The 115343-nt window shown below is 65.5% G+C and carries 107 protein-coding genes, 1 other RNA gene and 3 pseudogenes (1 of these 111 running past the window's edge); 72 read left to right on the top strand and 39 right to left on the bottom strand.

Annotated elements, in window-relative coordinates; translation table 11 throughout:
* The 3 genes from car to CQY20_RS07250 form a co-directional block, all read right to left on the bottom strand.
* Positions 1–2002: the 5' portion of a carboxylic acid reductase gene (gene car / locus CQY20_RS07260; RefSeq protein ID WP_097939397.1), read on the bottom strand. 1493 nt of this gene lie to the left of the window's left edge; the window shows 2002 of its 3495 coding nt (coding positions 1–2002); the start codon lies at positions 2000–2002; its stop codon lies beyond the left edge, outside the window.
* A gap of 168 nt (positions 2003–2170) precedes the next feature.
* Positions 2171–3274, bottom strand: a complete 1104-nt coding sequence (locus CQY20_RS07255) for a GGDEF domain-containing protein (RefSeq protein WP_234816137.1) — start codon at positions 3272–3274, stop codon at positions 2171–2173.
* A gap of 42 nt (positions 3275–3316) precedes the next feature.
* Positions 3317–3943: a maleylpyruvate isomerase N-terminal domain-containing protein gene (locus CQY20_RS07250; protein ID WP_097939396.1), complete on the bottom strand. Its 627-nt coding sequence runs from the start codon at positions 3941–3943 to the stop codon at positions 3317–3319.
* 94 nt (positions 3944–4037) lie between these two features.
* Here CQY20_RS07250 and CQY20_RS07245 point away from each other — a divergent pair, with 94 nt between their 5' ends.
* The 3 genes from CQY20_RS07245 to CQY20_RS07235 all read left to right on the top strand — a co-directional run bounded on the left by CQY20_RS07245 (position 4038) and on the right by CQY20_RS07235 (position 7995).
* Positions 4038–4763, top strand: coding sequence for a hypothetical protein (locus CQY20_RS07245; RefSeq protein WP_097939395.1), 726 nt, complete (start codon positions 4038–4040; stop codon positions 4761–4763).
* A gap of 86 nt (positions 4764–4849) precedes the next feature.
* A complete protein-coding gene (gene ctaD, locus CQY20_RS07240; protein ID WP_097939394.1) occupies positions 4850–6601 on the top strand; it encodes an aa3-type cytochrome oxidase subunit I in 1752 nt (583 codons plus the stop codon).
* A 47-nt stretch (positions 6602–6648) separates the two neighbouring features.
* A complete protein-coding gene (locus tag CQY20_RS07235) occupies positions 6649–7995 on the top strand; it encodes a sensor histidine kinase (RefSeq protein ID WP_097939393.1) in 1347 nt (448 codons plus the stop codon).
* Positions 7996–8206: 211 nt separating this feature from the next.
* Here the strand turns inward: CQY20_RS07235 and CQY20_RS07225 are convergent, their stop codons facing one another.
* The gene (locus tag CQY20_RS07225; protein ID WP_097939392.1) at positions 8207–9640 is read right to left on the bottom strand and encodes a gamma-aminobutyraldehyde dehydrogenase; all 1434 of its coding nucleotides are present in this window, start codon (positions 9638–9640) and stop codon (positions 8207–8209) included.
* A gap of 18 nt (positions 9641–9658) precedes the next feature.
* The gene (gene gabT / locus CQY20_RS07220) at positions 9659–10999 is read right to left on the bottom strand and encodes a 4-aminobutyrate--2-oxoglutarate transaminase (protein ID WP_097939391.1); all 1341 of its coding nucleotides are present in this window, start codon (positions 10997–10999) and stop codon (positions 9659–9661) included.
* A 291-nt stretch (positions 11000–11290) separates the two neighbouring features.
* Here gabT and yajC point away from each other — a divergent pair, with 291 nt between their 5' ends.
* The 6 genes from yajC (at position 11291) to CQY20_RS07190 (ending at position 19424) form a co-directional block, all read left to right on the top strand.
* Positions 11291–11641 (top strand): preprotein translocase subunit YajC, encoded by a 351-nt coding sequence (gene yajC / locus CQY20_RS07215; protein ID WP_097939390.1) that lies wholly within the window; start codon positions 11291–11293, stop codon positions 11639–11641.
* A gap of 81 nt (positions 11642–11722) precedes the next feature.
* The gene (gene secD, locus CQY20_RS07210) at positions 11723–13567 is read left to right on the top strand and encodes a protein translocase subunit SecD (RefSeq protein ID WP_097939389.1); all 1845 of its coding nucleotides are present in this window, start codon (positions 11723–11725) and stop codon (positions 13565–13567) included.
* Between the two features lie 3 nt (positions 13568–13570).
* Positions 13571–14854: a protein translocase subunit SecF gene (gene secF / locus CQY20_RS07205; protein WP_097939388.1), complete on the top strand. Its 1284-nt coding sequence runs from the start codon at positions 13571–13573 to the stop codon at positions 14852–14854.
* 3 nt (positions 14855–14857) lie between these two features.
* Positions 14858–16498, top strand: coding sequence for an ABC transporter substrate-binding protein (locus CQY20_RS07200; protein WP_097939387.1), 1641 nt, complete (start codon positions 14858–14860; stop codon positions 16496–16498).
* Complete coding sequence (locus tag CQY20_RS07195) at positions 16480–17028, top strand: adenine phosphoribosyltransferase (RefSeq protein WP_097939386.1); 549 nt, start codon at positions 16480–16482, stop codon at positions 17026–17028. Before CQY20_RS07200 ends, CQY20_RS07195 begins: the two co-directional genes overlap by 19 nt.
* Before the next feature lie 38 nt (positions 17029–17066).
* A complete protein-coding gene (locus CQY20_RS07190; RefSeq protein WP_097939385.1) occupies positions 17067–19424 on the top strand; it encodes a RelA/SpoT family protein in 2358 nt (785 codons plus the stop codon).
* A 36-nt stretch (positions 19425–19460) separates the two neighbouring features.
* Here CQY20_RS07190 and CQY20_RS07185 read toward each other — a convergent pair whose 3' ends face one another.
* Both CQY20_RS07185 and CQY20_RS07180 read right to left on the bottom strand, forming a co-directional pair.
* Complete coding sequence (locus CQY20_RS07185) at positions 19461–20450, bottom strand: peptidylprolyl isomerase (protein WP_097939384.1); 990 nt, start codon at positions 20448–20450, stop codon at positions 19461–19463.
* A 6-nt stretch (positions 20451–20456) separates the two neighbouring features.
* On the bottom strand, positions 20457–21332 hold the full coding sequence (locus CQY20_RS07180) for a peptidylprolyl isomerase (protein WP_097939419.1): 876 nt from the start codon (positions 21330–21332) through the stop codon (positions 20457–20459).
* A 155-nt stretch (positions 21333–21487) separates the two neighbouring features.
* Here CQY20_RS07180 and CQY20_RS07175 point away from each other — a divergent pair, with 155 nt between their 5' ends.
* Entirely contained in the window at positions 21488–22165 is a 678-nt protein-coding gene (locus tag CQY20_RS07175; RefSeq protein WP_097939418.1) for an MBL fold metallo-hydrolase, read from the top strand.
* Positions 22162–23424 carry a histidine--tRNA ligase gene (gene hisS, locus CQY20_RS07170; protein ID WP_097939383.1) on the top strand — a complete coding sequence of 421 codons (1263 nt, stop codon included), beginning with the start codon at positions 22162–22164 and terminating at the stop codon, positions 23422–23424. Before CQY20_RS07175 ends, hisS begins: the two co-directional genes overlap by 4 nt.
* 22 nt (positions 23425–23446) lie before the next feature.
* Here hisS and CQY20_RS07165 read toward each other — a convergent pair whose 3' ends face one another.
* The 6 genes from CQY20_RS07165 to CQY20_RS07140 all read right to left on the bottom strand — a co-directional run bounded on the left by CQY20_RS07165 (position 23447) and on the right by CQY20_RS07140 (position 29035).
* Positions 23447–23974: a cytochrome b gene (locus tag CQY20_RS07165; RefSeq protein ID WP_097939382.1), complete on the bottom strand. Its 528-nt coding sequence runs from the start codon at positions 23972–23974 to the stop codon at positions 23447–23449.
* Entirely contained in the window at positions 23971–25065 is a 1095-nt protein-coding gene (locus tag CQY20_RS07160; protein WP_097939381.1) for a catalase family peroxidase, read from the bottom strand. Before CQY20_RS07160 ends, CQY20_RS07165 begins: the two co-directional genes overlap by 4 nt.
* Positions 25066–25272: 207 nt before the next feature.
* Positions 25273–25800, bottom strand: coding sequence for a hypothetical protein (locus CQY20_RS35130; protein WP_174814633.1), 528 nt, complete (start codon positions 25798–25800; stop codon positions 25273–25275).
* A gap of 117 nt (positions 25801–25917) precedes the next feature.
* Entirely contained in the window at positions 25918–26880 is a 963-nt protein-coding gene (locus tag CQY20_RS07150; RefSeq protein ID WP_097939380.1) for a Gfo/Idh/MocA family protein, read from the bottom strand.
* Positions 26877–27575, bottom strand: a complete 699-nt coding sequence (locus CQY20_RS07145) for an RraA family protein (RefSeq protein ID WP_163700333.1) — start codon at positions 27573–27575, stop codon at positions 26877–26879. The genes CQY20_RS07150 and CQY20_RS07145 overlap by 4 nt, the downstream gene beginning before the upstream one ends.
* Positions 27572–29035: an FAD-dependent oxidoreductase gene (locus CQY20_RS07140; protein WP_163700330.1), complete on the bottom strand. Its 1464-nt coding sequence runs from the start codon at positions 29033–29035 to the stop codon at positions 27572–27574. The genes CQY20_RS07145 and CQY20_RS07140 overlap by 4 nt, the downstream gene beginning before the upstream one ends.
* A 256-nt stretch (positions 29036–29291) precedes the next feature.
* Here CQY20_RS07140 and CQY20_RS07135 point away from each other — a divergent pair, with 256 nt between their 5' ends.
* The 19 genes from CQY20_RS07135 (at position 29292) to CQY20_RS07045 (ending at position 48857) form a co-directional block, all read left to right on the top strand.
* Positions 29292–30224: a dihydrodipicolinate synthase family protein gene (locus CQY20_RS07135; RefSeq protein WP_097939377.1), complete on the top strand. Its 933-nt coding sequence runs from the start codon at positions 29292–29294 to the stop codon at positions 30222–30224.
* 1 nt (position 30225) lies between these two features.
* Complete coding sequence (locus tag CQY20_RS07130; protein ID WP_097939376.1) at positions 30226–31398, top strand: enolase C-terminal domain-like protein; 1173 nt, start codon at positions 30226–30228, stop codon at positions 31396–31398.
* Between the two features lie 100 nt (positions 31399–31498).
* Positions 31499–32752 (top strand): hypothetical protein, encoded by a 1254-nt coding sequence (locus tag CQY20_RS07125; RefSeq protein ID WP_133119036.1) that lies wholly within the window; start codon positions 31499–31501, stop codon positions 32750–32752.
* 42 nt (positions 32753–32794) lie between these two features.
* On the top strand, positions 32795–33826 hold the full coding sequence (locus CQY20_RS07120) for a LacI family DNA-binding transcriptional regulator (protein ID WP_097939374.1): 1032 nt from the start codon (positions 32795–32797) through the stop codon (positions 33824–33826).
* 244 nt (positions 33827–34070) lie between these two features.
* Complete coding sequence (locus CQY20_RS07115; protein ID WP_097939373.1) at positions 34071–34541, top strand: hypothetical protein; 471 nt, start codon at positions 34071–34073, stop codon at positions 34539–34541.
* The gene (locus CQY20_RS07110) at positions 34538–35410 is read left to right on the top strand and encodes an FAS1-like dehydratase domain-containing protein (protein WP_097939372.1); all 873 of its coding nucleotides are present in this window, start codon (positions 34538–34540) and stop codon (positions 35408–35410) included. The genes CQY20_RS07115 and CQY20_RS07110 overlap by 4 nt, the downstream gene beginning before the upstream one ends.
* On the top strand, positions 35407–35829 hold the full coding sequence (locus CQY20_RS07105) for a MaoC/PaaZ C-terminal domain-containing protein (RefSeq protein ID WP_097939371.1): 423 nt from the start codon (positions 35407–35409) through the stop codon (positions 35827–35829). The genes CQY20_RS07110 and CQY20_RS07105 overlap by 4 nt, the downstream gene beginning before the upstream one ends.
* Positions 35826–36623: an SDR family NAD(P)-dependent oxidoreductase gene (locus tag CQY20_RS07100; RefSeq protein ID WP_097939370.1), complete on the top strand. Its 798-nt coding sequence runs from the start codon at positions 35826–35828 to the stop codon at positions 36621–36623. Before CQY20_RS07105 ends, CQY20_RS07100 begins: the two co-directional genes overlap by 4 nt.
* Positions 36624–36627: 4 nt before the next feature.
* Entirely contained in the window at positions 36628–37524 is an 897-nt protein-coding gene (locus CQY20_RS07095; RefSeq protein WP_097939369.1) for an ABC transporter permease, read from the top strand.
* Positions 37511–38974, top strand: a complete 1464-nt coding sequence (locus CQY20_RS07090) for an aldehyde dehydrogenase family protein (protein WP_207767251.1) — start codon at positions 37511–37513, stop codon at positions 38972–38974. Before CQY20_RS07095 ends, CQY20_RS07090 begins: the two co-directional genes overlap by 14 nt.
* Entirely contained in the window at positions 38971–40182 is a 1212-nt protein-coding gene (locus CQY20_RS07085) for a CaiB/BaiF CoA transferase family protein (RefSeq protein ID WP_097939367.1), read from the top strand. Before CQY20_RS07090 ends, CQY20_RS07085 begins: the two co-directional genes overlap by 4 nt.
* Complete coding sequence (locus CQY20_RS07080; RefSeq protein ID WP_207767250.1) at positions 40179–41216, top strand: ABC transporter ATP-binding protein; 1038 nt, start codon at positions 40179–40181, stop codon at positions 41214–41216. Before CQY20_RS07085 ends, CQY20_RS07080 begins: the two co-directional genes overlap by 4 nt.
* A complete protein-coding gene (locus CQY20_RS07075; protein ID WP_097939365.1) occupies positions 41213–42052 on the top strand; it encodes an ATP-binding cassette domain-containing protein in 840 nt (279 codons plus the stop codon). Before CQY20_RS07080 ends, CQY20_RS07075 begins: the two co-directional genes overlap by 4 nt.
* A gap of 14 nt (positions 42053–42066) precedes the next feature.
* Positions 42067–42849 (top strand): enoyl-CoA hydratase/isomerase family protein, encoded by a 783-nt coding sequence (locus CQY20_RS07070; protein WP_163700324.1) that lies wholly within the window; start codon positions 42067–42069, stop codon positions 42847–42849.
* 71 nt (positions 42850–42920) lie between these two features.
* Complete coding sequence (locus tag CQY20_RS07065) at positions 42921–44435, top strand: ABC transporter substrate-binding protein (RefSeq protein WP_163700320.1); 1515 nt, start codon at positions 42921–42923, stop codon at positions 44433–44435.
* A gap of 60 nt (positions 44436–44495) precedes the next feature.
* Positions 44496–45284, top strand: coding sequence for an HpcH/HpaI aldolase family protein (locus CQY20_RS07060; protein WP_133119035.1), 789 nt, complete (start codon positions 44496–44498; stop codon positions 45282–45284).
* 13 nt (positions 45285–45297) lie between these two features.
* Complete coding sequence (locus tag CQY20_RS07055) at positions 45298–46356, top strand: ABC transporter permease (RefSeq protein ID WP_097939361.1); 1059 nt, start codon at positions 45298–45300, stop codon at positions 46354–46356.
* A gap of 30 nt (positions 46357–46386) precedes the next feature.
* A complete protein-coding gene (locus CQY20_RS07050; RefSeq protein WP_097939360.1) occupies positions 46387–47628 on the top strand; it encodes a CaiB/BaiF CoA transferase family protein in 1242 nt (413 codons plus the stop codon).
* Complete coding sequence (locus CQY20_RS07045) at positions 47628–48857, top strand: CaiB/BaiF CoA transferase family protein (protein WP_163700317.1); 1230 nt, start codon at positions 47628–47630, stop codon at positions 48855–48857. Before CQY20_RS07050 ends, CQY20_RS07045 begins: the two co-directional genes overlap by 1 nt.
* A 152-nt stretch (positions 48858–49009) precedes the next feature.
* Here the strand turns inward: CQY20_RS07045 and urtE are convergent, their stop codons facing one another.
* The 5 genes from urtE to urtA all read right to left on the bottom strand — a co-directional run bounded on the left by urtE (position 49010) and on the right by urtA (position 53783).
* Entirely contained in the window at positions 49010–49702 is a 693-nt protein-coding gene (urtE, locus tag CQY20_RS07040; RefSeq protein WP_097939358.1) for an urea ABC transporter ATP-binding subunit UrtE, read from the bottom strand.
* Positions 49702–50508, bottom strand: coding sequence for an urea ABC transporter ATP-binding protein UrtD (gene urtD, locus CQY20_RS07035; protein WP_097939357.1), 807 nt, complete (start codon positions 50506–50508; stop codon positions 49702–49704). The genes urtE and urtD overlap by 1 nt, the downstream gene beginning before the upstream one ends.
* Positions 50505–51563, bottom strand: a complete 1059-nt coding sequence (gene urtC, locus CQY20_RS07030; protein ID WP_097939416.1) for an urea ABC transporter permease subunit UrtC — start codon at positions 51561–51563, stop codon at positions 50505–50507. Before urtC ends, urtD begins: the two co-directional genes overlap by 4 nt.
* Positions 51564–51625: 62 nt before the next feature.
* Positions 51626–52510, bottom strand: coding sequence for an urea ABC transporter permease subunit UrtB (gene urtB / locus CQY20_RS07025; RefSeq protein WP_097939356.1), 885 nt, complete (start codon positions 52508–52510; stop codon positions 51626–51628).
* 7 nt (positions 52511–52517) lie between these two features.
* A complete protein-coding gene (urtA, locus tag CQY20_RS07020; protein ID WP_097939355.1) occupies positions 52518–53783 on the bottom strand; it encodes an urea ABC transporter substrate-binding protein in 1266 nt (421 codons plus the stop codon).
* A 163-nt stretch (positions 53784–53946) separates the two neighbouring features.
* On the opposite strand from urtA, the gene CQY20_RS07015 reads away from it, so the two are divergent.
* Positions 53947–54360, top strand: coding sequence for an Rv2576c family protein (locus tag CQY20_RS07015; RefSeq protein WP_097939415.1), 414 nt, complete (start codon positions 53947–53949; stop codon positions 54358–54360).
* Between the two features lies 1 nt (position 54361).
* Here the strand turns inward: CQY20_RS07015 and CQY20_RS07010 are convergent, their stop codons facing one another.
* Together CQY20_RS07010 and CQY20_RS07005 are read right to left on the bottom strand one after the other, a co-directional pair.
* Entirely contained in the window at positions 54362–55210 is an 849-nt protein-coding gene (locus CQY20_RS07010; RefSeq protein WP_097939354.1) for an FAD-dependent oxidoreductase, read from the bottom strand.
* Positions 55211–55214: 4 nt separating this feature from the next.
* Complete coding sequence (locus CQY20_RS07005) at positions 55215–55955, bottom strand: hypothetical protein (RefSeq protein ID WP_097939353.1); 741 nt, start codon at positions 55953–55955, stop codon at positions 55215–55217.
* Positions 55956–56178: 223 nt separating this feature from the next.
* Here CQY20_RS07005 and CQY20_RS07000 point away from each other — a divergent pair, with 223 nt between their 5' ends.
* The 3 genes from CQY20_RS07000 (at position 56179) to CQY20_RS06990 (ending at position 58609) form a co-directional block, all read left to right on the top strand.
* Positions 56179–57210 carry an NAD(P)-dependent alcohol dehydrogenase gene (locus tag CQY20_RS07000; RefSeq protein WP_097939352.1) on the top strand — a complete coding sequence of 344 codons (1032 nt, stop codon included), beginning with the start codon at positions 56179–56181 and terminating at the stop codon, positions 57208–57210.
* 107 nt (positions 57211–57317) lie between these two features.
* Complete coding sequence (locus CQY20_RS06995; protein WP_097939351.1) at positions 57318–57662, top strand: transposase; 345 nt, start codon at positions 57318–57320, stop codon at positions 57660–57662.
* A gap of 128 nt (positions 57663–57790) precedes the next feature.
* Entirely contained in the window at positions 57791–58609 is an 819-nt protein-coding gene (locus CQY20_RS06990) for an integrase core domain-containing protein (protein ID WP_163700506.1), read from the top strand.
* A 103-nt stretch (positions 58610–58712) separates the two neighbouring features.
* Here the strand turns inward: CQY20_RS06990 and CQY20_RS06985 are convergent, their stop codons facing one another.
* Positions 58713–60089 carry an FAD-dependent oxidoreductase gene (locus tag CQY20_RS06985; protein WP_097939349.1) on the bottom strand — a complete coding sequence of 459 codons (1377 nt, stop codon included), beginning with the start codon at positions 60087–60089 and terminating at the stop codon, positions 58713–58715.
* Between the two features lie 159 nt (positions 60090–60248).
* Here CQY20_RS06985 and prfB point away from each other — a divergent pair, with 159 nt between their 5' ends.
* The 9 genes from prfB (at position 60249) to CQY20_RS06940 (ending at position 68953) form a co-directional block, all read left to right on the top strand.
* A complete protein-coding gene (prfB, locus tag CQY20_RS06980) occupies positions 60249–61358 on the top strand; it encodes a peptide chain release factor 2 (RefSeq protein ID WP_097939348.1) in 1110 nt (369 codons plus the stop codon).
* The gene (locus CQY20_RS06975; protein ID WP_097939347.1) at positions 61345–62322 is read left to right on the top strand and encodes a mechanosensitive ion channel family protein; all 978 of its coding nucleotides are present in this window, start codon (positions 61345–61347) and stop codon (positions 62320–62322) included. Before prfB ends, CQY20_RS06975 begins: the two co-directional genes overlap by 14 nt.
* Positions 62319–62789, top strand: a complete 471-nt coding sequence (locus CQY20_RS06970; RefSeq protein ID WP_097939346.1) for an Rv3103c family proline-rich protein — start codon at positions 62319–62321, stop codon at positions 62787–62789. Before CQY20_RS06975 ends, CQY20_RS06970 begins: the two co-directional genes overlap by 4 nt.
* Before the next feature lie 45 nt (positions 62790–62834).
* A complete protein-coding gene (gene ftsE / locus CQY20_RS06965; protein WP_097939345.1) occupies positions 62835–63524 on the top strand; it encodes a cell division ATP-binding protein FtsE in 690 nt (229 codons plus the stop codon).
* Positions 63524–64420, top strand: coding sequence for a permease-like cell division protein FtsX (ftsX, locus tag CQY20_RS06960; protein WP_097939344.1), 897 nt, complete (start codon positions 63524–63526; stop codon positions 64418–64420). Before ftsE ends, ftsX begins: the two co-directional genes overlap by 1 nt.
* 2 nt (positions 64421–64422) lie before the next feature.
* Entirely contained in the window at positions 64423–64917 is a 495-nt protein-coding gene (smpB, locus tag CQY20_RS06955; RefSeq protein WP_097939343.1) for an SsrA-binding protein SmpB, read from the top strand.
* Complete coding sequence (locus CQY20_RS06950; RefSeq protein WP_097939342.1) at positions 64914–65759, top strand: EamA family transporter; 846 nt, start codon at positions 64914–64916, stop codon at positions 65757–65759. Before smpB ends, CQY20_RS06950 begins: the two co-directional genes overlap by 4 nt.
* Before the next feature lie 78 nt (positions 65760–65837).
* Positions 65838–68111, top strand: a complete 2274-nt coding sequence (locus CQY20_RS06945) for a putative bifunctional diguanylate cyclase/phosphodiesterase (protein ID WP_234816136.1) — start codon at positions 65838–65840, stop codon at positions 68109–68111.
* Positions 68108–68953, top strand: a complete 846-nt coding sequence (locus CQY20_RS06940; protein WP_234816135.1) for a maleylpyruvate isomerase family mycothiol-dependent enzyme — start codon at positions 68108–68110, stop codon at positions 68951–68953. The genes CQY20_RS06945 and CQY20_RS06940 overlap by 4 nt, the downstream gene beginning before the upstream one ends.
* Here CQY20_RS06940 and CQY20_RS06935 read toward each other — a convergent pair.
* Positions 68941–69981: a hypothetical protein gene (locus tag CQY20_RS06935; protein ID WP_133119034.1), complete on the bottom strand. Its 1041-nt coding sequence runs from the start codon at positions 69979–69981 to the stop codon at positions 68941–68943. The genes CQY20_RS06940 and CQY20_RS06935 overlap by 13 nt on opposite strands.
* Before the next feature lie 131 nt (positions 69982–70112).
* Here CQY20_RS06935 and ssrA point away from each other — a divergent pair.
* Positions 70113–70481: a transfer-messenger RNA gene (gene ssrA, locus CQY20_RS06930) on the top strand.
* Between the two features lie 10 nt (positions 70482–70491).
* On the opposite strand, the gene CQY20_RS34445 is transcribed toward ssrA, so the two are convergent.
* The gene (locus CQY20_RS34445) at positions 70492–70818 is read right to left on the bottom strand and encodes a hypothetical protein (RefSeq protein ID WP_133119033.1); all 327 of its coding nucleotides are present in this window, start codon (positions 70816–70818) and stop codon (positions 70492–70494) included.
* Between the two features lie 183 nt (positions 70819–71001).
* Between CQY20_RS34445 and CQY20_RS06925 the strand changes: the two genes are divergently transcribed.
* Complete coding sequence (locus tag CQY20_RS06925) at positions 71002–71991, top strand: TIGR03885 family FMN-dependent LLM class oxidoreductase (RefSeq protein ID WP_097939338.1); 990 nt, start codon at positions 71002–71004, stop codon at positions 71989–71991.
* Positions 71988–73664, top strand: coding sequence for an alpha-amylase family protein (locus CQY20_RS06920; RefSeq protein ID WP_097939337.1), 1677 nt, complete (start codon positions 71988–71990; stop codon positions 73662–73664). The genes CQY20_RS06925 and CQY20_RS06920 overlap by 4 nt, the downstream gene beginning before the upstream one ends.
* Before the next feature lie 29 nt (positions 73665–73693).
* On the opposite strand, the gene CQY20_RS06915 is transcribed toward CQY20_RS06920, so the two are convergent.
* The 3 genes from CQY20_RS06915 to CQY20_RS06905 all read right to left on the bottom strand — a co-directional run bounded on the left by CQY20_RS06915 (position 73694) and on the right by CQY20_RS06905 (position 76678).
* On the bottom strand, positions 73694–74107 hold the full coding sequence (locus CQY20_RS06915) for a hypothetical protein (protein WP_097939335.1): 414 nt from the start codon (positions 74105–74107) through the stop codon (positions 73694–73696).
* Positions 74108–74112: 5 nt separating this feature from the next.
* On the bottom strand, positions 74113–75843 hold the full coding sequence (locus CQY20_RS06910) for a serine/threonine-protein kinase (protein ID WP_097939333.1): 1731 nt from the start codon (positions 75841–75843) through the stop codon (positions 74113–74115).
* Between the two features lie 67 nt (positions 75844–75910).
* Positions 75911–76678, bottom strand: a complete 768-nt coding sequence (locus CQY20_RS06905) for an IclR family transcriptional regulator (protein WP_097939331.1) — start codon at positions 76676–76678, stop codon at positions 75911–75913.
* Positions 76679–76769: 91 nt separating this feature from the next.
* Here CQY20_RS06905 and CQY20_RS06900 point away from each other — a divergent pair, with 91 nt between their 5' ends.
* The 11 genes and pseudogenes from CQY20_RS06900 (at position 76770) to CQY20_RS06850 (ending at position 89922) form a co-directional block, all read left to right on the top strand.
* The gene (locus CQY20_RS06900; RefSeq protein WP_097939329.1) at positions 76770–78029 is read left to right on the top strand and encodes a DUF6986 family protein; all 1260 of its coding nucleotides are present in this window, start codon (positions 76770–76772) and stop codon (positions 78027–78029) included.
* A 129-nt stretch (positions 78030–78158) separates the two neighbouring features.
* Positions 78159–78899 (top strand): aspartate/glutamate racemase family protein, encoded by a 741-nt coding sequence (locus tag CQY20_RS06895; RefSeq protein ID WP_097939414.1) that lies wholly within the window; start codon positions 78159–78161, stop codon positions 78897–78899.
* A gap of 29 nt (positions 78900–78928) precedes the next feature.
* Positions 78929–80419 (top strand): NCS1 family nucleobase:cation symporter-1, encoded by a 1491-nt coding sequence (locus CQY20_RS06890; RefSeq protein WP_097939327.1) that lies wholly within the window; start codon positions 78929–78931, stop codon positions 80417–80419.
* Positions 80420–80425: 6 nt separating this feature from the next.
* Positions 80426–81217 carry a hydroxypyruvate isomerase family protein gene (locus CQY20_RS06885; protein ID WP_097939325.1) on the top strand — a complete coding sequence of 264 codons (792 nt, stop codon included), beginning with the start codon at positions 80426–80428 and terminating at the stop codon, positions 81215–81217.
* A gap of 9 nt (positions 81218–81226) precedes the next feature.
* On the top strand, positions 81227–82111 hold the full coding sequence (locus CQY20_RS06880; protein ID WP_097939323.1) for a 2-hydroxy-3-oxopropionate reductase: 885 nt from the start codon (positions 81227–81229) through the stop codon (positions 82109–82111).
* On the top strand, positions 82108–83886 hold the full coding sequence (gene gcl, locus CQY20_RS06875) for a glyoxylate carboligase (RefSeq protein WP_097939321.1): 1779 nt from the start codon (positions 82108–82110) through the stop codon (positions 83884–83886). The genes CQY20_RS06880 and gcl overlap by 4 nt, the downstream gene beginning before the upstream one ends.
* An 18-nt stretch (positions 83887–83904) precedes the next feature.
* Positions 83905–85059, top strand: a complete 1155-nt coding sequence (locus tag CQY20_RS06870) for a glycerate kinase (RefSeq protein WP_097939319.1) — start codon at positions 83905–83907, stop codon at positions 85057–85059.
* A 4-nt stretch (positions 85060–85063) separates the two neighbouring features.
* Positions 85064–86539, top strand: a complete 1476-nt coding sequence (locus tag CQY20_RS06865) for an NCS1 family nucleobase:cation symporter-1 (protein WP_097939317.1) — start codon at positions 85064–85066, stop codon at positions 86537–86539.
* The gene (allB, locus tag CQY20_RS06860; protein ID WP_097939315.1) at positions 86536–87876 is read left to right on the top strand and encodes an allantoinase AllB; all 1341 of its coding nucleotides are present in this window, start codon (positions 86536–86538) and stop codon (positions 87874–87876) included. Before CQY20_RS06865 ends, allB begins: the two co-directional genes overlap by 4 nt.
* On the top strand, positions 87873–88712 hold the full coding sequence (locus tag CQY20_RS06855) for a bifunctional allantoicase/(S)-ureidoglycine aminohydrolase (protein ID WP_097939313.1): 840 nt from the start codon (positions 87873–87875) through the stop codon (positions 88710–88712). The genes allB and CQY20_RS06855 overlap by 4 nt, the downstream gene beginning before the upstream one ends.
* Positions 88713–88821: 109 nt before the next feature.
* Positions 88822–89922, top strand: a pseudogene (locus tag CQY20_RS06850) (DmpA family aminopeptidase).
* Positions 89923–89936: 14 nt separating this feature from the next.
* Here CQY20_RS06850 and CQY20_RS06845 read toward each other — a convergent pair.
* The 3 genes from CQY20_RS06845 to CQY20_RS06835 are packed head-to-tail and all read right to left on the bottom strand — an operon-like array spanning position 89937 to position 91342.
* Positions 89937–90161 carry a hypothetical protein gene (locus CQY20_RS06845; RefSeq protein ID WP_097939311.1) on the bottom strand — a complete coding sequence of 75 codons (225 nt, stop codon included), beginning with the start codon at positions 90159–90161 and terminating at the stop codon, positions 89937–89939.
* A gap of 6 nt (positions 90162–90167) precedes the next feature.
* Positions 90168–90770: an NAD(P)H-dependent oxidoreductase gene (locus CQY20_RS06840; protein ID WP_097939309.1), complete on the bottom strand. Its 603-nt coding sequence runs from the start codon at positions 90768–90770 to the stop codon at positions 90168–90170.
* Between the two features lie 38 nt (positions 90771–90808).
* Positions 90809–91342 carry a nuclear transport factor 2 family protein gene (locus CQY20_RS06835; protein ID WP_097939307.1) on the bottom strand — a complete coding sequence of 178 codons (534 nt, stop codon included), beginning with the start codon at positions 91340–91342 and terminating at the stop codon, positions 90809–90811.
* A 225-nt stretch (positions 91343–91567) separates the two neighbouring features.
* Here CQY20_RS06835 and CQY20_RS06830 point away from each other — a divergent pair, with 225 nt between their 5' ends.
* On the top strand, positions 91568–92290 hold the full coding sequence (locus CQY20_RS06830) for a DUF4189 domain-containing protein (RefSeq protein WP_097939305.1): 723 nt from the start codon (positions 91568–91570) through the stop codon (positions 92288–92290).
* A gap of 40 nt (positions 92291–92330) precedes the next feature.
* Here CQY20_RS06830 and CQY20_RS06825 read toward each other — a convergent pair whose 3' ends face one another.
* Entirely contained in the window at positions 92331–92840 is a 510-nt protein-coding gene (locus CQY20_RS06825; RefSeq protein WP_097939303.1) for a hypothetical protein, read from the bottom strand.
* 71 nt (positions 92841–92911) lie between these two features.
* Between CQY20_RS06825 and lnt the strand changes: the two genes are divergently transcribed.
* Positions 92912–94402: an apolipoprotein N-acyltransferase gene (lnt, locus tag CQY20_RS06820; RefSeq protein WP_234816134.1), complete on the top strand. Its 1491-nt coding sequence runs from the start codon at positions 92912–92914 to the stop codon at positions 94400–94402.
* A gap of 214 nt (positions 94403–94616) precedes the next feature.
* Here the strand turns inward: lnt and CQY20_RS06815 are convergent, their stop codons facing one another.
* Both CQY20_RS06815 and gmd read right to left on the bottom strand, forming a co-directional pair.
* Entirely contained in the window at positions 94617–95579 is a 963-nt protein-coding gene (locus CQY20_RS06815; RefSeq protein ID WP_097939301.1) for a GDP-L-fucose synthase family protein, read from the bottom strand.
* Between the two features lie 6 nt (positions 95580–95585).
* Positions 95586–96603 (bottom strand): annotated as a pseudogene (gmd, locus tag CQY20_RS06810) (GDP-mannose 4,6-dehydratase).
* A 571-nt stretch (positions 96604–97174) separates the two neighbouring features.
* Between gmd and CQY20_RS06805 the strand changes: the two are divergent.
* Positions 97175–97537 (top strand): annotated as a pseudogene (locus CQY20_RS06805) (adenylate/guanylate cyclase domain-containing protein); the annotation flags it as partial.
* A gap of 24 nt (positions 97538–97561) precedes the next feature.
* Here CQY20_RS06805 and CQY20_RS06800 read toward each other — a convergent pair.
* The 4 genes from CQY20_RS06800 to CQY20_RS06785 are packed head-to-tail and all read right to left on the bottom strand — an operon-like array spanning position 97562 to position 100977.
* Positions 97562–98239 carry a GntR family transcriptional regulator gene (locus CQY20_RS06800; protein ID WP_097939297.1) on the bottom strand — a complete coding sequence of 226 codons (678 nt, stop codon included), beginning with the start codon at positions 98237–98239 and terminating at the stop codon, positions 97562–97564.
* Complete coding sequence (locus tag CQY20_RS06795; protein ID WP_097939296.1) at positions 98236–99129, bottom strand: isocitrate lyase/PEP mutase family protein; 894 nt, start codon at positions 99127–99129, stop codon at positions 98236–98238. The genes CQY20_RS06800 and CQY20_RS06795 overlap by 4 nt, the downstream gene beginning before the upstream one ends.
* Positions 99130–99169: 40 nt before the next feature.
* Entirely contained in the window at positions 99170–99691 is a 522-nt protein-coding gene (locus tag CQY20_RS06790; protein WP_097939294.1) for a LeuD/DmdB family oxidoreductase small subunit, read from the bottom strand.
* Positions 99688–100977 (bottom strand): 3-isopropylmalate dehydratase large subunit, encoded by a 1290-nt coding sequence (locus tag CQY20_RS06785; protein ID WP_097939292.1) that lies wholly within the window; start codon positions 100975–100977, stop codon positions 99688–99690. Before CQY20_RS06785 ends, CQY20_RS06790 begins: the two co-directional genes overlap by 4 nt.
* Before the next feature lie 128 nt (positions 100978–101105).
* On the opposite strand from CQY20_RS06785, the gene CQY20_RS06780 reads away from it, so the two are divergent.
* The 7 genes from CQY20_RS06780 (at position 101106) to CQY20_RS06750 (ending at position 108685) form a co-directional block, all read left to right on the top strand.
* Positions 101106–102572 (top strand): MmgE/PrpD family protein, encoded by a 1467-nt coding sequence (locus CQY20_RS06780; protein ID WP_097939290.1) that lies wholly within the window; start codon positions 101106–101108, stop codon positions 102570–102572.
* A 45-nt stretch (positions 102573–102617) separates the two neighbouring features.
* A complete protein-coding gene (locus tag CQY20_RS06775; RefSeq protein ID WP_097939288.1) occupies positions 102618–103676 on the top strand; it encodes a tripartite tricarboxylate transporter substrate binding protein in 1059 nt (352 codons plus the stop codon).
* A complete protein-coding gene (locus CQY20_RS06770) occupies positions 103666–104214 on the top strand; it encodes a tripartite tricarboxylate transporter TctB family protein (protein WP_163700503.1) in 549 nt (182 codons plus the stop codon). Before CQY20_RS06775 ends, CQY20_RS06770 begins: the two co-directional genes overlap by 11 nt.
* A 10-nt stretch (positions 104215–104224) precedes the next feature.
* Positions 104225–105760 (top strand): tripartite tricarboxylate transporter permease, encoded by a 1536-nt coding sequence (locus CQY20_RS06765; protein ID WP_097939284.1) that lies wholly within the window; start codon positions 104225–104227, stop codon positions 105758–105760.
* 182 nt (positions 105761–105942) lie between these two features.
* Positions 105943–106677 carry a YwaF family protein gene (locus tag CQY20_RS06760; RefSeq protein ID WP_097939412.1) on the top strand — a complete coding sequence of 245 codons (735 nt, stop codon included), beginning with the start codon at positions 105943–105945 and terminating at the stop codon, positions 106675–106677.
* A complete protein-coding gene (locus CQY20_RS06755; RefSeq protein WP_097939282.1) occupies positions 106677–107498 on the top strand; it encodes an alpha/beta fold hydrolase in 822 nt (273 codons plus the stop codon). The genes CQY20_RS06760 and CQY20_RS06755 overlap by 1 nt, the downstream gene beginning before the upstream one ends.
* Positions 107495–108685, top strand: a complete 1191-nt coding sequence (locus CQY20_RS06750) for a PP2C family protein-serine/threonine phosphatase (protein WP_097939280.1) — start codon at positions 107495–107497, stop codon at positions 108683–108685. Before CQY20_RS06755 ends, CQY20_RS06750 begins: the two co-directional genes overlap by 4 nt.
* 13 nt (positions 108686–108698) lie before the next feature.
* Here the strand turns inward: CQY20_RS06750 and CQY20_RS06745 are convergent, their stop codons facing one another.
* Together CQY20_RS06745 and CQY20_RS06740 are read right to left on the bottom strand one after the other, a co-directional pair.
* Positions 108699–109526, bottom strand: coding sequence for a hypothetical protein (locus CQY20_RS06745; RefSeq protein WP_097939278.1), 828 nt, complete (start codon positions 109524–109526; stop codon positions 108699–108701).
* Positions 109516–110136 (bottom strand): TetR/AcrR family transcriptional regulator, encoded by a 621-nt coding sequence (locus CQY20_RS06740; RefSeq protein ID WP_097939411.1) that lies wholly within the window; start codon positions 110134–110136, stop codon positions 109516–109518. The genes CQY20_RS06745 and CQY20_RS06740 overlap by 11 nt, the downstream gene beginning before the upstream one ends.
* Before the next feature lie 195 nt (positions 110137–110331).
* On the opposite strand from CQY20_RS06740, the gene CQY20_RS06735 reads away from it, so the two are divergent.
* From CQY20_RS06735 to CQY20_RS06720, 4 genes are all read left to right on the top strand, one after another.
* On the top strand, positions 110332–110766 hold the full coding sequence (locus tag CQY20_RS06735; protein WP_097939410.1) for a CBS domain-containing protein: 435 nt from the start codon (positions 110332–110334) through the stop codon (positions 110764–110766).
* Positions 110767–110892: 126 nt separating this feature from the next.
* Positions 110893–112065, top strand: coding sequence for a site-2 protease family protein (locus CQY20_RS06730; RefSeq protein ID WP_234816133.1), 1173 nt, complete (start codon positions 110893–110895; stop codon positions 112063–112065).
* Positions 112066–112194: 129 nt separating this feature from the next.
* Positions 112195–112635, top strand: coding sequence for an Hsp20/alpha crystallin family protein (locus CQY20_RS06725; protein WP_165789244.1), 441 nt, complete (start codon positions 112195–112197; stop codon positions 112633–112635).
* A 215-nt stretch (positions 112636–112850) separates the two neighbouring features.
* The gene (locus CQY20_RS06720; protein WP_272938800.1) at positions 112851–113306 is read left to right on the top strand and encodes a pyridoxamine 5'-phosphate oxidase family protein; all 456 of its coding nucleotides are present in this window, start codon (positions 112851–112853) and stop codon (positions 113304–113306) included.
* Here the strand turns inward: CQY20_RS06720 and CQY20_RS06715 are convergent.
* Positions 113303–113548 carry a DUF1918 domain-containing protein gene (locus CQY20_RS06715; protein ID WP_097939407.1) on the bottom strand — a complete coding sequence of 82 codons (246 nt, stop codon included), beginning with the start codon at positions 113546–113548 and terminating at the stop codon, positions 113303–113305. The two genes, CQY20_RS06720 and CQY20_RS06715, sit on opposite strands and share 4 nt — an antisense overlap.
* Positions 113549–113756: 208 nt before the next feature.
* Between CQY20_RS06715 and CQY20_RS06710 the strand changes: the two genes are divergently transcribed.
* Entirely contained in the window at positions 113757–115211 is a 1455-nt protein-coding gene (locus tag CQY20_RS06710) for a phospholipase D-like domain-containing protein (RefSeq protein WP_097939274.1), read from the top strand.
* Positions 115212–115343 lie beyond the last annotated feature (132 nt).

Below are 115343 nucleotides of genomic sequence, written 5' to 3'. Positions count from 1 at the left end.
CGGGCCGCACGTCGGCGGCCGCCGATCCAAGCAACGCACCCACCGCCCGCACCACCGTCTCGAGCACCGGAGCATCCGCTCCCCGTTGCCGAAGCTCACGCAACTCGCCTGCCTGGCCGTCGGCCAGCTCGGCATACAGCTGCTCGAGTTGCTCGCTGTAGCGCTCCTTGAGCCTCGGCCTCGCCAACTTGCGGATGCCGGTCAACAGCCCGTTCTCTAGCGTGAACGGTGTCGTCTCGACGATGAAATCCCTCGGGATCTCGTAGGACTGCAGACCGGCGGTTTTGGCCACCTCGGAAAGTGATTGGCTGATGGCGGCTTTGAGGTTGACGCCGTCGTAGCGAGCCAGCGCGTCCCCGGTGGGCACCACGACCGCCAGCAGATACGGCCGTGCGCTGTTGCCGTAGACATAGATCTGGCGCACCAGCGGGCTGTCGCCGAACACGGCTTCCAACTTGGAGACCGCGACGAACTCGCCCTGCGAAAGTTTGAGGACGTTGTTGCGCCGGTCGAGGTACACCAGCTGGTCGGGCCCGACCTCGGCGAAGATGTCGCCGGTGCGGTAGTAGCCGTCCTCGAACATCGACGCCGTCAGCTCGGGCCGCTTGTAGTAACCCGGGAACACGGTGTCGGTCTTGACCAGCAGCTCGCCGCGCGGGTGCGGACGGTCGGTGTGGAAGTACCCGAGATCCGGGACGTCGGCGAGCTTGTAGTCGATCACGGGCGGTCGTTGGATAAGGCCGTCGATCAGGATGCCGCCTGCCTCGGTGGAGCCGTAGCCGTCGGTCAGGTGCATGTCGAGGAGTTCTTCGACGAAGCCATGCATCTCCGGTGACATCGGCGCCGAACCCGTCATGGCCATCACGTAACGACCGCCGAGCAGGCGCTGGCGCATCTCGTCGAGCACCTCGACGCGTTCGCCGGGCCGGCGGTCCAGTTCGGCCTGCACCTCGGCGAAGATCATGTCCCAGACCCTCGGCACGAAGGTGAACTGGGTGGGCCGCACCAGTGCGAGATCTTCGAGGAACGTCGAGAGATCGCTGCGCGCAGCGAAATACGCCGTGCCACCGAGGCCGAGCGAGGAGTACAGCAACCCGCGGCCCATCATGTGGCTCATCGGCAGGAAGTTCAGGGTGATCGACGGATGCGTGCCGGGATCGCCCCAGCTGGCCCTGGCGCCGCGACGCCACAGATCGGCGACCATGCCGTCGGTGTACATCGCGCCTTTCGGGGCTCCTGTGCTGCCGGAGGTGTAGATCAGCAGAGCGAGGGCGTCGGGATCGTCAACCGAAACCGACGGCACATCAGGCAGTTTCCGGCCACGCTCCACAACGTCGGCGAAGACGTCGATACGGGTGTACAGGCCGGCTTCGGAAAGACGCGCCCGTGCGTGCTCGACGGCGTCACGGTGATCGTCGACCTGTGGGTGATAGTCGAATACCACCAGCCGCTGCGGCGCGGGCCCGGCCAGGATGAGCTCGATTGCGTCGGAGAGAAAGTCGACGCTGGAAGCGACTGCGGCGGGCTCGGTTTCGGCCACGATCGGAGCCAGCTGGGCGACAGGGGCGCTGGTCTGCAGCGGTACGGCGACCGCCCCGAGTTGGATCAGCGCGATGTCGATGATCGTGTAGTCGACGCTGGTGAAGCCCAGCATCGCGACGCGGTCGCCTGAACGAACCGGGTCGCCGGCCAGGGCGTTGGCAGCGGCCTGGGCTCGCCGCGAGACTTCGCGATAGGTGATGGTCTCGAAACGGGGGAGCAGTTTGGTCGTGACACGTCCGGTGTCCGGGTCGGCGACGTACTCGACGGCCCGTGCGCCGAGGGCGGGGCGGTCGGCGTAGCCGTCGAGAACGGTTCGGACGGCCTGGGAAAGCCGCACCTCGGACGTCGCGAGGACGCGAGCGATCGCCGGGTCGGGTAGTGCCGCGGCGAACTGCGGGTCGGTGGCCTTCAGGTTGGCGATGCGGCGCTCGAGCCGCTCATCGCGAGTTTCGGTCGACATAAAACAGTCCTTGAGAAATCGCGGAGAGACATGGGGGACGCGACGTTGCGCCAAGAACTATTACGTTAGTGAAGCTAACTTTGTTCCACAAAAGCCTGCCAGTTCGCTGTGAATTGCAGGTCGGCGGTCGGCGCAAGAGAGCGCCGCTATGGAACGTCTGTTCAGCAGCTATCGACCGTGGCGCCCGGAAGTCCCCACCGCAGCGCGTTCGGCGTGGCGCACCTGGTTCCCGCCGGCCCGCTTGGCCTCATACATCGCGGCGTCGGCGGCGTCGACGACACCTTCGACCAGGGCCCGAGTCTGCGGGCCGGTCGTATCGGGTCGGCGCATGCTGGCCACGCCGACGCTCGCCGTGGCAGCCGAGGGGATGGCGGCGATCTCGCTTCGCAGCCGCTCGGCGAGCACCTTCGCCTTGTCCAGCGGGATCATCTCGGCGACCAGGAACTCCTCGCCGCCGACGCGCGCGAGCACAGCGCGTCCTCGGGTGGTGTGCCGAAGCCGGTCGGCGACCGCCACCAGAATGCGGTCGCCTTTGGTGTGGCCGTGGGTGTCGTTGACCTGTTTGAAGCGGTCGAGGTCGACCATGATCACCGAGAGGTACTGATCCGGCGACGCGCTTGCGGTCTTGATGAGTTCACGCGTCGAGCGGTAGAACCCGCGCCGGTTGTGCAGTCCGGTCAACGCGTCGGTGTGCGACTTCGCTGCTTCGTCGCCGAGCATGCGCACCAGCACGTGCATCGAGATGGGGATGGCCATGACGCCGACCGCGATGATCAGCAATGTAGCTAGCGCAACAAACGGTCGTCCGTGCACGGCCATCCGGGTGGCCGCTATCAGCGAGACCACCAAGGCCGTCGCCAACACGAACACGAGTTGGCGACTGGTGTGCAGGAACGCCACATAGCCGGCCAGCGCGGCGAACGCGGTGCTGCCCAGCAGCGACAGCACCGGGCCGGAGTAGGCCAGGCACGACACCGCGATGCAGGCATTGCATATCCAGACGAACACCAGCGACTGGCGCCGCGTCGGCCAGCGAAACAGCCAGACCAAGGCCATTCCGGTAGTACAGATCGCCAACGCCACGGTGGCGGCGCGGCCGATGGCGGTGTTTGCCCCGACCGGGGTCAACATGATCAGAAACGGGATCGCGCCCATGGCGAGCACCACCATCGCGATGACGCGACGGGCAAAGCTGCCGAGCTTGCGATAGACCAGGTAGTCGGTCAGCCATCGGTAATGAGTCGGTTCTTCCCACCACTGACGCCAGCCCACCACAGCAGTCTAGATCGGGTTTGCTGGTCACATGGGCAGCAATTACCGAATTGCCGGTAGCGCCGTTTCGGGGGCGGTCCGACCCGCTAACACCTCGACGACTGCGACGGCGTCCGGGACCCCAACGAGCAGATCACGGGTGATGGCCAGCGCGTCCGGCGACGGGTCGACGCCGCCGACGGCGTCTGCGAGATCGAGCAGGTGCACCGTCGCCTCCATCAGCGCGACCTCGGCCACCACGGCCAGCGTCGTGCTCTCGACGACCGGGTAGCGAATCACCGTCTGCTGCGGCATCGGCGTCTCGCGCACGATGCGCGCGCACTCGGCGAACCTGGCCGTGGCGGCCGGGGCAGTCAGCGAGCCGGCGTCGGCGACGGCGCGCTCGGCGAGGTCGTCGGCCGTGGTGTGTGCGACGCCGCCTGGCTCGTTGAACCGCCGCAGCAGGGCGGCCGGGTCGGTGACCGAGGCGGGCCCGTCGATGATCGCCGCGTTGAGCTGATCGAACATCGCCTTATCCGGGCACAGATGAGCGACGAGCGCGCGGACGTCCCAGCCGGGGCAGCGGGTCCGGGTCGACCACTGCTCCGCGGTCAGCTCACCGCATCGAGTTGCCCAGCGCTCCCATGCATCGGCCAGCACCTGCCGCACGTGGTCGCTGTCGGGCCGCATGCCCGCCACCCTAGTGAGCCGCCGGTTTCCGTTTCGGTGGGTGGGGTACTCCGCCGCCGGTCGGGGTATCCCGTCGGGGACCGAGGAGGCAACAATGACTGACACGCGTGTTCGCGCTGGTGGCGGGCGGATGCATATGCCCCGCAGCCGTGGCGCGCTGAGTGGTTTTCTACTGATTCTGCTGGGCGCCTGGGGTGCGCTCATCCCGTTCGTCGGCCCGCTTTTCGATTTCGCCTTCACCCCCGACCGGGAATGGGCATGGACAACGGGCCGTGGCTGGCTCGAGGTGCTGCCCGGCGCCGCGGCCGTGGTCGGTGGCTTCCTGCTGCTGGTGTCCCGCAACAGGTTCACGGCGATGCTCGGCGGCTGGCTGGCCGTGCTGGCCGGCGCGTGGTTCGTCGTCGGCAGGGCGTTGGCCGGACCGTTGGGCCTCGGCGATGCGGGTACGCCCGTCGCCTCGACCGAGACCAAGGCGGTCGCCCTGGACCTGGCGTACTTCTACGGGCTCGGCGCACTGATCATCTTCCTCGGCGCGATGGCGCTGGGCCGGTTGTCGGTTCGCAGCGCCCGCGACGTCCGGTATGCGGAGCGCACCCGCGCCCCGATGACGACCGTCGAACCGGCTCCGTCCGACGAGGTGACTGAGGTGCACCCGGTGGGCGGCCACACGAATGCCGCCGTCGGGTCGCGGACGGATGCTGCAATGAACGCCCCGGTGGACGTTCCGGCCGACGGCAGGCACGAGGGCGTCGAACCGGTCCGTGAACGCCGTCGCTTCGGTGGCTTGTTCGGTCGTCGCGATCGGCTCGCGCACCACTGAGGTTCGGTAGGGACTTTCGGCCCTACGCCGCACCCCGGCGCCGCCCTAGCGTGAACTGTTAGGGCTAGAGCGCCTGGGGAGACTCCATGGCAGCAATTGAATCCGCCGCGGTCGCGACACTGCAAGCACGACGTCCTTTTCCGCCGCGAATGGGGCCACGGGGCGGCCTGGTCTACAAGCTGATCACCACCACCGATCACAAGCTGATCGGCATCATGTACTGCGTCGCCTGCTTCGTCTTCTTCTTCATCGGCGGGCTGATGGCGTTGCTCATCCGCACCGAACTCGCCATGCCGGGGCTGCAGTTCCTGAGCAATGAGCAGTACAACCAGCTGTTCACCATGCACGGCACGGCGATGCTGCTGTTCTACGCCACGCCCGTCGTGTTCGGGTTCGCCAACCTGGTGTTGCCGCTGCAGATCGGCGCGCCCGACGTGGCGTTCCCGCGGTTGAACGCACTGTCGTTCTGGCTGTTCGTGTTCGGCGCGACGATTGCCCTGGCCGGCTTCATCACGCCCAACGGTGCCGCGGACTTCGGTTGGACGGCCTACACGCCGCTGGCCGACGCCGTCCATTCACCCGGCGCCGGTGGTGACCTGTGGATTCTCGGCTTGGGCGTCGGCGGTCTTGGCACCATCCTCGGCGGCGTCAACATGATCACCACGGTGGTCTGCATGCGCGCCCCCGGCATGACGATGTTCCGGATGCCGATCTTCACCTGGAACATCCTGGTGACGTCGATCCTCGTATTGATGGTGTTTCCGCTGCTGACCGCGGCGCTGTTCGGGCTGGCGGCCGACCGCCACCTGGGCGCGCACATCTACGACCCGGCCAACGGGGGTGTGCTGTTGTGGCAGCACCTGTTCTGGTTCTTCGGGCACCCGGAGGTGTACATCATCGCGCTGCCGTTCTTCGGCATCATCACCGAGGTGATACCGGTGTTCGCCCGCAAACCGCTCTTCGGCTACACCACCTTGGTGTATGCGACGTTCAGCATCGCGGCGCTGTCGATGGCGGTGTGGGCGCATCACATGTTCGCGACGGGTGCGGTGCTGCTGCCGTTCTTCTCGTTCATGACGTATCTGATCGCCGTGCCGACGGGCATCAAGTTCTTCAACTGGATCGGCACGATGTGGCGGGGACAGTTGACCTTCGAAACGCCGATGCTGTTTGCCTTCGGGTTCCTTGCCACGTTCCTGCTCGGTGGGCTGACCGGGGTGATGCTCGCGAGCCCGCCGCTGGACTTCCACGTCACCGACTCGTATTTCGTTGTCGCGCACTTCCACTACGTGCTGTTCGGCACGATCGTGTTCGCGACCTACTCGGGAATCTATTTCTGGTTCCCGAAGATGACGGGCCGACTGCTCGATGAGCGGCTGGGCAAGCTGCACTTCTGGCTGACGTTCATCGGCTTTCACACCACGTTCTTGGTGCAGCACTGGCTCGGTAACGAGGGCATGCCGCGACGCTATGCGGACTATCTGCCCACCGATGGGTTCACCGCGCTCAACGTGGTCTCGACGATCGGCGCGTTCATTCTCGGCATTTCGGTGTTGCCGTTCGCGTGGAACGTGTTCAAGAGCTGGCGGTACGGCGAGCCGGTGACGGTCGACGATCCGTGGGGTTACGGCAACTCGCTGGAGTGGGCGACCAGCTGCCCGCCGCCGCGGCACAACTTCACCGAGCTGCCCCGGATCCGGTCGGAGCGGCCGGCATTCGAGCTGCACTATCCACACATGGTGGAACGAATGCGTGCGGAGGCCCACGTCGGCTGGCGCGCTAACGCAGGTGAGAGGAAGGCGGGCGTCGGCCCGCGCGCTGAACCCGACCGAAGCTGAGTCGGGCAAGATGACGCCATGCACGTTCTTCGGAACCGGGTGGCGTCATGCCGCTGCTGAGGCGTCTCTACCAGATCCTGGCGCCCGTGATGTCGCTGCGCATCATCGTCATCGTCGCGGCGCTGTCGGTGGTTGCGCTGGTCATCACCCTGGGCGCGTGGGTGTGGTTCGGCGTGACCAACGACCAGTACAGCCAGCTCGACCGGCGGCTGGACTCGGTCTCCAGCCTTGGCGACATCAGCTCGCTGCTGCGCAACTCCGACGACCTGGGGCTTGACCCGACGGCCAACGGCGGCCTGGTTCGCACCGCCCGCGTCGACGGGGTGACGGTGTCGGTGCCGAAGGACATCGTGTTGCCGAAGTTCGACAACGGTTACGCCAGCACGACGATCGACGGTGTCGAGTACCGGGTGCGCACCTTCACCGCGGGCGCGGCCTCCATCGCGGTCGGTGCGCCGCTGGCCGAGACTCAGCGACGGATCGACGAGCTGCACCGCCGGGTGCTGATGATCTGCGGCGGCGTCATCATCGGCACCGGGGTGGTGGCCTCGGCGCTGTGGGTGATCATGATCAACCCGTTCCGGGTGCTGGCCCAGCAGGCCAGGGTGATCAACGCGCAGTCCAACCCCGAAGAGGTGAAGGTGCGTGGGGTGCAGGAAGCCGTCGAGATCGCCGAAGCGGTCGAGGGGATGCTGGCCCGAATCGGCGACGAACAACAGCGCACCAAGGCCGCGCTGGAATCGGCGCGCGATTTCGCGGCCGTGGCGTCGCATGAACTGCGCACACCGCTGACCGCGATGCGGACCAACCTCGAAGTGCTCTACACGTTGGATCTGCGTGACGAGCAGCGCAAGGAAGTGATCGCCGACGTGATGCGCACCCAGAGCCGCATCGAGGCCACGCTGTCGGCGCTCGAGCGGCTGGCGCAGGGCGAATTGACCACCGTGGACGACTTCGTCCCCGTCGACATCACCGAACTCCTCGACCGGGCCGCCCACGACGCGATGCGCAACTACCCCGGCCTGCAGGTGTCGTTGGCGTCGCCGACGACGGTGCTGATGGTGGGCATGCCCGCGGGTCTGCGGCTGGTCATCGACAACGCGATCACCAACGCGGTGAAACATGGTGGTGCCACCGAAATCCGTTTGACCGCAATCAGTTCCGTCGACGGCGTGGACATCACCGTGGACGACAACGGCTCCGGCGTGCCGGAGGAGGAGCGCGACGCGGTGTTCGACCGGTTCTCGCGCGGTTCGACGGCGGCGCGGTCGGGTTCCGGCCTGGGGCTCGCGCTGGTAGCGCAGCAGGCCGAAATCCACGGCGGCACAGCGTCTTTAGAGACCAGTCCGCTGGGTGGTGCGCGGCTGCGGCTGCGGTTGCCGCCGCCTGATTAGCCGCGCGCGTCTTTGGGGTCCAGCTCGTCGAGCAGCCGCTGCATCGTGTCACACATCTGCGCGAAGTCCCGTTGGCCGACCAGCGCTGACCACCGCGGCCGCATCCTGGCGCTACTCGCCGACTTCTGGCGCCAGACCGACCGCGAAACGGAATTCTCGCAGCAGAAGTTCCAGTGAGGCGCTGCGCGAATTCCGTTTCGCGGCAAGGGGATTAGCCCGTGTAGGCCATCACGTGCTTGACGCGGGTGTAATCCTCGAAGCCGTACATCGACAGATCCTTGCCGTGCCCCGAGGATTTGAAGCCGCCGTGCGGCATCTCGGCGACCAGCGGGATATGCGTGTTGATCCACACGCAGCCGAAGTCCAACGCCGCTGAGACCCGCAGCGCGCGCGACACATCCTTGGTCCACACCGACGACGCCAGACCGTATTCCGTGCCGTTGGCCCACGCGATCGCCTCGTCCTCGTCGGAGAACGACTGCACGGTGATCACCGGCCCGAAGATCTCCTGCTGAACCAGCTTGTCCTCCTGCTTGAGGCCGCTGATGACCGTCGGCTCGATGTAGAAGCCCTTGTCGCCCTGGCGTCCTCCGCCGGCGGCGACCTTGGCGTGCGACGGCACCTCGTCGAGGAACGACAGCACCCGCTTCAACTGGTTGGGGTTGTTCACCGGCGGCACCCACGCGTCTTCGTCGTCGGCGGGCCTGCCGTACGTCGTCGTCGCGGCCTTGGCCTGCTCGGCCAGCGCATCGGTGATGTCGGAGACGACGGACGCGCGCGCCAGCACACGGGTGGCCGCGGTGCAGTCCTGCCCGGCATTGAAATAGCCGGCCGTGGCGATTCCCTCTGCGGCAGCGGCGATGTCGCTGTCATCGAAGACGATCACCGGCGCCTTGCCGCCCAACTCCAGGTGCGTGCGCTTGAGGTTGCTGCCCGCGCTGGCCGCCACCGCGCGACCCGCGGCGACCGACCCGGTGATCGACACCATCTGCGGCGTCGGATGCGCGACGACCGCCGCGCCGGTCTCCCGGTCGCCGCACACGACGTTGAGCACGCCGGGCGGGAAGTGCTTGGCGGCGATCTCGGCCAGCATCACCGTCGTCACCGGCGTCGTGTCGCTGGGCTTGATCACCACGGTGTTGCCCGCGGCGATCGCCGGACAGAACTTCCAGATCGCCATCATCATCGGGTAGTTCCACGGCGACACCTGGCCGACCACGCCCACCGGCTCGCGGCGGATCCACGAGGTGTGGTTCTCCATGTACTCGCCGGCCGACTTGCCCTCCAACATCCTTGCCGCACCGGCGAAGAAGCGGATCTGGTCGACCATCGGCGGGATCTCTTCGGCCATCGTCACGTGATTGGGCTTGCCGGTGTTGCGGCCTTCGGCCTCGACCAGCTCCTTGGCGTTCTTCTCCACGTCGTCGGCGAAGTCGAGCATCGCCTTCTGCCGGTGCGACGGGGTGGTGCGCTTCCAGTCGGCGAACGCCTTGGCCGCCGCGGCGTAGGCGTTGTCGATGTCCTGCTCGTTGGAGACCGGTGCGGTGGCGTACTCCTCACCGGTGGTGGGGTCGATCAACGGCATGGTCTTGCCGCTGGTCGAGTCGACCAGCTCACCGCCGATGAAGTTCTGCACTTTGGTCATGAATCTGGCTCCTGTTCTTTAGAGGTCGGCGAGGACATTGGCGAGAACGTCAAGGCCTTCATTGAGGAGGTCGTCGCTGATCGACAGCGGCGGAAGGAAACGCAGCACGTTGCCGTACGTGCCGCAGGTCAGCACGATCACTCCGGCGGTGTGACAACCCACGGCCAGTTTCTTGGTGAGCTCACCGTCGGGTTCGGTGGTGCCCGCCTTCACCAACTCCATGGCGATCATGGCGCCGCGGCCGCGCACGTCGCCGATGCGATCGTCTTCGGCCTGCATCCGGTGCAGCCGGTCCTTCATCAGTTTTTCGATCGCGGCGGCCCGCTCGACCATGTGCTCGGATTCGATCGTCTCGATGGTCGCCAGCGCGGCCGCACAGGCCACCGGGTTGCCGCCGTAGGTGCCGCCGAGCCCGCTGACGTGCGGGGCGTCCATGATCTCGACGCGCCCGGTGACGGCCGACAGCGGCAGCCCGTCGGCGATGCCCTTGGCGGTGACGATCAGGTCGGGCTCGATGCCTTCGTGCTCGCAGGCGAACATGCGGCCGGTGCGCGCGAACCCGGTCTGCACCTCGTCGGCGATGAACACCACCTCGTTCTTCTTGCACCAGTCCAGCAGCGCGGGCAGGAAGCCCTCGGCGGGCACGATGAAGCCGCCCTCGCCCTGGATCGGTTCGATGATGACCGCGGCCAGGTTGTCGGCGCCGACCTGCTTGTCGATGACGTCGATCGCGCGGCGGGCAGCCAGTTCACCGTCGGTGGCGATCTCCTTGCCGAACTCCGCATCGCGGAACGGATAGGACAGCGGTGCGCGGTAGATCTCCGGCGCGAACGGGCCGAAGCCGTGCTTGTACGGCATCGACTTGGCGGTCAGCGCCATCGTCAGGTTGGTGCGGCCGTGATAGGCGTGGTCGAACGACACCACGGCCTGCCTGCGGGTGTACGTGCGGGCGATCTTGATCGCGTTCTCCACCGCCTCGGCGCCGGAGTTGAACAGCGCCGAGCGCTTCTCGTAACTGCCGGGGGTGAGCCGGTTGAGCTGCTCGGCGACGGCGACGTACCCCTCGTACGGCGTGATCATGAAACAGGTGTGGGTGAAGTCGGCGACCTGCGCGCGGACCGCCTCCACGACCCGGGGTGCGGCATTGCCGATCGTGGTGACCGCGATGCCCGACCCCAGGTCGATGAGCCGGTTGCCGTCGACGTCCTCGACGATGCCGCCGCCCGCCCGCGACGCGTAGACCGGCATGGTCGTGCCGATGCCGCGGGAGACGGCGGCGGCCTTGCGCTCGATCAACTCCTTCGAGCGAGGACCGGGGATGGCGGTGGCGAGGTGGCGACTCTGTTCGAGGGTGCTCACGCCGTCAGAGCCTAGTCGGGAACGCACCGATCCGATTGAAAACTCTTGCACCGTCGGCGGGAATACCCGGTGTCAGCCGATTGCAGCAACGAATTTCGTAGCGGACACTTCATAAGTGGCGATCGGGCCCGCCGCCTACGGCCGCCGCGTCGGCGATATCGGCCGCCGAGAACGCGGGGGTACTCGGCCAGCAGCTGCCGCAATGGCACACTGGTCACCTAGGAGGCTCCGAGATTCACCGCGGTCCGGGGGCCGTCACCGAAATAATCGACACGAGAGATAGTTGCTGCCATGGATCTGGTCGCCTTTTTACCCCTGCTCATCATCTTGGGTGCGTTCATGTTCTTCGCTTCGCGGAGACAGAAGAAAGCAATGCAAGCGACCATCGACTTGCACAACTCGTTGCGGGTGGGCGACCGCGTTCACACCACGTCGGGTCTGATCGGTCAAATCAAGGGCATCACCGATGACGAGGTGCAATTGGAGATTGCCCCTGGCGTCGTGACGACCTGGATGAAGCTGGCTGTGCGGGACAAGATCGAGGCCGATGACGACGTAGCCGGCGACGCCGGCGATGCGATCGAACCGCAGTCGAGCGCGACCGAGATCACCGACAGCACCGACCCGAATCGCCGTAACTGACGACTGCACGGCGGGAAACTCAGCACAGGCACGTACTCTTTGCGGTGCTGACGACCTGAATTTCGAGGAGACCAAAGAACCGTGGCATCGCCTTCGACGCCGGTGCACCCTGCCCGCTACCTGGCAACCTTTCTGGCGCTGCTGGTCGGCGTGTACCTTCTGGTCTTCCTGACCGGCGACAAGCAGGCCAAACCGAAGCTCGGCATCGACCTGCAGGGCGGCACCCGCGTCACGCTGACCGCACGCACGCCCGACGGGTCGCCACCCACGCAGGACGCGCTGAACCAGGCCCAGCAGATCATCGCGTCCCGCGTCGACGGCCTGGGCGTCAGCGGGTCCGAGGTGGTGATCGACGGCGACAACCTGGTCATCACCGTGCCGGGCACCGACGGCAACGAGGCCCGCAACCTGGGGCAGACCGCGCGGCTGTACATCCGCCCGGTCATCCACGTGATCGCCGCTCAGCAGCCCGGCCAGCAGCCGCCCGAGGAGGGCCCCGCGCCAGGCGGCCCGCCCGCGGGCCAGCCGGGCCCGCCCGCCGGCCAGCCGGGGCAGCCCGGTCCAGCCGAGGCGCCGCCACCCGCGCCCGCAGAGCAGGGCGGTGCGCCCACCGAGCCCGGTGCACCGGCCGAGGCGCCCGCCCCTGAGGCGCCGCCGCAACCGCGGCCCTATCCGCAGGAGCCGCCGCCGAGCCCGCCGCCACCGCCACCCGCGCCGGGTGAACAGCCGCCGGCACCGGGCGACCAACCGCCGGCGCCGGGCGACCAGCCGCCGGCACAGGGAGAGCAGGCGCCTGCGCCAGGCCAGGACCCCAAGAAGGACCTCGCACAGCGCATCGCCGACGAGAAGGCGTTGCGGCAGAGCACCGAACAGCAGATCCAGATCCTGGCGCTGCAGTTCCAGGCCACCCGCTGCAACGACGACGACGTGCTGGCAGGCAACGACGATCCCAACCTGCCGCTGGTGACGTGCTCGACGGATCACTCGCAGGTCTACCTGCTGGACAAGTCGATCATCAGCGGCGAGCAGATCAAGAACGCCAGCTCGGGCATGGACTCGCAGCGCGGTGAGTACATCGTGCAGCTGGAGTTCAAGCCCGACGCCGCCCAGATCTGGGCCGACTTCACCGCCTCCCACGTCGGTACCCAGACCGCGTTCGTGCTCGACTCGCAGGTCGTCAGCGCACCGCAGATCGAGGAGGCCATCCCGGGCGGCAACACCCAGATCACCGGGCAGTTCACAGCGGCGAAGGCCAAAGAGCTGGCGAATGTGCTGAAGTATGGCTCGCTGCCGTTGTCGTTCGAATCGTCTGAAGCCGAAACCGTCTCGGCCACACTGGGTTTGACGTCGCTGCGGGCTGGTCTGATCGCGGGTGCCATCGGGTTGGCGCTGGTGCTCCTGTACTCGCTGCTGTACTACCGGGTGTTGGGAATCCTGACGGCGCTGTCGCTCATCGCTTCCGGCGCAATGGTTTTCGCGATCCTGGTGCTGCTAGGCAGATACATCAACTACACGCTCGACCTTGCCGGTATCGCCGGTTTGATCATCGGTATCGGCACCACTGCCGACTCGTTCGTGGTGTTCTTCGAACGCATCAAAGACGAGATCCGCGAAGGTCGTTCGTTCCGCTCCGCGGTTCCGCGAGGCTGGGCCCGCGCGCGCAAGACGATCGTTTCGGGTAACGCCGTGACCTTCCTGGCCGCCGTCGTCCTCTACATCCTGGCCGTCGGCCAGGTGAAGGGCTTCGCGTTCACCCTCGGCCTGACAACGATTCTCGACGTGCTGGTCGTCTTCCTGGTGACCTGGCCGCTGGTGTATCTGGCGTCGAAGTCGACCCTGCTGGCCAAGCCGGCGTTCAACGGGCTCGGCGCCGTGCAGCAGATCGCGCGCGAGCGCCGGGTCGCGCACGCGACAGGACGGGGATAGCCGATGGCTAAGAACACACCAGACGTGACCGAATCGGCTGTCACTGAGGCGCCGACTCTGGAAAGCACCGCAACCGAAGCACCCAAGCACGGCTTCTTCATCCGGCTCTACACCGGCACCGGGGCGTTCGAGGTCGTCGGCCGGCGCAAGATGTGGTACTGGATCAGCGGCCTGATCGTCGCGGTCTGCCTCGCCAGCATGGTGTTGCGCGGCTTCACCTTCGGCATCGACTTCGAGGGCGGCACCAAGGTGTCCATGCCCGCGGCCGGTGTCGACACCGAACGCGTCGAGCAGGTCTTCAGCGACGCGTTGGGCAAGGACGCCGAATCGGTCGTGATCGTCGGCAGCGGGCCGTCGGCCACGGTGCAGATCCGCTCCGAAGCGCTGAACAACGACGAGACGACCAAGCTGCGCGACGCGCTGTTCGGGGCGTTCCAACCCAAGGGGATCGACGGCCAGCCGAGCAAGGAGGCGATCAGCGACTCGGCGGTTTCGGAGACGTGGGGCGGCCAGATCACCAAGAAGGCGCTGATCGCGTTGGTGGTCTTCCTGGTGTTGGCGACGATCTACATCACGGTGCGCTACGAGCGCTACATGGCGATCGCCGCCATGGCGACACTGGTTTTCGACCTCATCGTCACCGCGGGCGTGTACTCGTTGGTGGGCTTCGAGGTGACCCCGGCGACCGTCATCGGCCTGCTCACCATCCTGGGCTTCTCGCTGTACGACACGGTGATCGTGTTCGACAAGGTCGAGGAGAACACCCACGGCTTTCAGCACACCACCCGCCGCACCTTCGCCGAACAGGCGAACCTGGCCGTCAATCAGACGTTCATGCGGTCGATCAACACCAGCCTGATCTCCGTGCTGCCGATCATCTCGCTGATGGTGGTCGCGGTGTGGCTGTTGGGCGTCGGCACGCTCAAGGACCTGGCGCTGGTGCAGCTGGTGGGTGTCGTCGTGGGCACCTATTCGTCGATCTTCTTCGCCACCCCGCTGCTGGTGTCGCTGCGGGAGCGCACCGATCTGGTCCGCAACCACACCCGCCGGGTGCTCAATCGGCGCAAGTCCGGTCGCGCCCGCGGCCCGGAGGACACCATCGACGACGCTGAGGACGCCGAGCAGGACGAGAAGGACACCAAGGAGACTGTCGCCGCGACGACGGCCGCTGCGCCGCGGGGCAAGACCTCCGTCGCCGACAAGCCTGCGCCCGGCGCGCGGCCGATCCGGCCGACCAGCAGCAGGACCGGCCGCCCCTCGGGTAAGCGGAACGCCCGGCGGCGGTAGCCGATGACGGCTCGCTTGCGGGGGATCGCCGCCGCGATGGCAGTCGCTCTTGCCTGCGCCCTTGGCCTGTCATCGTGCTCCGACAGTCCGGCGTCCGAGATCACCTACGCCGTCGACGGCACGCTGACGACGTACAACACCAACACCGTCGCCGGCGCGGCCTCCGGCGGCCCACAGGCCTTCGCGCGGGTGCTGACCGGGTTCAACTATCACGGCCCCGACGGCCAGATCGTCGGCGACCACGACTTCGGCAGCATCGCGGTCGTCGGCAGGGCGCCGCTGGTCCTCGACTACGTGATCAACGACCAGGCGGTCTACTCCGACGGCAAGCCCGTCACGTGCGACGACCTGGTGCTGGCCTGGGCCGCGCAGTCCGGCCGGTTCCCGGGCTTCGACGCCGCCAACCAGGCCGGCTACCGCGACATCGCAACCATCGACTGCGCACCGGGGCAGAAGCGGGCGCGAGTTTCGTTCGCCGCCGACCGCGCGTTCGTCGACTACGGGCAGTTGTTCGCGGCCACCTCGCTGATGCCTGCGCACGTCATCGCCGACGAACTCGGCGTCGACGTCACCGGCGCCATCCTCAACAATGACGGCCCGACCATCGACCGAATCGCCCAGGCGTGGAACACGATCTGGAATCTCACGCCCGACCTGGACCTGAAACGGTTCCCGTCGTCGGGGCCCTACAAACTGGAATCGGTCACCGAGGACGGCGCGGTGGTGCTGGTCGCCAACGACAAATGGTGGGGCGCGAAACCCGTCACCAACAAGATCACGGTGCGGCCGCGCGGCGCCGACGTCCAAGACCAACTCAACAACGGCGCCGTCGACGTCGTCGACGTGGCCGCGGGCTCGTCGGGTGTGCTGAACATGCCCGAGGACTACACCCAGTCCGACAGCCCGTCGGCGGGCATCGAGCAGTTGATCTTCGCCGCGCAGGGGCCGATGGCGGCACCGGAGGCGCGCCGCGCGCTGGCGCTGTGCACACCGCGCGACGTGATCGCCCGCAACGCCGAGGTGCCGATCGCCAACACCCGGCTCAACCCGGTGATCGAGGAGGCCGTCAACAGCGGCGAGACCGTCGGCGCCGAGCAGTTCATCGCCGCCAACCCCGACGCCGCACGGGAGGCACTGGACAACGAGCCGCTCACGGTGCGGATCGGCTATCAGGCGCCTAACGCGCGCCTGGCCGCGACCATCGGCGTCATCGCCAAATCGTGTGCACCGGCGGGCATCACCGTGCAAGACGCCGCATCCGAAGACACCGGCCCATTGACGTTGCGCGCCAATAACATCGACGTGTTATTGGCCAGCACCGGCGGTGCGACGGGCAGCGGCTCGACCGGGTCGTCGGCGATGGACGCCTACGACCTGCACACCGGCAACGGCAACAACCTGTCGGGGTACTCGAACCCGCGCATCGACGGCATCATCGACGCGCTGGCGGTCACCTCCGACCCCAAGGAGTTGGCGCGCCTGCTGGGGGAGGCGGGACCGGTGCTGTGGGCCGACGTGCCGACGCTGCCGCTGTACCGTCAGCAGCGCACGCTGATCACTTCGACGAAGATGTACGCCGTGAGCAGCAATCCGACCCGCTGGGGCGCGGGATGGAACATGGACCGATGGGTGCTGGAGCAGTGAGCAGCACCGACGACGCCGTCGCCGCCATCAAGTCGCTGACCCGCGAGGTCCCCGACTTCCCCGAACCCGGCGTCCATTTCAAGGACCTGACGCCGGTCCTCGCCGACCCGCACGGCCTCGCGGTGGTCACCGACGCACTGTCCGAATTCGCCGCGGACGCCGAACTGGTCGCCGGGATCGACGCGAGGGGCTTCCTGGTGGGCGGGGCGGTCGCCCACAAGCTGCACATCGGTGTGCTCGCGGTGCGCAAAGCGGGCAAGCTGCCGCCGCCGGTGTTCAGCGAAACCTACGACCTCGAATACGGGACGGCGACGCTGGAGGTTCCCGCCGACGGCGTCGACCTGACCGGCCGCAACGTCGTCATCATCGACGACGTGCTGGCCACCGGCGGAACACTGGCCGCCACTCATCGGTTGTTGAGGAGGGCGGGAGCAAACGTGACCGCAGCGGCGGTGATGATCGAATTGACCGCCCTCGGGGGTCGCGACCTGCTCGAACCGCTGCCTGTGAGCAGCTTGCACAGGATCTGAGGCGATATCCTCGATATCTAGGGCGCGAGGAGGTGACGATGGCGCAGGAGCAGGGTACGGGCCAGGCCGTGCAACCAGCCCCTGTGAGTAGCCCGGCCCCGGAGACACCGCCGGCGGCCGCGCCCGACACCGCCAAGACGTCTACCTCGCGGCGGGTGCGCGCCCGGATAGCCCGGCGTATGACGGCGCAGCGCAGCGCGATCAATCCGGTGCTCGAGCCGTTGGTCGCGGTGCATCGCGAGTTCTTCCCGAGGGCCGATCTGTCGCTGCTGCAGCGCGCGTACGAGGTGGCCGAGAAGCGGCATGCCGACCAGATGCGCCGCTCCGGCGATCCCTACATCACCCATCCGCTGGCGGTGGCCAACATCCTGGCCGAGCTGGGCATGGACACCACGACGCTGGTCGCGGCGCTGCTGCACGACACCGTCGAGGACACCGGCTACACGCTGGAGGCGCTGACCCAGGAGTTCGGTGACGAGGTCGGCCATCTCGTCGACGGCGTGACCAAGCTGGACCGGGTGGCGCTGGGCACGGCCGCCGAGGGCGAAACCATCCGCAAGATGATCATTGCGATGGCCCGCGACCCGCGGGTGCTGGTGATCAAGGTCGCCGATCGGCTGCACAACATGCGTACGATGCGGTTCCTGCCACCGGAGAAGCAGGCCCGCAAGGCCCGCGAGACGCTGGAAGTCATTGCGCCGCTTGCGCATCGCCTGGGCATGGCGACGGTCAAGTGGGAGCTGGAGGATCTGGCGTTCGCGATCCTGCACCCGAAGAAATACGAAGAGATCGTCCGCCTGGTCGCCGACCGGGCGCCGTCGCGCGACACCTACCTGGCCAAGGTGCGCTCGGAAATCAGTGCGACACTGGCGAAGTCGAAGATCAACGCCACCGTGGAGGGTCGGCCCAAGCACTACTGGTCGATCTACCAGAAGATGATCGTCAAGGGCCGCGACTTCGACGACATCCACGACCTCGTCGGCATCCGCATCCTGTGCGACGAGATCCGCGACTGCTATGCCGCTGTGGGCGTGGTGCATTCGCTGTGGCAGCCGATGGCGGGCCGGTTCAAGGACTACATCGCGCAGCCGCGCTACGGGGTGTACCAGTCGCTGCACACCACCGTCGTCGGTCCTGAGGGCAAGCCGCTGGAGGTGCAGATCCGCACCCACGACATGCACGGCACCGCGGAGTACGGCATCGCCGCGCACTGGCGCTACAAGGAAGCCAAGGGCCGCAACGGCGTACCGTCCGGTCACGCCGCCGCCGAGGTCGATGAGATGGCCTGGATGCGGCAACTTCTCGACTGGCAACGGGAGGCCGCCGACCCCGGCGAGTTCCTGGAGTCGCTGCGCTACGACCTCGCCGTGCAGGAGATCTTCGTGTTCACCCCGAAGGGCGATGTGATCACGCTGCCGACGGGATCGACGCCGGTGGACTTCGCCTACGCCGTGCACACCGAGGTCGGCCACCGCTGCATCGGCGCGCGGGTCAACGGCCGCCTGGTCGCGTTGGAGCGCAAGCTGGAAAACGGCGAAGTGGTCGAGATTTTCACGTCGAAGGCGCCCAACGCCGGGCCGTCGCGGGACTGGCAGCAGTTCGTGGTGTCGCCGCGGGCGAAGGCCAAGATCCGCCAGTGGTTCGCCAAGGAGCGGCGCGAGGAGGCGCTGGAAGCGGGCAAGGACGCCATCGCCCGTGAGGTGCGCCGCGGCGGACTTTCGTTGCAGCGCTTGTTGAATGCCGAATCGATGGCCGCGCTGTCCCGCGAGCTGCGCTATGCCGATGTCTCGGCGCTCTACACCGCCGTCGGTGAAGGCCACGTGTCGGCGCGACATGTGGTGCAGCGGTTGGTGGCTCAGTTCGGTGGCGACGACGAGGCCGCCGACGAACTGGCCGAACGGTCCACGCCGGCGACCATGCCGGTGCGCCACCGCAGCAACGAGGACGTCGGCGTCGCGGTGCCGGGGGCGCCGGGTGTGCTGACGAAACTGGCCAAGTGCTGCACGCCCGTTCCCGGCGACAACATCATGGGCTTCGTCACCCGCGGCGGCGGCGTGAGCGTGCACCGCACCGACTGCACCAACGCCTCGTCGCTGCAGCAGCAGTCGGAGCGGATCATCGAGGTGAAATGGGCGCCGTCGCCGTCGTCGGTGTTCCTCGTCGCGATCCAGGTCGAGGCGCTCGACCGGCACCGGCTGCTGTCGGATGTGACGCGCGTGCTGGCCGACGAGAAGGTCAACATCTTGTCGGCGTCGGTGACGACGTCCAACGATCGGGTGGCCATCAGCCGGTTCACCTTCGAGATGGGCGACCCCAAGCATCTGGGTCACGTGCTGAACGTGGTCCGCAATGTGGAAGGCGTCTACGACGTCTACCGCGTCACCAGCGCCGCCTGAGCCGGACCCCCTCTTCTACCGCGCCAAGGATCGGGTCTAGTCGAGGCGGATGGACTCGATCGTCACGCTGTTCGCCGGCTTGCCGTCATCGCTCGCGCCGGTGACACCTGCCGCGGCGATCTTGTCCAGCGTCGCCAGCCCGGTGGCGTCGATCGTGCCGAAGGCGGTGTAGGTCGGCGGCAGCATCGAGTCTTTGTAGACGAGGAAGAATTGGCTGCCGTTGGTGCCGGGACCGGCGTTGGCCATCGCCAGCGTGCCGCGCGGATACACCACCGGCGTTCGCAACGCCGGGTCGGAAATGCGGAACTGGTTGGTGGGGTACTCGTTGGCGAAGCGGTAGCCCGGCCCGCCGGTGCCCGTTCCGGTCGGGTCGCCGCACTGCAGCACGCCCAGTTGCGGCGCCGTCGTCAGTCGATGACAGGTCGTCTCGTCGAAGAAGCCCTGCTGGGCGAGGCTGGCGAAATTGTTCACGGTGCACGGCGCCTTGCCGTTGTCCAACTGCAGCCCGATATTGCCGCGATTGGTCGACATGCTGGCACTGACCCACTGCGGGGTGGTCGGGACCCGGCCCGACCGCGGCGGCTTGTTCGGCTTGCTCGCCGGCTCGGTCGTGGACGGGTAGGCGCAATTAGCGCCGAGGTCGGGCGGGGGAGTGAACTCCGGCAGGCCGTTGCCCGGCGCCGTCGGCGCTGCGGTGATGCCGGGCTGCAACCGGGATTGTTCCTCGAGGTGACGCACCGTCGCGATGGACAGCACCACGACCGCGGCCAGCACGATGATCGAGCCGACGGTGATCACATAGCCGATGACCAGCCCGGCCACCGCCAGCCCACGGCCCTCCTCGCCGCTGCGCTTGATCTGCGACAGCGAGATGTGGCCGAAGACGATGCCCAGCGGCGCGAACACAAACGCGCAGACCAGCGACGCGATCGCCCAGCCGTTCGTCGGGCGTGGCCGCTGGTAGGCGTAGGGGTCGTACGGCGGTGGATAGCCGCCGTACGGAGGCGGCGGCGGAGGCGTCGTCACGCGGCGTTAGTCCAGCCCGATGGACTTGACCGTCACCGGAATGGCCGGCTTACCGTCCTGCCCGCCGCCTTCGACGCCGCCCGCGGCGATCTTGTCCAGCGTCGCCAGGCCGGTGTCGTCGATCGTGCCGAACACCGTGTAGTTCGGCGGCAGCATCGAATCCTTGTAGACGAGGAAGAACTGGCTGCCGTTGGTGCCGGGACCGGCGTTGGCCATCGCCAGCGTGCCCCGCGGGTACAGCACCGGGTTCTGCAGCTTGGGGTCATCGGGCTGGAACTGGTTGGTCGGGTACTCGTTGGCGAACTGGTAGCCCGGCCCGCCGCTGCCCGTTCCGGTCGGGTCGCCGCACTGCAGCACCGACAGCCCGCCGCCGGTGGTCAACCGGTGGCAGGGGGTGTCGTTGAAGTAGCCCTGCTGGGCCAGGCTGGCGAAGCTGTTGACCGTGCACGGCGCCTTGGCGTTGTCGAGCATCAGACCGATGTTGCCCTGGTCGGTCGACATGCTGGCGCTGACCTGCGCGGGCTCGGTCGGCACCTTGCCGGTGCGCGGCGGCGTGTTCGGCTTGCTGGCCGGCTGCGCCGCGGGGTACTGGCAGTCGGCGCCCAGATCGGCCGGCGGATTGAACGGCGGCAGGCCGCCCTGCGTGACCTCCACCGATTCCGTCGGCGAAGCGCTCGGGGTGGTGGTGGCCGCGGTGGCGGTGTTGTCCGAATCGCCCCTGGTGAACACGAAGATCCCGACCGCGGCGATCACGGCGACGACGGCAACGGCGGAACCGATGATCGTGTAGAGGCGACGCCTGCGCGCCTGCGCGGCCCGTCGCTCCAGTTGCCGCTCGAGTTTGCGCTTTGCTGCTGCGCGCCGCTGTTCGTTGGTCGGCACCGCCGTGGTCCTCCTTGTGTGCTGAGTGTGCTGATCGGTGTGCTGATCGATCCGCAACGAGTGTGCCAGCAGCAGCTGAGCGTGGGCCAAGAGGCCCACGATGGGCTGGGGGTGGGAAAACCGCGGCACCGGTCGGGCATGGGAAAATGAACGTCGTGTTCATCACCGGATTTCCGGCGGGCATGTTGGCCTGCAATTGCTATGTGGTGGCCCAACACGCCGGCGCGGACGCGATCGTCGTCGACCCTGGCCAGCGGGCCATGGATCGACTTCGCCGGATCCTGGACGAGAATCGGCTGACACCGGCGGCGGTGCTGCTGACCCACGGCCACCTCGATCACATCTGGTCAGCGCAGAAGGTCGCCGACACCTACGGGTGCCCGGCCTACATCCACCCCGAGGACCGGTTCATGCTGACCGACCCGATCAAGGGATTCGGGCGTGGTGTGATCGGGGGAATTGCCCGATCTGCGTTCGGTGCCCTGTTCCGTGAGCCCAGGCAAGTTGTCGAACTCGACCGCGACGGCGACAAGCTGGACATCGCCGACACGGTGGTGACCGTCGATCACACGCCCGGACACACCCGCGGGTCGGTGGTGTTCCGGGTGGCCGCCGATGGGCCCGAGGTGGTGTTCACCGGCGATACCCTGTTCCGTCAGTCGGTCGGGCGCACCGACCTGCCGGGCGGCAGCGGCCGCGACCTGCTGGACTCGATCATGACAAAACTGATGGTGCTCGACGACGACACCGTGGTACTACCGGGGCACGGCGAGAAGTCCACGATCGGCCTCGAACGCCGCACCAACCCGTTCCTCGAAGGTTTGACTTTGTGACTCAGTTTCAAGCGCCCAAGGGCGTTCCCGATTACCTGCCACCGGAATCCGCGCAGTTCGTCGCGGTGCGCGACGGATTGATTGCCACCGCGCGCCGCGCCGGCTACGCCGACATCGAGTTGCCGATCTTCGAGGACACCGCGTTGTTCGCCCGCGGTGTGGGCGAGTCGACCGATGTGGTCAGCAAGGAGATGTACACCTTCGCCGACCGCGGCGACCGGTCGGTCACGCTCCGCCCCGAAGGGACCGCGGGTGTGATCCGCGCGGTCATCGAGCACGGCCTGGATCGCGGGCCGCTGCCGGTGAAACTCGTCTACGCTGGTCCGTTCTTCCGTTATGAGCGTCCGCAGGCCGGCCGCTATCGGCAGCTGCAACAGGTCGGGGTGGAGGCCATCGGCGTCGACGATCCGGCGCTCGACGCGGAGGTGATCGCGGTCGCCGACGCCGGTTTCCGGTCGCTCGGCTTAGACGGCTTCCGCCTGGAGATCACGTCGCTGGGCGATGACACCTGTCGGCCGCAGTATCGAGAGTTGTTGCAGGAGTTCCTGTTCAAACTCGATCTCGATGAGGAGACCCGCCGCCGCGCCGAGATCAACCCGCTACGGGTGCTGGACGACAAGCGTCCGCATGTGCGAGAGATGACGGCCGACGCGCCGGTGATGCTCGACCATCTTTCGGATTCGGCCAAGCAGCATTTCGACACGGTGCTGGCGCATCTGGATGCGCTCGGCGTGCCATATGCGATCAACCCGCGGATGGTGCGCGGGCTGGACTACTACACGAAGACCACGTTCGAGTTCGTCCACGACGGGCTGGGTGCCCAGTCGGGCATCGGCGGTGGCGGACGCTACGACGGGCTGATGCGCCAGCTCGGCGGAAAAGATCTGTCCGGCATCGGTTTCGGGCTGGGTGTGGACCGCACGATGTTGGCGCTGAAGGCCGAAGGCAAGACGGTCGGCTCGACCGCTCGTGTCGACGTGTTCGGTGTGCCGCTGGGCGAGCAGGCCAAGATGCGGTTGTCGGTGCTGGCGGCGCAATTGCGCGCGGCGGGCGTGCGCGTCGACCTCGCCTACGGCGACCGCGGTGTGAAAGGTGCCATGCGCGCGGCGGACCGGTCCGGTGCGTCGATCGCGTTGGTGGCAGGCGATCGCGACCTCGAGGCGGGCACGATCGGTGTGAAGGACCTGTCCAGCGGTGAGCAGGTCGACGTCGCCGTCGACGATGTGGTCGCCGAGGTGTTGTCCCGGCTGCGGGGATAACCGGCGGGGTCAGCCCGTCGGGTCAGAACGTCATTCGCGCCAGCATCCGATCGCGCAGCGTCAGGGTGTGCAGCAGGACCGCCGAGATGTGCGCAGCGATCACCGCGACCAGCAGGTAGGCGAGTACCGAATGTATCTGGCGCAGAACGGAATACAGGTCAGCATCGAAGGGTGCTACCCGCGGCAGTCGCAGACTCCCGAAGATCACTGGGGGCGTTCCGGACGCCGACACCATCGCCCAACCCACGAGCGGCTGCGCGAGCATCACGGCATACAGGGTCAGCTCGGAGCCGACGACGAGCTTGTGTTCGAGCCGGCCGACGGAATCGGGCAGCCGTGGTGCACGGTGGGTGAACCGGTTCGCCACCCGCACGACCACGATCACGAGGATCGTCACGCCGAGCGTCATGTGCACGCCCACCAACACGTGGTACGAGCCGATCGAGTTCACCATGACGAACCCGACGAACAGCGCGGCGAAAACCAGTAGCGCGGTCAGCCAGTGCAGCACACGGGTGCGGATCGGATAGCGCGAGGCCAGCGTCGTCATGAGGTCACCTCGTTCACTTGCACCGTTGCCGGTGACTGCGGTTCGCTTGTTCGTGCCCGGTACGAGGCCGCATAGACCGCAGACCGAGCGCTGAGCAGGGGGTCGTCGGAGGGCTCGATACCTTCTGGCAGCACGAGCGGATCGAAGTTGATGTCGCGTGCGTTGCCCGGCTGGTCGGCCTCGATGGTGGTCAGCGTGAGTGTGCCCGCGTCCACGGTGCGCCGATCGCCCGGCCACGGCAGCGTCGGGTCGGTGACTGGGTCGTCGGGTGTGCCGACGGTCAGGACCAGCTTCCACTGCAGTGGACCGGTTTGCATCTGCCGAATCAGGGCGTCGAACAGCATGTCTGGCTCACCCGTTTTTGGCGGTGCGGCATCCTGTTGCGGAACGAAGGACCACCGCACCGGGGTGCGGGTTCCGGCGTCGTCGACGAAGAAGAAGGTGTTGAGTGAACGGAATGTGCTGTCGGCGAAACCTTTTGTCGGCGGCTGCGTTTTGATGATCGCCATCGCCGCTTTTGTTTCCGGGTGGGCGGCCAGGAACGCCGACATCGCTGCGGGATCGGGCTGACCGGTTGAGGGCACCGGCTTCGACGCGAGTGTCCGGTCGTAGAAGCCCTGCGGCGAATTGTCCGGGAACACAGGCAGATTGATCATCGCTGTGCGCCACTGGCTGCCGTCGGGAAACGCGAACGCCAATCCGAGACCGCGTGCGGCACCGGCAGTGTCGGCGGCATCGGGGTCACCACCGGAAAGCGAGAACCGGCCTGACACCGGTGTACGACCGGCCGCGAAGACGACGGCCTTGGACAGCGCGCAACCGTCGCCGTTGCTGTCGAAGTATCCGGTGACGGCGACGCCCTTGGCGTGGTTCTTTCGGAAGCCGGGGTGGTTGCCGGAAACGGCGCGGAAAAGGTCGATGAAGTCGGCGCGGGTCAGGCGCCTGCCGCCGGCGATCCAATTGTTCGCATAGGCCACAGCGCCGAAATCGACGATGAGAAACGCGCCGACGGCCGCGGCACCGGCGAGTACCGAGCGCCGGGTGAGTGGTGTCCCGTGCCAACTCAGCGATTTCTTGGGGGGCTTGTCCACAACTCCAAGGCCTACCACAGCAACCTTGGAGTTACCCGTGCAGAATTGTCACTCAGCGGCGGCGGTCACAGTTTCGTAATCCCCTCACCTTCCCGTGCCCCACCCTTTCTGCAGCCCCTCACCCTTCCTATCGCGAGCGTGCGTGTCTGCAGGCGACACGCCGCCTTTTTACCCGAGTTTGCGCACGCTCGTCGGGGATGAACGCGGTCATTTGGCGCGTGCCACGGAGTTGAGTAGCTCGTCGACACCGCCGATTCCGCCGTCGAATGGGTTGCCGCGCTTGAGGACAAGTGTTCCGCCTGGCGTGACAGCGACTAATTTCGGTGAGCTGGGACCGATTTGGAGCTTGCGTGCGAACTGCACCTGATCCAATTGCACCAGTGCGCCGCCGCGATAACTGAACAAGCCGAGCTTACGGTCGATCACGGCCACCGGCCGACAGTGGCCCAACGGTTGACAACGGCGCCGCTGGATCTTGCGCACCACGAGAAACGTCAGTAAAGCCAGCGCGACACCGACGCCGGTGAACATTGCGCCTAAGGTCGACGACGGCGTGCCGGTCACGAGCGCGACCACACCGAAGCCGCCGACGACGAGCGTCAGCACGCCGAGCACGAACGCCGTCACCGCGAGAGCGCCCGTGCGGCGGTCGATCACCAGGACTCGTCGACCGTCATCGGTCACGAGGAGCCCGCCGGTGTCGACGACGATCCGAGGCTCTGCCGGGGTGCTCACGCCCTGCAGCGTGCCACCTCACCGGCCGCGAGCGTGCGTGAACTCCCGAATTTCTACGGCGTGTCGCCTGCAGACACGCACGCTCGCGGTAAAGGGGGAGGGGCTATGCGACGGGGATTACCCGACCACCCGTAGATTTGCGAGCAGTTCGTCCATCACGACGGCCGTCCGGGTGGCGCTGACACCGGTGCTGACGCAGACGCCGGTCTGACGCCACTCGTCAACGATCGTGCGTATCAATGGTTCGTGCACATGCGGCGGATCGGGAATTTCTATGTACTCCGACGCTGAGTCCCGTCTGAGTTCGATCGGGTCCGGCGCCGAAATCGATAACGACACCGTTCCGCGCGTCCCAGTGATCACGGTGCGGTCATGGTCGACGCCTGCGTCGAAACACCATGTGCCAGAGCCGATGATGTCGCCTGGAAGCGTGTAGCACAGGCTGACGGTGTCCTCGACACCACGACCGTGGCCGACGACATGACCGGCTACGTCGCTCAGCGGGCCGAATACGTGATCCAACCAATCGAGAGTGTGGCAGGCGGCGTCGAAGAACCAGCCGCCGCCGGACAAACCGACCGAGTTCTGCCACGCCTGTGGCCGCGGAGTCTGCAACCGGATCGAATGCACGGCCCGCACTTCGCCGATGGCGCCGTCGGCGATCAGTCGGCGAACGTATTCGAAACGAGGCAGGGCGCACCGGTAGTAGGCCACCCAAAGCGGCACGCGCGCTGCCTGGCAGGCCGTTGTCATCGAACGGCATTCCTCGGCGTTGACGGCCATGGGCTTTTCGACGAAAACTGCCTTGCCCGCAGCAGCGGCGCGGCGCGTGTAGTCAGCGTGACTGTTCGGGTGGGTGGCGATGTACACCGCGTCGATGTCGTCGGCGCGCAGGATTTCATCAGCGTCGCAGTACCACCGCGGAACTCCGTGCCTCCTGGCGTAGTCGCGTGCCTTTTCGGCGGTGCGACGCATGACCGCGACGAGTTCGACGCCAGGGATGCGTTGAAAAGCCGGTCCGCTCTTGACTTCCGTGACATCCCCGACGCCGATGATGCCCCAGCGCATTGTCGTCGTCACTTGCCGGAGCCGTATCCCCTGCGGTCCTTGAACCCGCCAAGTGTGAATTCGGGACCATCGATAAAGGCCATATCCGCGGCTTCAGCGGAACGCACCTTCTCCACGGCCTCGGGTAGCTCTGGGACTATTTCCCACGGAATCAGCACGATTCCGTTGGCGTCGCCATGGACCAGATCGCCTGTCTCTATTCGTTGTCCATCCAACTCGATGGGCTCGCCGACGGTTGCGATCTCGAAATTCGCATGGGACACAACTGGATACCGCATGAAGTAGTGGAAACCCAGTGCTCGCACTTCGGCAAGGTCGCGCAGCCCGCCATCGGTTACCATGCCGACGGCGCCCAGTCTGCGTGCGAGCTTGGTCATGATCTCGCCGGCGTAGGCCACCCGGTGCGGCGCGCCGCTGTGATCGGCGATCATGAGCACCGTCGGACCCGCCATGGCCTCAAGTTGCTCCCACATCCGCCAGAAGCCCTCACGGGAGGCGGGGCGGTCACCCGGGTTGCGCATCGTGACGGTGAGCGCGCGACCAACCATCGGACCCAGCTCGGGGAAGGCGCAGCGCACCTGGCCCCCGACAAACCCGTCGGTGAGCGGCCGAACCTTGAACCGTTCGATGGCGTTGGCAATGGTGGGGCTGTCGACCGAGCGCAGAAAGTCCAGATCAGCGGGGGTCAGTGTGGGCGCGGTGGTCATGATGCGCCTCGGTTGAGGTTGCGTGTCACGGCCTGGCCTGCGAGTCGTCCCGACGTCATCGCCCATCCGATGTGGTGGCCATGCCCCTTGAGCAGCATGCCGCCTTGGCCTACGCCGCCCGCGGCATACAGACCACCGATGGGGGAGCCGTCGCCGCGCAACACGCGCAGGTCGGTGTCGACGGCCAACGCGCCCTCGGTGACGGTGAGCATGCTGAACACCGGGCCCATCGCCACCAGCGGCGGCCGAAGTATCGACGAGGCAATGGTGTCCTGCAGATTGTGCTGGTTCACGCCGATGGCCTCGGCAAGTGTGTCGACACTTGGGGCGCGGGTGATGAGGTCGGGCCGACCGCGGACGTAGTCGCTGAAGTATGCGAACGCTATCCCCGGCGCGGTCGAGATGTAGTTCGGCTCGTGCTCGAATTCGGCAGCGGTGGTTTCGTCGAGGACGATGAATCCGCGGCGGTCTGGTCGGCGCGAAAGTTCTTCAGCAGGAGCCTGTTCGGAGCCAATCCTGGCGCCAGAGCCGTCCACCAGCACGGCACCCGCATCGAACAATGCGTTGCTCGGCGACATGTGCGACACCAACAGCGACTTGACGATCGGCCGCAGGGCCGCAGACGGAAGAAGGCTAACCACCATCCCCTCCAGCCGACACAGCCACTGCCACAGCGGAAGCCGGTCGAGAAAGCCGGTTTTGGGGGGTGGGGGGAAGCGCAGTTGCGGGCCGAACAGCTGGTCCATCTGCACAAGCTGGGCACCGACTTCGGCGGCCAGTTGGTGTCCGAGCCCCAGCGCTCCTTCGTTGATCGGGATCGCTCGGTGCGCGCCTTCCGGCAAGTGCTCCTTGCGCATGGTGGCGTTGCCGCTGAAGTCGCCACTCGCGAGAATGACGCCTCGGCGAGCCAGAAGTTGAGACATGCCAGACGGACCGCTGGTCTCCAAGCCGGTGACGTGCGCATCACCATCGGTCAGTAGGCGCGTCACCTCCGTCCGGAGGCGAATCTGGACACCGGCGCGGCGAGCGGCCGATGACAGCCGGGCGATGTAGGAACGCGAATTGGGAATCACATTGTGCATCCGTGGAACTCGGTGCGGCGGCTCAGGGTATGGCCCTGCAAACACCACTCCGTGGTCGACGAGCCAGTCGTACGTTCGCCCGGACTCGACGGCATAGAGTCGCCGCAACTCGGGCGCATCCCCGTGAAGTAGGGCGGGGTCAAATGCCCACATGTCCTCAACGAGTTCAACGGGATCGTCATGGATTCCCTTGCGGCGCTGTAACGGAGTGTCGGCAGCGGTCAGCGAACCCACCGAATAGGCGGTTGTCCCGCCCAGCTTGTCTTGGCGCTCCACCAGCGCTACCGACGCGCCGCGCTCGGCCGCCACGACGGCGGCTGCTAACCCCGCGCCTCCGCCACCCACCACCAGGACGTCGTAGGTGTCGGAGTTCGTCACGGGCCGCTCCTCGTCACTCGGTATCGTATCGATTCCAACCCTAGGACGTCGGCGCGTGCCTCGTCTAGACCTTCACCAACATCCCGCAGCTATCCCGCGGCTCCCCTCGCAGTGGCACCTCGGCAGGGTGATCGGCGGGCCGGGTGGTCACCCGACGACGGCAATCGACGACTGGCGTTCCGAGATCTCGCTTGCCTTAAGCCGTTAGCCGCTGTTTCAATGTGCTTGACCATCTATTGCTTCAAGAGAGGCGATCATGTCCGCTCCTGACTTGCGGGGCCTCGTTCCCGCCATCGTCACCCCGTTCGACGACAAGGGGGATGTTGATTTCGACAGCCTTGTCTCTTATGTGTCGTGGATGGAATCGATTCCAGGAGTCGTGGCAATCGTGCTCAACTCCCACGCGGGCGAAGGCAGCGCTCTGACCAGCGATGAACGTGCCGACATCGTGCGCGTCGTGAAATCGGAGTTCAAGGACCTCCACGTCGTAGCGGGCGTGATAGGCGATGGCACCCGATTGGCCGCCGCCGAGGCCGAGCGTGCCGCCGAGAACGGTGCTGACTCGCTGCTGATCTTCCCGCCGCCGTCTGCCGTCCGGTTCGGCTTTCAGCCGGGATCGGTGCAGGATCGCTACCGCGCTGTGTGGTCGGCGGCGCACCTCCCGATCATCGCGTTCCAGTTCCCGAACAACACCAAGGCGACGTTCAATCTGGCGTTGCTGCTGGAGCTCTGCGCCCTCGAGGGGGTTTTCGCGATCAAGGACGGGGCTCGCGACATGATTCGCTGGGATACCGAGGTGCCGGTGATTCGCGAGCATTTCCCGGAGATACAGATGCTCACATGCCAGGACGAATTCCTGCTGCACACCATGTGGGAGTCCGACGGTGCGCTGGTCGGATACGGCGCACTCATCCCAGAGCTGCTGGTCGAACTGCTGCAGAAGGCAAAGGCGCACGACTATGACTCGGCCAAAGAGGTGCACGACCGGATGTTGCCGATCACCAAGGCCGTCTATCACCGTGCATCGCACATCGAGTCGACCCCGGCAATGAAACTCGGACTGGTGGAGCGGGGCATTCTGCGTTCGGCTTACGTGAGATCGCCGCTGATGCCCCTGGAGGAAGGCGCTCGCGAGAACATCCGCCTGGCGATGCAGTCGGCGGGTGTCGAACTCGGGGTGCGCGCCTGACATGCGCATCGTCGACATCCGTCATATCACCGTGCCGATCGCCAGCCAGATGGCAAACGCGTTCATCAATTTCTCGAAGATGGACGTCAGTGTGCTGGCGATCGTCACTGACGAAATCCGCGACGGTAAGCCGGTGGTGGGCTACGGCTTCAATTCGAACGGCCGCTACGCCCAGCCGGGCATCTTGTCGCACCGCATCATCCCCAGAGTCCTTGAGGCCGACCCGGACTCCTTGATCGACCCCGGCACGGGACACCTCGATCCCGAACGAATCTGGGCCGCGGCGATGACAAACGAGAAACCCGGCGGTCACGGAGACCGTGCGGTCGCCGTCGGCATCCTTGACATGGCGGCCTGGGACCTCGCGGCCAAACTGGCCGGCGTCAGCGTGCAGAACCTGATGGCCGCAAGGTCGCCGGTCGGTCTCGGCACACCATTGGACCGGGTCTGGGTGTACGCCGCAGGCGGCTATTACTACCCCGATCGAGGAATCGACGCCCTGTGCTCCGAGATGCTCGGCTATGTCGATCTCGGCTATCGAACGGTGAAGATGAAGATCGGCGGGGCGCCGCTCGCCGAGGATCTCGCCCGAATCGAGGCCGTGCTCAATGTGCTTCCCGACGGCTGCTCTCTTGCAGTCGACGCCAACGGCCGCTTCGACGTCGATGTCGCCGTCGAGTACGCGCAGGCGCTCGCCCCACTCCCGCTGCACTGGTACGAAGAGCCCGTCGACCCACTGGATTTCCAAGGGCTGGCCGCGACAGCGGCACACTACCCGGGCACGCTCGCGACGGGGGAGAACCTGCTCTCCCGGCAGGAGGCCGCCAATCTAGTCCACTTCGGCGGCCTGCGGTCCGATCGCGATGTGCTACAGATGGATTCGGCTCTGAGCTATGGGTTCACCGAATACCAACGCACTCTCGCGATGCTGGACAAGAACGGCTGGAAGGCCGAGCGCTGCGTCCCGCACGGAGGACACCAGTTCAATCTCGCGATTGCGGCCGCCTGCGGTCTCGGCGGATCCGAGTCGTATCCCGGAATATTCGAGCCATTCGGCGGATTCGCCGATGGCGACCATGTGCTCGACGGGTACATCACATTGCCCGATGTGCCCGGGATCGGCCTCGAGGCGAAAGATTCCCTACGACCGGTCTTCGCGCAATTGGAGACCTGAGACGACGGGAACGAACGAGTCGGCACAGACGTGGAGGCAGCCGCGTGGCGAAGAGCGCGCCCCGAAGGCTCGGTGGGTCGACGTCTTCTTCGGAATTGTGTTGGCGGCGAACATGCTTCTGGTGCCCACGTCTGTCGTATTCCCGACATTCGACCTTGGTGCCGGTATGGCAACGCTCGTTGCGGCAGTACTGGGTTTCTTCGGCCTGCCACAGGCGCAGCGTCTGCTGGCTTTCGTACTGGTAGCGTTCGGCTTGTGTGCGCTGGGAGCGGCTCTGCTCTTCGGTGCCCGCCCGGCGATCGGTCAGCTGCTGACGCTCAACCAGACATTGATCGGCATGCTCACCGCGGTGTCGTTCGTGCGATTGATCACTGGCGACGCGGGAATCCACCGGCCGCGGTTGACGGGCGCTGCGGCTGTCTGGCGTACCGCGGTGATCGTCCAGCTTCTCGGCGCTGTGATGAACATCAGCGCGGTGACTCTCGTGGGAGATCGACTGCGACGCAGCGGCAAACTGTGCATGACAGACGCATTACTGCTGTCGCGCGCGTTTTCGCCGGGCGCATTCTGGTCACCGTTCTGGGGCGCAAGCGCCGCCGCCTTGACCTATGCCGGGGCTGCGATCACCAACGTGTTGTTGATCTGCGGCGGCCTGTTGGCCCTCACCGCGTTCACTGTCAGCACCACGATGACGGTACGAGCATTCGGAGACCGGCTGCCGGACTATCACGGCTATCCGTTTTCCGGGCGAGTGTTGTTGTTGCCGATCATTATGGCGGGCTTCGTGATCGGATTGCACATGATGTTGCCGAGCATCAAGCTCGCCATCGTCGTGCTCATCGTCTCGCTTTTCACGTCCGCACTCGTCGTGGCAGCCACCCGCGCGCGGGATCTTCACCGCGTCCTCGGGGGCCATGTTGTTCACGGACTACTTCCGATGCGCAGCGAGGCGGTGCTGTTCACGGCGGCGGGGATGTTGTCGGCGGGCCTTCGCGCCCTGCTGGACGTGGTCGGTTTCACGATTCCCGGGCAGTACTACACGGTGTGGTTCGCCTGGTTCTCGGTCCTTGCGATGACGCTCGTCGCGCTCGTCGGTGTTCACCCGGTCATCTCGATCGCGGCCGTGGCATCTGTCTTCGGGCCGGTTATCAGCGAACCGACCCTGTTCGCCCTTGCCGGGACTATCGCGTGGGGCACGGCCGCCGCGGTGGGACCGGTCAGCGGGTTGAATGTGTTCCTGGCCGGACGCTTTGGGGTGAGCGGGTTCGAGGTTGCCCGGCGAAATCTCGTCTACCTGCTGTTGGTTATCGTGTTGTCTTTGCCGGTGCTTGCTCTGTGTGCGAAGCTGACATGATTACCGGGATGCCAACCGTCCCCATGAGGCGGAGGAACTGATATGGCGACCATCCGTGATGTCGCCACAAGGGCAGGCGTCGCCCCGTCTTCGGTGACCCGGGTCCTCAGTGGTCACCCCAACGTGAGCGTCGAGTTGCGCGAACGTGTCCTTGCCGCTGTCAAGGAAGTTGGATACAAACCGGATCTGGTGGCCGCGGGTCTGCGGCGTGGCTACACGCAGACCGTCGGGGTCATCGTGAACGATGTGCTCAATCCGGTCGTCGCCCAAATGATCGACGTGGTTGAGAGCGAGTTCCGGCGGGCCGGATATGGTGTCATCCTTGCGAATTCGCACGGCCAGTCCGACAACGACATCGAAAATGTCCGTCTCTTGCACCAGAGGCGGGTCGACGCCCTGTTGGCGGCCTTTTCGGACGACACAAACCCAGAGCTGGTGACCGCCTTGTCCGCACTGCCGATACCCGTTGTGTTGCTTGACCGAGAGGTCGAGTCCAACGAGTTCAGCGCGGTCGTCAGCGATCACGGAATGGGCGCACAGATGCTCGCCGAGCATCTGGTCGACCGGGGGCACAGGGAGATCGGAGTGATCAGCGGCTCGCTCACGGCGTATCCGAGCCGATCGCGGGTACGGGGTCTCAGTGAGACGCTGGCCAGGCTGGGCGCTCCTCTGCGTCCTGAGTTCATCCTCGCAGGCCGAGGTTCGATGGAATTCGGCATCGAGTCGGTTGGGCGCCTGATGGACGATCCGCACCCCCCAACGGCAATCGTGATCGGAAACGGCAACACGGCGGCAATCGCCGGGGTAATCGGCGAGCTGCGGCGCCGGGGAGTCAGGGTCGGGGAAGACATCGCGCTCGCCGCCTCCGAAGACGGTCCGCTACTGGCATTACATACCCCGGGAATTACCGCAATGGCCCGTGACGTAGAGGATTTGGCGCGTCGCGCCGCCACAATCGTGCTGAATCTGCTCGACAACAAGAAGCCGGCAGTGCACACCGTCGTGCTGCCCACACGGTTGATCGTGCGCCCGTCGACCGACTGGAAAGCCCCGAGCGCGGTACGCGCGTCCTGACAGATCAGTTTGTTGTGATTCATGCTTGCAGAGACTCGTAGTGTGACCGTAGTCTCTTCTGGAACGACGTTGAAAACGGTTCCCGAGGCGCCCGCCACAGCGGCACGGCAGGCCGCCCTGGGCCGATACTGCGGAAAGTAGTGACTTTGACCGGTAATTCACAGCCAGTGAGGCGGCGCGGTAGCGCCCTGCCGGCCTTTTGCAGACCTCCCGTTGGAATCGTTTCCTAAGAAGGCCAGCACCGATGACCATCGACTCAGTCAACCGCGTTGATGCCGCAACCGCTTGGTCGCAGCTGTCGGAGTGCGGCGAAGTCCGCGTGGGCATGGTGGCGCCCGCGCAAACCATCAACGTGTCACGAGAGCACGTCGACCGTGTCCACTCTGCGATCGCGGCCGTTGTCGGTGACGTGGACGTCCCGCTCGGCATCGCCGATGTCTGTCCCGACCCACTCGTGTTCGCGATGAGGGCAGGGTTGCCGCGGCTGGCGGGGTTTGACCAGACCATTGACGGAGGCAGCACGTGGCGCGACGAGGCGCCTCCAAGTATTGGCTTGCTCTATGCGGTATCGCAGATTACCGAGATCGCCGAGCGCCGAACCACTGGCGGCAGGCGACTTGTCAGGGTGGTCTACACGACGCGGCTCACCGACACCCGTGGCGAGTTGGTCGGCGTCGCTCAGGGAACGAGCATTCACATCGGGGGTGCGGCATGAGCGCAGTCGCGATGCAGGACTTCGACGAACGAGTGGTGTCCCCGTCCACGGAGCATCTTCTGCGCTGGGCGGCCGCAGCCGACGACTACTCTCCGATTCATTTCGACCGTGCCGTCGCACAGGCCCGCGGATTCGAAGAACCACTGGTGCACGGCACGTGGAAGGCAGCCGTGCTGCGCCGCCTCTTGGTCAGCTGGCTTGGTCCCGACTGCGTGATCCGCGACTTGTCCGTCCGCTATCTGAAGCCCGACGCCGTTGGGCGTGCCTTGCGATTCGGTGGGCGGCTCGTCAGTGCGACCCCCGTCGACGACGGATCGACTGAATTACGTTGCAGCGTCTGGGTCCGCGATGAAGACGACCGGGTCACCGTCGAGGGTGAATGTGTTGCGACCGCTGAACCCGACGGCGTTGACGGACTGCCATTGGACAGGCTTCGCGCGGCGGTGCGCCTCGGACAGGCCGCAGGCACATTCACCTATCGAGTCGAGGAAAACGATGTCGCAGCCTTCGCGGAGGCAATCGGTGCCACCGCAGGCACGTCTGCTCCGGCGACATACTTCGCCGCCCTCGATCCCGTCGAGCGTCGCGATCTCAACCTCGATAGCTTCCTCCATCGCCTTCCGTACCCGATGACCGGTGGCGGCAATGCGTTCAACGAAGTCACCTACGAAAGACCCATCCGAGTCGGCGATGTGATCACTGTGACCACTCGCTACACCGAGGTCTACGAGAAAGCAGGATCACGGGGTACGTTGCTGTTTCGCGTCCGGATCAATGAGATGCGCGACCAAACAGGCGCGCTCGTCGCCACCAGCCGCTGTGGCCACGTCCTCAGCTTCCGCCTCGACCGAGGAGGTGATGAGCAGTGATCCCCGATCGCATCGTCAACGCGGGCGTCGGGTTCGAGTTGCCAGCGCGGGTGCACACCACAACCGCAGCGCAACTGGTTCGTTATGCCGGTGCAGCGCATGACTTTTCAGGCATCCATTACGACGTTGACTATGCGCGTCGACGCGGCTTCGACGGTGTCATTGTGCACGGCTTCCTGAAAGCCGCATTTCTAGCCCAGCTGGGCCAGGACTGGGTGGGCAGCGGTGCTTGGTACCGCAATTTCGGAGCCCGGTACACGGGCACCGACCTGGTCGGTGCACCGATCATCTGCCGCGGACGCGTGACCGGGCTCGACGAAGCGTCCGGGCAGGTGTCGCTCGAATTGTGGACTGAGAACGTCGATCGCCGCAGAACGACAACGGCAATTGGCACCATCCAGATTGGAGATTCGGTGTGACCGACAAGGGATCGAAGTTCGCCGGTGAGCCGGTGCTGATCACCGGCGGCGCAGGCGGAATGGGCGAAGCGATGGCACGCCGGCTCGCCACCTCGGGCGCCCGGGTTGCCATCGTCGACCTCAAACCCGACGCGGTGATGGATGCCGCGGCACGGATGCAAGACGACGGCCTCGATGTCATCGGCGTGCCCGCCGACACCACCGACGAGGATGCGATGGCGGCGGCGGTGGCCGAGACCGTACGCAACTTCGGATCGTTGTATGGGCTGATCACCGCGGCAGGGATTCGGCAGACCGCGGCGAGATTCACCGATATCGAGTTGACGCTGTGGCGGACGATCATGGAAGTCAACCTCACCGGTACTTTCGTCGCGATCCGCGCAGCCACACCCGAACTCGTCGCCACCAAGGGGGCGATCGTGACCGTCGCATCGGTCACCGCCGCTGCGGCACGGATGAACCAATCCGCGTATGCGACGAGTAAGGCGGCGGTGTTGCACCTCACCAAGCAGGTTGCCCTGGAACTGGCAGGTAGCGGCGTTCGAGCCAACTGCTTATGTCCCGGTGTCACCAGCACAGCGATGATCGAGCAGGCAGTGCGTACGGACGGGCCGGGGGTGTTGGACGCCAAACTGAAGGGCTCCCTCGAGCAGTTTCGGCCGGGGATCCCGTTGGGCCGCCTTGCCGAACCCGACGATCAGGCAGCGGCTGCCGAATATCTGTTGTCCAAAGATTCCGCCTTCATCACTGGCATCGGCCTTTACGTTGACGGCGGCGTTTCGATGCTCGGGTGATGCCATGAGACTGCTATCGAGTGTCGGCCGGTTCGCATGGACCCACAAACTCGTCACCATCAGTGTCGTCATCCTGATGATCGTGGTGACCAGTGCCGTTTTCGTACACCAGCTCGCACCGTTCGACCCCTACGCACAGGATGTGTCACTGCGCAACTTGCCGCCCATGACGGACCGCGGCGGCGGTGTGCACGTGCTGGGAACCGACGCCCTCGGTCGCGACGAACTTTCCAGACTCATGCTGGGGGCGCAGATCTCGCTGACCGTCGGTGTGGCGAGTGTTCTGGTTTCTGGGCTCGTCGGCACCGTCATCGGCCTCATCGCCGGCTACTACCGGGGTTGGTTCGACGACATTGTCATGCGGTTCGTCGACCTGCAGATGAGTGTGCCGTCCTTGCTGATCGCTCTGCTGGTGTTGTATCTGGCGGGCCCCAGCTTCCTCAACGTGGTGCTAGTGCTGGCCGTGACGAGATGGATGGTGTACGCCAGGGTTTCCCGCGGTCTCATACTCTCCCTGCGTGAGGTGCTGTTCGTCGAGGCGTCGCGTGCGCTAGGAGCGTCGGATCTGCGGATCATCGCGCGGCACCTGCTGCCGAACCTGTTGGCTCCCTTGGTTGTTCTGGCCACCCTCGAACTGGCGGTGATGATGCTGACGGAGGCATCATTGAGCTTCCTGGGCCTCGGTATCCAGCCGCCCGAATCGTCATGGGGACTCATGCTGGCCGAGGGCCGCGAGTATTTGACCTCGGCATGGTGGCTGGTCGCGATGCCTGGCTTGGCCATCCTGTTCACCGCGCTGAGCGTGAACATCATCGCGACCTGGCTACGCAGCCGGTCCACCCGAACCCTCTATGCACGAACCGGTTCCGAGAAAGAAAGGCCACAAAGTGCCGCAGCCTGACGACGCCGCAAACCGTCGCGAGGCCGCCATTGCCGCGGTTCCCACAAACGTCGACGAGCATCGCGCCACTGGCCGAGTCGACGTCTACGACCCTTTCACCGGGGAGGTGATCGGACAGGTGGCGAACTGCGGCCCGGCCGAAGTGGATGCCGCATGCATGGCCGCCTGTGCAGCGCAGGAACGCGGCCTTCCGCAGTGGCAGCGAGCGCGGGTATTGGACGCGGTTGCGCAGCTTCTTGAGCGCGATGTGGACCGGCTGGCAGGACTGATCACGCTGGAAAGCGGGAAGGCGATCCGCGACGCACGCGGTGAGGTGGGTAGGGCCGCCGAGACGGCCCGATTTTCCGCGGCGGTGGCGCGCACTTTAGCCGGAGAGCAGGTTGCCACGGAAGCGACGCCAACCGGTGTCGGCAAGTTGGCCATCGCGGTGCGGTTGCCGGTCGGCGTAGTCGGCGCCATTTCGCCGTTCAACTTCCCGCTCAACACCGTCATGCACAAAGTGGGTCCGGCCATCGCAGCGGGGTGCGCGATCGTCCTGAAGCCGGCACATCAGACTCCGCTCACCGCGCTGGCGCTGCGTACTCTGCTGATCGAAGCCGGCCTTCCAGAGGATTGGCTGACGGTCGTCACAGACGACCGCACGTCGGCAGGTCCCGCGCTCGTCGCACATCCCGTGCCGAAGCTCATCACCTTCACCGGCAGCAGCGAGGTGGGCTGGCAGATCGCGGCTACTGCGTATCGCAAGAAGGTTGCGCTCGAACTCGGTTCGAACTCACCGGTTCTGGTGGCCGAAGACGCAGATATAGACGTGGCCGCCGCCAAGATCTCCAAGGCCGCCTACTCGACGTCAGGACAGAGTTGCATCTCGGTACAACGCGTCATCGCGCACCGCGCGGTGCGCGAACAGCTCAACGACGCCCTGCGCAAACACGCCGACGCGCTGACCGTTGGCGATCCCTTTGACGAAGCGACCGATGTCGGGCCACTGATCACGCCGGATGCCACGGCCCGGGTCAAGAGTTGGATCGACGAAGCGGCCGCCGCAGGTGCGACCGTAGCAGCCGGCGGTGACATAGTCGGTGAATGCCTGCGTCCGACCGTTGTCGACCAGGCGCCTGCAGGCACCAGGCTCCGTGTATCGGAAGCTTTCGGACCGGTACTGACCGTGATCCCCTACGAGAGCCGCGAGGAAGCGTTCGCGCTCGCAAACGAGACGGTGTACGGGTTGCAGGCCGGCTTGTTCACCAGCGACCTCAACCTGGCATTGGACGCGGTGTCCCGGTTGGAATTCGGCGGGGTGCTCGTCAATGACGTTCCGACCACCCGGCTCGATCAGCAGCCCTACGGAGGAGTCGGTGAGTCCGGCAATACCCGCGAAGGTCCCGCCTTCACCGCCCACGAGATGACCGAGACACGTTATGTCTCACTGCAACCCGGCGGTGGCGCATGAGCGGTCCGTTGGCAGGCATCGTCGTGGTGGACTTCACCGAGCGGGTGCAAGGGCCTTATGCCACCCAGATGCTCGGAGACTTCGGCGCCGACGTGATCAAGATCGAGCGTCCCACTGCGGTGACCCCCGACGGCAGGCCCGACGAACGCTACGCCGACGGCTCTGGAACGCCGCCCAATTCGCTCTATCGCGCAACATTCTTAGCGAACAACCGCAATAAGCGATCCATTGCCGTCGACCTCAAGTCAGACGCCGGATTGCGCACCATGAGGGCGCTGATCGCCACCGCTGACGTGGTTTATGAGAACTTCCGTCCCGGGGTCATGGACCGGCTCGGATTGGGTTACGACGCGTGCCGTCAAATCAATCCAGGCATCGTGTACATCTCTGCATCTGGCTACGGGCCTGACGGCCCAAGGGTAAGCAAACCTGGACAAGACGTCCTCATCCAGGCCATGAGCGGAATGGGCGTGATCAACGAATCCGCCGACGGCAGACCGACACCCATCGGGATGTCGATCACCGACGTGCTCGGCGGGCTCAACGGCGCAGCCGCGGCGCTGGCTGCGCTGGTGCACAGGGAGCGCACCGGAGAGGGACAACAGGTTTGGGTCGACCTTTTGGGCAGCACCTTTGCCGCCCTGAGCGAACACCTGGTGCACATGCTCAACAACGGTGCCGACGAGCCGGCGCGGGGGACGCCCATGCACGGCCATGGCTACATTCCGCCGCCATACGGGTTCTACCGAACCAAAGACGGCTACCTTGCGCTGTCGAGTGGAAGGCAGGTCCGCGAGATCTGCGAAATCCTCGGTCTGCCAGACCTTTCGGTCGATCCTCGCTTCGACACTTATGCCAAGCGGGCAGCCAGGCAAAGTGAGTTCGAGGCGCTGATCGAGGAGGCCTTGGCGACCCGCACCACCGACGAGTGGCTCGCGGTGATGGAGCCGGCTGACATTTTCGCGGCCCGGGTCAACACGCTGCGCGACGCTGTCGCAGACCCCCAAGCTGTGTCGACAGGCCGGGTTATCAGCGTCGACAGCCCGGATGGTCCACTGCGGTTGGTCGCTCCCGCTGCACGATTCAGTCGCACCCCGCTCGAAGCCCGCTTGGCCCCGCCGCGACATGGTGAGCACACCGAACAGATCTTGCGTGAACTCGGCTTAAGCGGCGCCGCCGAGGACAACAGGGTAGGGGGTCGGTCGTGACATCGGCTGCGATGGACAACGCCGTGCCTACGCGGCCAGGCGCCGGCACGGCACTCTTGGAAGTCGAAGATCTGTCGATTTCGTTCCCAAGTCCCAACGGCACAGTGCATGCGGTCAACGGCGTCAGTTTCGCTGTCGCCCCCCGTGAGCGGATGGCTATCGTCGGCGAATCCGGTTCCGGGAAATCCGTGACCGCTCAGGCGCTGTTGGGGCTGCTGCCGACAGCGACGATCAGCGGCCGGATCATGTTCGATGGGCATGACGTGCAGACGATGCCCGCGAGCGATCTGCGCGCGCTTCGCGGCGCGGAGATGTCATACGTTTTCCAAGACCCGCTGTCTTCGCTCGACCCCGTTCGCACCATCGGGGATCAGGTCTGCCAACCGCTGCGCATCCGCGGAGTCAGCCGAAAAGAGGCCAAGGCGCGAGCACTGGACATGCTCGCCGCGGTGGGTATTCCCGACCCGGCACGCCGATACGGTGACTATCCACACCAGTTCTCCGGCGGCATGCGCCAGCGCGTGATGATCGCGATGGCTCTCATCGGCGAACCACGTCTGGTCATCGCCGACGAGCCGACGACCGCGCTTGACGTCCGCGTAGCGGCCAAGATTGTGGACTTGTTGTATGCACTGAGCGAGGAACGGGAAGTAGCAGTAGTTTTCATCACCCACGATCTCGGTGTTGTCGCCGGGTTCGCTGATCGGGTGATGGTCATGTATGCCGGCCGGGTGATGGAGGCGTGCGCCATCGACGAGCTCTATTACCGGTCCATCCACCCGTACACGCTCGGGCTGTTGCAATCACTACCCCGGGTCACCGGTCCCATCCCGGAGCAACTGTCCACTATCGGGGGACGACCTCCGTCACCGTCGGATCTGCCGTCGGGTTGCGCATTCCATCCTCGGTGTCGCTACGTCCGCGACGTATGTCGTACGGACACTCCGGCATTGCGTATCCCGCCAAACGGACAGCATCCGAGCGCATGTCACGTCGCAGGTTGGCTCGCCGAGGAGCCGGGGGTGCTGCGATGAATGACACCGTCGTCGAGGTTGCCAACCTCGTCAAAGTATTCGGGACCGGGCGACATGCGTCCAAAGTGCTCGACGACGTCGGATTCAGCGTGCAGCGCGGTGAAACCGTAGGACTGGTCGGTGAATCCGGTTCCGGCAAGTCGACGACAGCACGCTGCATTCTGCGGCTTATCGAACCGACCTCAGGGACCATCCGCTTTGAGGGCGAGGATGTGCTGTCTTTTCGCAGGGCCAAGTTGAAGGAGTACCGAGCGCGGGCGCAGCTGGTTTTCCAGGACCCTTACTCGTCTTTGGACCCCCGCATGTGCGTCGAGGACATCATCGGCGAAGGGATACGCATCCACCGGCCCCGCCAGAAGCGCTCGGCGATCCGAGATCAGATCGTCGAACTGCTTGAACTGGTGGGATTGCGCCCCGACCATCTCCCGCGCAGGCCGGCTGCATTCTCGGGCGGTGAGCGGCAACGCATCGGCATCGCGCGGGCGCTCGCTGTCCAGCCGAGCCTCCTGATCTGCGACGAGCCCGTCGCCTCGTTGGACGTCTCGATCCAGGCCCAGATACTCAACTTATTTGTCAATCTCAAGTCGCGGCTCGGACTGACGATGATCTACATCGCCCACGACCTTGCAACAGTGCGGCATCTATGTGATCGCATCGTTGTCATGCAAGGCGGTCAGGTGAAGGAGATCGGCTCTCGTGACGAGATTTATGGTTCTCCCCGCGACCCCTACACGATCGCCCTGATGCGAGCTGTTCCGGAGCCGGATCCTGTCGTCGCACGCGAGCGGTCACGTGAACGCCGTCTTGCCTCGACGGCGGAGGGGATCGCCAGATGAGTTCACGTAATGGATTGCCGACCGTCGAGGTGATTGACGGCCGAGTCGCCGTCATCACATTGCGCAGGCCGGAAGTCCTCAATGCGCTCGACTCGGCATGCCACCGTGCGATCGCAGAGGCCATCGCCACGATCGAGAGGGACGACTCCGTGGGTGCGGTTGTCATTGCCGCGGAGGGTCGGGCGTTTTGCTCAGGATCAGACCTCGCCGAAATCGGCCAGCTGACCGGACAGGCAGAACAAGATTATGTAGCACTGGATTTCGCGACGAAGAATCGCGTCGCCGAGTGCACCAAGCCTGTGGTTGCGGCGATCCAGGGCTACTGTGTCGGCGGAGGACTCGAACTGGCGCTGGCATGTGACTTCCGAGTCGCAGGTGCCGACGCAGTGTTCAGCATGCCCGAGGTGACGCTTGGCAGTCTGCCGGGATCCGGTGGGTTACAACGATTGTCGCGACTTGTTGGTGTCGGCGTCGCGACCGACTGGATCCTGACGGGGCGGCGCGTCGACGCTGCCGAAGCCGAACGCAAGGGCCTGGTGACCAGGCTCGTGCCTGCAGGTGAACATCTCAACGCAGCAAGGCAATTGGCGGTGGAGTTAGCGGCGAAGAGCCCGCTTTCCCTCAGATTGGCGAAGGTGGCGCTCAACCCTGAGCCCCTTGCCGACCGCGGGTTGGTCGCCGCCTTCCAGATGTTGGCCGGAGACGCCGGCCATCGGCAGCCCGCCTATGCGGCCGCCACCCAGAGATTCGCCAGGGACGGCGATGGTTCGCGAAACTCAGAGAGGAGAACCACGTGAACTCATTGACGGCAGAGGGGCCTGTCACCCTACGGCGGCGTGCGCGATCGGGCGTTCTTGCCATCGTTACGGTGATCGCTTTCGTGCTGGCAGGATGTTCCGGCGGAGGAGGCGGTGGTGGGAGCACGGGCTCCGAGGTGACGATCGCGCTGCCCGAGGAGCCAAGATCGCTCGCCAGCTGGAATGCGTATTCCAATGACGGACATCCGGTACTTCGGAATATCCAAGAGGCGCTGATCAATCGCGACCCCGAAACAAACGAGCTGGTCCCTGAGCTCGCTTTGTCCTGGAAGCAGGTCGATCCCACCAATTGGCAATTCACGCTTCGCCAGAATGTCAAGTTCACCGACGGATCGGATTTCGATGCGGATGCGGCCGCGACCTCTCTGAACTACGTTTTGGATCCGAAGAACGCGTTCCCGATGCGTACCTTCCTCGGCCCAGACATCGAGGCCAGCGCTGTCGACAAGTACACGCTGAACGTGAAGACCGCGGCACCGGACCCCATCTTGCCGACCCGTCTGTACTTCGTGACAATTCCGTCGGCCAAGCAGATCACCGAGGACTTGGGCAGCTACGAGACCAAGCCCGTCGGCACCGGGCCGTACAAGCTTGAGTCGTGGGACCGCGGCCAGAGCATCGTGCTTGTCCCCAACGACGATTGGTGGGGCAAAGATGCGCCTGACGCCGGCGGACAGGCGACGATCACGAAAGCGACATACGTGTTCCGCCCCGAAACCGAAGTGCGTTCGGCAATGGTGCAGCAGGGCGAGGCTGATCTGGCGCCCAAACTGAGCAAGGAGCAGTGCGACTCGGCGCCAAAGTGTGAATCGACACCCACGATAGAGACGGTGATCCTGCGGATCGACACCAAAAACCCCGCTCTTTCTGATCTGCGTGTGCGGCAAGCGATTTCGATGGCCTTCGACAAAGAGCAGATCATGAACGACATCCTGGGCGGCGGAAAGGTCGTGGGCCAGATCGTCGGCCCTTCGGCGGTGGGATATGCCGACCTGCCTCCCTACCCCTACGACCCCGAGAAGGCGAAGGCGCTCATCGCCGAAGCGAAGGCCGACGGTGTGGACGTCACCGAACCGATAACGGTGTCGGCGCGTGAGGGTTACATCCTGCGGGCCAACGAAGTCGTCCAGTTGATCGCCGAAAGACTCAAAGCGATCGGAATGACTGGAGTGACCAGCGAAACGCAGGAGACCGCAGCATTCGAGCAGCAGTGGACGATGGGGTATCCGAACATCCCCCCTGAGCGGACGTTGCTGGGCCTGCAGCAGCACGGACAGGAGTTGATGGACTACTCGGGCAGCGTGGTCAGTTATTACTCGTGCGAAGGCAACACATCGGCCTACTGCGACCCGCAGCTGGAGAAGATGTTCGCGTCGGCAGTCGGGACCAGCGGCGATGCGCGTCAGAAGGCGTTAGCCGACATCGCCAAGTATGTCTATGACCGCGTCCCTGTAGTTCCGATCGGTCAGCCGAACTTCAATTTCGGTTTGGCGCAACGGCTCGACTGGACTCCGCGCATCGACGGGTTCATCCTGCTCAAGGAAATGACCCTTAACAACAGTTGATTTCGAGTGGACCGGGTGGGCGCTCTGCCCATCCGGTCACTCGTCCGGAAGGAAGCGTGCATGACGTTCCACAACCCGTTGACGGCCGCTTGGCGGCGCGGCCAGACTGTGCTCGGCGCATGGTGCACGCTGCCGGACCCGTTCGCCGCCGAGATATTCGGTCGCCAGGGCTACGACTACGTGTGCATTGATCAACAGCACGGGATGATCGACGACTCGACGGCGTTCCCCATGGTGCAGGCGATCGCGGCCTCCGGTGCTGCGCCGATTGTTCGGGTGCGGTGGAACGAGCCGCCGGCGATCATGTCGGCGCTCGACGCCGGGGCGATGGGCGTTGTCGTGCCCATGATTGAAACTCGCGAAGACGCGGCCGCGGCGGTCAGCGCTTGCCGCTACCCGCCCGCGGGGCTGCGATCCTTCGGGCCGATCCGCGCTCGCGATGTGTTGGGCTCGACTGACCCGGACGTGTTGTCCGATGTGGCGTGCATCATCATGATCGAGACGCAGCGGGCCCTCACCGAACTTGACGAGATCGTGTCGACACCCGGCGTCGACGGCGTCTACATCGGCCCCAGCGACCTCGCACTCGCCTTGGGGGAGAAGCCGGGGTCGACGGCCCCGATTTTCGACGAGACGGTGCAACGGATCGCCGATACCTGTCGCCGCCACGGCGTCGCCATTGGAATGCACACTCCAACAGGAACAGTCGCCCGTCGCTATATCGAGCGAGGGTTCGATTTCGCGACTGTGTTCTCTGATGCGGGGTTGATTGCAGCGGCGGCGCGAGAGCAACTAGACCTGGCGCGGAGCGCTTCACCGTCGGCTGCCGTGCCGTCGGGCAGCTACTGACGGAGGTCAGACCATGTTGGCGAGATACATGCTCAAGCGCACGGTGCACGCCGTGCTCGTGCTTCTCGCGGTGCTGGTCGTGGTTTGGGTGCTGGTCAACCAGGTCGGTGACCCTGCCAGGCTGATACTTCCCCCTTCGGCCAGCCATCAGTTGTATTTGGACACCCGGGCCTCGATGGGCCTGGACGACCCGGTGCTGGTTCGGTTCTGGCGTTCGTTCTCCGGCTGGCTGCAGCTCGACTTCGGTAACTCGTTGTGGCAGAAAGTTCCCGCGCTGCCGTTGGTGCTCGAGCGTCTACCGGCGACATTGCTGTTGACGTTGGCGACATTCCTCGTGGCGGTCCCCATCTCACTTTCGCTCGGGGTACTTTCCGCGCTGCGGCCGGATGGACTTCTCGACCGGATCCTGACCGCGGTTTCGCTGGCAGGGGTTTCGATCGCAGACTTCTGGCTGGGCCTGATGCTGATCTTGTTGTTCGGTGTTCAACTTCATTTGCTACCGACTTCCGGCTACGGCGGTTTGGAATTCCTTGTCCTGCCCGTATTGACGCTTGCCTTCCGGCCGGTCGGGCGACTTGCCCAGATTGCGCGGTCGGCGCTTGTGGAGGAGATGCAGAAGCCTTACATCGTTACGTTGAGGGCCCAAGGCATGTCGGAGGGCCGCATCGTGCGCCGCCACGCCCTCAAGAACAGCCTCATCCCGATCATCACCGTCGGTGGTGACGAACTGGCAAGCTTCCTCAACGGTGCAGTGGTGATCGAAACCATCTTCGCCTGGCCAGGAATCGGAAGCTTGTTCATCCAAGCGATAGAAAGACGCGACTTGCCACTGGTTCTGGCGTGCGTATTCGTGATCGCCACGTTGGTCATCATCGTCAACCTGATCATCGATCTGACTTATGCGTGGATCGACCCGCGGGCGTCATTGATTGTGAGTTCCCGCAGGCAACGGCGGGGTCGCGGACCTGTTACGCCGTCGACGATGGCTGTACACGGAACAAGTGACGGGCGGAGCGCTGCAGGCGAAGGCGTGGGACCGACACCGGAATCCATGTCACCGGCGCCGACATAAATCTCACAACAACTACGTGAAAGGAGACGAATGAGCGAGGGGGCTCAGCCCGGACCGTTGGCCGGCATTCGCGTGCTGGATTTCACAGAGCGAATGCAGGGACCGTACGGCACACAGATCCTGGCCGATCTCGGGGCGGACGTTATCAAGGTCGAACGGCGAATATCGCTGACAGTCGACGGGCGCCCCGATGAAAGGTACGGGCCGAACGGACGTTACGGGCAGGACCCAGCCGATACCTCGTTCTACGCCGCGGGATTCCTAGCCGCCAATCGGAACAAGAAGAGCGTCACGGTGGATCTGAAGAATCCCGAAGGCAAACGGGTTATCGAGCGTCTCGTCGGGATGTGTGATGTCGTCTACGAGAATTTCCGGCCAGGAGTGATGACGCGGCTGGGCTTCGGATACGACGAGTGTGCCAGGATCAATCCGTCGATCATCTACGCCTCGGCCTTCGGATATGGCTCAGACGGACCGTATCAGCGCAGGCCCGGTCAGGACGTGCTGGTCCAAGCCATCAGCGGTTTCGGCGCGATCAACGTCGCTGCTGACGGGCGGCCCACGCCGGTCGGGATGTCAATCACCGACCTGTTGGGTGGCATGAACGGCGCCATAGCGGTGCTCGCGGCGTTACGTCACCGCGACCGCACCGGTGAAGGGCAGCGAGTCGAGGTCAATCTGCTGTCGAGTGCGATCGCGGCGCAATCCGAACAGGCCGTGCACTTTCTCAACACCGACGTGGGCGAACCGCATCGCGGCACCGTCATGCACGCACACCCGTATATCCCCGCGCCCTACGGGTTCTATGCCACCAAGGACGGATATCTCGCCTTATCCAGCGGCCGCCAGATTCCCGAGCTCTCCCGGATCCTCGGGTTGCCCGAACTCGTCACCGACCCCCGGTTCGCCACGCCGCGCGCACGTAATGAACACCGCGAGGAGTTCGAGACGCTGCTCGAAGACGCGCTGCAGCATAAGACGACGGCCGAGTGGATGGAGTTGATGGAGCCCGAGGGCCTGTTCGCCGCGCCGGTCAAATCGTTCGGCGAGGCGTTCACCGACGAACAGGTTCTTCAGCAGGAGATGATCGTAACCATCGACTCTCCCGTAGGCGAGCTGAAACTTCCTGCCCCGCCGTACAAATTGTCTCGCACACCGGCGTCGGTGCGGACTGCACCGCCAAAGCACGGACAGCACACCGACGAGGTACTCGAGGCAGCAGGTTTCAGCCCAGCCGAGATCGCGCGACTGCGTGAATGCGAGGCGATCTGATGATTGCGCAAGGACCGTTGAACAGTATCCGTGTGCTCGACTTCACCGAGCGGATGCAGGGGCCTTATGCGACGCAGATGTTGGCCGACATGGGCGCCGACGTGGTCAAGGTCGAACGGAGAGTGGCGATCACGCCCGACGGGCGGGTCGACGACAGGTATGGCGCCAACGGGCGCTACGGCCGTGACCAGGACGACTCGACGATCTATGCAGCGGGTTTTCTGGCCAACAACCGCAATAAGCGCAGCCTCACTGTGGACCTCAAAACAGCTGCCGGACAGGCGATGATCCACCGACTCATCCCGAAGTTCGACATCGTCTACGAAAACTTCCGGCCAGGCGTCATGGAGCGTCTCGATCTCGGATACGAACGCTGCCGCGAACTCAACCCGAAGATCATTTACGTCTCGGCGACTGGATATGGACCGAATGGCCCGCATGCCCAAAAGCCGGGGCAAGACGTCCTGATCGAGGCGCGGACAGGATGGGGAGAGATAAACAGCGTCGACGGAAAGCCGGTTCCCGTTGCGACCGCGATAGCAGACACCCTTGGTGCGATGAATGGTGCGTTCGGGACCGTGTGCGCCATCGTGCACGCGCTGCGCACAGGTGAGGGCCAACGCGTGCGAACGAGCCTGTATGAGAGCGCGATCGCCGGCATGGCGGAGTGGGGTTTTCATTACCTGAATTCACCACAGGGCGCGCCGCGTCGCCCCCGCCCCGGCCACGCCAGCCCGTACACGCCGCCGCCCTATGGGTTCTACGCCACCAAGGACGGACACATCGCCCTGTCCAGCGGGCGCCAGATAGGAAAGTTGTCCCGAATTCTCGGAATCGACGACCTGTCGCAGGATGACCGGTTCGCCACATACTGGGCCCGGTATGAGAACCGCGAGGAGTTCGCCGCAATAATCGAGAAAGCGTTGTCCGCCAAGACGACAGCGGAGTGGGTGGAGCTGATGGAGGCGGAAGATATGTTCGTCGCGCCTGTGAACACGATGGACGAGGCCTTCGCGGACCCGGCGGTAGCCCACGCTGAGATGGTCGTCGAGCTGGATACCCCCGCCGGGCCGCTCAAGTTCTTCGGGGTGCCCTACAAGCTCGACCGCACCCCGGCCAGCGTACGGACGCCACCGCCGTTGCACGGTGAACATACCGACCAGGTGCTCGCCGAAGCGGGTTTCACCGAGGATGAGATCGCGGAACTGCGTAGCTCGCAGGCTATTTGATCACCAGCTCGTCGGTCGCGAGCGTGCGTGAACTCCCGATTTTCCACGGCGTGTCGCCTGCAGACACGCACGCTCGCGGGTACGGGGAGGGGCTCGCCGGCAAGGGGGCTCGCCGGCAAGGGGGGCTCGCCGACAAGGGGAGGGCCCGAAGTTTAAATGGCCATGGCGGCGCGGACGTCGGCTTCTGAGGCCGAGCCGCCGGCGCCGCTGGAGGTGATGCGGCCCGACTCCAGAATGTAGTAGCGCTGCGAGGACTCCAGCGCGAAGCCGATGTGCTGCTCGACGAGCAGGACGCCGAGATCGCCACGCTCGGTCAGCTCGGTGATCACCGATTCGATCTCGGCGACCACCGACGGCTGAATGCCCTCGGTCGGCTCGTCGAGGATCAGGCATTTGGGGCTGGTGATCAGGGCGCGGGCGATGGCCAACTGCTGGCGCTGCCCGCCCGACAGCAGCCCGGCCCGCCGGTTGAGCAGTTCCTTCAGCGCGGGGAACAGGTCGAGTTGCTCGTCGATCAAGGCCTTGCCGTCCTTCCTGCCGTCGGCGACGACTTGCAGGTTCTCCATCGTCGTCAGTTGTCCGAACGACTGTTGGCCCTGCGGCACATACGCCAACCCGCGATCGACGCGCGCGCTCGGCCGCAGCCGCGTGATGTCCTCGCCGTCGAAAATCACCTCGCCCGCAAAGCATTTCAGCAACCCCACCGCGGCTCGCAGCAGCGTGGTCTTGCCCGCGCCGTTGTGTCCCATCACCGCGGCCACCCCGTCGGAAGGCACCTCGATGCTGACACCGTGGATGACTTCTGAGCGGCCGTAGCCGGCGCGCACATCGACAAGTTGAAGCACTATGCGCCCTCCTCGACGAGGTTTCCGGCCGCCGCGGTGCCCAGGTACACCTCTTGCACCTTCGGGTCGGCTTGGACATCGGCCACCGATCCTTCGGCGATGACCTTGCCGCGGGCCAGCACCGTCACCGACGTGGCGAACGCGCGCATGAAGTCCATGTCGTGTTCGACGGCGACGACGGTGCGCTCGGCGCCGATGCGGCGCAACAGGTTCCCGGTCTCCTCGCGTTCTTCGGTGCTCATGCCCGCAACGGGCTCATCGAGCAGCAACACGTCGGCGTTCTGCACAAGCAGCATGCCGATCTCGAGCCACTGCTTCTGGCCGTGCGCCAGCACACCGGCGGGCTTATCGGCCAGATGCGACAGCCCGGTGATCTCCAACGCCTCCTCGATCGAGGGCAACACACCGGCGCGGCGGCGCAGCAGCGTCCAAAACGAACGCCCCGCACCCGCAGCGATATCCAGGTTCTGCAGCACGCTCAACTGCTCGAAGACGCTGGCGGTCTGAAACGTTCGGCCCACACCGGCCCGTGCGATCTGATGCACCTTCTTGCCGAGCAACTCCACACCCGACTTGTTGACCGACCCCGTCGCGGGCACCAGTCCGGTGATCGCGTCGATCACCGTCGTCTTGCCTGCACCGTTCGGCCCGATCAGGAACCGCAGATCGCCCTGGAACAGCGTCAGGTCGACACCGTCGACGGCCTTGAAACCGTCGAAGTCGACAGTCAGACCGCGCACTTGGAAATACTGCGTGCCCATGCCGGCGTTGCCGCCGGCCACCGGTTGCTTCTCCGGGGTGGTCATAAGGTGGCCCCCACCTTCTCGGTCGACTCCGCCTCGTCGAGGTCACGAGCTTCGGTCGGCTTGGTCTTGCGTCGGCGTCGCAGCCGCGACAGCAGCCCGCCCAGCCCCGCAAGCCCGGCCGGGAAGAAGCCCACCACGACGATGAACAGCAGACCCTGTGCGTATGTCCACTCCGACGGAAACCGTTCGGAGAACAGCGTTTGCGCCCACGCGACACCGATCGCGCCGAGCACCGGGCCCAGCAGCGTGGTGCGTCCGCCGATCGCCACGCCGATCAGGAACGCGATCGACGGCAGGATGCCGACCTGCGACGGCGCGATGAAACCCACGATCGGTGCGAACAACGCGCCGGCGATGCTGGCGAACAGCGCCGCGACGGTGTAGGCCACCACCTTGATGTTGGCCGGGTCGTAGCCCAAAAACCGCACGCGCTCTTCCCCGTCACGCACCGCGACCAATAGCTCGCCGTAGCGGCTCTGCATCAGTTGCCGCACCACCGCCACGACGACGAGCAGCACCGCGGCGGCGATGAAGTACAGCATCCGCCGGTTCGCCGGATCGTTGAGGGTGAACCCGAAGAACGTCCGAAACCGGTTGAGCCCGTTGCTGCCTCCCAGGCTGGTCTGGCCGACCAGCAGGATGGCCAGCGCGGCGGCCAGCGCCTGCGACAGGATCGCGAAGTAGGCGCCCTTGACCCGCCGCTTGAATACGCCGAGCCCCAGCACCGCCGCCAGCGCGGTCGGCAGCACCACGATGGCCATCAGCGTGAACGCGGGGGAGGCGAACGGCTCCCAGAAGGAGGGCAGTTCGCGCACACCGGCGATCTGCATGAAGTCCGGCACGTCGTCGCCGCGCAATTGGGCATCGGCGATCTTCAGGTGCATGCCCATCATGTAGCCGCCGAGGCCGAAGAACACTCCCTGGCCGAGCACCAGCATTCCGCCGCGGCCCCAGGCCAATCCGATGCCGACGGCCACGATCGCAAAGCACAAGAACTTGCCCAACAGGCTGAGTCGGAAGTCCGACAGCGCGACGGGCGCGACACCGAACAGCATCACCGCCGCCACCCCGAATCCGGCCCACGTCTGCCAGCGGCCCAGTATTGCGGTCGAGAATTTCACGCCAGGCTCCTTGTCCGAACGGTGAACAACCCCTGGGGACGGACCTGCAGGAAGACCACGATGATCGCGAAGACGATGACTTTGGCCAGCGAGGCGGTCGTGTTGTACTCGATGAACGAGTTCAAAAAGCCCAGCGCCAACGCCGCGATCACGGTGCCCTTGATCTGGCCGAGTCCGCCGACCACCACGACGAGGAACGCGTCGATCAAATAGCTCTGCCCGATCGTCGGGCTCGTCGAACCGATCAACGTCAGCGCCACACCGGCGACCGCGGCCAGACCCGAACCGATGAAGAACGTCGTGATGTCGGTCCGCCGCGACGAGATGCCGCTGGTCTCAGCGAGATCGCGGTTCTGTACCACCGCCCTGATCCGTCGGCCCATCGGGCTGACCTTCAACACAATCGCGAGCACCGCGACGCACAGCGCCGCCAGCACCAGGATGAAGATGCGGGTCTTGGGCACCACCGCGCCCAGAATCTCCATGCCACCCGACAGCCACGGCGGGGCGACGACATTGACCGCGGGCGCGCCGAAGATGTCGCGGGCCACCTGCTGCAGGATCAGCCCGACGCCGAACGTCACCAGCAGCGTGTCCAGCGGCCGGCCGTACATCCGTTGAATCAGGGTGACCTCGAGCAGCGCCCCCATCGCGCCGCCGATGAGGAATCCGACGATCAGCGAGATCAGCAGCGACGCACCGGCGCTCGACACGATCTGCTGCACGACGTAGGCGGTGTAGCAGCCGGCCATGATGAACTCGCCGTGCGCCATGTTGATGACGCCCATCTGGCCGAACGTCAGCGACAACCCCAGCGCAGCAAGCAACAGGATCGAGGCGAGACTCAATCCCGTTGCAAGCTGCCCGACTACAGCATCCATACCGGGGTCAGCTGTTGAGCCCGGCGGCCCACGGGTAGGACTTCAGGTATGGGTCCGGCTCGATCGGCCCCGGCGACTCCCAGATCGTGTAGATCAATCCGTCAGGACGGATCTCGCCGATGCGGGCGGTCTTGGTGATGTGGTGGTTCTCGCCGTCGATGGTCACCTGACCCTCGGGGGCGTCGAACGTCACGCCGCCTGCGTTGTCTTGAATCGCCTTGACGTCGAACGACTTCGCTTTCTCGACGGTGTTCTTCCACAGATACACGGAGACGTAGGCGGCCTCCATCGGGTCCGACGTCGGCTTGTTCGCGCCAAACTTGTCCTTGTACGCCTTGACGAACGCCTTGTTGACCGGGTTGTCGACAGTCTCGTAGTAGTTCCACGCGGTGAGTTGGCCGGTGATGTTCTGCACACCGATGCCGCCGACCTCCTCCTCGGCGATCGACACCGACACCACCGGCATGGTCTGCGGCGTCAGGCCGACGTTGCGGTACTCGCGGAAGAACGCGACGTTGGAATCGCCATTGAGGGTGTTGAACACGGCGTCGGCGCCTGCGGTGCGGACCTTGTTGACGATCGTGGAGAAGTCGGTCGAGCCGAGCGGCGTGTAGTCCTCACCCTTGATCTCGATGCCGTTGGCGTCGGCGTAGGCCTTGATTATGCGGTTGGCGGTCTGCGGGAAGACGTAGTCGCTGCCCACCAGATACAGCGATTTGATGCCCTTCTGCTTGAGATAGTCGAGCGCGGGCACGATCTGCTGGTTGGTGGTGGCTCCGGTGTAGAAGATGTTCTTCGACGACTCGAGCCCCTCATACTGCACGGGGTAATACAGCAGCGAGTTCGCGCTCTCGAATACCGGCAGCATCGCCTTGCGACTCGACGAGGTCCACCCGCCGAACACCGCGGCAACGCAGTCGCTGCTGATCAGCTTCTCGGCCTTCTCCGCGAAAACGGTTGGCTCGGAGGCTCCGTCCTCGCCGACGAGCTCGATCTGCTTGCCCAGCACGCCGCCGTCGCTGTTGATCTGTTCCACGGCGAGGTCGATCGCGTGACGCACGGTGACCTCGGAGATCGCCATGGTCCCCGACAGCGAGTTCAACGCTCCCACCTTGATCGTCGGACCCGATGTGTCGACGCATGACTCGGCGTTTGCCGCGTCGGTCTCGGTTGCCTTGCTGCCGCACCCAGTCAGCAGCAGGGTGGTGGTGGCCGCCACGCTTCCCGCGGCCAGCGCCGCCCGTCTCAGCGAGGAACGTCGTTGATGTCGCATGCACAGCCTTTCGTTTTGCTAACAGGGCCTAAGCGTCGTTTCGGGACGTTAGAGCGCCGGTGTTTCTCCGAAATGACTGTGTGTGACGAACAAATTAATGCGCCGGTGGACCGCGATTGTTGACTCCTGTAACGGTCCGGTACCGTCGGGCGATGTGACTGGCATGCGAACAGCGACAACCAGGGTCGGGGCGGCGTTGATGTTGGCAGTTGCGTCAGTTGCGGTGGCGCATGCAACGGCGAACGCTGAGCCCGCCGCTCCCAATGTCCGATACACCCTCACGTCGGGGACCGGCGTGACGTTCAACGTGAACTATCTGGTTGCTCAACCGCCGAGCAAGGAGGCGTACAACGGCGATCCGTACGCCTACCTGAAGAAGGAGCAGGTGAGCACCGCCCAGCCGTGGGTGTTCGAAACGACGCTGGAGGACCCGCAGTGGGCCACCATCGATGCGAGCGCAGCCGCGCACGGCGGGCAGGCAGCCCCGAATGCCCACTGCGAGATCGCGGTTGACGGCCAGGTCGTCGTGCAGAACGACGGGCCCTATACGGCGCGGTGCCAGCTGAGCAACTGGTGATCTAGGCGCTGGCCGCAGCCAGCTCGACCCCAGGCGCGTCGACGAACAACAGGCGGTTGTCGTCGCCCGCCGCGGTGATCAGTTCGAGCTCCCCGAAACGGCTGGCCGCCTTGCTGACCAGGCATACGCGCACAGTCACGGGTGCGGTGGCGCTGACGAGCGGATGCGCGCAGTCGGCCGTGGCGCCGCCGAAGGCGATGACCAAGTTCTCGCGTGCCCGCACGGCACGCAGACCGCTGTCCGTCTCGAGCAGCGCGCCCACGGGTGCGTCTTCCTCGAAGATCAGCTTGCACAATCGAACGCCGGTGCGCGGCCGAAGATCAGCCTCTTCGCCGCGTGACCGGAGCCAGCCGGTCAACGAGAGCGCGGGCAGCGACGGGCTCAGTTCGATCGTGCCGACGACCGCCGCCTCGACCTTCTCGGCGCGGGCGGTGCTGCGCATCGGCGCCATGTGCCTGCTGCCGACGCGGTCGTAGATGAGGCCACTCGGCGCCGCTGCGCAGCGATGCGCCCACTGCTCGAGCGCCGCGCCGAAGAAAGGTTCGATGGCGCCGCGGGTGGTTTTCGCCGGCGGCGCGATGGTTTCGGCGGCGCGTACCGGCCACAGCGCTTGAGCAGGGCCGCCGAAGCCGAAGGCGTAGTCGAATCCCGCGAGGTGCCTGGTGGTCTGGCCGTCGCCGCCCCGGTATCCGAGTCGGGAGCCTACGTCGTTGCCTGCGACCGGTTGCGTGACGGCCAGGTACGCATCGCGATCGGCGTTCGCCGCGACCAGTGCCGTCGCCAGCACGCCGTCCTCGGCTCCGACACAGAGCACGTCGACCTCGTGATCCCACTGTGTCTCGGTGAACATAACCTCAACTCCCAACGCGGACATAGCGGCTCACTTCATTCAGTCGTGCGTGGATGTTTTCCATCTCGGCGACGATCTTGGCGGTCTGGTCAGGTGTGGCGAGATTGGCGACGGTGCGGCGGTCCCACCACATCAATTTGGTTCGGAAGCGTTCGTCCGGATACGGCGTGGATCGGATCGGTGCCACGACGCCACCCGACGAGCGCCAGCGCGCAAGAACGTGCTGTGCGCAGGTGGCCATGCCGAATTGCACGTCGAGCGCGGCGAGCACCTGACAGCCGGTGCGGGCCAGCGATGCGGTGAGGCGACGGTTGCGGTCGCCGTCGGTGGTCACCCACGCGGTCTTCATTTCGACGACGCCGAACGGGATGCGGTCGGCGATCATCTTGCGAACCAGCGGCTGGCTGGGCTGGCCCGCCCACTCGTCGACCGCGTGTGTCTGGTCGGGTGAGGTGAGTGGGCCGATGGCGCGGATGCCGCCGACCACCTTTCCCTTGCGGTCGAGCATCGACCAGAACAGCGTCGTGTCACGCAAGAGGCGGGTCGCGTCGACGTCGATCGCCTGGCTCGCGCCGATCTTTGCGTAGCTACGCTGGGCGCCGGCCAGGTACTCGCGCCACAAACCGCGGTCGTCCGACGGTCGAGCAATCACCACGGTGCACTCGGCGTCGGGATCCCACCAGCTCACGGGGAAGCCGTCGATGCCCTCGGGGGCGGACGTGTAGGGCAGTTCGACGACCGTCATCGCGCCTCCCATCGAGCCGGTGTTCGACCAGATACCGCTTCGGCCTCTGTCAAAAATCGACAATCTGATGCAGATCTAGCAATCTAACAAGGGAAACTAGATAGTGCTAGTGAAGTGACAAAAATCCAATTGATAATGATCTAAGCTAAATATTTGAACGTTGCTGAGCACATCTCGTAGAGCCCCTCTGGCCCGCGTGTCCGGCCCACGGCATGATCGCGGTATGCGCGGTACGCCTGAAACGATGCGGGCCAGTGTGTTGACAGAGGTGGGCAGCCTGGCCGTCGAAGACCGTCCAGTACCCACGCCGGCACCGCACGAGGTGCTGGTCGAGGTGGCCGCCGTCGGGGTGTGCGGCTCCGATGTGCATTACTACCGGCACGGCCGGATCGGCGATTACGTCGTCACCGCGCCGCTGATTCTCGGCCACGAGTTGTCCGGCCGGATCGCTGCGGTCGGTGCGGCGGTCGAACCCACCCGCGTCGGCCAGCGGGTCGCGATTGAACCGCAGCATCCCTGCCGGCGGTGTCGGCAGTGCATGGCGGGCCGCTACAACCTCTGCCCGCACATGCGGTTCTTCGCGACGCCGCCGGTCGACGGGGCGCTGTGCCGCTACGTCACGATCGACGCCGAGATGGCCCATCCGGTGCCGGATTCCATGTCCGATGAGGCCGCGGCGCTGCTGGAACCGCTGTCGGTCGCGATCGCCGCGATGCGCAAGGCCGCCGTTGCGCCCGGGTCGAGCGTGCTCATCGCCGGAGCCGGGCCGATCGGCGTCATCTGCGCGCAGACCGCGCGGGCGTTCGGCGCCAGCCGCATCGTGGTATCGGATCCGGTCGCCGCGCGGCGCGAGCGGGTGGCCGAGTTCGGCGCCACCGAGGTCCTCGACCCGGCCGCGGTCGACATCGCGGCCCTCGATCCGAAGGTCGACGCGTTCGTCGACGCCAGCGGCGCGCCGCCCGCCGTGGTCAGCGGCATCAAGGCGGTCGCACCCGCGGGCCGGGTGGTGCTTGTCGGGATGGGTGCCGACAACTACACGCTGCCGGTGTCCTACATCCAGAACATGGAGCTGATCGTGACCGGCGTGTTCCGCTACACGGACACGTGGCCGGCCGCGATCCACCTCGTGACATCTGGGGCCGTGGACCTGGACTCGCTGGTCACCGGCCGCTTCGACCTCGAGCATGTCGCCGACGCGCTGAACAGTGACTCCGATCCCGCCAGCCTCAAGTCAATCGTGCGCCCTGGTGCTTGACATCGCTTCGAACGTCCGTTCGAATTGAGGTATGTCCACTGACTCAAACTTTTTGACAGGGTCGCGTTATCCACAACGCGGCCGATGTTGAGGAGGTTGAGTGAGGGATGGTCAGATCGCGTCGAACGAAGATTCCCGCCGAGGAGAAGACCCGCTTGGTGCTGGCTGTACTGGCTGGGGAGATGTCTGGTGCTGAAGCCGCGCGGCGGTGTGGGGTGTCGGCAGTACAGGTGACCAAGTGGAAGCATCAGTTCCTCGAGGCCGGGGCCGAGCGGCTACAGGAAGTACCCAGTGGCCCTGCCGGCACGAAGGGCAGCCCCGAGCAGCGGCGGCTGCAGCTGGAGAACGAACAGCTCAAACTCGCGCTGGCCGAAGCGACCGTGCAGCTGCGGATCTGGCAACGCGGCGCCGCTTTGGCCGACCAGGTCCCTTCCAAGACCTCGAAATCCTGAGAGAGGCGGCGGGTCTGCCGGTTTCGAGGTTCGCGTGTCTAGCCGGTATCCCGGAGCGGACCTACCGGCGCCGGCTGGCTCGGATGCGAGCCGGTGATCCGCCGAAGGGCCCATGGCCAGCTCCGGTTGTGGACCGCATCGAAGACTTGGCGGTCAAATATGCCGAAGAATGGCCGGCCTGGGGCTACCGCAAGATCGCGGCCTTGATGCGCGCCGATGGCCACGAGGTCACCAACTCCTCGGTACAACGAGCATTACGGCGTCGGGGACTGCTGCTGCCGCAAGGCTTCCGAGCCGACCGAAAGTCATGGGCGGCGTTGCGGCGACGCGTTTTTCATGATCCGCCGACAGAGCGCAACCGGGTATGGCAGACCGACTTCTCCGAGTTCGAAACCGCCCACGGCGGGATCTGGCGGATCAGCGCGGTCATCGACTACGTCACCAAATACTGCCTGGCCATCACGGTCACACCCACCAGCCGTGGCCGCGACGCCGCGCACTGCGTGAGACTGGCCGTCGAAGAGGCGACCGCAGTCCTGAACCTGGCCGACCTACGCCTCGACCGCGGTGAAATGGACGTCCTCGACGCCGACGACAACGTCATCGGCCAAACGCCTGCACCCATCGCCATCGTGTCCGACAACGGCCCCTGTTACCGCGGGAAAGATTTCCGGACGCTATTCACCGGCCCAGACCCTCTCCTGCGCCACATCCGCACACGCATCAAGTCCCCACAAACCAACGGCGTCATCGAGCGGTTCTTCGAGACGCTCAAATACGAACACCTCTTCCGCGGCTACATCGGCGACGGTGACGCCCTCGACATGGAAGCTCACCGCTTCCGGATCATCTACAACACCATCAGACCGCACCAGGCCCTCAATGACCGCACCCCAAAGCAGGCCTACTTTCACCCCATTACCCACGAAACCCTGCCAACTTCTTGACTCAAGACAGAGGCCCACCGACAAATCTTGGTCCGCGCCGCTTCGTCATCAGCTCGGTTTGTTGTGGCTGATTCCTCATCGGCGCTGCGCGCCGCTTTCGTCATCAGCCGTGTGCGATCCGCAACAGCTCCGCCACACTCGTCAGCTTCACGCGCGGCCTGCCGCCCGCGCCGCCGGTCTTGCGTTCGTGTTCGTCGATCAGCTTCCAGTGATCGTCGGTGACGACCTTCGGTTGGCGCGACACCAGCCACTCGGCCAGCTCCTCGGCGTGGTTTTCGCCGAAGTCGGCCAGCGTGGCATTGCGAAGGTCGGCGACCAGCGTGTCGACGGTCTCCTGCGAGTCGCTCTTGTTGCTGCCGATCACGCCCGTCGGCCCGCGCTTGATCCACCCGACGACGTATTCGTTGCGGCTGCCTTCGACCCGGCCGGCGCGGTGCGGGATGGTGCCGCTGCGGTCGTCGAACGGCAGGCCCGGCGTCGCCACACCGCGGTAACCGACCGCGCGTACCACCAACTGCGCCGGGATCTCCTCGCGCTCGCCGGTGTCCTTGGCGACCACTCTGCCGCTTTCGTCGCTGACCAACTCGTTGCGGCCCAGCACGATCGACTCGACCTTGCCGGCACCCTTGATCTCGATCGGGGACGTGCAGAACCGGAACACGATGCGGCGACTGGCGCCCTTGGGCGGCCGCTCGGCGTAGCCGCGCAACACCTTGATGTTGTTGCGGACGGTCTTGGACGCGGCCTCCAGATCCTCGTCGGTGATGTCGGCGAAATCAGCGGGGTCGACGATCACATCGACGTCGGCGAGGCCTTCCAGGTGGCCGAGCTCGCGCAGCTCCAGGGTGGTGAAGGGGGCCTGCAACGGCCCGCGCCTGCCGATGATGAGGACTTCCTCGACACCGCGGTCGTGCAACGCCTGCAGCGCGTGGTCGGCGATGTCGGTGGTTGCCAGCACATCGGGATCGGTGACCAGGATGCGCGCCACGTCGAGCGCGACGTTGCCGTTTCCGACCACCACAGCCCGCCCGGTGGAGAGGTCCGGCGTGATCTCGCCGTAGTGCGGATGCGCGTTGTACCAGCCGACGAAATCGACCGCGGCGATGCTGCCCGGCAGATCCTCACCGGGGATGTTCAGCGGGCGGTCGGACTGTGCGCCGACGGCATAGATCACCGCGTCGTAGCGCTCGGCCAGCTCGGCGGGCTGCACATGTTCACCGACGGCGACGTTGCCGAAGAACCGAAAACGGGGATCGAGCGCTGTCTTTTCGAACTGCGCGCTGATCGACTTGATCTTCGGGTGGTCCGGCGCCACGCCCGAGCGGACCAGCCCCCACGGTGTCGGGAGCATCTCGAGCATGTCGACCCGCACGTCGGCTTCGTCGTCGCTGTCGGCGAACTTCAGCAGTGACGCGGCAGCGAAGTACCCGGAGGGTCCTGCGCCGACGATCGCTACGTGGTACGGGCGTCTTTGGGGCATATGTTTGCCTTACTGTCGCTGCTCGGCGACGGGCAAGGGGCTGTCGCATCTGTCGCCAAGCTGGTTCCCCCAACTGATGCTAGAACCTGATGCTAGAACGCGAACCTCCGCGGCTGCCGCTGGTCAGGGAGAACTGTGTCGCCGGTAACCTGAACTTCCGTGGATCCTGACCGTCAAGCCGATATCGCCGCCCTCGACGCCACCCTGACGACGGTGGAGCGGGTGCTTGACGTGGACGGGCTGCGCAGCCGCATCGAAAAGTTGGAACACGAGGCATCCGACCCGAACCTCTGGGACGACCAGGCGCGCGCGCAGCGCGTCACGAGTGAGCTGTCGCATGCCCAGGGCGAACTGCGCCGCGTGGAGGAACTTCGGCAGCGCCTCGACGATCTGCCGGTGCTCTACGAGTTGGCCGCCGAGGAAGGCGGCAGCGAGGAGCTGGCCGAGGCCGACGCCGAGCTCAAACAGCTGCGCGAGGACATCGAGGCCATGGAGGTCCGCACGCTGCTGTCCGGCGAGTACGACGAGCGCGAGGCGTTGGTCAACATCCGCTCCGGGGCCGGCGGTGTGGATGCCGCCGACTGGGCCGAGATGCTGATGCGGATGTACATCCGCTGGGCGGAAAAGCACAACTATCCCGTCGAGATTTTCGACACGTCCTACGCCGAGGAAGCGGGCATCAAGAGCGCCACCTTCGTGGTGCACGCCCCTTACGCCTACGGCACGTTGTCGGTGGAGCAGGGCACCCACCGCCTGGTCCGAATCAGCCCCTTCGACAACCAGAGCCGGCGCCAGACGTCGTTCGCCGAAGTCGAAGTGCTTCCCGTCGTCGAGACCACCGACCACATCGAGATTCCAGAAAGCGATGTGCGCGTCGACGTGTACCGCTCCAGCGGACCCGGCGGGCAGTCGGTCAACACCACCGATTCAGCGGTTCGGCTGACCCACATCCCGACCGGCATCGTGGTGACCTGTCAGAACGAGAAGTCCCAGTTGCAGAACAAGATGTCGGCGATGCGCGTTCTTCAGGCAAAATTGCTGGAGCGCAAGCGTTTAGAAGAGCGAGCCGAGTTGGATGCGCTGAAGGGTGACGGCGGCAGCTCGTGGGGCAACCAGATGCGTTCGTATGTACTGCATCCCTACCAGATGGTGAAGGACCTGCGCACCGACTACGAAGTCGGCAACCCCGCCGCGGTACTCGATGGTGACATCGACGGATTCCTCGAGGCAGGAATCCGATGGCGCAACACACAAAATGACGACAAGTAGCACAGTCCAGGCTCTGGATTTCGCCAACGGCTGGAAGAACTTCTGGCACGGCGACATTGGCGTGTGGATCCTCGGCCGCGGCGTGCCGATAGCTCTGCTTTTGATCGGCGGCCTGTTGGCGGCCCGATTCATCAACTGGGCGGCCCAGAAGGTCGTCCGGCAGCTCGATGAGCAATACCGCGAAAGCGATCAGCTGGTCCGTTCCGAAAGCACCAAGCACCGGCAGGCGGTGGCCTCGGTGGTGTCGTGGGTGTCGGTGGCATTGCTGTTCGTCGTGGTGGGGGTGCAAATCACCGACACCCTCGCCATTCCCATCGGGTCGCTGGTGGCGCCTGCCGCGGTGTTGGGCGCCGCGCTCGGTTTCGGCGCGCAGAAGATCGTCCAGGACCTGCTGGCCGGCTTTTTCATCATCACCGAAAAGCAGTACGGTTTCGGCGATCTGGTGACGCTTTCCATGGTCGGCGTCGACGATGCGACAGGCACGGTTGAGGAAGTGACGCTGCGCGTGACCAAGCTTCGATCCTCCGAGGGTGAGGTGTTCACGATCCCCAACGGCCTGATCATCAAGTCCACCAACCTGTCCAAGGACTGGGCGCGCGCCGTCGTCGACATTCCTGTGCCGGCGACGGCCGATCTCAACGTGGTCAACGACGTGCTGCACGGTGTGGCGGAAAGCGCGACGGACGACCATGCGCTCAAGGATCTGCTGCTCGACGCGCCGCAGCTGATGGGCGTGGAGAGCATCGAATTGGACACGGTGAACTTGCGCATGGTGGCGCGCACGTTGCCGGGCAAGCAGTACGAGGTCGGCCGGCGGATCCGAGTGCTCGTGGTGCGGGAGCTTCGCCGTGCAGGCATCGTCGCGCACGACGGAAATGCGCCGGTCGTTGCCGCACTGCCGCACCCGGCTGAAACTCCCGCGGAGGACGACGGAATCCAGCGACCCGCGGAGCAGAAGCAGTGAGGTCGTGGTTTCGCGCCAAGCTCGGCCGCATCAGGGTGTCCACCGCCGTGCTGGCCATCGCGTTCATGGTGTTGTTCTGGGTGCAGCAGACGTTCCCGCCGGAGCCGGCGCCCGAACCGCCCGCCCCCGCGGTCGTCCCGCCCGGCTTCGTCCCGGACCCCAACTACACCTGGGTGCCGCGCACGCAGGTCCGCCGACCCAGGGAACCGACGAACACCACGACCAGGACGACGATCACCACGACGACCACAACCACGACGACGACACCGCCGTCAGAGACCACCACGAGTCCCACCGATGTGCCGCCCCCATCGACGACGGTGATCGACCCTGACGGCATCGGACCGCTGCCGCCGCAGACGCTGATGCAGGTGCCGGAGACAGACCCCAACGTGCCGCCGACCGAGACTCCGCCGACTTCGCCGCTGCCGGGAGTGGTCCCACCCTCGCCGGAGGCCCCGAGATAGCCAGACAGGCCCTACCGTGTCTCACCGCTACACTGGCGTGCCGTGATGATCGCCCTTGACCGTGTCAGCAAGCAGTACAAGTCCTCGGCTCGACCCGCGCTGGACAATGTGTCGGTCAAGATCGACAAGGGCGAGTTCGTCTTTCTCATCGGCCCCTCCGGTTCGGGCAAGTCGACGTTCATGCGTCTGCTGCTGGCCGAGGAGCATCCGACCGCGGGCGACATCCGCGTCTCCAAGTTCCACGTCAACAAGCTGCCGGGCCGTCACATCCCGAGCTTGCGGCAGGTCATCGGGTGCGTTTTCCAGGACTTTCGGCTGCTGCAGCAGAAGACCGTCTTCGAGAATGTCGCTTTCGCGCTCGAGGTGATCGGCAAGCGGCGCGACGTGATCAACCGCGTCGTGCCCGATGTGCTTGAGATGGTGGGGCTGTCGGGCAAGGCGAACCGGCTGCCGGCAGAGCTGTCCGGCGGCGAGCAGCAGCGCGTGGCGATCGCCCGCGCATTCGTCAATCGGCCGCTGGTGCTGTTGGCCGACGAGCCGACGGGGAATCTCGATCCCGAAACCAGTAAGGACATCATGGATTTGCTCGAGCGCATCAATCGCACCGGGACGACGGTGCTGATGGCCACGCACGACCATCACATCGTCGACTCGATGCGCCAGCGCGTCGTCGAGCTCAGCCTGGGCCGGCTCGTTCGCGATGAGCAGCGCGGCATCTACGGAATGGATCGCTAGTGCGCTTCGGCTTCCTGCTCAACGAGGTCTGGACCGGCTTTCGTCGCAACGTCACCATGACGATCGCGATGATCTTGACCACCGCGATCTCGATCGGATTGTTCGGCGGTGGTCTGCTGGTCGTGCGGTTGGCCGACCAGTCACGCCACATCTACCTCGACCGCGTCGAGAGCCAGGTGTTCTTGACCAACGACGTCTCGGCCAACGACCCCAACTGCGACGCCGACCCGTGCAAGGCGCTGCGCACAATGATCGAGGACCGCGACGACGTGCGCTCGGTGCGCTTCCTCAACCGCGACGAGGCCTACCAGGACGCGATCCAGAAGATCCCGCAATTCAAAGACGTCGCAAGCAAGGACGCTTTCCCCGCGTCATTCATCGTCAAGCTGGAGGATCCCGAGCAGCACGTGGAATTCGACGACGCCATCGCGGGGCAACCCGGAGTGCGTAACGTGCTCAACCAGAAAGACTTGATCGACCGGCTTTTCGCGGTCCTCGACGGAATGTCCAACGCAGCATTCGCGATCGCTCTCGTCCAGGCGGTTGGCGCAGTCCTGTTGATCGCCAACATGGTTCAAGTCACCGCCTACACCCGCCGAACCGAGATCGGCATCATGCGACTCGTCGGCGCGAGCCGCTGGTACACGCAGTTGCCGTTCCTCGTCGAGGCCATGCTGGCCGCCTTGATCGGTGTGGTCATCGCGATCATCGGCCTGATCGCGGTGCGGGCACTGTTCTTGGAGAACGCGCTCAACCAGTTCTATGAAGCCAATCTGATCGCCAAGGTCGACTACGCTGATGTGCTGTACTACAGCGCGCCCTGGATGCTGTTCCTCGGCCTGACGATGGCGGGCATCACCGCTTATGTGACCCTGCGTCTTTACGTTCGAAGATAGCCATGGCCAAGAAAGCCGACCCGACAAGGTCAAGCAACAATCGCGTGATCGCGACCAATCGCAGGGCGCGGCACAATTACTCGATTCTGGAGACCTTCGAGGCCGGTATCGCGCTGGTGGGCACCGAGGTGAAGAGCCTGCGCGAGGGACAGGCCTCACTGACCGACGCGTTCGCGACCGTCGACGACGGCGAGGTGTGGCTGCGAAACCTGCACATCCCCGAGTATCACCACGGCACCTGGACCAATCACGCTCCGCGGCGCAACCGCAAACTGTTGTTGCACCGCAAGCAGATTGACATGCTCACGGGCAAGATCCGCGACGGCAACCTGACGCTCGTTCCGTTGTCGCTGTACTTCACCGACGGCAAGGTCAAGGTCGAACTGGCGCTGGCCCGCGGCAAGCAGGCCCACGACAAACGCCAAGACATCGCGCGGCGCGACGCGCAGCGCGAGGTGGCTCGTGAATTGGGTCGACGCGCCAAGGGCATGACCTGATCGGGATCGCCCTGGCGCTGGCCTCGGCTGCGGGTTACGGCATCAGCGACTTCGTCGGCGGCATCGCGTCGCGACGGGTGCCCGCGCTCCGGGTGGTGCTGGTGTCCTATCCGGTCGCGCTGGTGCTGTTGTTAGGGCTGGCGAGCCTTGTCGGCGGCGACATCTCGGGCGGCGCGGTCTTCTGGGGTGCGCTGTGCGGGATCTCGCAGGGGTTCGGCGTGTGGTGGTTCTACGCAGCGCTGGGGTCCGGCCCGATATCGGTGGTGTCGCCGTTGACGGCGGTGCTGGTCGCGGCGCTACCCGTCGGGGTCGGTCTGGCGTTGGGAGAGCGCCCCGCCGCGATCGCCCTCGTCGGCGTCGTAATTGCGCTGGCGGCCGTGGTGCTGGTCAGCCGAGAAACCACCGATGAGGACGTCACCCCGCATCGGTTCACCAAGAAGGTCGCGTGGCTGACGGTCGGCACCGGGATCGCTTTCGGGATGAACTTCGTGCTGATCGCGCAGGCGCCACCCGACGCGGGGCTGTGGCCGCTGGTGTTCGCACGGGTGGCCGCCACCGCGCTGGTGCTCCTGGCCGCGGTCATCACGGCCAACCTGTCGCCGCCGCGCGGGACACCGCTGCGGCTGGCCTTGCTCGCCGCGGCGCTCGACGTCGGGTCGAATGTCGCGATGCTGTTGGCGCTGCACGCCTCGCTGCTGTCGCTGGCCGGTGTGTTGATGTCGCTGTATCCGGCGGCCACGGTGTTGCTCGCGATCGTGGTGCTGCGGGAGCGAGTGACGCGCTGGCAAGCGGTCGGCATGGTGCTCGCCCTGACCGCAGTGGCGATGATCGCCGCGGGATAACCGTCACCCCCCGTTTGCTCGATGAGGCATCATGGCAAAAGCTGTCGAGGGGCAGCGCGCGGGGAACGGGAGGCTCAGGTGTCGGCGACGGGCGGGCAGCTACGCCTGGGCTTGGTCATCGCCGTTTTGCTGCTGCTTCTGGTCAACGTGTCCGGACTGTGGAGCGACACCACGGCCCAACGGGTGTATGCGGTTCTGCAGGCCTGCACCGGCATCGCGGTGTTGATTGTCGGCCTAGCCGTGGCTTCTCGGCTGACCGGGGTGGCGCGCACATGGCGGCTTCTGGTCGTCGCCACGATCCTCTGCCAAACCGTCGGTGAGGCGATTTGGTGGTTCACCCGCGGCGGCACCGGCGGCACGGCGGCGGCCCCGGCCATCGCCGCGTATTTCCTGGCCGCGCTGCTGGCGTTGGTGGTGCTCGCACTGCTGGCGCGTATCGGCATCGGCGGCGGGCATCCGCACGGTCTTGATCGCGCTGCACGCGCAGTGGCGGCCATCGACGGCGTGGTGGCGGCCATCTCGTTCGCCATCCTGGCGATGCTCGCCGGCGTCGGCGCGTTGACCGGGGTGGCCCTGCCACGGTCGGGCAGCACGACGGTGGTTGCCGCTTACTCCGTCCTCGAGTTGATGGTCGTGGTGGCGGCGGTCTTGATCGCGATGCTCTACCGTCCAGACCGGCCCTACCGGACGAACTTCATGCTGTTGGCCGGCGGCGCGGTGGCGATCGTCACGTCTGACAGGTTGATGGCCTATCTGCACACCGTCGGCGTGGAACGCGGCGATCTGTGGAGCTTCGGGCTCGTCCTCGGTCCTCTGCTCATCGCCTACGCGATGCTGCCGACGAAGCCGCGGCCGGCGCAGGACCCCGACAGGGATGCCATGTACTGGGCCCAGCTGCTGCTGCCCTACAGCGGATTCTTCGGCACCGCACTGCTATTCGCGTTCCATGTGCTCATCGGCCAGCAGCTGAACCCGTTTGTGGTCTGCGGTGCGGTGACCATGGTCTCGCTCGTCGCTGTGCGGCAGGTGATCGTGATGCGCGCCCAGTCGCAGCTGACACAGCGGCTTTACGACGCCCAGCAACGGCTGGCGCACCAGGTGCACCACGACCCGTTGACAGGACTGCCGAACCGGTTGTTGCTCTCCGAGCGGCTTGACGCGGCGATCGGCCGCGGACCGTTCGTGCTGATCTTCGTCGACCTCGACGACTTCAAAGAAGTCAACGACCGCTTCGGGCACGCCGGGGGAGACGAGCTGTTGTGCTTGGTCGGCAACCGGCTGCGGCGGTGCATCGGGGAGTCCGACACGTTGGCCCGCATCGGCGGCGACGAGTTCGCCATCTTGATCGACGGCTCGCACGACCCGCCCGACGTGATCGCTGACCGCATCCGCGTGGCTCTGCGGGATCCCTTTGCGATACACGGTTCTTCGATCCGAGTTCGCGCCAGCATGGGGTTGGTTCGGCCCAATCCCGACGACCCGCTGCCGACGTCCGACGATCTGCTGCGGCAGGCCGACGTCTCGATGTATGCCGGCAAGCGCGTCGGCAAGGACACCGCAGTGATCTATCGACCGTCGCTGGGTGTGTCGACCGATTTCCCCACCGCGTTGCGAACTGCCAAGGGTGGCATACCCGATGGGTTCCGGCTCGCCTATCAGCCGGTGGTGCGGCTACCCGACGCGGTTCCGGTGGCGCTGGAGGCTCTGGCCCGTTGGACCGCTCCCAACGGCACCGAGATTCAGCCCGACGCGTTCGTCGCGGCCGCGGAGGCCGCCGGGCTGGGCGCGATGCTCGACGCCATGGTGTTGAACCTCGCGTGCCGCGAAATGTGCTCGGCCGGAATCAATTTGGTGTTGCACGTCAACATCGGCGGGGCCAGGCTCGGCAGTATCGCGTTCGAGCAGCAGGTGCGTCGGACGCTGGCGCGCTGCGGCATGACGCCCAACCAGCTCGTCCTGGAGATCACCGAAACGGTGCCGCTGCTCGATCTCGCCGACGCCGCATCGCAGATCGCGCGGCTCAACGCGATCGGAGTCAAGGTCGCGCTCGACGACTTCGGGGCGGGCTACAGCTCGCTGACCTATCTGCATTCGCTGCCCGTGCAGATGATCAAACTCGACCGCGGGCTTGCGGTCGGCCCGGAGCCCGACCGGATCGAAACGCTGTACCGGTCGGTCGTCCGGCTCAGCGACGAACTCGGCGTCGACGTCATCGCCGAAGGCATCGAATCGGCGGCACAGGCGAGCACGGTGTACGCGGCCGGATGTCGGTTGGCCCAAGGTCATTTGTTCGGTCAGGCTGCCCCGATCGACGCCTTGGCGTCGCTGCGGGAGGTACTGTCGGCCCGGTGAACAGTCCGTCGCGCCCGGTGACTCGACTCGACAAGTCCGACGTCTTGCCCGCGCTGTTCGCCAGCTGGGAGGCCATCGACCAGGTCGTTGCCGACCTGCCCGAGGAGCAGTGGCACCGCGCCACAGCACTGCCGGGTTGGGACGTGCACGACGTCGTCGCCCACGTCGTCGGCACCGAATCGATGCTCCAGGGCGCTGGCATGCCGGACGTCGACATCGACGTGTCGACACTCAAGCACGTCCGCAACGACATCGGGATGCTCAACGAGCGCTGGGTGCGCAAGCTGCGCGGTCTGAGCTGTGCCGAGCTGCTGGAGAAGTTCCGAGCGACGACGGACGCGCGGCGCGAGGCGTTGTCGGCCATGCCGGACGCGGCGTGGCACGAGGTCACCGTCACGCCCGCCGGGCCCGACAGCTACGGCCGGTTCATGCGGGTGCGGACGTTCGACTGCTGGATGCACGAGCAGGACATCCGCGACGCGCTGCAGCGGCCCTGCGACGACACCGGCTTGGAAGGCGCGCACGCCCGGCTCGCAGTCGACGAGATGGTCGCGAGCATGGGGTTCGTCGTCGGCAAGCTGGGCAAGGCGCCGCAGGGGTCACGCGTGCGCATCGAGCTGACCGGGCCGCTGCGACGCACGATCAACGTGGCCGTCGGCGAACGGGCCAAGGTGGTCGAGGACTTCGGCGGCGCCGAGCCGACGACGACGATCACGCTCGACGGTCTGCTGTTCACCCGGCTGGCCGGAGGCCGCACCAGCGTCGACCACGACGTGATCAGCTACGACGGTGACGAGGCCGTCGGGCGGCGCATTGTCGAGCAATTCAACTACGTCATCTGATCCTGGCGTTGATCAAGCTTGACGCGCCGCTCGAGTTCGCGCCGGCTGCACGCCGCGTGGCGGATGGCGTTCTCGCTGTCGAAGCTGGAGCCCAGCGCACCGGCGATGATGCCCATCGACGACGCGAGCCAGACGATGTGCGCGTACTCGCTGACGCCCGCCGGATAGCCGAGCTCGGACTGCAGGTATCGGCCGTCGATGACGGCAAGCGCCGCGACGGTGATCACCGCACAGAGGGCCACGTACATGACGGCCACACCGAGCGTGAGCGTGAGCACGGTGGATGCGTTGAACAAGACGGCCTCGGACGCTCCATGGTCGCCGCGCGACCGGTCCCACAGCTGGTTGTAGCAGATGAACCAGGTCACCATGCCGCCGAAAGCCAGCACGGAGATCAGCGCGAGCCGTTCCGGTGGAAGAGAGATCGCCATCTTCCAGATGAACGTGTAGAAGATCGACAGCGTCCCGGCGGCAATCGCGGTCGCGGTCGCGCCCTGTAGCGACGGGACGAGTCGCCATGGCCGGTTGGCCTGCACCATCCCGAACAGCATCTGCAGCCGCCCGCCGGCGCCAGGCAGCGCCAGGTAGTGATCATGGTGCTGCGGATCGGGGCTGCTGTGGTGGATGGGCGTGCGGTACACCCCGATGCGCCGCGGCAGGGTTGCGTCATTGCCTGTGAGGAGGGTGACCAGCGGCACGACGACTTCGCACAGCCGCTGCCGCACCCGCAACGCCCCGAGGGCGGGCAGTGACACCAGGGCCACCCGGTGGTCGGTGCGGCAGTGGGCGATCAGCGGGGTGCCGTGCCGCCACAGGGGCAGGTCGGTGATCACGACGACGATGTCGGAGTCGTGGTGGTCGCGGTATCTGCGGGCCAGGTCATCCAGCGGGATGGTGCCCGCCGAATCCAGCGGGACGCGGTCGTTGACCATCCGGATCTCCCATTCGGGCGCCTCTAGCGCTTTCACCAGCCGATTTGCGAACCTAGCGGGGACCCCTTCGTCGATGACGATTCCGAGAGTGATCATCTGCGGCGGCATACCCGCTTGCCCGGCCGTCAATACAGAATCGGCCCTTCGAGGCGGGATTATCGGCCTGGAAACCCCTGTTGTAACAGGCGTACCATTGATGGTCCTGCCGAAGGTCGGCAGGGATGCGAGGGGCTGAACGGTTTCGACTTCGCGCATCGAATCAAGGGAAGCGTGCCGGTGCAGGCAAGAGACCACCGTAAGCGTCGTTGCAACCAATTAAGCGCCGATACCAATCAGCGCGACTACGCTCTCGCTGCATAAGCGACAGCTAGTCTGTCAGCCCGGGATCGCCCTCGACCCGGTGTCTGGCATCAGCTAGAGGGCTAAACCATCAGGTCCGGTCGCGGGACCTGGTGGGAAACCAAACAGCGACTGGGATCGTCATCCCGGCGGGTCCGTGAGACCGGGAGATCCGAGTAGAGGCACAACGGACTGCGCACGGAGAAGCCTTGAGGGAATGCCGTAGGACCCGGGTTCGATTCCCGGCAGCTCCACTGTTTTAGCTGCTTACCAGCAGAAGTCGCACGAATCCTGTTTGGGCGGAGGCCCGCCGGGTCCGTCCCACACATCGCTTGGCAACCGGCCTTGGTATGGGACGTTGCCGGTCCCGTTGACCCAGTACCACGTGTGGCAGACGGTCATGTCCCATTCGTATCCGAGTCCGGGTCCCGATGACAGGTCGTAGCGGGAGTACATCATCGGATTGCCCGGACACCACGTGTGCGGTGGCAGCGGTGGCCCCGCTTGGGCGGGACCGGCCAGGCCTAGGCCGCCAGACACCAACACGGCCGTGGTGAACCCGACGATTCCTCGTCTTGAGGTGTGGGCGCTCATGCTGATTCCTCTCCTCTCGCCTGGGCGATACAGGAGTTTCTCAGCGATTGCGCAGCAATGTCACAGAATTGGCAAATTCGCCAGAGCCTTTCCACGTGCGTTTTTGTCGTCTGCGGCAATTACATGGCAAGCGCGGTGACCACGAGGCGTGCCTGATTTGCGGTCCGCTGGGTACTCCGAGGCATGACCGTCATCGGATTCCACTGCTCGCATGAGCAAATCTCGCCAGCCCAGCTGCTGCGCGATGTTCAGCACGCCGAACAAGCCGGCTTCACCGCCGCCATGTCGTCCGATCACCTCAGCCCGTGGAGCGCACGCCAGGGCGAGTCCGGGTTCGCCTGGGCGTTCCTCGGGGCCGCGCTGGCGACGACCGGGCTGCCGTTCGGGGTGGTCAACGCGCCGGGTCAGCGCTATCACCCCGCGATCATCGCCCAGGCGATCGCTACCCTCGCGCAGATGTTTCCCGGCCGCTTCTGGGCGGCCCTCGGTTCCGGCGAGGCGTCCAACGAACGGGTGACCGGAGAGGTGTGGCCGCGGAAAGAAGTGCGCGACCAACGCCTCATCGAATGCGTCCACGTTATCCGGCGGCTGCTGCAGGGCGAGGAGGTCACCCACGAGGGCCTCGTCCACGTCAACCGGGCGCGGTTGTGGACGCTGCCCGAGACGGTTCCAGACCTCGTCGGACCCGCGGTCACACCGGAAACCGCGGCCCGCCACGCCGCCTGGGCGGACGGGCTCATCACGGTCAACCAGCCCGATGACACGTTGCGCAAGGTCATGGCCGCCTATCGCGAAGCCGGCGGGCGAGGTCCCGTCCGGTTGCAGATTCACCTCAGCTGGGCACCGAGCGACGAGCAGGCCCTGACCATCGCCCATGACCAGTGGCGCAACAACGTCTTCGCCCCGCCGGTCTCGTGGGACACCGAAACCGTCGAGGCGTTCGACGTCATCGGCGACGCCGTCAGCCCCGAGAAAGTGAAGGAGTCCGTCCTGGTCTCCAGCGACCTCGGGCAGCACGCCGAGTGGCTACAGCACCACATCGAACAAGGTTGGGACGAACTGTATTTGCACTTCGTCGGGCAGCGCCAAGCCGAATTCATCGACGCTTTCGGAGAGCACGTGCTGCCCCAACTGTCGCCGACCACTCCGCAACCTGCCGCGGCACTCTCATGAGGAAGATCGAGACCGGCGACCTCTGGTGGAAGAACGCCGTTTTCTACTGCGCCGACATCGAAACGTTCTACGACTGGAACGGCGACGGTTGCGGCGACATGCGCGGCATGACCGAGCGCATCCAGTACCTCTCCGACCTCGGCGTCACTTGCCTGTGGCTGATGCCGTTCTATCCGACCGCGCGGAAGGACGACGGTTACGACATCGTCGACTTCTTCGGTGTCGATTCCCGTCTCGGAAACCTCGGCGACTTCGTCGAACTCGTGCGCACCGCCCGGTCGAACGGCATCCGTGTGATCGTCGACTTCGTCATGAACCACACGTCGGATGCCCACCCCTGGTTCAAATCCGCGCGGCGCAGCAAGGACGACTCCTATCGCGACTACTACGTCTGGAGCGCGACCAAGCCCAAGTCCAGTGTGAAGGATGTGGTATTCCCCGATCAGGAGGACAGCCTGTGGGAGCGCGAACCCAAAACCAACGAGTGGTACCTGCACCACTTCTACAAGCACCAGCCCGACCTCAACATCGCCAATCCTGCTGTGCAGGAAGAGATTGCACGCACCCTCGGCTTCTGGCTCGAGCTGGGGGTCTCCGGCTTCCGTGTCGACGCCGTCCCGTTTCTTTTCGCCAGGGACGGAGCGCCGGGCGATCCCGGCGTGTTCGATCCCTACCAGTACCTCGGCGACGTCCGTAACTTCGTCACCCGTCGCGTCGGGGACGCCGTGCTGCTCGGCGAGGTCAATGTGGGCTACAAGGGCCAGAAGGCATTCTTCGGCGGCCCCGACGGTGACGGCCTTAACATGCAGTTCGACTTCATCGGAATGCAGAACATGTATCTCTCGCTTGCCCGTGGCGACGCCAGGCCGCTGGCAAAAGCGTTGCGGCAGCGGCCGCCTCTCGACACGACGAGCCAGTGGGCTAACTTCGTGCGCAACCACGACGAACTGACGCTGGACAAGCTCACCGACGACGAACGCCAAGACATCTTCGACGCGTTCGGACCCGAGCCCGATATGCAGCTCTACGGCCGGGGCTTGCGGCGACGGCTGCCGTCGATGCTCGGCGGGGACGAGCGGCGGATGCGGATGGTCTATTCGCTGGCCTTCTCGCTGCCGGGAACACCGGTGCTGCTCTACGGCGAGGAGATCGGTTTGGCCGAAAACCTCGACGTGCCAGGACGATTCGCAGTGCGCACGCCGATACAGTGGACGAATGAAGCCAACGGCGGCTTCTCCACTGCGGCGAAACGCCGTCTGCCGCGCCCGCTTCCGGACGGACTCTACGGCCCCGACCGCGTCAACGTCGCCGACCAGCGGCACAACCATGACTCGTTCTGGTGGTTCATACGCGATCTGATTTACACCTACCGGCAACAGCCGGAGATCGGCTGGTCGACGCCCGAGGTGCTCAAGCAGCCGAACAACGCGGTGCTGGCTCACGTATGTCGCGAGAAATCCGGTTGGGCGATGGTGGCGATGCACAACTTCGGGGCCGACAGCTGCGTGGTGCCGATCCACCTCGAAGATGCATCGCGCTGCACGCTGATCGATCTCTTCGACGGCCTCACAGAACACGCACTCGATGCGAACGGCACCGTCGAACTGGACTTGCCGCCGTTCGGCTATCGCTGGTTACGCCTGCAGCGGCCCAGCGACCACCCGATCATCTGAATAGCGGGCGAGCCAGTGATATTGAGGTGTTACCTCGTGCCGCCCTCCGCGCGGGCCAGCTCCTGGCGAAGCAGCTCGGTCAGCGACCGCGAGAATCCGTCTGGCTGCGGGAACGTCAGAGGCCGTCGCAGATCGCACGGCTCCCTGTCCTGGTCCTTGAGGTCGTAGACCTCTCCCTCGGGGGTGACGACCACGTTCGGGCAGACCTCCCAGCCGATGATCTTGTGCCTGTGCGACCGGCGGTAACGACCGAGTTCCGGCAGCCCCTTCAACACCAGAAACGGATGAGGCCGAGGCTTGACGCCCAGCCGGCGCATGCCGTCGAGGAACTCGCCGAGCACGCGCGCCTGCTCGGCGGCCTGTGCGCGCTGGCGCTGAAGCGCTTGAACCTCTTCGCGGCGTTGGGCCGCGGCTTCGCGCAGCGCGTCCTCCCATACACCCATCGTTGTTATCCGGCTGCTTGCAACGTGATCTCTGAGATCTCGGTCCGACTCTGCCCGTTGGTGGTGCCCAGCTTGGAAATCCAGACCAGCACATTCGACGTCTTGGTGTCGTTGTGGACTTCGATCCGATTGTTGCCCGGTTGCAGTGGCGTCGTTCCGACGAGTTCGGTGGTGTCGGCCAACGAGGTTGGATTCTCCGTGGGCGACGAGCGGATCTGCACCTCGGTACCGGTGCTCGACACGTCGAGGGTGACGGCGCTCAGCGCGGTCGGCTCGGGTAGATGCAGTATGAGTCCCTCGCCCTCGATGAAGGTCGGGAATGGCACGGGATCGGTGTAAGTCGCGGTGGGCCAGAAGGTATCGGGATTGCCGTCGATCGCCAAGTCGGCCTTGCCGGGGTTGTCCGGCGAACCGCCGGGAGCGAACACCGTCGCGGAGGTCGGCTTGATGACCGGCCCTGGACGACTCGAGTCGCCGCTCCCGTTGCTGACCCAGACGATGGCGGCCGCTGCCACCACGATGACGCCGACGAGCGCGGCCAGCGCAGCCATCCAGCGACGTCTGCGTCGGGGAGGTTTCACCGGCGCCGTGTCGACCTGCGGCGGAAAGTCCCGCTTTGGTTGTGTGCCAGCCGAATACGTGGCGATGGTGTCGGCATCGAGCATGGTGCCATCCCAGACACCGCTGACGTCGACCTCCTCACCGTCGTTGAGTTGGACCGCGGTGAGCTGAGTCTGAATCTCCACCGGGATCAAGGAAGGCAGGTTGTCGACCGGCTGATACGGCATCAGTCTGAACGACAGCGTGCCGTGCTCGCCCGCAGGATCGGCGGGACGTTGCGTGACGCCGTGCGCTATCCCGTGGATCTGCATGCGCTCGAGGCGCTGTGTCGACGGGTTGCGTTTCGGCGCTGCGAGAGCGTGCGCGAAGTCGAGGCACGTGGGGTAGCGCTGGTCGGGCTCTTTGGCGAGGGCCCGCGCGAACACCCTGTCGAGGTGCGCGAGATCCGGCCTGCGTTCCGATATCCGCGGCGGCGGCGAATGCAGATGATGGCTGATGACGACGGCGCGGTTGGAGTCGTGAAACGGCGGCGTCCCGGTCAACAGGTGAAAAGCCGTGGCAGCCAAAGCGTATTGGTCTGCCCTGCCGTCGAGGGGCTTGTTCAACAGTTGCTCGGGGGCCATGTAGTTGACCGTTCCCACTGCGACGTTGTCGGCGGTGAGGTTGCTGACGTCGTCGATCCGGCGGGCAATGCCGAAGTCGGTCAACAGCACCCGCCGCCGACGGCCGTCCGATGCGGTCACGAGGATGTTCTCGGGCTTGACATCGCGGTGCAGCAGGTTGCGTTCGTGGCCGTAGTCGAGCGCGTCGGCGACAGCGGTCACGATCTCCACGGCGTCACGTTCCGGCATGCCGTTCGGGTAGTTCTCGCGCAGCAGCCGGCCGGCGTCTGTGCCGTCGACGTAGTCCATCGAGATCCAGAGGCGGCCGTCGTACTCGCCGCGGTCGAGGACCCCGACGATGTGCGGATGGCGCAGCGTCGCGGCCAGTTCAGCCTCGCGGATGAACCTCGCCTGGAACTCCGGGTCGGTGGTGGAGTTCCTGGTCAGGATCTTGAGCGCGTCGTGTCGGGGGAGGCGGGGGTGCTGGGCGAGGTAGACCTCGCCCATTCCACCCGTGCCGAGCAGTCTCTCGATCACATACCCGGCGAAAACCTCCCCGCGGTCGAACGGCATGCCCGAGAGCCTACTGATCCGGCTCCGGCCGCATCGTTAGCCAGCGGATTCGCCGCTGTCGTCCCGGTTAACTCAGGTCGGCCGACAACGCTTTGCCGGCGTTCGTCAGCAGCGGCACGGCACGCTCGATGAGCTCGTCGGTCACCCGGCCCGCGGGTCCGGAGATCGACAACGCGAGCCGCGATGGCGTGTCGGGGATGGCGACCGCGACGCAGCGCACGCCCGTCTCCTGCTCACCCTCGTCGACCGCGTATCCGTGTTCGGCCGAAAAGGCCAGCTGGCGGATGAACTCGTCGGGATCGGTGATGGTGGTGTCCGTGTGTCGCGGCATGCCGGAACGGTTGAGGATGTCGCGCACCTCGTCGATCGGCATGGTGGCCATGATCGCCTTGCCGACCGCGGTGCAGTGCGGCTCCACTCGACGGCCGACCTCGGTGAACATCCGCATGGAGTGCCGTGACTGTGCCTGCGCGACGTAGACGATCTCGTCGCCGTCGAGCATCGCCAGATTCGCCGACTCGCCGAGTTCGTCGACCAGCCTCGCCAAATGCGGGCGCGCCCACACGCTGAGCATCCGCGACGACGCATCGCCGAGCCGGATCAGGCGCGGGCCGAGGACGTACTGGCGCGATGACTCCTGCCGGATGTAGCCCAGGTCGACGAGCGTGCGCAGCAGTCGGTGGATCGTCGGAAGCGGCAGCCCGGACTGGTTGGCCAGTTGCGACAGCCCCAGGGTGCCGCCCGCATCGGCCATCAGCTCCAGCAGCGAGAACGCGCGCTCGATCGACTGCACCGACCCGCTGCGGGTCTTCGCTTCCGGCGCCGCATCGGCCATAGCGTCGTCCTCCCGAGGGGGTTCCGGTTTCCGCTATCGGAGATATTATCTCCACGATACGAAAACATCGAGCCCAGCGAGGTGATGTTCGATGACCGACAACCGCGACGCACTCGCCGACGAGCTCGATGTCCGGCTCGCCGATGCCGACGCGGCCCTCGCATCCTCGTATCGCGGCGACCGTGGACGACGGCAGCCTGTCCACACGGTATACGTCCCAGCGGACCGCTATGACGCTGCGACAGTAAGCGATTGGGCCGGGCAGGCGAAAGCCACACTCGCCGCAAACGGCGAATCGGCCACCGAGTTCGCGACCGCGCTCGGCCTCGACGCGGACCTCGCCGACGACATCTATGACCGCATCTCTCGCAAGCTGGATTCGGAGCCGATCGAGGATCTGCGCATTGACTTCGAGGACGGCTACGGTCTGCGGCCCGACGAGGACGAGGATGCCGCGACAACCGCGGCCGCGTCGAATCTCGCCAAGTCGATAGCGTCTGGAAGCGCCGCACCGTTTCACGGCATCCGCATCAAGAGTTTCGAGGCGCCCTCGCGGCGTCGCGGCGTGCGCACGCTTGCGGCCTTCGTCCGCACGCTGGTGGAGGCGGGCGGACTGACCGACGGCTTCGTCATCACGCTGCCGAAAGTGACGTCCGTCGAGCAGGTCGTCGCATTCGGCTACGCGTTGGGCAAGGTCGAGGAGTCGTGCTCGCTGCAACCCGGCACGCTGCATTTCGAGATTCAGGTCGAAACCCCCCAGGCGATTCTCGGCGCCGACGGCTCCGCGCTGATCGCGCGCATGGTCCACGCCGGAGGGGAGCGGGTGACCGGTTTGCACTACGGCACCTACGACTATTCGGCGTCGCTCGGCGTCGCGGCCGGATATCAGAGCCTCGAACATCCCGTCGCCGACCACGCGAAGGCCGTCATGCAGGTGGCCGCCGCAGGCACCGGGGTGTTCGTGTCCGACGGGTCGACCAACGTGCTCCCGACCGGAGACCGTGAAACGGTGCGCGCCGCGTGGCGGTTGCACGCCCGACTGGTTCGACGCTCCCTGGAACGCGGGATCTATCAAGGCTGGGACATGCACCCCGGCCATCTGCCCAGCCGCTACGCCGCGACGTATGCGTTCTACCGCGAAGGGCTGGACGGGGCGGCCGACCGGCTTCGCGCCTACGTCCACGGCGGACAATCCGGGTTCCTGGACGAGCCGGCCACGGCCGCGGCGATGGCCGGATTCCTGCTGCGCGGGCTCGAATGCGGCGCATTCGACGCCGCGGAGATCGACGAGCGGGTAGGCGTGAACTCGCAGAGGCTTGCGGTGCTGGCCAGGCGCCGTCCACGCGCCTGACCACCGGTCACTCGAATTGGCTTTGCCCTATTGACAGAGCCTGTGACTGCGCCCACACTATCGGTAATCGGAAACAAAACTCCGCGATACGGAAACAGCGAGATGGCCGACCGGCCCCGGGAGCGCAAGGTGAAGATCCTCGTCGTCAACGTCAACACCACCGAATCCATGACCGACGCGATCGCCGCCTCGGCGCGCGCGGTGGCCTCGCCCGGTACCGAAATCGTCGGTCTGACACCGACTTTCGGCGCCGAATCGGTAGAGGGGAACTTCGAGAGCTATTTTGCTGCGGTGGGTGTGATGGACGCCGTCACCCGCTACGAGGGTTCCTACGACGCCGTGGTGCAGGCCGGTTTCGGCGAGCACGGCCGCGAGGGCCTGCAGGAGTTGTGCGAGGTCCCCGTCGTCGACATCACCGAAGCCGCCGGACATGTGGCATCGCTGCTCGGCCACAAATACTCCGTCGTCACCACGCTCGACCGCACGGTCCCGCTGATCGAGGACCGGCTCAAGCTCGCAGGACTCGACGCCAGGTGCGCCTCGGTGCGCTCCAGCGGCATGTCCGTGCTCGAGCTCGAAGAACGACCGAAGGATGCCGTCAAGGCCATCGTCGCCGAAGCCGAACTCGCCGTCACCCACGACGGCGCCGAGGTCATCTGCCTCGGCTGCGGCGGGATGGCCGGCCTCGACGAGGCGGTCGCCGCCGCCACCGGTGTGCCCGTCGTCGACGGCGTCACCGCTGCGGTCAAACTCGCGGAAGCCCTGGTCGGGCTCGGCCTGACCACAAGCAAGACAAGGACTTTCGCCGCACCACGCCAGAAACGAGTCAGTGGCTGGCCCCTGTCGCCCGGTACCGGCCCGGTGAAGTAAACCCCCTCAACCACATTCGAAGGAACGCCATGCCCACCCAACAGTTCGACCCCGTCGCCCTGGCAGCACAGGATCCCGCAGGACGCCTCTACAACAAAGACCTCAAACCCGCCGAGCCCGGCGAACGCAAATGGTCGACCTACAGCCTGTTCTCGCTGTGGATGAACGACGCGCACAACGCGGGCAACTACACCTTCGCGGCAGGGCTGTTCCTTTTGGGCCTGAGCCCGATCCAGGTGACGCTCGGCATCCTCGGCGCTGCACTGATCATCTTCGCCGGCTGCTGCATGTCGGGCTTCATGGGCCACGACACCGGAGCACCCTATCCCGTTGTGTCGCGGATGTCGTGGGGCATCTGGGGCGCCAACTTCCCCGCGCTCGTGCGTGGTGCGGTGGCGATCGCGTGGTACGGGATCCAGACCTTCCTGGCCTCCATCGCGCTGAAAGTGCTTCTGCTGCACTTCTTCCCCGGCATGCAGGGACTGTCGGAGGTCAGGATCCTCGGCCTCGATGTCGTCGGGTGGATCGCGTTCCTGGCGCTGTGGGCAATCCAGATGGTGATCGTCGCAAAGGGAATGGAGGCGGTCCGCCACTTCCAGGGCTGGGCAGGTCCCTCGATCTGGGTGGTGATGATCGCGCTGGCGGTGTGGATGCTGTCGCAGGCCGACTGGAACATCTCGTGGACCCAAGGCGGCGGCGACGCGAATCTGTCGTCCGGCGAACAGCTTTACCAGACCATCGCAGCCGTGGGTCTGACCGTAGGTGTGCTCGCGACACTGATGCTCAACTTCTCCGACTTCGCCCGGTTCGCCCCGTCACGGACCGACGTCGTCAAGGGCAATGCGTGGGGTCTGCCGTTCAACTGGACTGCGTTCGCGCTGACGTCGGTGATCGTGTCGGCGGCGTCGGTGTCGGTGTACGGCGAGGCCGTGCTCGATCCGGCCGAACTACTCGAGAGGGTCGACAACGACTTCATCATGCTCGTGGGCAGTGCTGTTTTCGTCATCGCCACAATCGGCGTGAACATCGTCGCGAACTTCGTGTCGGCGGCCTACGACCTGTCCAACGTCAACCCGAGGCGAATCAGCTTCCGCAAGGGCGGCATCATCACGTCGATTCTCGCGCTGGTTTCGATGCCCTGGAATTTGTACAACAGCCCCGAGGTCATCGCGTACTTCCTCGGTGGTCTTGGCGCGCTGCTCGGCCCGTTCTTCGGAATCCTTGCGCTGGACTACTTCTGGTACCGCAAGGGCCGCTTCAGCCTGACCGATCTGTACCTGCCGACGCCGGAGTCGCAGTACTACTACCACAAAGGCCTCAACCCCAACGCGGTCAAGGCGTTCGTCCCGTCGGCGGTGATCGCGCTGGTGTTGGCGTTGGTGCCCACGTTCGGCAAGGTCGCGCCGTTCGGATGGTTCATCGGGGCGGCACTCGGCGCCATCGCGTACTACATCGTCACCCGAGGTCGTCCCCTGGCCGAAGCGCCCGGTGGCACCTCCGAGAAACTGCAGGAAGCCTGATAATCCATGAGTCACCCACTTCCGTACGAAGTCAACTGCTCCATCCTGTTCACCGAACTGCCACTGCTGCAGCGACCCGAAGCCGCGAAGCAAGCCGGCTTCGACGGCGTCGAGTTCTGGTGGCCGTTCGATACCGCGGTGCCCGCCGACAAGGAGGTCGACGCGTTCGTCGCCGCGATCGAGAACGCAGGAACCCAACTGGTCGGGTTGAACTTTTTCGCCGGAGACATGGCGGGCGGTGACCGCGGCCTCGTGTCGTGGCCCGCCCGCTCCGCGGAGTTCCGCGACAACATCGACGTCACGATCGGTATCGGAGAACGTCTGGGCTGCAAAGCCTTCAACGCGCTCTACGGCAACCGCGTCGACGACGCCACGCCGCAGCAGCAGGACGAACTCGGCACCGAGAACCTGGTATTGGCCGCCAAGGCGGCCGCCAGGATCGGCGGCACGGTGCTCATCGAACCCGTCAGCGGTGCGCCGAAATACCCGCTGCTGACCGCGGCTGACGCGCTGGCGGTCATCGACCGCGCGGGTGAGCCGAACATCGCCCTGCTCGCCGACCTGTATCACCTCGCCGTCAACGGTGACGACGTCGACAAGGTGATAGCCGACCATGCCGACCGCATCGCGCACGTGCAGATCGCCGACGCGCCGGGACGCCACGAGCCGGGGACCGGAGAACTTCCGCTGCTCGCCCAGCTCACCGCGCTCCGCGATGCGGGATACGACGGGTGGGTCGGCCTCGAGTACAAACCATCCGGCGCCTCCGCCGACAGCTTCGGCTGGATCAAGAGCTAAGGAGTCTGCATGACGAACATCGCCTTCATCGGCCTCGGAATCATGGGCAGCCCCATGGCGATTCACCTCGCCAAGGCGGGTCATGAGGTCGTCGGCTTCAACCGCACGCCCGAGAAGACGCGCCCACTCGTCGAAGCGGGAGGCCGCGCGGCGGAGTCGATCGCCGACGCCGTCGCAGACGCCGAAGTGGTGTGTGTGATGGTGCCTGACTCGCCCGATGTCACCGACGTGCTTGCAGGCGAGGGCGGCGTATTCGACAGCGCGAAATCCGGCACGCTGATCATCGACTTCTCCAGCATCCGCCCCGATGTCACGACCCAGCTCGCCGAGCAGGCCGCCGCACGAGGCATGAGGTTGCTCGATGCGCCCGTCTCCGGCGGCGAGGCAGGTGCGAAAAACGCCGCACTGTCCATCATGGTCGGCGGCGAGGCCGAGGATTTCGCGGCCGCGAAACCCTTTTTCGACATCGTCGGCAAGACGGTCGTTCACGTCGGCCCGAGCGGGTCCGGGCAGACCGTCAAGGCGGCCAACCAGCTCATCGTCGCCGCGAACATCGAAGCGCTGGCCGAAGCGGTCGTCTTTCTCGAGGCGTACGGCGTCGACACCACGGCCGCCCTCGAGGTGCTCGGCGGAGGCCTGGCCGGCTCCAAAGTGCTGGACCAGAAAAAGCAGAACATGCTGGACCGCTCGTTCGATCCCGGATTCCGAATCGAGTTGCACCACAAGGACCTCGGCATCGTCACCGCAGCCGCCAGGGAGGCGGGCGTTGTCGCACCGCTCGGGGGTCTCGTCGCCCAGTTGATGGCCAGCGCGCTGGCCAACGGTGACGGCGGCCTCGACCACTCCGCGCTGTTGCGCGGTGTCGAGCGGTTAAGCGGAAGGACTCAACCATGACGAAGATGCGCGCGGTCGACGCCGCGGTCCTGATCCTGGAGAAGGAGGGCGCCACTCAGGCGTTCGGCCTTCCGGGCGCGGCGATCAACCCGTTCTACGACGCGATGCGTCGGCACGGTGGCGTCAAGCATGTGCTCGCGCGGCACGTCGAGGGCGCCTCGCACATGGCCGAGGGCTACACCAGGGCCAAGGCGGGCAACATCGGCGTCTGCATCGGCACATCGGGTCCTGCGGGCACCGACATGATCACCGGGCTGTACTCCGCGTCGGCCGACTCGATTCCGATCCTGTGCATCACCGGCCAGGCGCCGGTGGCCAAGCTGCACAAGGAGGACTTCCAGGCGATCAACATCGCCGACATCGCCGGCCCCGTCACGAAATGGGCTGTGACAGTGATGGAGTCGGCACAGGTGCCCGGCACATTCCAGAAGGCGTTCCAGGTGATGCGCGAGGGCCGCCCCGGTCCCGTGCTCATCGATCTCCCATTGGATGTGCAACTCGGTGAGATCGACTTCGACATCGACAGCTACGAGCCGCTGCCCGTGACGCGGCCCGCCGCCACCCGCAAGCAGGCGGAGAAGGCGCTGACGATGATGGCGGAAGCGCAGCGCCCGCTGATCGTCGCGGGAGGCGGCGTCATCAACGCCGACGCCGCCGACCTGCTCGTGGCGCTGGCCGAGATCACCGGTGTGCCGGTCGTGCCCACGTTGATGGCGTGGGGCGTCATCCCCGACGACCATCCTCTGTGGGCGGGCATGGTCGGTCTGCAGACCTCACACCGGTACGGCAACGCGACCATGCTCGAGTCGGATTTCGTGCTCGGCATCGGCAACCGGTGGGCGAACCGGCACACCGGCGGCATCGACACCTACACCAGGGGCCGCACCTTCGTCCACGTCGATATCGAGCCGACGCAGATCGGCCGCGTCTTCGCACCCGACTACGCGATCGTCTCGGATGCGAAAGCGGCGCTGGAGGTTCTCGTCGAGACGGCCAAGGAGTGGTACGCCGAAGGGCGGTTGCCTGACCGCAGCGCGTGGGCCGAGTCATGTCGGCAGCGTAGGCGAGACATGCTGCGGCGAACCAACTTCGACAACGTGCCGATCAAACCGCAGCGGGTGTATCAGGAGATGAACAGGGCGTTCGGGCGCGACACCCGATACGTCAGCACCATCGGCCTGTCCCAGATCCAGGCCGCACAGCTGCTGCACGTCTTCAAGCCGCGGCACTGGATCAACGCGGGCCAGGCGGGACCGCTGGGTTGGACGGTGCCCGCGGCGCTCGGCGTCGCGACGGCCGATCCGGACGCCTCGGTGGTGGCGTTGTCGGGCGACTACGACTTTCAGTTCCTCATCGAGGAACTCGCCGTGGGGGCGCAGTTCAACATCCCCTACATCCATGTCGTGGTCAACAACTCCTACCTCGGCCTGATCCGGCAGTCGCAGCGCGCGTTCGACATGGACTACTGCGTCCAGCTGTCGTTCGACAACGTCAACAGCCCCGAACTCGGCGGCTACGGCGTCGATCATGTGAAGGTCGCGGAAGGCCTGGGCTGCAAGGCGATCCGCGTCGTCGAGCCGGATCGCCTGCAGCCGGCGCTGGAACACGCGAAATACCTGATGGCCGAGTACCGGGTTCCCGTCGTGGTCGAGGTGATCCTCGAACGGGTCACGAACGTGTCGATGGGCACCGAGATCGACAACGTGGTCGAGTTCGAGGAACTGGCGGTCTCCGGTGAAGACGCGCCGACCGCGGTCGTCGCCATGCTGGACTGACGTGCTGAACTGACGACCATGCCGACCGTTCTCATCGCCCCCGACAAGTTCAAGGGATCCCTGACCGCGGCCCAGGTCGCCGAAGCCGTCGGTGACGGCCTGCGGCGGGCACGACCGGACGTCCACGTCGAGTCGGTGCCCGTGGCCGACGGGGGAGACGGGACGGTCGCGGCCGCACTCGCCGCTGGCTTCGAACATGTGCCGCTGGTGGCGTCGGGCCCGACCGGTGAACCCGTGCGGACCGGGTACGCCCGGCGCGACGACCTCGCGGTGGTGGAAATGGCCGATGTGGCCGGGCTGGTCCGGCTGCCCGGCAACAAGCCCGCGCCGCTGACCGCATCGAGCCGCGGCGTGGGTGAGGTCGTCGCGGCGGCCGTCGCGGCCGGCTGCCGTCGCATCGTGCTCGGCGTCGGCGGTTCGGCAAGCACCGACGGCGGCGCCGGGTTTCTGGCGGGGCTCGGCGCCCGCCTGCTCGACGCCAGCGGGTCACCCGTCGCCGACGGTGGCGCGGCGCTGACGTCGATATCCACCATCGACCTCGGCCCGGCGCGCGATCTGATGGAGGGCGTGGAACTGGTCCTGGCCAGCGACGTGGACAACCCGCTGATCGGGCCGAAGGGCGCAGCAGCCATCTACGGGCCGCAGAAAGGCGCTGGGCCGGAGGAGGTTCGCCAACTCGAGGCGGCGCTCACCCACTTCGCCGAAGTCGTCGCCGCCACCACCGGTGCAGATCACCGCGACGACGCGGGCGCCGGTGCGGCAGGCGGAACCGGATTCGCGGCACTGGTCCTCGGCGCCGAATTCCGCCCGGGTGTCGAACTTGTCCTGGAGTTGGTCGGCTTCGACGCACGCGTCTCGAAAGCCGACCTCGTGGTGACCGGCGAGGGCGCGCTCGACGAGCAGACCCTGCACGGCAAGGCGCCTGCCGGCGTCGCGGCCGCAGCCGGCGCCGCCGGCGTACCCGTGGTCGCGGTGTGCGGGCGTAATCAACTGACCGTCGAGGCGCTGCGCCAAGCAGGCATCACCGACGTCTACGCGCTCACCGACATCGAGCCCGATGTGGCGCGCTGCCTCGCCGAGCCCGCGCCGCTTCTGACGCGAATCGGCGAACTGATAGCGGCCGACCACCTGTCGGGAGAAGCTGGACCGACGCACATCGAGGACGGAGGTTAGGGCCATGAGCGACACCACCATCGACAGGTCGGGTGGTTTCCAACCGAGCGCACGGCTGCACAACGACGACCTCGCGCCCGCCAAGGAACGCAACTGGGGCACCTACAGCCTCTTCGCGATGTGGATGTCGGACGTGCACAGCATCGGCGGCTACACCTTCGCCGCGGGGCTGTTCTTCACCGGGCTCGTCGGCTGGCAGGTGTTCGTCGCCCTGGTGCTCGGCATCACCGTGGTCTTCTTCCTGATGAATCTCACCGGCTTCGCGGGTCAGGCCACCGGGGTGCCGTATCCGGTGATCGCGCGCATCTCTTTCGGCGTCTTCGGTGCCAACCTCGCCGCGCTGATCAGGGCGGTGATCGCCATCGCCTGGTACGGCATCCAGACCTGGCTGGCCTCGCAGGCGGTGGTCGTGCTCCTGGTCGCGGCGTGGCCCGGGGTCGCCGAGCACCGCGGCGCCGATTTCCTCGGCCTCGACATGCTCGGCTGGGCGGCCTTCGTGGTGCTGTGGGCGTTGCAGCTGTTGGTCATCCGGCGCGGCATGGAGACCGTGCGCCGGTTCCAGGACTGGGCGGGCCCGGCCATCTGGGTGGTGATGTTCGTGCTCGCCGTCTGGATCGTGGTCGAGGCGGGGTCGGACTTCTCGCTGAACCTCACCGATGAGCAGAAGTCCGGCAGCGCGGCAGTGCACGCCTTCTTCGTCGCGATCGCCCTCACCATCACCTACTTCTCGACGCTGCTGCTGAACTTCTGCGACTTCTCGCGATTCGCGCCGGACCGGCGCACCGTCGTGCGCGGCAACTTCCTGGGTCTGCCGGTCAACTTCATCGGGTTCGCCGTCGTCACCGTGGCCGTCACCGCGGGCAGCATCGCGGTGTTCGGTGAGGCGATCACCGACCCGGTCGAAATCGTTGCGAGGATCGACAACATCTGGGTGACGGTCATCGGGGCCATCACGTTCGTCATCGCGACGATCGGCATCAACGTCGTCGCCAACTTCGTGTCGGCGTCCTACGACCTGGCCAACGTCGCGCCCAAGTACATCGACTTCCGGCGCGGAGGTCTGATCAGCGCGGTCGTGGCCGTGTTGATCACGCCGTGGCACCTGTACAACAGCCCGGCGGCGATCTTCTACTTCCTCGGCGGCCTCGGCGCGCTGCTCGGGCCGCTGTTCGGCGTCATCTTCACCGACTACTTCCTCCTACGGCGGCAACGTATTTCGATCGAGGAGCTGTATCTCGACGATCCGCGCAGCCGCTACTATTACAAGCGCGGCTGGAACCCCAAGGCGCTCATCGCAGGCACCATCGCGGCGGTGTTCTCGTTGTTCCTCGCGCTCTACAAGCCGTGGGAGGCCTGGGCGCCGTTCTCCTGGTTCGTCGGCGTGATCCTCGCTGCGGTGTTGTACTACGCGATTTCCGCGCGCGACTTCCGGCAGCCCGAACTGGAGCCGACGACGCGAACCGAGGAGGTGCAACCATGAGCGACCTCGATCTGGTCATCCGCGCGCCCCGCCTGGTGAGCACGGCGGGGGAGGTGAGCCGCATCGTCGGCGTCAAAGACGGCACGATCGTTGCGATCGAGCCGATGGAATCGGACCTGACGGCACCGCAGGCGATCGAGTTGAGCGCCGACGAGGCGTTGCTGCCCGGCGTCGTCGACTCACATGTGCACGTCAACGATCCCGGCCGCACCGAGTGGGAAGGCTTCGCCAGCGCGACGCGGGCAGCGGCCGCAGGTGGCGTCACGACGCTGATCGACATGCCGCTCAACAGCATTCCGCCGACGGTCGACGTCACCGCGTTGGAGGTGAAGCGCAAGACGGCGCAGACCCAGGCGCACATCGACGTCGGATTCTGGGGCGGCGCCGTGCCGGGCAACGTGCCCGACCTGCGGCCGCTGTACGACGCCGGCGTCTTCGGTTTCAAATGTTTTCTGCTGCACTCCGGCGTCGACGAGTTCCCACCGCTCGACCCGGATCAACTCGAAGCGGCGATGCGCGAAATCGTGAAGTTCGACGGGCTGATGATCGTGCACGCCGAAGACACCCACGCGATCGAGCATGCGCCGACCGCGCACGGCGAGACGTATGCCAACTTCCTGTCGTCGCGGCCGAGGGGAGCGGAGAACCTCGCGATCGCGCAGGTGATCGAACTGGCCCGATGGACCGGCTGCCGGGTGCACATCCTGCACGTGTCGAGTTCGGATGCGTTGCCGATGATCGCGTCGGCACGTCGGGACGGGATCAGGATCACCGCCGAGACCTGCCCACACTACCTGACCTTCGCCGCCGAGGAGATCCCCGACGGGGCAACGCAATTCAAGTGCTGCCCACCGATACGGGAGGGCAGCAACCGCGAGCTGCTGTGGCACGGGCTGCGCGACGGCATCATCGACATGGTGGTCTCCGATCACTCACCGTCGACACCTGATTTGAAGTGCCTTGACATCGGCGACTTCGGCGTGGCGTGGGGCGGCATTTCGTCGCTGCAGATCGGGCTTTCGGCGGTGTGGACCCAGGCGCGCCAGCGCGGGTTCGGCCTCGTCGACGTCTGCCGCTGGATGTGTCAGGCGCCCGCGAAGCAAACCGGCCTTCGGCGAAAGGGCCGCATCGACATCGGATACGACGCCGACTTCTGCGTGTTCGCACCCGACGACGCGTTCGTCGTCGACGCGCGCCAGCTTCATCACAAGAACCCGATCACCCCGTACGACGGGCGCCCGCTCGCGGGTCGGGTCCGCAGTACGTGGTTGCGGGGCAAGCAGATCGACATCGACGGCGAGCCGCAGGGGCGGCTGCTGACGAGGGGGACGGCATGACTCATCAAACGCCGCGATATTACGCACCGACGGGTGGGCACCCGCCGCAGACCGAATTGACCACCGACCGCGCGGTTTTCACCGAGGCGTACGCCGTGCTGCCGCGCGGCACGATGCGCGACATCGTCACCAGCTATCTGCCGTTCTGGGACAACACCCGGCTGTGGGTGATCGCGCGTCCGCTGTCGGGTTTCGCGGAGACGTTCTCGCAGTACATCGTCGAGGTGTCGCCGGGCGGCGGCAGCGACCGGCCCGAACTGGACCCGGGTGCCGAAGGCGTGCTGTTCGTCGTCGAGGGCGGCTTCACCCTGATCATCGGCTCCGACAAGCACGATCTGACACCGGGCGGATACGCGTTCCTGCCGCCTGGCTGCGACTGGAAGCTTCGCAACGACACGGCGGAGACGGCGCGTTTTCACTGGATTCGCAAGGCCTACGAGCGGGTCGAGGGCATTGACGTCCCAGAGCCGTTCGTCACCAACGAAGTTGCGGTCGACGGCATCGAAATGCCGGGGACGCAGGGTCGTTGGAGCACCCAGCGGTTCGTCGACCCGTCCGACGTGCGACACGACATGCACGTCAACATCGTCAACTTCGAGCCCGGCGCGGCCATCCCGTTCCCGGAGACTCACGTCATGGAACACGGGTTGTACGTCTTGGAGGGCAAGGCCGTCTACCTGCTGAACAAGGACTGGGTGGAGGTGCAGGAGGGCGACTTCATGTGGTTGCGCGCCTTCTGCCCGCAAGCCTGCTACGCCGGCGGCCCCGGTCGCTTCCGGTATCTGCTCTACAAGGACGTCAACCGGCACGCCAAGCTGAGCAGGCAGTTCGTCTGAGCTCGCAGACGCGCGATTTCGTCGGGCCGCATTCGGCCCCCCACGGTTGACCACTGGGCTAAGTTGAATTCAACACAGTGGTCAATTTGTACGAAAGGAGCTGGGCGCTGTGGCCCGCGCGCGCGACTACGACATCGTGATCGGAACCCTGCCGACCGGACCGTTGAACGCCATCACCGACGTGGAGGGGGTGCGCGTCGGACACACCACCCTGATTTCAGGATCGGGTCCGCGAGTGCCCGGCGAGGGACCGGTCCGCACAGGCGTCACCGTCGTCATCCCACGCTCCGAGCCGTGAAACCGGCCGTTGTTCGCCGCGCCGCATCGGCTCAACGGCAATGGGGAATTGACCGGGCAGCACTGGGTCGCCGAGTCGGGCCAGCTCACCAGCTACATCGGTCTTACCAATACGCACAGCGTGGGCGTCGTTCGCGACGCGCTGATTGCACATGAGAAGAGCGTGCGGGGCGACGAGTTCTTCTTCTCGTTGCCGGTGGTGGGGGAGACTTGCGACGGAATCCTCAATGACCTGAACGGGTTTCACATCAGGCCCGAGCACGTCGAGGCGGCCATCGCAAACGCCTCCTCCGGCCCGGTGCAAGAAGGAGCCGTCGGCGGGGGCACCGGCATGATTGCCCATGGCTACAAGGGCGGGATCGGAACCTCGTCGCGGGTAGTGGGTGATTACACCGTCGGCGTGCTGGTGCAGGCCAACCACGGGGCGCGAGAACGACTGATGATCGATGGTGTGCCTGTGGGCCGGTTGCTGCCTCCGCCGCCGACGCCGACGCTCATGCCGGGACAGCCACCAGAGGGCACAGGATCGATCATCGTACTGGTGGCCACGGACGCGCCGCTGATCCCGACTCAGTGCGCGCGGCTGGCGCAGCGCACTGCGCTGGGTATCGCCCGCACCGGCGGCGCCGGTGAGAACGGAAGCGGCGACATCGCGTTCTGTTTTTCCACCGGCAACGACATCGCCGGCGACTTCGCCGCCGAACCCGGTCCCGACGTCGCACGGGTCAACATGCTGGCCAACCGGCTGATTGATGGATTGTTCTACGCGACGGTCGAAGCCACCGAGGAGGCGATCATCAATGCGATGTTCGCCGCACAGACGATGGAAGGCCCCGACGGATTCGTCGTGACGGCCCTGCCCCGGGACGAAACCGCGGAACTCGTCAAACGAGGTCGGGCGCTGGCGAGTTGAATTGGGGCGGCAGGTCAGGGTCGTTCGAGGATGGCCTTCCTGTCCTCGTCGGAAAGCTCGCGCACGCCGTCGATGACCTTCTTGCCGTCGGCGATGCCGATGTTCTCGAAACCGATTGCGTCGCGCAGCGCATAGATCGCTCCGATCGGCTTGTCTTGTTCGAGTAGATCGGCGATCTCTGCGCGCACCTTGAACGGAAGGTCTCGCAACACCGCGAATCGCTCGTCGTCGACCGCCATTCGCCGTCAGTTCGCGATCAGCTTGGCGGCGACGGTCACCAACCGGGTCGCCATGTGATCCAGTGCGGCCAGCGTGGCGTCGTCCAGATCGTTCTGGTTGTGCGGTCCGGTGACGTGGCTGACGCCGTAAGGATTGCCGTCGGCGAACTTCAAGCCGTCGGTGTAGCCGGGCGGCACCAGCACCCCGCCGAAGTGCATTAGTGAGGTGTACATCCCGATCAGCGTGGTCTCCTGCCCACCGTGCATCGTCTGGCTGGACGTATAGCAGGCATACGCCTTGTCGGCGAGCTTCCCCTGTGCCCACAGGCCTCCGAGCGAGTCGATGAACGTCTGAAACGGCGATGCGGTGCTGGAGAAGCGCGTCGGCGAGCCGAAGATGACCGCATCAGCCCAGACGATGTCGTCTCCTGTTGCGGCCGGAAGGTCCTTGGTGGCCTCGTAGTTGGCCGACCACGCCGGGTTGTTGGCGAACGTCTGCGGGTCTCGCGTCTCGGCGATGTGTCGGACTCTGACCTCGGCGCCTGCGCGTTCACCGGCCTTCGCCAAGTGTTCGGCCATCTTGGTGCCGTGCCCGGTCGCCGAGTAGTAGATCACCGCCAGCTTCGTCATCGATGCCCCCTTTCTGGGGTGGGAGTCGTCCGATTGTTTCATGCGCGGCCCAGTAACGAAAAGAATTGATGTGACGGGTCATTGGCGTCGGGGCTTCCCTTGAGGGTGTCTCTCGTGATGGGGCGGGTGTCATCCATCGTCGACGGGTCCGTCACCCGGGCCCAGTCTGTGACGATGGTGCGTGCGGTGAATTTCCATGCGCCGTGGCGCTTTTCGTACTTGTCGAGGTAGCGGCCGCCGACGATCACATCGACGTCGCGTCCGCCTGCGGCGAGCGTGTGTACCGCGATGGTGTAGATCTCGCCTTCGGCGAAGTCTTTCGATACCGCGAAGTTCATCGTCGTGATGTGATGCTGCATCGACCGGATATAGGGGCGGGCCGCGGTGAGCTGGTCGAGGAATTCGTCAGCGCTGCCCGCTGAGAAACCGCCGTGGGCGTCGACGGCGTCGTCGTGATAAAGCGCCTTCAGCGCTGCGATATCGCCGCGGTCGACGGCGCGGCAGTACGCGTGGGCCAGCTTTCCGAGCCTGAACTCGTCGATCATCTCGTCATACGCGTCGTCGATCGTCATCCTGACCTCACCCTCGATGCTTACCCCGCAGACAGGAAAGTCTTCCCTGCGGGCCGCTGGATTCTAGCTTTCGGGCGGTTACCTGGGCCTTCGCCGATCACGACTATTGCTTCAGCGGGAAACAACGACCGGGTCGAACACCTCGACCAATACCCACACACCACCCGCGACGCAGTGCCAAGGACACAACTGCCCGACAGGGCAGCGACCACATGAGGAGAAATCATGACAACCACTGTTGCGAGCCGTGCGCGCTGGCGCGGCCGGACCATCGCCGCTTCGGTGCTGGCTGCGGGCGCGGCCAGCGTCGGCCTGCTGGCCACCCCGGCTCCGGCGCAGGCCGCCCCGCAGTACATCGCACTGGCGCTCGGATACGTCAACGAGAACCCGCCGGTGACGATGGCTGGCGGTTCGGCGATCAGCGCCAGCCAGGAGCAGGCCGCTCAAGGGGCGCTGACGAACTGTTCGAACAACGGCGGAAGCCACTGCGTGACCGTGATCATCGGCACCGACCAGTGCGCCGCCGCCGCCTCGAACGACTTCGGCGAACGGGTCGGAGCCACCGCCGCGACTCGCGCCGCTGCTGAGAGCGCCGCCAAGGCCAAGCTGGAGATCTCGACAGGCGCGAAAGTGATCGTGTCGGGCTGCTCGAACGGCAACACCCCGCCGCCTCCGCCGAACGATCCGCCGCCACCGCCCGCCCCGAAGCAGGGCCCGACGATTTCGTTCGACAAGGTCCTGGGTGGCCTCGAGGTTCACATCACCGACCGCAGTGGAGTTCCGTCGCAGTGCACGTATGCGATGGACAACGTCAACCGCAGCTTCGCGTTGGCGGCCAATTCCACCTACAACCTGAGGCTCGTCCCGTTGATCCCGCAGTTCCGGGATCGGACCGCCACAGTCACGTGTGACAACGGAACGAGCACGACGGCGACGACGTTCTTCTGAGCCGCGCCTTCCGCGAACCGAATCCGCCCGGGCCGAAACCTCAACGGCCCGGGCGGGTTTCGTTGTCTGGCGTCATAGCCCTGGCCCCACACGCGGCGGCAGCGGCGGACAGAACGTGCCAGGCGCCGTGGTACTGCCACAGGCTGTCGGGGCGGCACAGCGGCGAGCCTGTGCGGCCTGCGGCGTAGGCCGCGAGGCCGAACACGAAAACCGCCGCCGCTGCCGCCCACAAGCGGCGTCGCTGTCTGCTGCTGACGAAGCCGGCGGCGTAAACAACCGCCGCGGCGATGATCGGCCAGTCGTGGGCAGGCTGCGCCCATGCCGGCTGGGGGCCGTGAAACGCGAAGCTGCCAACCCCGACCGCCACCAGCACCACCCCCGCAGTCGAAGCCAGCGGCGCCCGCAGTCGCAGCGTCCAGCACAACACGACGATCCCGGCGACGACATACGCCAGGCTCGTGATGGCCAGGACGGGTTGTGCCAGAGCGCCGTCGACGATGCGCTCGCAATCCGAGTGACCGAAATTCGCGATAGCGGTCAAGCCGACCATTGAGAGACCACGGTAACGACTCGCCTTCTCATACCGCAGCAGCCCACGAGCGAAGTCGCCAAACTGGACCCGTGTGGTGGTGGGGCATCGCGGCCGTGGTCGTCGGCGCGCTGCCTGCTCTCGCGTTCCCCGCCCCGTCCTGGTGGTGGCTGGCGTGGTTCGGCCTCGTCCCTCTGCTGTTCGTGGTGCGTGCTGCGCCGAGCCTGCGCGCAGGCGCCCTGCGGGCGTGGTGCGGTATGGCCGGCTACATTTTGGCCACCCAGTACTGGCTGCTGCCCAGTGCCGGGCCGCTGCTGCTCGTGCTGGCCGTCGGACTTGGCGCGTTGTGGATGCCGTGGGGCGTAGCCGCGTATCTGCTTCTGCGCGAACCGATCTCGACGCACAGGAGTATCGCCGCCCTTGTGGTACTGCCGAGCGCATGGGTGCTGGCCGAAGCCGTGCGATCTCTGCCGAGCCTGGGAGGTCCGTGGGCATCGCTTGGATCGTCGCAGTGGAACCAGCCAGCCATGCTGGCCTCCGCATCGCTCGGCGGCGTATGGCTCACCAGCTTTCTGATCGTCTGCGCCAACACCGCGATCGCCGTTGCGATCCTGAACCGGCGTGGGGCGACCCGCGTCGTCGCTGCGCTGACGGCAGTGGCGTGTGCGGTGCTCGGGCCGGCATGGTTTTGGCTCGGTCCGGCGCCTCCCGTGGGGTCGACAGTGCGGGTGGCGCTCGTTCAGCCCGGCAACATTGAGGAGTCCGGTGCCCGGCAGGCGGCTTCGGAGGAGCTGACGGCGGGTCTCGCGGGCCAGCAGCTGGATCTGGTGGTGTGGGGCGAGAGCAGCGTCGGGGTCGACCTCACCGACCATCCGGAGGTCACGACGCGGCTGGCGGCGCTGTCGCGGCGGGTCGGCGCGGACCTGCTCGTCAACGTCGACGCCCGCGACCGAGACGGCGACATCCGCAAGACGTCGGTGCTCATCGGGCCGAACGGATCACGCGGCGCCTACTCGAAGACGCGGCTGGTGCCCTTCGGCGAGTACGTGCCGCTGCGAGGGGTGCTCGGCTGGGCCACCCGTCACACGAAAGCGGCGGCCGAGGATCGGCGGCGCGGTGATGGGCTGGCGGTGTTGCACACCGACGGACTCGCCGTCGGGCCGCTGATCAGTTTCGAGACCACCTTTTCCGACCTTCCTCGTGAGGTGGTTTCGCTGGGCGCGCAGTTGTTGGCCTATCAGAGTTCGACGTCGTCGTTTCAGGGAAGTTGGGCGCAGCCGCAGCTGGCCAGCCAGGCCGCGGTGCACGCCGCCGAGGTGGGTCATCCGGCGGTGCATGCGGGATTGTCCGGTGTCAGCGCGGCTTTCGACGCGCGGGGGCGGCAGCTTGCCTGGTATGACGCGACCGAGCGTGGCGCGATCGTGGTGGAGGTCCCTCTGGGTTCGCGCACCACTGCTTTTGAGAAATTCGGGAATTGGGTGCTGTGGCTGGCAGTTTCGATACTCGCCGCCGCAAGCGTTCTAGCGACTCGTTGGCGTATTACGCATCAGCAGTTATGGCATCATTCTATGGAGAAGGAATAGTGCTCGACGATCGACCTCACTCGCAGCTTGGAATACCTGCCCACATGACGTGCGGCAAAGCGATCGACTTGGCTTTAGGCAGTTTCGCGCTTAAAGGCTGCATTTCGACATTTACACCGAACCCATTCCAGCATCGGAAGTCACCCACCGATCACTGGACAAATTAACCGGCGTGTACATCGCGCCTAACCGTCGTTAGGATTTTCAGTCAACATCATTGCCTCGCAGCGTCCAGATTCGCTCGATACCACCGCACCGTTGCTTCGATACCATCCCGCAACGTTATGCGCGGTCGCCATCCCGCTCGCCGCAGAATCGAAGTATCCAATAATTTGCGCGGAGTGCCATCAGGCTTTGTTGTGTCCCACTGTGTTTCACCAGCGTATCCAACGATCTCAGCAACCATCTCCGCGATCTCGGCGATGCTGTGGTCGACGCCAGTTCCAATATTCACATGGCTGTCAGAGTCGAAACACTCCAACAGGAATAAGCAGGCGCTCGCCATATCATCGACATGCAGTAGCTCACGCCGCGGAGTTCCGGTTCCCCAGTTGGTGACCGACCGAGCTCCGGTAACTTTGGCCTCTTCATACCGCCTGATGAGCCCCGGTAACAAATGAGAACTTGATTTGGCGAAGTTATCCCCAGGCCCGTAAAGGTTGGTAGGCATAGCTGAAATCCATGGCAGGCCGTATTGTCGCCTCACTGCCTGGACCTGGAAGATGCCCGCGATTTTGGCAATAGCATATGCATCGTTCGTCTGTTCAAGCGGACCCGTCAGCAGCGCTTCCTCTCTGATCGGCTGCGGAGCGAATTTCGGGTATATGCAGGAAGATCCAAGGAATAGTAACCTCGGCACACGCGCCGCAACCGCGGCGTCCAAAAGGTTCACTTGAATCTGCAGATTCTCCGAAAGGAAATCAACCGGATATCTGCTGTTCGCCATGATGCCGCCGACGCGCGCCGCAGCATCGATGATAACATCCGGCCTCGTGTCAAGAATGAAATCACGTGTAGCGGCTCGATCCGTCAGATCGAGTTCATTGTGAGACCGTAGAAGTAGGTTCGTGAAGCCTTCCGCCCGAAACTTGCGCACCAAGGCGGAGCCAACAAGTCCGGTATGCCCGGCGATGTAAACTGAAGAAGTCCGATCAAGGACGCCGATTGATCCTCCCATCGTTGGTCATGCACCGCCAGCGTCTATCGGTTTGTCAATCCACGGATGGCCTTCGCATTCAAGAACTGTGATGTCCGCATCGACCATGATCCGCGCAAGTTCGGCGGTATGGATAGAAGCCTTCCAGCCCAAGGAGCGAGCGGCCTTCGTGGGATCACCGACAAGCGAGTCAACTTCGGTGGGTCGTAGGTAACGCTCGTCGAACTTGACGTGTTTTTGCCAGTCGAGACCTGCGTGGTCGAACGCGGTCTGCGCGAACTCGCGCACGGTGTAGCCGCGACCTGTTGCGAGGACGAAATCATCTGGCTCGGAGGCTTGCAACATTCGCCACATCGCTTCGACATACTCGGGTGCATACCCCCAGTCACGCACGGCGTCCAAGTTCCCCAAGTAGACCTCTGACTGAATGCCGGCTTTGATGCGCGCCACCGCGCGCGAAATCTTACGCGTCACAAACGTCTCTCCGCGTCGCGGCGACTCGTGGTTGAACATAATGCCATTCACCGCGAACAAGCCGTAGGCCTCGCGATAGTTGCGGGTGCTCCAGTACAAGTAGAGCTTCGCGGCACCGTATGGTGATCGCGGATAAAAGGGATTTTCATTGGGGAGGCGGGGACGCGCCGAACATCTCCGAGGACGACGCCTGATAGAAGCGACATTGCACCCTTGATAGACGAACAGCTTCGAGCAGACGCATCGTGCCCACTCCCGTGATGTCGCCGGTGTAAACAGGTTCCTCGAAGCTGACGCGGACGTGCGACTGTGCCGCGAGGTTGTAAACCTCGTCAGGCTCGATAGTGCTAAGCAGCGTTACCAGACGGGTGCTGTCAGTAAGATCGCCATAGTGTAGGAACAGCCGCGCACCAGGTTGATGTGGGTCGACATAGAGATGATCGATGCGCGACGTGTTGAACGTTGACGACCTGCGAATGAGCCCGTGTACTTCGTATCCTTTGCTGAGCAGTAGTTCGGCAAGGTAGGAGCCGTCCTGTCCGGTGATCCCGGTTATGAGTGCTCGTTTCACTGGCTTCCTAATTCTTCATGTCCGGTTTCTTACAAGATCTCCAGGTGCTGCCGATACGGTCGGCCCCTGTTAGGGTCGGCGGTAGCGCAGTCGTGATGTGGTTTCATAGTAAGTGCGGCATCTAGATTCGCGTCGAAATCTTCGCGGATTCAGTCGTCGTCTTGCTGTCGCGCGCAGTCTGTAATGCAATTCCAGTTTCACGCCTGTATGCGCTCGCGCTTTATATAAAAATGGATTCGGATTTCGGCGAACCTAAGGATGGACGATTCGATTCGAGCGAATTGCTCGGGAGTGTAAATCGGTAGCTTTCCGCACAATCGCCTTCGTTGCTGCCCTGCTGGAAGCCGAGTTCAGTCAGTTCACCGGGCAGCCAGCCGCCGGCGCCGCAATCAGGTCCGCGTTGGGCGATCGGATCGTCGCTACGGATCGCGACTGGCCTCCGAGTTCTCATCGTAGCTGCAACGCGTCTGCGACCTAATGGGAGCGCCGAACCGGTGGCGGCGGAAGAATATGTCCAGCGCCTGCGGTCCAGTGGGCGAGGAACTGGGCGATTTGGCGTCTGGGGTCATGTTGGGCGCAGCCGCAGCTGGCCAGCCAGGCCGCGGTGCACGCCGCCGAGGTTGGTCATCCGGCGGCGCATGCGGGATTGTCCGCTGTCAGCGCAGCTTTCGACGCGCGAGGCCGGCAGCTTGCCTGGTACGACGCGACCGAGCGTGGCGCGATCGTGGAGTTCACGCTGATCGGCGATGCCGTCAATGTGGCCGCGCGTGTCGAACAGCTCACCAAAACCACAAAGGACACAATCCTTCTCACGAAAGAGACGGCATCAGCTCTCGGCGATCATCGCTGGCCTCTGGCCGACCGCGGACCCCATGCCCTGAAGGGGAAGTCCGCGGCCGTGCAGATCCTGGCGCTCAGGGTCGGCCTCCAATAGTCGGCTCCGTGCCAGGTGGCAGCGTCAGCCGGTGCGCGTCGCGCCGGGCTCCTGGATCTGTTGAATGATGTGGGTCGCGCTGTTGCTCAGATGCTCACGCATGCGCCGCTCGGCCTTGTCGGCGTCGTGGTCGGAGATCGCGGCCAGCATCAACAGGTGTTCGTGGTGCGCCTGATCCATCCGCTCAGCGGCGGCCCCAGAGCGGAACCGAACCAGCCGAAGCTGTGTGTGCACCGCCAGGCCGTGCTCCTTGAGTTTCCTGTTCCCGGCCACCTCGTAGATGCACAGATGGAAGTCTGACGACGGCCAGGCCTGCGTTTCGCTGCCGTGGCTGCGCAACGCCGTCGTCAGGCCTTCGAGGTTGCTTTCCAGCTTCTTGATGTCGTCCGGTGTGGCGCGTTTGGACGCGAGCCGGACGGCGAGCACATCGAGGGCCTCGCGGATCTCCAGCAGTTCGCGCACCTCGACTTCGGAGAAGTCGGCGACGAAGACACCGCGCCCGCTTATCACGGTGACGAGGCCCTCGTTGGCCAACAGTCGCAGGGCCTCCCGCAGCGGGCTACGGCTGATCCCCAGCGCGCTCGACAGCTCGACCTCGCTGAGCCGCTGTCCGGGCGAATACACACCGCCGAGGATGCGCGCTCTCACGATGTCGGCCGCCTGTACCGAGTAGGGAACGGCCTGCCGGATCTGATCGGTCACGGGCTACTCGCATATCGACGTTCGAGCTCGAAGTAACGAGGCAGGCCGAGCAGTTCGCTGCGCTCTTCGAGACTGACCATCTTTGAAGGGTAGAACGCGGTGACCTCTCCGTCGCGCATTAGCGCACCAAGCATCTCCTGCATCACCTTGATCGCGGTCTTCTGAAGCGAGCCGGAGAAGGTGATGAAGCTGAACCCGAGCTTGGCGAGGTCGTCGACACTGACCAAGGGGGTCTTGCCGCCCTCGACGAGGTTGACCATGAGCGGCAACCCCAGCGAACTGAGTTCGCCGCCGACGAACTCGAGTTCCTCGTAGGTGTGGGGGGCCTCCACGAAGATCATGTCGGCACCGGCCTCGGCGTAGAGCCTGCCACGGCGCACCGCCTCTTCGATGCCGTCGGTCGCCCGTGCGTCGGTGCGCGCGATGAGAACCAGCTCGGGGTCGACGCGAGCGTCCACGGCGGCGCGCAGCTTCTGCACCATGTCCTCGGCGGGGATGATCTGCTTGCCTGCGAAGTGGCCGCACCGCTTCGGCGATACCTGGTCTTCGATGAAAAGCCCGGCGACGCCGCCGTTCTCGAATTCGCGGATCGTGCGGCCGACGTTCAACGGGTTGCCGTATCCGGTGTCGCAATCGGCGACGACGCAGATGTCGACGGCGTTGGCGATGTTGCGGGTCTGGGTCAAGACTTCCGACATCGTCACCAAACCGACGTCGGGGGCGCCCAGCAGGCTCGCCGATACGCCGGCACCGGTCACGATCGCGGCGTCGAAGCCGGCCTGCTCCACCAGTCGCGCGGTCAGACCGTCGTAGATGCCCGGGGCGACCACCGGTTGGTCGGCCTTCAGCATTTCCCGTAGTCGACGGCGCTTCTCGTGGGGCTGAGTCATCTGTGCGGCTTCCTTACCAGTACTTGTCAACCAGTACTTGTCAGTTGTTGATGCGGTCAGATGAGGGCAGCACGAGATCGCCGTGCCGCCGTAGATAGTTGGCGAGGCCTCCGGCCTCCAGGAGGGCCCGCATCACGTCGGGCAGCGGGGTGGCGGTTCGCTGCAGCCCGCGCTCCTCGACCGTGACGCGCCCATGCTCGACATCGATTTCTATGACGTCATCTTGTTCGATACCCGTTGTGTCGCATTCGATTACGGGAAGACCGACATTGATCGCGTTGCGAAAGAAGATGCGGCCGTAGGTCGGCGCGACGACGGCCGATATTCCGCAGGCCTGCAGCACGCGCGGCGCGGTCTCCCGCGATGAGCCGCATCCGAAGTTCGGGCCCGCGACCACCACGTCACCGGCTTGGACACGGTCGACGAATCCCGGGTCGATGTCTTCGAAGGTGTGCCGGGCCATCCGGGCCACGTCGAGCGAGGCGGCCTTGTGCTGCGCGGCGATGATGTAGTCGGTGTTGATGTCGGCGCCAAAGCGCTGGACGCGGCCGCGGACGATCACGACGCCGCTCCAACAGGAGTTGCCGCTGATGTGAGGTGTCGACGCGGGTCGGCGATCACGCCTTCGATCGCCGACGCCATCACGGTCGCGGGGGAGGCCAGGAAGATGTCGGCGTTGCGATTGCCGGTGCGCCCGACGAAGTTACGCGGCGCGCTGGTGATCATCGTGGTGTCGTCGCCGGGTACGGCGAAGCCCGACGCGCCGGTACACCCGCTGCAGCCGGAGGTGCCGATGATCGCTCCCGCCTCGATCAAGCGCGCGATCAAGCCTTCCTGCAGGGCGTCGAGGTAGGCGCGTCGCGACGCGGGAGCGACGAACAGTCGCACCGACGGCGCAATCTTGTTGTCGCCCAACACGGCGACGGCGGCGCGGAGGTCGTCGAGCTGGCCGTTGGTGCTGGTGCCGATCGTCGCCTGCTGAATCGGTCGCCCCGCAACCTCGCTGACCGGCCGCACCCTGTCCGGGTTGGGCGGTTCTGCCACCAGCGGTTCCAGCATGGCCGCATCGACCGAGATGGTCGCCGAAAAAGTGGCGTCGGGGTCGGAGGCGGTGACGGGATAGTCACGCACCCCGAGGTCGGCCAAATGCCGGGCGAGTACCTCGTCGGCGGGCATGATCGCGAATTTCGCGCCCATCTCAACGCCCATGTTGGTCAACGTCATTCGCCCGTGCATATCGAGCGACTCGAAGGTGGAGCCGACGAACTCCAACGACTTGTACGTCGCTCCGTCGGCGCCCAGTAGTCTCAGCAACTCGAGCACCAGGTCTTTGGCGTATACGCCGGGCGCGAGCGGACCCTCGCAGACGATGCGGATCGTCTCGGGCACCTTGAACCAGAGCTTGCCCAGCATCATCGCCGTGGCCAGGTCGGTGGACCCGACCCCGGTGGCGAGCAGGTTGAACGCGCCCGCCGTGCAGGTGTGCGAGTCGGATCCGACGATCACCCGCCCGGGCACCGCGTGCCCTTCCTCGGGCAGCACCTGATGCGAGATGCCGCGCCCGATCTCGTAGAGATGTATCCCTTGGTCGGCCGCGAATGCCCGCATTTGCTGATGAAGGGCCGCTACGGGCGGTGTGTGCACTTGGGGAGCGTGGTCGAGAAACATCGCGACGCACGACGGATCGAAGACACGGTCACCGCCGAGTTCGGCGAACGTCTCAAGCGGCTGCGGCCGGTTTCCGTCGTGCGAAAAGACGAAGTCGACGGGGCTGATGACTATGTCGCCGGCGCTGACGGGATGGCCGACATGTTTGCTGAAGATCTTCTCGGCGATGGTGCTGCCCACCGGCGCCCCCTCCAGGCCGTCTGTGTGTTGTGTTCTGTCGACAGAGTACAGTACTTTGCATACGATGACAGAAATCACAGCCCCGCGCTGATCATGAGTGCGGACACACCGCAGAAGGTGGGAACTGCGTGATCCGGAAGCCGGCGTCCCCCGACGCCATGTCGGTGGGGGTTACTGCTCGATTGGCGGCGTGGACCGCCGAACTTCAGTCCTCCGCGGTACCCGACGACGTCTACGCGCACACGGCGCGCCTCGTGTTGGACGGGCTGGGTGTCGGGCTCTTCGGATCGACGACGCAGTGGGGCGCGGTGGTCGCCGATTTGCTCGCTGAGCAGGGCGGTGTTGCCGAAGCAGCCATTTGGGGGACGGGCGTGCAGGTGCCCGCGACCCAGGCTCCGCTCGCCAACGGCACCTTCATGCACAGCTTCGAATTCGATGATCTTCACGCCGCGGCCGTGATTCACGGCGCGGCGCAAGTGGTGCCCGCCGCACTGGCGGTCGCGGGGCATTGCGCCGCCGCCAGCGATCGAGCGGGCGCAGGCATTCCCACCGCGGAAGAATTCGCGCTGGCGTGCGTGGCCGGTTTCGAGGTCGGCGCCCGTGTCGGGTTGGTGACCGGGTCGGCACAGCTGAGCCGGGGTTTTCACCCCAGCCCCAACACCGGCCTGTTCAGCGCGGCCGCGACCGCGGGTCGTTTGCTGAACCTGGACGAACGCCAGCTGCGCGACGCCTTCGGCATTGCGGCGTCATCGGGCGGATTCCTCATGGCGGCGCAGTACGGCGCGATGGTCAAGCGCATGCATCCCGGGCGTTCGGCCCAGGCGGGCGTGCTGGCCGCGATGCTGGCGGCACGGGGTTTTTCCGGTATCGACGACGTGCTCGAGCAGCCCTACGGCGGCTTCGCCAGCGCATACGCAGGGGTCAGCGGGGACGCACTCGGCGAGATCGTCGACGACCTCGGCGAACGGTGGGAGACCCTGCGGTTCTCGGTCAAAGCCTATCCGTGCTGCGGCTCCAACCACACATCCGTCGACGCGCTGCGCAAGATCCTGGACTACGCACCCAACCTCAAGCCCGATGACATCGAATCGATCCACGTCGCCGCCTCCACCCTGACCGCCGAGCATGTCGGCTGGCCCTACGTGCCCGACAGCGTGACCTCCGCCCAGATGAACCTTGCCTACACGCTTGCGGTGCTCGCCGTGGACCGCGAGTTGTTCGTCGAGCAGTTCCGCGCGGACCGCATCGACGATCCGCGTGTGCTCGACCTGGCCGCGCGGGTGGCGGTGCAACCGGATGCCGACATCGACCGGGAGGGCCGAGAAGGACGCCACCACATCCGGCTCACCGTGACCACTCGCGACGGCGAACGCTACGTCGAGGAGGTCCGGCACGCGCTGGGCAGCTCGCACCGACCGCTGTCGGGTGATGCCGCGGCCGACAAGTACCGGAAACTCGCCGCCTCGGTGCTCGCCCCCAACCAGGTCGCCGACCTCGAAGCCGCTGTGCTCGCGCTGAGCGCGCCGCGTGCCGAGACGGAGCCGGTCGCCCGTCTGCTCGAACTTGTCTCGGCCGCGCCTGCCGCGACCCGATGACGCCCAACCGATCGTCGACCTCGAAGTGATACGGAAGGAAAGACAATGAAGTCTCCGACGACTCCGAAGTCTGGATGGACGCAGGCCTCGGCGCTGCACCGGTCGACGACGAAAGTGCTCGGCGCCGTCATCGGCATCCTCGCGCTTTTCGTCACGAGCGCATGCCATCTGCGTTCCGACAACAACGCCGAAAGTGGAGGCAATTTCCCGGACCGGCCGTTGACCATCATCGCCGCGGGTGATCCCGGAGGTGGTTTGGATCAGGCGGCGCGTCAGCTGGAGGCGGCTCTGAAAGCCGCTGGTGTCGACCAGCGGCTGACTGTCGAGAACAACGCCGGCGGCGGCGGGAACCCGGCGCGGGCCGATCTGCTCGGTCGTCCCAACGACGGCACAACCGTTGTCGCCGAATCGAATCGGATCTTCCTCAACCCGATTCTGGGAACGACCGACATGACCGTCGACAAGTTCACCGCGATTGCCCAGCTCACCAACGACTACCTGATCTGGGCGGTGCGAGCCGATTCCCCGTATCAGTCCGCCAAGCAGATCCTCGACAAGGTCGTGCAGAACCCCTCGTCGGTCAGCTTCGGCGTCGGCACCGTGCCGTCGGACGACCAGATCAATATCCTCAAGGCGGCCAAGGCATCCGGAGTCCAAGACTTGACCAAGCTCAACATCGTGGCCTTCCAGTCGGGCGGCGATCTGAACACCGAGTTGCTGGGGCAGCACGTCGAGGTGGTGTCGACCGGCCTGTCGGAGGCGGCGGCGCTTGCCGAATCCGGCAAGATCCGGCTGTTGGCGATCTCTGCGCCCGATCCGCAACCCGGTGTCGCACAGGGGGTCCCGACCTGGAACGAGTTGGGTCTCGACTTCACCGTCAATCACTGGCGCGGCATCTTCGGTCCGGCCAACATGCCGGAGGAAGCCCTCACCTGGTGGGAGGACACCATCAAGAAGGCGACGGAGACCGACGAGTGGAAGAAGCAGATGGAAAACGCCAATCTGACGTCGGACTATCTGCCCAGCGCCGAGTTCACCAAGGAAGTCAACCAACAATCCGAGGAGTACCAGGCAATCCTCAAGGAGGTCGGTCTTGCTTCTTGACCGCGCCGACGAGTCCGCGCAGGACGCCGACGATCGGCGTGGGCACGCCCGCGCCGATCTAGTCGTCAGCGGGGTGCTGGCGCTCATCGCGGTCGTGTACGGACTTGAGGCATTCGCGCTTCCGAAGACGTCTCCGAACCAGGCCGACATCGGACCGCAGGCCTACCCGCTGCTCATCCTGGTCGTTCTGGTACTGGTGACGCTGCTCCTGGCGGTGAAATCCGTTGTGGGTCTGATCGGTTCTCGCGGGGCGAAGGCACGCACCGATCGCCGCACGCTTCTGGTCGGTCTCGGCGTGCTGGCATTCAACATCGTGGTCACCATGTTGTATCTCGAGTTGATGATCCCGCTCGGATTCATCGTTTCCACCGCGCTTTTCGTTGCGGTGCAGGTAGCGGCGATCGGCGGTTGGCGCCGCTACGGCGGTCGGCGGATCCTGGTTCCCGTTGCAGCCGGGTGTCTTTCGGCGATAGTCATCTACGTGCTGTTCGCCGATTCGCTGGGCGTGCTGCTACCGCGGGGGATCTTCTCGCTATGAGGTCACCGCGATGAACGCCATCAACGAATTGCTCGGCGGCTTCTCGGATTTCGCGGCCAGCCCGCAGTTGATCCTGCTGGCTGCCGTGGGGGTATTGCTCGGCACCGTCGTGGGCCTGTTGCCCGGCATCGGTCCGTCGACGGCGATCGCGCTGCTGCTCCCCGTCGCCCTCGTGCTGGATCCGGCAACGTCTTTGGTTCTGATGACGGCGCTCTACATCGGCTCCGAGTTCGGCGGCCGCATCACGGCGATCCTGCTCAATATGCCCGGCGACGCCGGCGCGCTGATGACCACCATGGACGGCTATCCGCTCGCCAGAGCCGGCAAAGCCGGGACCGCGCTGACCATCTCGGCGATCTCGTCGTTCGTCGGGTCGATCATCTCCATTGTGGGCCTTGCCTTCCTGGCCGGACCGTTATCCGACTTCGGATTGGCTTTCGGTCCCAGCGCATACTTCGCCGTGGTCGTCATGGCGCTGATACTCAGCAGCACCCTGGTTGGAGAGTCGCTGTTGCGCGGCGGGATCGCCGTCCTGCTCGGCCTGTTGCTTGCCACCATGGGTACCGACACACAGGCCGGCGTGCCGAGGTTCACGTTCGGCATCTCTGAGCTCCTCAACGGCATCGACCCGATCATCGTGATCGTCGGCGTGTTCGGGTTGGGCGAGATCTATTGGAACCTGACCCACTCCAAGCGCGGCGGCGAGTTGGTGAAGGTGACCGGCGGCCTGTGGCCGCGATGGAAAGAGATGTGGGCGCTGCGGTGGGCCACCCTTCGTGGATCGCTGATCGGCTTCGTCGCCGGTGTCCTGCCGGGTTCGGGCACCACCATGGCGGCCTTCTTCTCGTACTCGATCGAGAAGAAGGTGTCCAAACACCCCGAGAAGTTCGGCACCGGGGCGATGGAGGGAGTCGCGTCGCCTGAGGCCGCGAACAACTCGGCGATCGGCGGCGCTCTGGTGCCGATGTTCACGCTCGGCATCCCCGGGTCGGGTACGACGGCCGTGCTGCTGGCCTACCTCGTGATGTACGGCCTGGATCCGGGCCCGGGTTTCTTCAGCGAGCACGGCGACATTGCCTGGGTGGTGATCGCTTCGCTGTTCGTCAGCTCGACGATGGCGTTGGTGGTCAACATCCCCCTGATCCCGGCGTTCGCCAAGATTCTCGACATTCCCGTGCAGATCTTGTTCCCGATCATCATGGTGTTGGCGCTGCTGTCGGGATTTGCGCTGAACAACTCGGTGTTCGACGCGTTGTTGACGCTGATCTTCGGCGTGGTCGGGTACCTGATGCGCGCTGCCCGCCTGTCGCCCGCATTGTTGGTCATCGGCTTGGTGCTCGGCACCATGCTCGAGCGCAGCTTCCGGCAGGCCTACCTTTTGGCCAACGGCAGTCTGGCAGACATGCTGCTACAGCCGCTGACGATCACGTTCTTCGCGATCGCGCTGCTGGCCGTCGCCGCTGACGCCGTTCGCTCCGCGGTGACCCGTCGCAAAGCGGCAGCGGCGCCGCGCCACGATCAGCAGCCGGCCGATCACGTCGGCTAGGCGTCAGCCGCTCCGTTGGCGTCGCGCGTTGCGATAGCGCGCTTAGCGCGCCACCAACGTATGGCCTGTGGAGGCGATTAGCCCTTTTCGGATCCACAGTCCATACACTCGTGGCGCCTAGAGGCGCTAATACCTGAGATGATCAGGTGCAACGCAGCCGACGAAGCGGGGAGTTGATCGGACTGGTCTCTGCACAGCGCGAGTTCGCGGCGTACGGCCCGTCGCATCTGGTCGTGCTCGCAATCTTCGTGGCCGGGGCGGCGCTTCTGGTGTGGCTTGGACGCCGGCTGCCGGAATCACGCAACCGGCTGTTGGGCCGCGTGCTGGCGGTGTTGCTTCTCGGGGCGTTCTGCGTGGCACTCGTCTACAAGCTGATCCGGCCGGACATTCAGACGTCGGTGCCGCTGCAGTTGTGCGACGTCGCCGAACTCACGGCCGCGTATGCCCTGTGGTCGCAACGGCATTGGGCATACGTGCTCACCTACTACTGGGGCTTGGTGCTGAGTTCACAGGCGCTGATCACCCCGGACGTCGGAACGCCGACCGAGGGCGCCCCCGATTTTCCGCACCACCTGTTCGTCACGTTCTTCACGCTGCACGTGCTGGTGGTGTGGGCGGCCATCTATTCGACGTGGGGCCGCCGCAACCGCTCGGGGTGGCGCGACTACCGGTTCGCGTTCCTCGTGACCCTCGCGTGGGCGGTGTTCACCTTCGGCTTCAACGCGCTCGCCGGAACCAACTACGGCTACCTCAACCGCAAGCCGCCCACCGCGTCGCTGCTGGACGTGCTGGGCCCGTGGCCGGTCTATCTGTTGACCGAGGTCGCGGTGGTGGCAATCGTGTGGGCATTGATGACATGGCCATGGGAGCGAATCCGGCAACGGGGCAGACGAAAGGTGGATGAGAGGATGCCCTGATGGCGGCCGAAGACATCCAGCGCAAGAACGTCACGCGCAAAAACAACGTCTCCTTCGCCGGCCCCCACGACGCGCCGGTGGTGATGTTGGCCCACGGCTTCGGGTGCGACCAGAACCTGTGGCGCCTGGTGGCCCGGCAGCTGTCCACCGCCTATCGGGTGGTGCTGTTCGACCACGTCGGCTCCGGCGCAGCAGATCCTGCCGCCTGGGACTCGCAGCGCTACAGCACGCTCGACGGCTACGTCGACGACATCGTCGACATCGTCGAGGGCCTCGACCTGCGCAACGTCACGTTCGTCGGCCACTCGGTGGCGGCGATGATGGGGGTCCTGTCGGTCGCGCGCACGGATCGGTTCACCCGGCTGGTCCTGGTGGCGCCGTCGCCGCGCTATATCGATGACGGTGAGGGATATCGGGGCGGGTTCTCGCGCCGCGACATCGAGGAGCTCCTCGAGTCGCTGGAGAGCAACTATCTCGGCTGGTCGCGGTCGATGGCGCCGGTCATCATGGGCAACCCCGATCGCCCGGAACTCGGGGACGAGCTGACCGACAGCTTCTGCCGCACCGATCCGGACTGCGCGCGCGTTTTTGCGCGTACCACCTTCCTGTCGGACAACCGCGACGACCTGCACCGAGTGACGGTGCCGACGCTGGTGATCGACTGTGCCCACGACGCGATCGCGCCGCCGGAGGTAGGGCGCTACGTGGTCGAGCACATTCCCGATTGCGAGTCGGTCACCATTGCCACCGATGGCCACTGCCCGCAACTCAGCGCCCCAGACGCCACGACCGAGGCGATCGTGTCATTCCTCAGCCGGTGAACGAGGCGGTGGGCCCTCACGGCGACGACGCGGACGACCTGTTCGACAATGCCCCGTGCGGCTATCTGATCGTCGGCTCGGATCGCCGGATCCGCCGCGCCAACGCCACCCTGGCCGGATGGCTGGACTACGACGCGGAACGCTTGGCGGGTATGCGGTTCACCGACCTGTTCAGTGTGGGCAGCCGGATCCACTTCGAGACGCATTTCGCCCCGCTGCTGCAGATGCGTCAGGAACTCAGCGGTGTCTCGGTCGAACTCGTCACCGCAAGCGGTGACCGTCTGCCCGTCTTCCTCGCCATCAACGCCCGTCGTGGCGCCGACGGAAAGCCCGTCGAGTTCCGTGTCACGTTCGACGACGCTCAAGACCGACGCTCATACGAGCGTGAACTTCTCGACGCGCAGCGACGGGCTGAAGAACAGCGTCGCAAGGTCGAGGTTTTCGCCCGCACGCTGCAACGGTCGCTGCTGCCCCCGACGCTGTCGCCGCCTTCGGGCCTCGAGGCGTCCGCCCTTTTCCGCGCCGCATCGGTCGACGACGTCGCAGGCGATTTCTATGACCTGTTCCCACTCAGTGTCGACAGCTGGGGGTTTTTCCTCGGCGATGTGTGCGGTAAAGGAGCAACAGCGGCGGCCGTGACGTCGCTGACGCGGTACACGCTGCGTGCCGCCGCCGTTTTCGACGAGGACCCGGTGGCGGTGCTGCACAACCTCAATGCCGTGCTCAACCAGGATGCGGTCGAGCTCGCGCCCGCCCGTAAGCGAATCTTGTTCTCAACGGTGATATTTGGCGTACTCGCCCGATCCGGCGACGGGTTCGACGTCCGGTTGGCGGCGGGTGGTCATCCACCCCCGATTTTGTTGCACCGGGCCGGCCACGCCGAGGAGGTGGACCTGCACGGCGGTTTAGCGGTGGGCTTGGTGGCCGAGGCGCGCTTCGTCGCATCCCGGCTCCATCTGTCCCCGGGTGACACTTTGCTGCTCTACACCGACGGGCTCACCGAAGCCCGGGTCGGCGACGGCGCCCAGCGTTTCGACGACACAGGCGCGCTGCTGAAATTCGCGCAGGCGCATGCGCCGACGACGCCCGATGCCATCGTGGCCGCCGTTGAAACCCTGCTCGACGACTTCGGCGCAGGCCTCGACGATGACGTCGCCGTGCTGGCGCTGGGAGTACCGCGCGGGTAATCGCCGGCGGCAATCAGGGGTGGGCCGCGAGGTAGAACTCGTTCGGCAGGCCGACGGCGAGGTCGTCGACGTCGAAGGGCTTGTCCAGCACAGCATTCAGCTCGTGGCGATCGATCAGCAGGCTGAGTTCGTAAGTCTGCCGCGCGAACAGCCGACCGATGAGCGGGTAGAGGCGGCGCATGACCGCCCGTTCCGCCGGTGTGCAGCGCGCCGCGCAGTACCCGACATGGCCCAGCTCGTCGGTGAGTATCTCGCTGTAGAGGCGCTCGATGCGTTCGGCGACGTCCGGCTCGTCGGCGAAGAGTTCCACTCCGATGCGGCGCAATTGGTGAAACATGATGCAGCCGGCCATTTCCGCGGCGCCGACGAACATGAAGCTCATCCGCTCGGGAAGAAAGACGCCGGTCTTGACGAATTGACGAATGACAAACGGCGGGGCAACCACCTGGAACGGCAGGTCGAAGATGTCGAGCACGTAGGCCAGCAGGCGGGTGTGGTAGTGCTCTTCGAGTTCCATGTATACCCGTTCGGGTGGCACGTCGTCACCGCTGTTGTTGCCGTAGGTCTCGCCGAGGCCGACGCCGAACCGCTCGGCCTGGTTGAGTTTGGCGGTGGCCAACAAGAACAGCATCCGACGGTCCAAACCCGGGTCGGGTCGCCGGCGACGCAGGTTGCGCGCGAACACCTCTCGATCCATGTGACGTTTCGACCGCACCGGGTCGGCCTGAAGGCCGGCGAAGAAGTCCTCGCGTCTGGCGAGCCGGCGGTTGAGCAGGTCGGCGGCACCGTCGCGCCGCGCGAGGTAGTCGCGGTAACCGTCAATTCCGGTGCTAGTCCTCATGTTTGATTCCTTTACTCATCGTCGACACATATCGATCCAGCAGACCGGCGCGGACGTCGGGCGCCGCGGTCGTCAGCAGAGCGAAGAGCCCCGTCATGAAGACGACGCCGAGTTCGGCGGGGTCGGCGCCCGAGGCGGCCGTCCCGGCTGCCTGCGCGTCTGCGATCGCGCCGATGACGAACTCGACGAGTGGGTGATCGCGTAGCTCGTCATCGAGCGGCCGCGTCGGCGAGAAATGCAGGCCGAGCATGTCTCGGAAGATCCGATCGCCCAACCGGGTTTCGGCATCGAGCACGTGAGCGACCAGTTGCGCGAGCAGCGCCTCCAGGTCGTGCGGCGGGATGTGCGACGCCTGAAGTTTGGTGACGACGCCGGCTTCCTCCACGCGTTCCAGCTCGATGAGGACGTGCTCCTTGGTGGGGAAGTGGAAGTAGAAGGTCCCCCTGGCCACACCCGCCGCCGCAACGATCGCGCTGACGTCCGCTCCCGCCAGGCCGGACTTCTTGAACTCGGCAACGGCGGCGTCGAACAACCGCGCCCGCGTCTCGCGTCGCTGGGCCTCCCTGACCCCGACAGCCTCGGCACCCGTAGCAGAAGTCGACGGCGGCATGACGAGGACGATAGGCCCGATGACTGACATTTGTCAATGACGAGTGTCAGCGAATTGCGATCCCATACCGCTCCCGGGGCGAATGTCGTCGCCGGGAAGGCCCAACGGCCCTAGCACGAATCGCTCGGCTGTTGAAGTGTCGAGTTGCCGGGATCGTCGAATCGCCCGGGCGGCAACGATTTCGAGGAGGACACCATGACTACCGTTCGTGAGATCATGCACTCCGACGCCACATGTGTTGGAGAGCACGAGACGCTGACCGCCGCGGCCCAACGGATGCGTGACCTGGGCGTGGGCGCGCTGCCGATCTGTGGGGACGACGACCGCCTGCACGGCATGATCACCGACCGCGACATCGTCATCAAGTGCATCGCGGCTGGGCGCGACCCCAATTCGGTCACCGCCGGCGAGCTGGCTCAGGGGAGCATCTATCACATCGACGCCGATGCCAGCGTCGAAGAGATGCTCAATGTCACCGAAGAGCACCAGGTTCGACGGCTCGCCGTGATCGACAATGAGCGCCTTGTGGGCATCGTCAGTCAAGCCGACATCGCGCGCCACTTGCCCGATTACGCGATCGCGCAGTTCGTCAAGTCGATCTGTGCTCCGCAGGCCATCGCCAGCCACTGACCCCGGACTGACACGTGTCTAGGACGGGCAGAACGTCGGCGCCGGGAAGGTCCAAGGGCCCTAGATCGGTTTATTTCGATGCGTTGAAGTGTCGGATTACCTGGATTGTCAGGGGGTGAGGAAGTCATGAGTAATCCGGCGGGCGGGCGACTGATGACGGCGGATGAGGGCATTCCGCTTGGGAGGGTCGCCGGATTTCCGCTCAGCGCGCACTGGAGCGTGCTGGTGATCGCGTGGTTGTTCACCTGGAGCCTGGCCACCACGCTGCCCACGGTCGCCCCCGGCTATGGGGCGCGCACCTACTGGCTGGCTGGCGCCTGCGGCGCGCTGATACTCCTGGCGTCGCTGCTCGCCCACGAGCTGACGCATGCGCTCGTGGCCCGCCGCGCAGGCATCGAGGTGCGAAGCGTGAAGTTGTGGTTGTTCGGCGGCATCGCGCGCCTCGGCGGCGACGCGAAGACCCCCAGGGAAGCGTTCTGGATCGCGGCCTCAGGTCCGGCGGTGAGCCTGGCGCTGGCGGCGGTGTTTGCGGGTTCGGCTTCCGGGTTGGACGCTCTCGGGGCGGCACCGATCGTCGTCGCGGTTGGCTGGTGGCTGTCGGGCATCAACCTGATTCTCGGCCTGTTCAACCTGTTGCCCGGCGCGCCGCTGGATGGCGGTCGCATTCTGCGTGCGTTCCTGTGGCGCCGGCACGGCGATGCGGTGCGCTCAGCCGTCGGCGCGGCACGGGCCGGACGCGTTGTGGCCTACGTACTGATCGCGATGGGGTTGCTCGAGTTCCTTCTCGGGTCGATTGTGGGCGGAGCGTGGATGGCGTTCATCGGTTGGTTCCTGCTCGTGGCCGCCCGCGACGAGGAGATGTCGGTCCTTACCCGCCAATCGCTGGCCGGGGTGACGGTCGCCGACGTCATGACCCCGCGCCCGCATACTGCGCCAGGCGGGATCTCCGTCGAGGATTTCATCCAGCGCTATCTGCTGGGTGATCGACACTCGTCATACCCCGTGGCGAACCCCGACGGCGTTATCACGGGATTGATCACGCTCAAGGAGTTGCGCGGTGTTGCGCCGGAACACCGCGCCACCACCATGATTCGCGACGTGGCCGTACCACGCGATCAGGTGACGACTGTGGCTCCGCACGAGCCGCTCGTTGCGCTGCTGGAGCGGTTGGCTCCGACTGGTGACGGCCGCGCCCTGGTTGTCGACCCCGACGGCCGGGTCGTCGGCATCGTGACACCGAGCGACATCACCCGTGTGATCGATGTGCGCAGCATCGCGATGCCCGCATTCAGCCGGTGATCGGGTGCTGTTCGACCGTGGCGACGAACGGCCTTCCGGGATGGGACTTCGGCCCCTACTGGGAGGCCGTCGGCGTCACGAGAATTGAAATGGCAACTGCCCCAATAGGATCACACCCTGAAGGAGGATCTGATGTCCAGTCTCGCTGTTCGCAAGCAACCGCAGTCGTGGCTGCCGGACTGGTCCGAAATGTTCACCGGCTTCCCGTCGTGGACGGCAAGTCTGCGCCCGTTGTTCGACACTCACCTGATCAAACTCGAAGACGAGATGGCAGACGGCCACTATCTGCTGCGTGCCGAACTGCCCGGTATCGATCCGGACAAGGATGTCGATATCACCGTGCGCGACGGCCAGTTGACGATCAAGGCCGAACGCACCGAGAAGAAGGAATCCAAGGGCCGTTCGGAGTTCTCCTATGGCTCGTTCGTCCGGTCGATTACGTTGCCGCCGGGCGCCGACGAGGACGACATCAAGGCCACTTACGACAAGGGCATCCTGACCGTGGACGTGGCTCTTCGCGAACAGGCCGCCCCGGCCGAGAAGCACATCGAGGTTCAAGCCGCTGGCTGAGCCAGATTCGGCGGCCCCCGGACCCGGTTTCACGCCGAGTTCGGGGCCGCTGCTTGGCTTGCGTAAAACGCCCTACGTGGGGGACTTTCGGCCCTAGTTCACGCGCCAATCGCTGGCAAAGATTCGGGTTCGGGTTCGCCGTCGCGTTCGGGTACAACAGATAGGGAAGAAAATCGCTTACGGCTTCACCGACCCGGACAGAGGAAGGGTGCTTTGTGAGCAACAGCGCTGAGAGCAACGGTGCGGGCACGCTGCGAGAGGTCGTCGAGCTCGACCGCGCCGAGGCCATGCGGCTGCTGGCCAGCGTGGGCTACGGGCGCGTGGTCTTCACCCAGGATGCGCTGCCGGCGATCCGCCCGGTCAACCACCTCGTCGACGCCGGTCAGGTGATTCTGCGCACGCGGGTGACGGCCCCTTTCTCGGCGGCCGTGCGATCAGGCGCAAATTCGGCGGTAGTGGTCGCCTACGAGGCCGACGATCTCGACCCGAAGCGCCGGACCGGCTGGAGCGTCGTGGTAACGGGCCTGGCCACTACGATCTCTGACCCCGACCGAGTCGCCCGCTATGAACAACTGTTGCAGCCCTGGGTGAACATGACGATGGACACCGTGATCGCGATCGATCCCGAAATCGTCACCGGCATCCGCATTGTCAACGGCACCGGCTGCTAACCCGATGATCTCTGCGTGAACCGTGCCCGCGCTTTTTCATCGGCGGCTCGCTGCTCGGCCGCGGTGACGATGACGGCGTCCGGTCCAGGGAACACCGTGGCCTCATGGTCGGAGGCCAGCCAGCGCACCGCGTACGGCGGCGCTCCGTCTGCGCCGTGCACTTCGGTGATCAGGCCGCGCTGGTCCGGCTGATCGACGTGAGTGCCCTTGATCACCAACCAGTCGCCTGGCTTAGCTTTCATCGCTCGGCTCCTTTCGGTCTTGTGATCATGCGCGCGCCCCTCATTGCCCGGGCAGAGCCGCTTGTCCACACCGACAGTGGCCGAAAGTCCCATCGGTACACGCCGCTGCCGGAAATCTTCGGGCTCGACTGGTTGGGCCCGGCCTCCAGTGGCAACGTGGTAAGCACGGCGCTTCAGCTCAGCGCCGAGCCGCAACCGAAGGGCGAGTGTGCGCGAGGACCGACTGCTGATACCCGGCCAGACGTGCTGGCGGGTGGCGCGTGCCGATCGGTTCGCCACCGTCATCGACGCGGCCGACTACTTCCGCCATGTCAAGGCGGCGATGTTGCGTGCCCGGCACCGAATCATGCTGGTGGGCTGGGACTTCGACGCGAGGATGACGTTCGAGCGGGGGACCGTGACGCTCCCCGGCCCGAACCAGTTGGGTGCATTTCTCTACTGGCTGCTGTGGAAGCGGTCTTCCCTCGAGGTCTACCTGCTGAAATCCAACCTGCGCCTGATTCCCGCCCTCGACGGGATCTGGTACGGCGTGACACCGGTGGCGTTCCTCAATCAGTTCAGCAGCAGGAGAATGCGATTCGCTATCGACGGCGCCCATCCGACCGGCTCGGTCCATCATCAGAAGATCGTCGTCGTCGACGATGCGGTGGCGTTCTGCGGCGGCCTTGACCTGACCGTCGACCGATGGGACACCAGATCACACGAGCATGACAACCGCGGCCGTCGAACGGTTGGCCGCAGCTACGGCCCACGCCACGAGGTCGCCGCGGGGGTCGAGGGTGCCGCCGCCCGTGCGCTCGCCGAGCAGGCGCGCGACCGCTGGCAGGCCGCGACGCGCCAGTCGCTGACACCGGTCGAGGCCAGACACATCGCGTGGCCCACGCGCTTGAAACCCGACCTGCGCGATGTCGACGTCGCAGTCGCGCGCACGCTGCCCGAACTCGGTGACCGCGTCGAGGTCCGCGAAGCCGAGGCGCTCAACCTCGCCGCGATCGCGGCGGCACGGCGAACCATTTACCTGGAAAACCAGTATCTGGCCGCTCGCCGGCTGGTCGACGCGTTGGCGGCGCGGCTGAGAGAAGACGACGGTCCCGAAATCGTCATCGTGCTTCCCCGGAAGTCGGAGAGCCCGCTGGAGCAGCGGGCGATGGACAGCGCGCGCCATCGGCTCATCCAGGTGCTGTGGGCGGCCGACGAACACTCGCGGCTGGGTGTCTACTGGCCGGTGACCGACCGCGGAGCGCCGATCTACGTGCACTCGAAGGTGATGGTGGTCGACGACCGGCTGTTGCGGGTGGGCTCGTCCAACTTCAACAACCGCTCGATGGGCTTCGACAGTGAATGCGATCTGGCCATCGAGGCAGACCCGGACAATCCAAGCGATGACGTCGCCCGTCACATCGTGGCGGTGCGCAATCAGCTGGTGGCAGAACACCTTGGCGTCTCGGTCGACGACTTCGAAGAATCGATGGCCGGCAGCCGCACGTTCCTTCAGGCGGTCAATGCGCTTCGGGGACAGGGCAAGACGCTACTGGCCTTCACCCGTCACACGGTGGCCGGCGAGGCGAGCCCGTTAGCCGAAAGCGAACTCATGGATCCCGACCATGTCCCACGGTCGCTGACACGAAGCGTGCAGCGTTTGATCGCTGCGCTCAGGCGGTGACCGTGCCGCGCCGATTCTCCTTGAGGATCTGGTCGCCACCGGCGATGCCGTCGTCCTAGGAGCCTGCTGAATTAGTGGCTTTGGGGGCGGGGTGCCTCAAAGCGCTCTGTGGCGCGTGTGTTCAGTCAGACC

The sequence above is a fragment of the Mycolicibacterium agri genome (assembly GCF_002553505.1).
GTDB lineage: Bacteria > Actinomycetota > Actinomycetes > Mycobacteriales > Mycobacteriaceae > Mycobacterium > Mycobacterium agri.
Note: the sequence above shows the minus strand (reverse complement) of the source record. Positions and strands in the feature narration are given on the sequence as shown.

What these genes read in the sequence shown, in the direction of transcription:
- CQY20_RS07165 (WP_097939382.1), bottom strand. Translation starts at nt 23,974, where the DNA reads ATGACGACGCTGGCCTCGCGCTATCCGATCCGCACCCGTGTGCTGCAC.
- CQY20_RS06845 (WP_097939311.1), bottom strand. Translation starts at nt 90,161, where the DNA reads ATGGCGGTCGACGACGAGCGATTCGCGGTGTTGCGAGACCTTCCGTTC.
- CQY20_RS06920 (WP_097939337.1), top strand. Translation starts at nt 71,988, where the DNA reads ATGAGGAAGATCGAGACCGGCGACCTCTGGTGGAAGAACGCCGTTTTC.
- CQY20_RS06840 (WP_097939309.1), bottom strand. Translation starts at nt 90,770, where the DNA reads ATGACGAAGCTGGCGGTGATCTACTACTCGGCGACCGGGCACGGCACC.
- gcl (WP_097939321.1), top strand. Translation starts at nt 82,108, where the DNA reads ATGACGAAGATGCGCGCGGTCGACGCCGCGGTCCTGATCCTGGAGAAG.
- CQY20_RS07190 (WP_097939385.1), top strand. Translation starts at nt 17,067, where the DNA reads ATGGCGCAGGAGCAGGGTACGGGCCAGGCCGTGCAACCAGCCCCTGTG.
- CQY20_RS06755 (WP_097939282.1), top strand. Translation starts at nt 106,677, where the DNA reads ATGGCGGCCGAAGACATCCAGCGCAAGAACGTCACGCGCAAAAACAAC.
- ftsE (WP_097939345.1), top strand. Translation starts at nt 62,835, where the DNA reads ATGATCGCCCTTGACCGTGTCAGCAAGCAGTACAAGTCCTCGGCTCGA.
- CQY20_RS06765 (WP_097939284.1), top strand. Translation starts at nt 104,225, where the DNA reads ATGAACGCCATCAACGAATTGCTCGGCGGCTTCTCGGATTTCGCGGCC.
- CQY20_RS07250 (WP_097939396.1), bottom strand. Translation starts at nt 3,943, where the DNA reads ATGCGGCCCGACAGCGACCACGTGCGGCAGGTGCTGGCCGATGCATGG.
- CQY20_RS06910 (WP_097939333.1), bottom strand. Translation starts at nt 75,843, where the DNA reads ATGCCGTTCGACCGCGGGGAGGTTTTCGCCGGGTATGTGATCGAGAGA.
- CQY20_RS06775 (WP_097939288.1), top strand. Translation starts at nt 102,618, where the DNA reads ATGAAGTCTCCGACGACTCCGAAGTCTGGATGGACGCAGGCCTCGGCG.
- CQY20_RS06735 (WP_097939410.1), top strand. Translation starts at nt 110,332, where the DNA reads ATGACTACCGTTCGTGAGATCATGCACTCCGACGCCACATGTGTTGGA.
- CQY20_RS06825 (WP_097939303.1), bottom strand. Translation starts at nt 92,840, where the DNA reads ATGGTCGGCTTGACCGCTATCGCGAATTTCGGTCACTCGGATTGCGAG.
- CQY20_RS06865 (WP_097939317.1), top strand. Translation starts at nt 85,064, where the DNA reads ATGAGCGACACCACCATCGACAGGTCGGGTGGTTTCCAACCGAGCGCA.
- CQY20_RS06870 (WP_097939319.1), top strand. Translation starts at nt 83,905, where the DNA reads ATGCCGACCGTTCTCATCGCCCCCGACAAGTTCAAGGGATCCCTGACC.
- allB (WP_097939315.1), top strand. Translation starts at nt 86,536, where the DNA reads ATGAGCGACCTCGATCTGGTCATCCGCGCGCCCCGCCTGGTGAGCACG.
- urtB (WP_097939356.1), bottom strand. Translation starts at nt 52,510, where the DNA reads ATGGATGCTGTAGTCGGGCAGCTTGCAACGGGATTGAGTCTCGCCTCG.
- CQY20_RS06905 (WP_097939331.1), bottom strand. Translation starts at nt 76,678, where the DNA reads ATGGCCGATGCGGCGCCGGAAGCGAAGACCCGCAGCGGGTCGGTGCAG.
- CQY20_RS07010 (WP_097939354.1), bottom strand. Translation starts at nt 55,210, where the DNA reads ATGTTCACCGAGACACAGTGGGATCACGAGGTCGACGTGCTCTGTGTC.
- CQY20_RS07145 (WP_163700333.1), bottom strand. Translation starts at nt 27,575, where the DNA reads ATGACCACCGCGCCCACACTGACCCCCGCTGATCTGGACTTTCTGCGC.
- urtD (WP_097939357.1), bottom strand. Translation starts at nt 50,508, where the DNA reads ATGACCACCCCGGAGAAGCAACCGGTGGCCGGCGGCAACGCCGGCATG.
- CQY20_RS07050 (WP_097939360.1), top strand. Translation starts at nt 46,387, where the DNA reads ATGAGCGAGGGGGCTCAGCCCGGACCGTTGGCCGGCATTCGCGTGCTG.
- CQY20_RS07055 (WP_097939361.1), top strand. Translation starts at nt 45,298, where the DNA reads ATGTTGGCGAGATACATGCTCAAGCGCACGGTGCACGCCGTGCTCGTG.
- CQY20_RS06740 (WP_097939411.1), bottom strand. Translation starts at nt 110,136, where the DNA reads ATGCCGCCGTCGACTTCTGCTACGGGTGCCGAGGCTGTCGGGGTCAGG.
- CQY20_RS06995 (WP_097939351.1), top strand. Translation starts at nt 57,318, where the DNA reads ATGGTCAGATCGCGTCGAACGAAGATTCCCGCCGAGGAGAAGACCCGC.
- CQY20_RS06730 (WP_234816133.1), top strand. Translation starts at nt 110,893, where the DNA reads ATGAGTAATCCGGCGGGCGGGCGACTGATGACGGCGGATGAGGGCATT.
- CQY20_RS06915 (WP_097939335.1), bottom strand. Translation starts at nt 74,107, where the DNA reads ATGGGTGTATGGGAGGACGCGCTGCGCGAAGCCGCGGCCCAACGCCGC.
- CQY20_RS06855 (WP_097939313.1), top strand. Translation starts at nt 87,873, where the DNA reads ATGACTCATCAAACGCCGCGATATTACGCACCGACGGGTGGGCACCCG.
- CQY20_RS34445 (WP_133119033.1), bottom strand. Translation starts at nt 70,818, where the DNA reads ATGAGCGCCCACACCTCAAGACGAGGAATCGTCGGGTTCACCACGGCC.
- CQY20_RS06885 (WP_097939325.1), top strand. Translation starts at nt 80,426, where the DNA reads ATGAGTCACCCACTTCCGTACGAAGTCAACTGCTCCATCCTGTTCACC.
- CQY20_RS07115 (WP_097939373.1), top strand. Translation starts at nt 34,071, where the DNA reads ATGACCATCGACTCAGTCAACCGCGTTGATGCCGCAACCGCTTGGTCG.
- CQY20_RS07060 (WP_133119035.1), top strand. Translation starts at nt 44,496, where the DNA reads ATGACGTTCCACAACCCGTTGACGGCCGCTTGGCGGCGCGGCCAGACT.
- CQY20_RS07195 (WP_097939386.1), top strand. Translation starts at nt 16,480, where the DNA reads ATGGGTGCTGGAGCAGTGAGCAGCACCGACGACGCCGTCGCCGCCATC.
- smpB (WP_097939343.1), top strand. Translation starts at nt 64,423, where the DNA reads ATGGCCAAGAAAGCCGACCCGACAAGGTCAAGCAACAATCGCGTGATC.
- secF (WP_097939388.1), top strand. Translation starts at nt 13,571, where the DNA reads ATGGCTAAGAACACACCAGACGTGACCGAATCGGCTGTCACTGAGGCG.
- CQY20_RS07245 (WP_097939395.1), top strand. Translation starts at nt 4,038, where the DNA reads ATGACTGACACGCGTGTTCGCGCTGGTGGCGGGCGGATGCATATGCCC.
- CQY20_RS06975 (WP_097939347.1), top strand. Translation starts at nt 61,345, where the DNA reads ATGACGACAAGTAGCACAGTCCAGGCTCTGGATTTCGCCAACGGCTGG.
- CQY20_RS07225 (WP_097939392.1), bottom strand. Translation starts at nt 9,640, where the DNA reads ATGACCAAAGTGCAGAACTTCATCGGCGGTGAGCTGGTCGACTCGACC.
- CQY20_RS07045 (WP_163700317.1), top strand. Translation starts at nt 47,628, where the DNA reads ATGATTGCGCAAGGACCGTTGAACAGTATCCGTGTGCTCGACTTCACC.
- CQY20_RS06835 (WP_097939307.1), bottom strand. Translation starts at nt 91,342, where the DNA reads ATGACGATCGACGACGCGTATGACGAGATGATCGACGAGTTCAGGCTC.
- CQY20_RS07015 (WP_097939415.1), top strand. Translation starts at nt 53,947, where the DNA reads ATGCGAACAGCGACAACCAGGGTCGGGGCGGCGTTGATGTTGGCAGTT.
- CQY20_RS06935 (WP_133119034.1), bottom strand. Translation starts at nt 69,981, where the DNA reads ATGATCACTCTCGGAATCGTCATCGACGAAGGGGTCCCCGCTAGGTTC.
- CQY20_RS07135 (WP_097939377.1), top strand. Translation starts at nt 29,292, where the DNA reads ATGTCCGCTCCTGACTTGCGGGGCCTCGTTCCCGCCATCGTCACCCCG.
- CQY20_RS06745 (WP_097939278.1), bottom strand. Translation starts at nt 109,526, where the DNA reads ATGAGGACTAGCACCGGAATTGACGGTTACCGCGACTACCTCGCGCGG.
- yajC (WP_097939390.1), top strand. Translation starts at nt 11,291, where the DNA reads ATGGATCTGGTCGCCTTTTTACCCCTGCTCATCATCTTGGGTGCGTTC.
- CQY20_RS06985 (WP_097939349.1), bottom strand. Translation starts at nt 60,089, where the DNA reads ATGCCCCAAAGACGCCCGTACCACGTAGCGATCGTCGGCGCAGGACCC.
- urtA (WP_097939355.1), bottom strand. Translation starts at nt 53,783, where the DNA reads ATGCGACATCAACGACGTTCCTCGCTGAGACGGGCGGCGCTGGCCGCG.
- CQY20_RS06795 (WP_097939296.1), bottom strand. Translation starts at nt 99,129, where the DNA reads ATGACTCAGCCCCACGAGAAGCGCCGTCGACTACGGGAAATGCTGAAG.
- CQY20_RS06830 (WP_097939305.1), top strand. Translation starts at nt 91,568, where the DNA reads ATGACAACCACTGTTGCGAGCCGTGCGCGCTGGCGCGGCCGGACCATC.
- CQY20_RS07000 (WP_097939352.1), top strand. Translation starts at nt 56,179, where the DNA reads ATGCGCGGTACGCCTGAAACGATGCGGGCCAGTGTGTTGACAGAGGTG.
- CQY20_RS07085 (WP_097939367.1), top strand. Translation starts at nt 38,971, where the DNA reads ATGAGCGGTCCGTTGGCAGGCATCGTCGTGGTGGACTTCACCGAGCGG.
- CQY20_RS06715 (WP_097939407.1), bottom strand. Translation starts at nt 113,548, where the DNA reads ATGAAAGCTAAGCCAGGCGACTGGTTGGTGATCAAGGGCACTCACGTC.
- CQY20_RS07110 (WP_097939372.1), top strand. Translation starts at nt 34,538, where the DNA reads ATGAGCGCAGTCGCGATGCAGGACTTCGACGAACGAGTGGTGTCCCCG.
- CQY20_RS07235 (WP_097939393.1), top strand. Translation starts at nt 6,649, where the DNA reads ATGCCGCTGCTGAGGCGTCTCTACCAGATCCTGGCGCCCGTGATGTCG.
- CQY20_RS07005 (WP_097939353.1), bottom strand. Translation starts at nt 55,955, where the DNA reads ATGACGGTCGTCGAACTGCCCTACACGTCCGCCCCCGAGGGCATCGAC.
- ctaD (WP_097939394.1), top strand. Translation starts at nt 4,850, where the DNA reads ATGGCAGCAATTGAATCCGCCGCGGTCGCGACACTGCAAGCACGACGT.
- CQY20_RS07130 (WP_097939376.1), top strand. Translation starts at nt 30,226, where the DNA reads ATGCGCATCGTCGACATCCGTCATATCACCGTGCCGATCGCCAGCCAG.
- CQY20_RS06815 (WP_097939301.1), bottom strand. Translation starts at nt 95,579, where the DNA reads ATGGGAGGATCAATCGGCGTCCTTGATCGGACTTCTTCAGTTTACATC.
- CQY20_RS07075 (WP_097939365.1), top strand. Translation starts at nt 41,213, where the DNA reads ATGAATGACACCGTCGTCGAGGTTGCCAACCTCGTCAAAGTATTCGGG.
- CQY20_RS06890 (WP_097939327.1), top strand. Translation starts at nt 78,929, where the DNA reads ATGCCCACCCAACAGTTCGACCCCGTCGCCCTGGCAGCACAGGATCCC.
- urtC (WP_097939416.1), bottom strand. Translation starts at nt 51,563, where the DNA reads ATGCTGTTCGGTGTCGCGCCCGTCGCGCTGTCGGACTTCCGACTCAGC.
- CQY20_RS06880 (WP_097939323.1), top strand. Translation starts at nt 81,227, where the DNA reads ATGACGAACATCGCCTTCATCGGCCTCGGAATCATGGGCAGCCCCATG.
- CQY20_RS07200 (WP_097939387.1), top strand. Translation starts at nt 14,858, where the DNA reads ATGACGGCTCGCTTGCGGGGGATCGCCGCCGCGATGGCAGTCGCTCTT.
- CQY20_RS06900 (WP_097939329.1), top strand. Translation starts at nt 76,770, where the DNA reads ATGACCGACAACCGCGACGCACTCGCCGACGAGCTCGATGTCCGGCTC.
- CQY20_RS07120 (WP_097939374.1), top strand. Translation starts at nt 32,795, where the DNA reads ATGGCGACCATCCGTGATGTCGCCACAAGGGCAGGCGTCGCCCCGTCT.
- CQY20_RS06925 (WP_097939338.1), top strand. Translation starts at nt 71,002, where the DNA reads ATGACCGTCATCGGATTCCACTGCTCGCATGAGCAAATCTCGCCAGCC.
- CQY20_RS07095 (WP_097939369.1), top strand. Translation starts at nt 36,628, where the DNA reads ATGAGACTGCTATCGAGTGTCGGCCGGTTCGCATGGACCCACAAACTC.